Annotated in this window: 90 protein-coding genes and 1 pseudogene (1 of these 91 running past the window's edge); 37 read left to right on the top strand and 54 right to left on the bottom strand. The window is 64.9% G+C overall.

All coding sequences use genetic code 11. The annotated features are described in order from the left end of the window. On the top strand, nucleotides 1-190 hold a 190-nt coding region (locus PO883_RS12465), incomplete at its 5' end, for a hypothetical protein (RefSeq protein WP_289310049.1). An 81-nt stretch (nucleotides 191-271) separates the two neighbouring features. Continuing rightward, nucleotides 272-703: a carboxypeptidase-like regulatory domain-containing protein gene (locus PO883_RS12470; protein WP_289310050.1), complete on the top strand. Its 432-nt coding sequence runs from the start codon at nucleotides 272-274 to the stop codon at nucleotides 701-703. A 101-nt stretch (nucleotides 704-804) separates the two neighbouring features. Here PO883_RS12470 and PO883_RS12475 read toward each other — a convergent pair whose 3' ends face one another. Together PO883_RS12475 and PO883_RS12480 are read right to left on the bottom strand one after the other, a co-directional pair. Beyond that, nucleotides 805-1533, bottom strand: coding sequence for a DUF882 domain-containing protein (locus tag PO883_RS12475; RefSeq protein ID WP_289310051.1), 729 nt, complete (start codon nucleotides 1531-1533; stop codon nucleotides 805-807). Between the two features lie 68 nt (nucleotides 1534-1601). Then, nucleotides 1602-2129, bottom strand: coding sequence for a GNAT family N-acetyltransferase (locus tag PO883_RS12480; protein ID WP_289310052.1), 528 nt, complete (start codon nucleotides 2127-2129; stop codon nucleotides 1602-1604). 287 nt (nucleotides 2130-2416) lie between these two features. On the opposite strand from PO883_RS12480, the gene PO883_RS12485 reads away from it, so the two are divergent. Both PO883_RS12485 and PO883_RS12490 read left to right on the top strand, forming a co-directional pair. Further along, nucleotides 2417-3433 carry a sulfate ABC transporter substrate-binding protein gene (locus PO883_RS12485; RefSeq protein ID WP_289310053.1) on the top strand — a complete coding sequence of 339 codons (1017 nt, stop codon included), beginning with the start codon at nucleotides 2417-2419 and terminating at the stop codon, nucleotides 3431-3433. 331 nt (nucleotides 3434-3764) lie between these two features. Beyond that, nucleotides 3765-4778, top strand: a complete 1014-nt coding sequence (locus PO883_RS12490; protein ID WP_289310054.1) for a serine hydrolase — start codon at nucleotides 3765-3767, stop codon at nucleotides 4776-4778. 58 nt (nucleotides 4779-4836) lie between these two features. Here the strand turns inward: PO883_RS12490 and recD are convergent, their stop codons facing one another. The 4 genes from recD to PO883_RS12510 all read right to left on the bottom strand — a co-directional run bounded on the left by recD (nucleotide 4837) and on the right by PO883_RS12510 (nucleotide 16976). Then, nucleotides 4837-6801: an exodeoxyribonuclease V subunit alpha gene (gene recD / locus PO883_RS12495; RefSeq protein ID WP_289310055.1), complete on the bottom strand. Its 1965-nt coding sequence runs from the start codon at nucleotides 6799-6801 to the stop codon at nucleotides 4837-4839. Beyond that, the gene (recB, locus tag PO883_RS12500; protein WP_289310056.1) at nucleotides 6798-10454 is read right to left on the bottom strand and encodes an exodeoxyribonuclease V subunit beta; all 3657 of its coding nucleotides are present in this window, start codon (nucleotides 10452-10454) and stop codon (nucleotides 6798-6800) included. The genes recD and recB overlap by 4 nt, the downstream gene beginning before the upstream one ends. Then, the gene (gene recC / locus PO883_RS12505) at nucleotides 10451-13864 is read right to left on the bottom strand and encodes an exodeoxyribonuclease V subunit gamma (RefSeq protein ID WP_289310057.1); all 3414 of its coding nucleotides are present in this window, start codon (nucleotides 13862-13864) and stop codon (nucleotides 10451-10453) included. The genes recB and recC overlap by 4 nt, the downstream gene beginning before the upstream one ends. Nucleotides 13865-13934: 70 nt before the next feature. Then, the gene (locus tag PO883_RS12510; RefSeq protein ID WP_289310058.1) at nucleotides 13935-16976 is read right to left on the bottom strand and encodes a CHASE domain-containing protein; all 3042 of its coding nucleotides are present in this window, start codon (nucleotides 16974-16976) and stop codon (nucleotides 13935-13937) included. Nucleotides 16977-17186: 210 nt separating this feature from the next. Here PO883_RS12510 and PO883_RS12515 point away from each other — a divergent pair, with 210 nt between their 5' ends. Together PO883_RS12515 and PO883_RS12520 are read left to right on the top strand one after the other, a co-directional pair. Further along, entirely contained in the window at nucleotides 17187-19262 is a 2076-nt protein-coding gene (locus PO883_RS12515; protein ID WP_289310059.1) for a prolyl oligopeptidase family protein, read from the top strand. A 308-nt stretch (nucleotides 19263-19570) separates the two neighbouring features. After that, nucleotides 19571-20608, top strand: coding sequence for a hypothetical protein (locus tag PO883_RS12520; RefSeq protein ID WP_289310060.1), 1038 nt, complete (start codon nucleotides 19571-19573; stop codon nucleotides 20606-20608). A gap of 16 nt (nucleotides 20609-20624) precedes the next feature. Here the strand turns inward: PO883_RS12520 and PO883_RS12525 are convergent, their stop codons facing one another. Continuing rightward, nucleotides 20625-21212: an acyl-homoserine-lactone synthase gene (locus PO883_RS12525; RefSeq protein ID WP_289310061.1), complete on the bottom strand. Its 588-nt coding sequence runs from the start codon at nucleotides 21210-21212 to the stop codon at nucleotides 20625-20627. 141 nt (nucleotides 21213-21353) lie between these two features. Here PO883_RS12525 and PO883_RS12530 point away from each other — a divergent pair, with 141 nt between their 5' ends. Further along, a complete protein-coding gene (locus tag PO883_RS12530) occupies nucleotides 21354-21644 on the top strand; it encodes a helix-turn-helix transcriptional regulator (protein ID WP_229423451.1) in 291 nt (96 codons plus the stop codon). Here PO883_RS12530 and PO883_RS12535 read toward each other — a convergent pair. Further along, nucleotides 21619-22335, bottom strand: a complete 717-nt coding sequence (locus PO883_RS12535) for a LuxR family transcriptional regulator (protein ID WP_063896168.1) — start codon at nucleotides 22333-22335, stop codon at nucleotides 21619-21621. The two genes, PO883_RS12530 and PO883_RS12535, sit on opposite strands and share 26 nt — an antisense overlap. 436 nt (nucleotides 22336-22771) lie before the next feature. Between PO883_RS12535 and PO883_RS12540 the strand changes: the two genes are divergently transcribed. The 3 genes from PO883_RS12540 to PO883_RS12550 are packed head-to-tail and all read left to right on the top strand — an operon-like array spanning nucleotide 22772 to nucleotide 30440. Next, on the top strand, nucleotides 22772-24703 hold the full coding sequence (locus PO883_RS12540) for a diguanylate cyclase domain-containing protein (RefSeq protein WP_289310062.1): 1932 nt from the start codon (nucleotides 22772-22774) through the stop codon (nucleotides 24701-24703). Then, nucleotides 24700-29601, top strand: coding sequence for a HAMP domain-containing protein (locus PO883_RS12545; protein ID WP_289310063.1), 4902 nt, complete (start codon nucleotides 24700-24702; stop codon nucleotides 29599-29601). The genes PO883_RS12540 and PO883_RS12545 overlap by 4 nt, the downstream gene beginning before the upstream one ends. After that, complete coding sequence (locus PO883_RS12550) at nucleotides 29589-30440, top strand: CheR family methyltransferase (RefSeq protein WP_289310064.1); 852 nt, start codon at nucleotides 29589-29591, stop codon at nucleotides 30438-30440. Before PO883_RS12545 ends, PO883_RS12550 begins: the two co-directional genes overlap by 13 nt. Nucleotides 30441-30541: 101 nt before the next feature. On the opposite strand, the gene PO883_RS12555 is transcribed toward PO883_RS12550, so the two are convergent. The 4 genes from PO883_RS12555 to PO883_RS12570 form a co-directional block, all read right to left on the bottom strand. Beyond that, on the bottom strand, nucleotides 30542-31813 hold the full coding sequence (locus PO883_RS12555) for an SMI1/KNR4 family protein (protein WP_289310065.1): 1272 nt from the start codon (nucleotides 31811-31813) through the stop codon (nucleotides 30542-30544). A gap of 340 nt (nucleotides 31814-32153) precedes the next feature. Beyond that, a complete protein-coding gene (locus PO883_RS12560) occupies nucleotides 32154-32537 on the bottom strand; it encodes a hypothetical protein (RefSeq protein ID WP_289310066.1) in 384 nt (127 codons plus the stop codon). Nucleotides 32538-32611: 74 nt separating this feature from the next. Further along, nucleotides 32612-33232 (bottom strand): glutathione S-transferase family protein, encoded by a 621-nt coding sequence (locus PO883_RS12565; RefSeq protein ID WP_289310067.1) that lies wholly within the window; start codon nucleotides 33230-33232, stop codon nucleotides 32612-32614. Between the two features lie 17 nt (nucleotides 33233-33249). Beyond that, a complete protein-coding gene (locus tag PO883_RS12570; protein ID WP_289310068.1) occupies nucleotides 33250-33954 on the bottom strand; it encodes a glutathione S-transferase family protein in 705 nt (234 codons plus the stop codon). 89 nt (nucleotides 33955-34043) lie between these two features. Here PO883_RS12570 and PO883_RS12575 point away from each other — a divergent pair, with 89 nt between their 5' ends. Next, a complete protein-coding gene (locus PO883_RS12575; RefSeq protein WP_167086200.1) occupies nucleotides 34044-35027 on the top strand; it encodes a type II secretion system F family protein in 984 nt (327 codons plus the stop codon). 37 nt (nucleotides 35028-35064) lie between these two features. Then, nucleotides 35065-35745, top strand: coding sequence for a YceI family protein (locus PO883_RS12580; protein ID WP_289310069.1), 681 nt, complete (start codon nucleotides 35065-35067; stop codon nucleotides 35743-35745). Nucleotides 35746-35748: 3 nt separating this feature from the next. Here PO883_RS12580 and PO883_RS12585 read toward each other — a convergent pair whose 3' ends face one another. Continuing rightward, complete coding sequence (locus PO883_RS12585; RefSeq protein ID WP_289310070.1) at nucleotides 35749-36639, bottom strand: rhodanese-like domain-containing protein; 891 nt, start codon at nucleotides 36637-36639, stop codon at nucleotides 35749-35751. A gap of 203 nt (nucleotides 36640-36842) precedes the next feature. Between PO883_RS12585 and PO883_RS12590 the strand changes: the two genes are divergently transcribed. Then, nucleotides 36843-39860 (top strand): EAL domain-containing protein, encoded by a 3018-nt coding sequence (locus PO883_RS12590; protein ID WP_289310071.1) that lies wholly within the window; start codon nucleotides 36843-36845, stop codon nucleotides 39858-39860. On the opposite strand, the gene PO883_RS12595 is transcribed toward PO883_RS12590, so the two are convergent. Continuing rightward, nucleotides 39857-40144, bottom strand: coding sequence for a hypothetical protein (locus tag PO883_RS12595; RefSeq protein WP_289310072.1), 288 nt, complete (start codon nucleotides 40142-40144; stop codon nucleotides 39857-39859). The genes PO883_RS12590 and PO883_RS12595 overlap by 4 nt on opposite strands. Before the next feature lie 234 nt (nucleotides 40145-40378). On the opposite strand from PO883_RS12595, the gene PO883_RS12600 reads away from it, so the two are divergent. Both PO883_RS12600 and PO883_RS12605 read left to right on the top strand, forming a co-directional pair. After that, entirely contained in the window at nucleotides 40379-40996 is a 618-nt protein-coding gene (locus PO883_RS12600; RefSeq protein WP_289310073.1) for a phosphohydrolase, read from the top strand. A 306-nt stretch (nucleotides 40997-41302) separates the two neighbouring features. After that, nucleotides 41303-42202 (top strand): PAS domain-containing protein, encoded by a 900-nt coding sequence (locus PO883_RS12605; RefSeq protein ID WP_289310074.1) that lies wholly within the window; start codon nucleotides 41303-41305, stop codon nucleotides 42200-42202. Between the two features lie 27 nt (nucleotides 42203-42229). Here the strand turns inward: PO883_RS12605 and PO883_RS12610 are convergent, their stop codons facing one another. Together PO883_RS12610 and PO883_RS12615 are read right to left on the bottom strand one after the other, a co-directional pair. Then, the gene (locus PO883_RS12610; protein WP_289310075.1) at nucleotides 42230-44320 is read right to left on the bottom strand and encodes an ATP-dependent helicase; all 2091 of its coding nucleotides are present in this window, start codon (nucleotides 44318-44320) and stop codon (nucleotides 42230-42232) included. Between the two features lie 458 nt (nucleotides 44321-44778). Then, a complete protein-coding gene (locus tag PO883_RS12615; protein ID WP_289310076.1) occupies nucleotides 44779-45006 on the bottom strand; it encodes a hypothetical protein in 228 nt (75 codons plus the stop codon). Nucleotides 45007-45481: 475 nt separating this feature from the next. Here PO883_RS12615 and PO883_RS12620 point away from each other — a divergent pair, with 475 nt between their 5' ends. Together PO883_RS12620 and PO883_RS12625 are read left to right on the top strand one after the other, a co-directional pair. Beyond that, complete coding sequence (locus tag PO883_RS12620; protein ID WP_167086194.1) at nucleotides 45482-46057, top strand: chromate transporter; 576 nt, start codon at nucleotides 45482-45484, stop codon at nucleotides 46055-46057. Next, nucleotides 46054-46581 (top strand): chromate transporter, encoded by a 528-nt coding sequence (locus PO883_RS12625; protein WP_289310077.1) that lies wholly within the window; start codon nucleotides 46054-46056, stop codon nucleotides 46579-46581. Before PO883_RS12620 ends, PO883_RS12625 begins: the two co-directional genes overlap by 4 nt. A 5-nt stretch (nucleotides 46582-46586) precedes the next feature. On the opposite strand, the gene PO883_RS12630 is transcribed toward PO883_RS12625, so the two are convergent. Beyond that, nucleotides 46587-47615 carry an Rpn family recombination-promoting nuclease/putative transposase gene (locus PO883_RS12630; RefSeq protein WP_289310078.1) on the bottom strand — a complete coding sequence of 343 codons (1029 nt, stop codon included), beginning with the start codon at nucleotides 47613-47615 and terminating at the stop codon, nucleotides 46587-46589. Nucleotides 47616-47922: 307 nt separating this feature from the next. Here PO883_RS12630 and fghA point away from each other — a divergent pair, with 307 nt between their 5' ends. Continuing rightward, entirely contained in the window at nucleotides 47923-48762 is an 840-nt protein-coding gene (fghA, locus tag PO883_RS12635; RefSeq protein ID WP_289310079.1) for an S-formylglutathione hydrolase, read from the top strand. 71 nt (nucleotides 48763-48833) lie between these two features. Here the strand turns inward: fghA and PO883_RS12640 are convergent, their stop codons facing one another. Continuing rightward, the gene (locus PO883_RS12640; protein WP_289310080.1) at nucleotides 48834-49412 is read right to left on the bottom strand and encodes an HdeD family acid-resistance protein; all 579 of its coding nucleotides are present in this window, start codon (nucleotides 49410-49412) and stop codon (nucleotides 48834-48836) included. A 213-nt stretch (nucleotides 49413-49625) separates the two neighbouring features. Between PO883_RS12640 and PO883_RS12645 the strand changes: the two genes are divergently transcribed. Together PO883_RS12645 and PO883_RS12650 are read left to right on the top strand one after the other, a co-directional pair. Then, nucleotides 49626-50330 (top strand): phosphoribosyltransferase, encoded by a 705-nt coding sequence (locus tag PO883_RS12645; protein WP_289310081.1) that lies wholly within the window; start codon nucleotides 49626-49628, stop codon nucleotides 50328-50330. Next, nucleotides 50327-51316, top strand: coding sequence for an SRPBCC family protein (locus PO883_RS12650; RefSeq protein ID WP_289310082.1), 990 nt, complete (start codon nucleotides 50327-50329; stop codon nucleotides 51314-51316). Before PO883_RS12645 ends, PO883_RS12650 begins: the two co-directional genes overlap by 4 nt. 239 nt (nucleotides 51317-51555) lie before the next feature. On the opposite strand, the gene PO883_RS12655 is transcribed toward PO883_RS12650, so the two are convergent. The 3 genes from PO883_RS12655 to PO883_RS12665 all read right to left on the bottom strand — a co-directional run bounded on the left by PO883_RS12655 (nucleotide 51556) and on the right by PO883_RS12665 (nucleotide 55734). Next, nucleotides 51556-51789 (bottom strand): hypothetical protein, encoded by a 234-nt coding sequence (locus tag PO883_RS12655; RefSeq protein WP_289310083.1) that lies wholly within the window; start codon nucleotides 51787-51789, stop codon nucleotides 51556-51558. 57 nt (nucleotides 51790-51846) lie between these two features. Beyond that, complete coding sequence (locus PO883_RS12660) at nucleotides 51847-54849, bottom strand: bifunctional diguanylate cyclase/phosphodiesterase (protein ID WP_289310084.1); 3003 nt, start codon at nucleotides 54847-54849, stop codon at nucleotides 51847-51849. A 102-nt stretch (nucleotides 54850-54951) separates the two neighbouring features. Next, a complete protein-coding gene (locus PO883_RS12665) occupies nucleotides 54952-55734 on the bottom strand; it encodes a hypothetical protein (protein WP_289310085.1) in 783 nt (260 codons plus the stop codon). Between the two features lie 200 nt (nucleotides 55735-55934). On the opposite strand from PO883_RS12665, the gene PO883_RS12670 reads away from it, so the two are divergent. After that, entirely contained in the window at nucleotides 55935-56279 is a 345-nt protein-coding gene (locus PO883_RS12670) for a zinc ribbon domain-containing protein YjdM (protein WP_099877789.1), read from the top strand. Nucleotides 56280-56356: 77 nt separating this feature from the next. On the opposite strand, the gene PO883_RS12675 is transcribed toward PO883_RS12670, so the two are convergent. The 9 genes from PO883_RS12675 to PO883_RS12715 form a co-directional block, all read right to left on the bottom strand. Beyond that, entirely contained in the window at nucleotides 56357-56593 is a 237-nt protein-coding gene (locus PO883_RS12675; protein WP_289310086.1) for a hypothetical protein, read from the bottom strand. Further along, a complete protein-coding gene (locus PO883_RS12680) occupies nucleotides 56590-57660 on the bottom strand; it encodes a DUF3667 domain-containing protein (RefSeq protein ID WP_289310087.1) in 1071 nt (356 codons plus the stop codon). Before PO883_RS12680 ends, PO883_RS12675 begins: the two co-directional genes overlap by 4 nt. A 74-nt stretch (nucleotides 57661-57734) precedes the next feature. Then, on the bottom strand, nucleotides 57735-60443 hold the full coding sequence (locus PO883_RS12685) for a nitrate reductase (protein ID WP_289310088.1): 2709 nt from the start codon (nucleotides 60441-60443) through the stop codon (nucleotides 57735-57737). Nucleotides 60444-60457: 14 nt separating this feature from the next. Next, the gene (locus PO883_RS12690; protein ID WP_289310089.1) at nucleotides 60458-61699 is read right to left on the bottom strand and encodes an NAD(P)/FAD-dependent oxidoreductase; all 1242 of its coding nucleotides are present in this window, start codon (nucleotides 61697-61699) and stop codon (nucleotides 60458-60460) included. Beyond that, nucleotides 61696-62043, bottom strand: a complete 348-nt coding sequence (gene nirD / locus PO883_RS12695; protein ID WP_167086179.1) for a nitrite reductase small subunit NirD — start codon at nucleotides 62041-62043, stop codon at nucleotides 61696-61698. Before nirD ends, PO883_RS12690 begins: the two co-directional genes overlap by 4 nt. Before the next feature lie 10 nt (nucleotides 62044-62053). Next, nucleotides 62054-64585: a nitrite reductase large subunit NirB gene (gene nirB / locus PO883_RS12700; protein WP_289310090.1), complete on the bottom strand. Its 2532-nt coding sequence runs from the start codon at nucleotides 64583-64585 to the stop codon at nucleotides 62054-62056. An 11-nt stretch (nucleotides 64586-64596) separates the two neighbouring features. Next, a complete protein-coding gene (locus PO883_RS12705; RefSeq protein ID WP_289310091.1) occupies nucleotides 64597-65901 on the bottom strand; it encodes an MFS transporter in 1305 nt (434 codons plus the stop codon). Between the two features lie 268 nt (nucleotides 65902-66169). Continuing rightward, a complete protein-coding gene (locus tag PO883_RS12710) occupies nucleotides 66170-67315 on the bottom strand; it encodes a CmpA/NrtA family ABC transporter substrate-binding protein (protein ID WP_289310092.1) in 1146 nt (381 codons plus the stop codon). Nucleotides 67316-67348: 33 nt separating this feature from the next. Next, nucleotides 67349-67996 carry an ANTAR domain-containing response regulator gene (locus PO883_RS12715; protein ID WP_289310093.1) on the bottom strand — a complete coding sequence of 216 codons (648 nt, stop codon included), beginning with the start codon at nucleotides 67994-67996 and terminating at the stop codon, nucleotides 67349-67351. A 178-nt stretch (nucleotides 67997-68174) separates the two neighbouring features. Between PO883_RS12715 and PO883_RS12720 the strand changes: the two genes are divergently transcribed. Continuing rightward, nucleotides 68175-68675, top strand: a complete 501-nt coding sequence (locus tag PO883_RS12720) for a histidine phosphatase family protein (RefSeq protein ID WP_289310094.1) — start codon at nucleotides 68175-68177, stop codon at nucleotides 68673-68675. Between the two features lie 265 nt (nucleotides 68676-68940). Here PO883_RS12720 and PO883_RS12725 read toward each other — a convergent pair whose 3' ends face one another. Together PO883_RS12725 and PO883_RS12730 are read right to left on the bottom strand one after the other, a co-directional pair. Next, nucleotides 68941-69873 carry an AraC family transcriptional regulator gene (locus PO883_RS12725; RefSeq protein ID WP_289310095.1) on the bottom strand — a complete coding sequence of 311 codons (933 nt, stop codon included), beginning with the start codon at nucleotides 69871-69873 and terminating at the stop codon, nucleotides 68941-68943. Between the two features lie 373 nt (nucleotides 69874-70246). After that, on the bottom strand, nucleotides 70247-71098 hold the full coding sequence (locus PO883_RS12730; protein WP_289310096.1) for a universal stress protein: 852 nt from the start codon (nucleotides 71096-71098) through the stop codon (nucleotides 70247-70249). Between the two features lie 479 nt (nucleotides 71099-71577). Here PO883_RS12730 and PO883_RS12735 point away from each other — a divergent pair, with 479 nt between their 5' ends. The 3 genes from PO883_RS12735 (at nucleotide 71578) to eutC (ending at nucleotide 75031) form a co-directional block, all read left to right on the top strand. Next, nucleotides 71578-72795: a metal-dependent hydrolase gene (locus PO883_RS12735; protein ID WP_289310097.1), complete on the top strand. Its 1218-nt coding sequence runs from the start codon at nucleotides 71578-71580 to the stop codon at nucleotides 72793-72795. A gap of 74 nt (nucleotides 72796-72869) precedes the next feature. Next, nucleotides 72870-74240 carry an ethanolamine ammonia-lyase subunit EutB gene (locus PO883_RS12740; protein ID WP_289310134.1) on the top strand — a complete coding sequence of 457 codons (1371 nt, stop codon included), beginning with the start codon at nucleotides 72870-72872 and terminating at the stop codon, nucleotides 74238-74240. After that, nucleotides 74237-75031, top strand: a complete 795-nt coding sequence (eutC, locus tag PO883_RS12745) for an ethanolamine ammonia-lyase subunit EutC (RefSeq protein WP_289310098.1) — start codon at nucleotides 74237-74239, stop codon at nucleotides 75029-75031. The genes PO883_RS12740 and eutC overlap by 4 nt, the downstream gene beginning before the upstream one ends. A gap of 230 nt (nucleotides 75032-75261) precedes the next feature. Here the strand turns inward: eutC and PO883_RS12750 are convergent, their stop codons facing one another. Beyond that, a complete protein-coding gene (locus PO883_RS12750; protein ID WP_289310099.1) occupies nucleotides 75262-76605 on the bottom strand; it encodes a trypsin-like peptidase domain-containing protein in 1344 nt (447 codons plus the stop codon). A gap of 129 nt (nucleotides 76606-76734) precedes the next feature. Further along, the gene (locus PO883_RS12755) at nucleotides 76735-79188 is read right to left on the bottom strand and encodes a penicillin-binding protein 1A (RefSeq protein ID WP_373890059.1); all 2454 of its coding nucleotides are present in this window, start codon (nucleotides 79186-79188) and stop codon (nucleotides 76735-76737) included. A 269-nt stretch (nucleotides 79189-79457) separates the two neighbouring features. Here PO883_RS12755 and PO883_RS12760 point away from each other — a divergent pair, with 269 nt between their 5' ends. Next, complete coding sequence (locus tag PO883_RS12760; protein WP_289310100.1) at nucleotides 79458-79958, top strand: hemerythrin domain-containing protein; 501 nt, start codon at nucleotides 79458-79460, stop codon at nucleotides 79956-79958. Nucleotides 79959-80168: 210 nt separating this feature from the next. Here PO883_RS12760 and PO883_RS12765 read toward each other — a convergent pair whose 3' ends face one another. Further along, nucleotides 80169-82235, bottom strand: coding sequence for a carbohydrate-binding protein (locus PO883_RS12765; RefSeq protein WP_289310101.1), 2067 nt, complete (start codon nucleotides 82233-82235; stop codon nucleotides 80169-80171). A 28-nt stretch (nucleotides 82236-82263) separates the two neighbouring features. Here PO883_RS12765 and PO883_RS12770 point away from each other — a divergent pair, with 28 nt between their 5' ends. The 3 genes and pseudogenes from PO883_RS12770 to PO883_RS12780 form a co-directional block, all read left to right on the top strand. Next, nucleotides 82264-82422: a hypothetical protein gene (locus PO883_RS12770; protein WP_289310102.1), complete on the top strand. Its 159-nt coding sequence runs from the start codon at nucleotides 82264-82266 to the stop codon at nucleotides 82420-82422. A gap of 266 nt (nucleotides 82423-82688) precedes the next feature. Further along, nucleotides 82689-83255: a KGG domain-containing protein gene (locus PO883_RS35110; protein ID WP_373890060.1), complete on the top strand. Its 567-nt coding sequence runs from the start codon at nucleotides 82689-82691 to the stop codon at nucleotides 83253-83255. A 194-nt stretch (nucleotides 83256-83449) separates the two neighbouring features. Next, nucleotides 83450-83674: pseudogene (locus tag PO883_RS12780) on the top strand (ThiF family adenylyltransferase); the annotation flags it as partial. Here PO883_RS12780 and PO883_RS12785 read toward each other — a convergent pair. From PO883_RS12785 to modA, 6 genes are all read right to left on the bottom strand, one after another. After that, nucleotides 83601-84245 (bottom strand): PEP-CTERM/exosortase system-associated acyltransferase, encoded by a 645-nt coding sequence (locus tag PO883_RS12785; RefSeq protein ID WP_289310103.1) that lies wholly within the window; start codon nucleotides 84243-84245, stop codon nucleotides 83601-83603. The pseudogene PO883_RS12780 and the gene PO883_RS12785 sit on opposite strands and share 74 nt — an antisense overlap. 120 nt (nucleotides 84246-84365) lie before the next feature. After that, nucleotides 84366-86342 carry a helicase-related protein gene (locus PO883_RS12790; RefSeq protein WP_289310104.1) on the bottom strand — a complete coding sequence of 659 codons (1977 nt, stop codon included), beginning with the start codon at nucleotides 86340-86342 and terminating at the stop codon, nucleotides 84366-84368. Between the two features lie 318 nt (nucleotides 86343-86660). Next, nucleotides 86661-87062 carry a LysR family transcriptional regulator gene (locus tag PO883_RS12795; RefSeq protein ID WP_187363471.1) on the bottom strand — a complete coding sequence of 134 codons (402 nt, stop codon included), beginning with the start codon at nucleotides 87060-87062 and terminating at the stop codon, nucleotides 86661-86663. 3 nt (nucleotides 87063-87065) lie between these two features. Continuing rightward, a complete protein-coding gene (gene modC, locus PO883_RS12800; RefSeq protein WP_289310136.1) occupies nucleotides 87066-88136 on the bottom strand; it encodes a molybdenum ABC transporter ATP-binding protein in 1071 nt (356 codons plus the stop codon). A 20-nt stretch (nucleotides 88137-88156) separates the two neighbouring features. Continuing rightward, nucleotides 88157-88831, bottom strand: a complete 675-nt coding sequence (modB, locus tag PO883_RS12805; RefSeq protein WP_289310105.1) for a molybdate ABC transporter permease subunit — start codon at nucleotides 88829-88831, stop codon at nucleotides 88157-88159. Between the two features lie 6 nt (nucleotides 88832-88837). After that, nucleotides 88838-89581 carry a molybdate ABC transporter substrate-binding protein gene (gene modA, locus PO883_RS12810; protein ID WP_289310106.1) on the bottom strand — a complete coding sequence of 248 codons (744 nt, stop codon included), beginning with the start codon at nucleotides 89579-89581 and terminating at the stop codon, nucleotides 88838-88840. A gap of 488 nt (nucleotides 89582-90069) precedes the next feature. On the opposite strand from modA, the gene PO883_RS12815 reads away from it, so the two are divergent. Beyond that, nucleotides 90070-90666, top strand: a complete 597-nt coding sequence (locus tag PO883_RS12815; protein ID WP_289310139.1) for a hypothetical protein — start codon at nucleotides 90070-90072, stop codon at nucleotides 90664-90666. Between the two features lie 4 nt (nucleotides 90667-90670). Here the strand turns inward: PO883_RS12815 and PO883_RS12820 are convergent, their stop codons facing one another. From PO883_RS12820 to PO883_RS12840, 5 genes are all read right to left on the bottom strand, one after another. Next, the gene (locus PO883_RS12820; protein WP_289310107.1) at nucleotides 90671-91075 is read right to left on the bottom strand and encodes a DUF1801 domain-containing protein; all 405 of its coding nucleotides are present in this window, start codon (nucleotides 91073-91075) and stop codon (nucleotides 90671-90673) included. Nucleotides 91076-91112: 37 nt separating this feature from the next. Further along, entirely contained in the window at nucleotides 91113-91694 is a 582-nt protein-coding gene (locus PO883_RS12825) for a hemerythrin domain-containing protein (RefSeq protein ID WP_289310108.1), read from the bottom strand. A 119-nt stretch (nucleotides 91695-91813) separates the two neighbouring features. Beyond that, complete coding sequence (locus tag PO883_RS12830; protein WP_289310109.1) at nucleotides 91814-93187, bottom strand: GH1 family beta-glucosidase; 1374 nt, start codon at nucleotides 93185-93187, stop codon at nucleotides 91814-91816. A gap of 265 nt (nucleotides 93188-93452) precedes the next feature. Beyond that, nucleotides 93453-94466 (bottom strand): LacI family DNA-binding transcriptional regulator, encoded by a 1014-nt coding sequence (locus PO883_RS12835; protein ID WP_289310110.1) that lies wholly within the window; start codon nucleotides 94464-94466, stop codon nucleotides 93453-93455. A gap of 92 nt (nucleotides 94467-94558) precedes the next feature. Next, on the bottom strand, nucleotides 94559-95794 hold the full coding sequence (locus tag PO883_RS12840; protein WP_289310111.1) for an ABC transporter substrate-binding protein: 1236 nt from the start codon (nucleotides 95792-95794) through the stop codon (nucleotides 94559-94561). A gap of 169 nt (nucleotides 95795-95963) precedes the next feature. Here PO883_RS12840 and PO883_RS12845 point away from each other — a divergent pair, with 169 nt between their 5' ends. Both PO883_RS12845 and PO883_RS12850 read left to right on the top strand, forming a co-directional pair. Next, nucleotides 95964-96656 carry a DUF6445 family protein gene (locus PO883_RS12845; RefSeq protein WP_289310112.1) on the top strand — a complete coding sequence of 231 codons (693 nt, stop codon included), beginning with the start codon at nucleotides 95964-95966 and terminating at the stop codon, nucleotides 96654-96656. 183 nt (nucleotides 96657-96839) lie between these two features. Continuing rightward, nucleotides 96840-97382, top strand: a complete 543-nt coding sequence (locus PO883_RS12850) for an outer membrane beta-barrel protein (protein ID WP_289310113.1) — start codon at nucleotides 96840-96842, stop codon at nucleotides 97380-97382. A gap of 53 nt (nucleotides 97383-97435) precedes the next feature. Here PO883_RS12850 and PO883_RS12855 read toward each other — a convergent pair whose 3' ends face one another. From PO883_RS12855 to PO883_RS12880, 6 genes are all read right to left on the bottom strand, one after another. Next, complete coding sequence (locus tag PO883_RS12855; protein ID WP_289310114.1) at nucleotides 97436-98956, bottom strand: tryptophan halogenase family protein; 1521 nt, start codon at nucleotides 98954-98956, stop codon at nucleotides 97436-97438. Between the two features lie 145 nt (nucleotides 98957-99101). Then, complete coding sequence (locus PO883_RS12860; RefSeq protein WP_289310115.1) at nucleotides 99102-101747, bottom strand: TonB-dependent receptor; 2646 nt, start codon at nucleotides 101745-101747, stop codon at nucleotides 99102-99104. A 386-nt stretch (nucleotides 101748-102133) separates the two neighbouring features. Next, a complete protein-coding gene (locus tag PO883_RS12865; RefSeq protein WP_289310116.1) occupies nucleotides 102134-103420 on the bottom strand; it encodes a hypothetical protein in 1287 nt (428 codons plus the stop codon). A 432-nt stretch (nucleotides 103421-103852) separates the two neighbouring features. Continuing rightward, complete coding sequence (locus PO883_RS12870; protein WP_373890062.1) at nucleotides 103853-104602, bottom strand: SDR family oxidoreductase; 750 nt, start codon at nucleotides 104600-104602, stop codon at nucleotides 103853-103855. Nucleotides 104603-104604: 2 nt separating this feature from the next. After that, nucleotides 104605-105081, bottom strand: a complete 477-nt coding sequence (locus PO883_RS12875) for a hypothetical protein (RefSeq protein WP_289310118.1) — start codon at nucleotides 105079-105081, stop codon at nucleotides 104605-104607. 109 nt (nucleotides 105082-105190) lie between these two features. Beyond that, complete coding sequence (locus PO883_RS12880; protein WP_289310119.1) at nucleotides 105191-106090, bottom strand: hypothetical protein; 900 nt, start codon at nucleotides 106088-106090, stop codon at nucleotides 105191-105193. 201 nt (nucleotides 106091-106291) lie between these two features. Here PO883_RS12880 and PO883_RS12885 point away from each other — a divergent pair, with 201 nt between their 5' ends. The 5 genes from PO883_RS12885 to tssA all read left to right on the top strand — a co-directional run bounded on the left by PO883_RS12885 (nucleotide 106292) and on the right by tssA (nucleotide 113986). Next, nucleotides 106292-107131, top strand: coding sequence for a M15 family metallopeptidase (locus tag PO883_RS12885; RefSeq protein WP_289310120.1), 840 nt, complete (start codon nucleotides 106292-106294; stop codon nucleotides 107129-107131). Nucleotides 107132-107277: 146 nt separating this feature from the next. Further along, nucleotides 107278-111144, top strand: coding sequence for a type VI secretion system membrane subunit TssM (gene tssM, locus PO883_RS12890; RefSeq protein ID WP_289310137.1), 3867 nt, complete (start codon nucleotides 107278-107280; stop codon nucleotides 111142-111144). Continuing rightward, nucleotides 111141-112127: a type VI secretion system-associated protein TagF gene (tagF, locus tag PO883_RS12895; protein ID WP_289310121.1), complete on the top strand. Its 987-nt coding sequence runs from the start codon at nucleotides 111141-111143 to the stop codon at nucleotides 112125-112127. Before tssM ends, tagF begins: the two co-directional genes overlap by 4 nt. Nucleotides 112128-112129: 2 nt before the next feature. After that, on the top strand, nucleotides 112130-112897 hold the full coding sequence (locus PO883_RS12900; protein ID WP_289310122.1) for an OmpA family protein: 768 nt from the start codon (nucleotides 112130-112132) through the stop codon (nucleotides 112895-112897). A 24-nt stretch (nucleotides 112898-112921) separates the two neighbouring features. Further along, entirely contained in the window at nucleotides 112922-113986 is a 1065-nt protein-coding gene (gene tssA, locus PO883_RS12905) for a type VI secretion system protein TssA (RefSeq protein ID WP_289310123.1), read from the top strand. Nucleotides 113987-114036: 50 nt separating this feature from the next. Here the strand turns inward: tssA and PO883_RS12910 are convergent, their stop codons facing one another. Next, nucleotides 114037-114558: a hypothetical protein gene (locus PO883_RS12910; RefSeq protein ID WP_289310124.1), complete on the bottom strand. Its 522-nt coding sequence runs from the start codon at nucleotides 114556-114558 to the stop codon at nucleotides 114037-114039. 142 nt (nucleotides 114559-114700) lie between these two features. Then, nucleotides 114701-115343, bottom strand: the 3' end of a protein-coding gene (gene tssH, locus PO883_RS12915) for a type VI secretion system ATPase TssH (RefSeq protein WP_289310125.1). Its footprint extends 2015 nt past the window's final position; 643 of the gene's 2658 nt are visible here — the last part of the coding sequence; its start codon lies beyond the right edge, outside the window — the gene reads right to left on this strand; it ends in the stop codon at nucleotides 114701-114703.

Genomic DNA, 115343 nt, shown 5'->3' on the forward strand with positions numbered 1-115343 from the left:
CGCGCAGCCCTGCAACGTTCCGATGAGTGCCTCCGGCGCGGCCAACGACGCCCGCCGGCGGCTCGAGGACTCCGTCGGACCAAGACCCTTCTTGCTCAATTTCGGCAATTTTCCGGTGGAAACTTTGATAGAATCACCACTTCACGTGCCGCAAGGATTCAAACAAGTGCACGTCAATCTCGAAAATTGAGCGCGAACAATGAAAAAAACAGTCTTGTCATTCGTCTTTTTAGCATTGCTGACAGGATGCGCAAACCGCAACAACATACGGATGCCGGTCTATCCCGCCTACAACGAGGCGTCGGAAAGCGAATACGCGCCGTATCTGGTCGACGGCACGTCGGAAATCAGCGGCCAGGCCTTCCTGGTGCAAAAGAATGGCGGCACTGTCAAGGCAGCGGGAAGAATGGTCACCCTCGATCCGGTCACCACAATCAGCAGCAACTGGTGGAAGCAAGCGGGTCGCATGTGGAAATACCGTATGTCCCTGCCGCCGTCGGAAGGCTTCACCAGTGCCCGCCGCAGCGTCACCGCCGATGCCGACGGCCGCTTCAAATTTTCGAAGCTGCCGGCCGGCTCGTACTACCTGCGTACCGAACTGACGTGGGATGTGGCCTACCACGGCATCCAGGGCGGTATATTAGCCGCGGAGCACGAAGTCAAGCCAGGCGAGACCAAGATGGTCATGTTGAATTCGCTGTAATCTTGCGCGGACCCGGCAGGCAATGCCGGGTCCATTGATCACGCGTCAATGAACAATACGCCGTGACATCGGCCCAGGCGCTTGCACATCCCGTGCGGCGCCTAGCCCTTCCAGGTCCGCTTGAGCCCGGTATCGGCATGAATCCAGCCGCCGCGCGGCCCGGAACGGTAGTAATACCCTACCCCGCCCTGGCGGAAGCTGCGCACCAGCCCGCCGAGCACCTCGGCATTCAGGTTGGCGATGCGGATATCGGCCGCCTTGCCTTCGATATGCAGCGATTGGCGCGCCGCCGGCACGCCCGCTTCGCGCAGCTTGTCATTCGATTTGGTGGTGCGAAAGCCGGACAGGATTTCCAGCGGTTGCTCGATGCCATAGCGCGCGATGAATGCCTGCGTGCCCCACAGCGTTTCAAATAGCTTGGGATCGATCGGCGCCGTTTCCTTGCCGTTGACGTCACGCATCAAATGGCATAGTTCCTGGTAGGCGGCATCGATGACCTGGCCATCCTTCCAGTACAGCACCTTGGTTTTTTCGCCGCTTTGCGGACGCGTCAGCGTCAGCACGCGCGGCTTGAGCCAGAAATCGAGGTCCAGCGCTTGCGCGTCGAAAATATCGGGAGGGGGCGCCAGCTCGCTTTCCGGGACCGGCGCGGAGGGTGCCGCCGTCCGTACTGCCGGCGCCGGCTTGCCCGCTTTGGCGACCTGGACCGGCCGCCGGGACTTGTCCGCCGGTGCCGCGCTGGCACTGCCGCAACCGATCAGCGGAACCGAAATCATGCCCATGGTGGACAGGCATAAGCCTTGATGTAGAAAATCTCTGCGCGTGGCCATGACGAATACTTAGTAAACAAGGCGCACACTATAGCGCAAGCTTGCCGTGCGCACAGGGCGCACGTGCATTATTGCCCGGTACAGTTGCAAAAACGCTTGCGCGGGCTGGGATCGATGGTCTCGCAGGCGTTCAATTTCTTCCAGAAGAAGTCGCACTCCAGTCCGTAACAACTTTTTTCCTTGCCCGCGAGGATGTAGCCGTTGCGTTCGTAGAACTTGCTGGCGGTGATGGTGCTGTTCAGGCGCAGCACGCTCACGCCCCAGGCGCGCGCCTGGGCTTCCACCCCGTGCAGGAGCGCCTTGCCGACACCGCTGTACAGCGCTTCGGGCAAGACATAGCACAGCGACAATTTGCCGGCCTGGGTCAGCAGGGCCACGCCCACCACCGCGCCATCGCGCTCCGCGACCAGGGCATGGTTGGCCGGCGAGACGAACCAGCTCGCCACATTTTGCGGCGTCTTGTTGCCCAGCCACGCCGTCAGCGCCTCCGGATCGTGCCGGTGATCGGCCACGCAGCACTCGGTAATCGAGCGGCGCAAGACGTCACACGCGGCAAACGCGTCTTCTGGCACAGCAATGCGAATCTCAATACCCATGTGCGATCACGATAAGCAATAACAAACAATAAAATGGTGTTGCCGCAGCTCAAGCACAACCCGACTATACCAAGAACGGACAGCACCGCCTGTTGCGAATTTGCCCAGCCCAGCCCGACCAGCCTACGCCGCCCGGCAGCCCCTGCCAAGGAAGAAAATCAAGGAAGCTTATGCGACACTATCCGCACGGCCCCGTCTAAGCATATGACAAAACAATCCTTCCGTTTTGGCTGCGGATTTTAGACCATGCGTCTCGGTTCCTACAATAGAAAGCCCAAGAGAACACCATGAAAACAACATGCAATTTGCGTACCCGCCGGGCAATCCTGTCGCTGGCCGCCGCCATGGCCATCCTGCCGCTCGGCGCCAGCGCCGCCGAGGCCCAGCTGCTCAACGTCTCGTACGACGTGGCGCGCGAGCTGTACAAGGAAATCAATCCGGCTTTTATTGCAGAATGGAAGAAAAACACGGGCGAAACCATCACCATCAACCAGTCGCACGGCGGTTCGAGCAAGCAGGCGCGCTCGGTGGCGGACGGGCTCGAAGCATCGGTGGTGACGATGAACCAGGCCAACGACATCGACATGCTGGCCGACCGTGGGGTGGTGGCGGCCGGCTGGGCCAAGAAGTTTCCCCACAATGCGGCGCCCTTCTATTCCACCATGATTTTTTTGGTGCGCAAAGGCAACCCTAAACAGATCAAGACCTGGGACGACCTGGCCAAGCCCGGCACCAAGGTGGTCATTCCCAACCCGAAAACGGCCGGCAATGGCCGCTACACCTACCTGGCCGCGTGGGGTTCCGTGATCAAGAAAGGCGGCACCGAAGCCCAGGCGCGCGAGCTGGTTGCGCGCATCTTCAAGAACGTGCCGGTGCTCGATGGCGGCGGCCGCGCGGCCACCACCACCTTCACCCAGCGCGACATCGGCGACGCCCTGGTGACCTTCGAGAGCGAAGTGCAGATGGTGCGCAGCGAATTCGGCGGCAACTTCGAGGTCGTCTATCCGGCCGTGTCGATCCTGGCCGAGTCGCCGGTGGCGGTGGTCGACAAGGTGGTCGACAAGCGCGGCGTGCGCAAGCAAGCCACCGCCTACCTGAACTTCCTCTACTCCGATGCCGGCCAGACCATCGGCGCCAAGCACTTCCTGCGCCCGCGCTCGGAAACGGTGGCCAAGAAATTTGCCGGCAACTACAAACCGATCGCGCTGTTCACGGTCGACGAGGTCTTCGGCGGCTGGAAACAGGCGCAGAAAAAACACTTCGACGACGGTGGCGAATTCGACAAGATCTACCAGGTGAAATAGTCCTGCCCGCGCCGCTTGCGCCCTCCACGCGCAAGCGGCCATTCCTCCAGCCCCCTCCTTTTTCCTGCCCGCACGGCATCCGCCCATAGCATTTCCGCCACCCAAGTAGCGCACGAGAAACTTTTCTTTCCTGAAATAATTCAGGGACTTACGCCACTTTATTAAGGTGTTTATTGCGCTTGAGCTCGTTTTGCCTCGTGCACGCTAGACATGGCCGCGCCTTTGATGCTATCGTGCCCCTATAGTAGTTGCCGTATAGAATTAACCCACTCAGCAGCTGCCGCGCTCCCCGCGCCGCCATTGACCCAGCCCAACTGCAAAGACCAACCACATGATCAAGAAATTGCTTGTCACCCTATTGATGTCGATGTCCGCCACGGCCGCCCTGGCCGTGCCGTTCGGATCGCAATCGGTACTGGTGATCGAGGACGACACCGGCAAGATCCTCCTCGAAAAGAATGCCAACCAGGTGGTCTCGATCGCCTCGCTGACCAAGCTGATGACCGCCATGGTCGTGCTCGACGCCAAACAGGACATGAACGAGCAGATCGCCATCGACCAGCGCGACGTTGACGTGCTCAAGCACAGCACCTCGCGCGTGCCGGTGGGCGCCGTGATCAGCCGCCACGACGTGCTCGCACTGGCATTGATGAGCTCCGACAACCGCGCCGCGGCGTCCCTGGGCCGCACCTATCCGGGTGGCGTGGTGGCGTTCAAGTCGGCGGTGCGCGCCAAGGTGGCCGCGCTGGGCATGACGCAGACCGTGATCGAAGAGCCGACCGGCCTGTCGCCGAACAACAAGTCGACGGCATCGGACCTGGTCAAGATGGCCAGGGCGGCATCGGCCTACCCGGAAATCGCGCGCATCACGACCGAGTCGAGCGACACGATCAATATCAGCGGCCGCGAGGTCGAGTACCGCAACACCAACCGCCTGGTCGGCGCCAAGGGCTGGGAAATCGGCCTGTCGAAGACCGGGTACACGGAAGAAGCGGGCCGCTGCCTGATCATGAAGATCAAATCGGCGGGCAAGAATGCGACCCTGGTGCTGCTCAATGCCAAGGCCAGTTCGACCCGCATCCTGGACGCGCTCAGCATCCGCCGCTTCATTGCCGGCGACGAAGCGCCTGTGATCTCCCGTGCACCGGTGCGCCAGCGCGCGCAGCCGGTGATCGTGGCGTCGGCGGCGCGCGCGCCGGTGATCAAGGCCAGCTTGCGTGGCCGTGGACGCCACCATCCTGTGATCGTCAGCGCCGCCCATGGTCCGGTGGTCAAAGCGGGGCTGCACAGCCGCGTGAAGCTCAAGCAGAACAAGCCGGTCATCTACCGCCACCGCCGCGCGTAAAAAACGCAGCTCCCGTCGTTTCCGTCGCTTCCATCATTGGCGGAAACGACGGTGTTCCTCACCCCGCAATCATCTCCCGCAAACCGCTCGCCCTCTGGGTGCGCTGCGCAATCGACTCGCCCAGGATCGCCGCCAGCGGCGACACCAGCGTAAACTGCGCACTGGCCCGCGTGATCCCCGTATAAATCAGCTCGCGCGCGATCACCGCCCCGCGTTCGCGCGGCAGCACCAGCACCGTGTGCGCAAATTCCGATCCCTGCGATTTGTGTACCGTCATCGCGAACGCCGTCTCCACATGCCGCAAGCGCGTGGCCAGCACACTGCGCACCTTGTCCCCCTCCAGGAAATACACGCGCAACGAGCCCGGACGCGCCGGATCGCCCAAGGTCAGCCCGATGTCGCCATTGAACACGCCGGTGCCATAGTCGTTCCGGGTGATCATCACCGGCCGCCCCACATACCACTCGCCACGGCGCCGGATCAGCCCTGCCCCATCCAGCCGCTGCTCGATCGCGTCATTCAAGCCGCCCACGCCCCACTCGCCCTCGCGCACCGCGCACAACACCCGGAACGCCTCGAAGCGATGCAGCACCGCGCGCACCCAGGTCTCGTGCGCCTGGCCGCCATCGCCCTCGCCCATGAGCGAGAGATACGGCACGTAGCCATCGAACGCCAGTTGCACCACATGCTGCTGGTGCCCATGCTCGATCCAGCGCACCGTGCCGTCGCCAGCGCGCAGCACTCCCTCGGCGCGCGCGACGTCGCCGGCGTTCACCGCCAGCGCCAGTTGCCCGATCGGCCCACTGAAACGGCGGCTGCTGCGCAGCATCACGGTCTGCTGCGCCAGCGCCCCGCCGGCGCCGCCATAGTCGGCCGGAATGGTCTCGCCGCTGGCCGCCAGGGCATACGCCATCGTGGCCGCGGAATACCCGCCCGCCTGCGCATCGCGGCACAGGTCACCCAGCACCGCCCCCGCCTCCACCGACGCCAGCTGGTCTTTGTCGCCCAGCAGGATCAAGGTCGCGCCCACCGGAAGCGCGTCCAGCAAGGAGGCCATCATCTCCAGGTGCACCATCGACGCTTCGTCGACAATGAGCACGTCGATGTCGAGCGGATTGCCCTTGTTGTGCGCGAAGGTACGGGTGTCGGGCCGCGCTCCCAGCAAACTATGCAAGGTGCGCGCCGCTCCCATGCGCGCCGTCAGGTCGCGCAGCGGCAGCGTGGTGCCGACCTTGTCGGCCAGTTCGGTCAAGGCCTTGTCGATTGATTGCTTCAGGCGCGCCGCCGCCTTGCCGGTCGGCGCGGCCAGCGCGATGCGCTGCCGTCCCGCGTCCGGCGCCACCGCGAACAGCAGCGCAAGCAGGCGCGCCACGGTGTAGGTCTTGCCGGTCCCCGGCCCACCGGTGATGATCGCGATCGAGCCGCGCAGCGCGATGGCGCAGGCCAGCTTTTGCCAGTCCGGCCCCTTGGTGCGGCGCTCCGACGCGAACAGGATGTCGAGCCAGATGCGCACCGCCGGCGCGTCGACCTCGCGCACCTGTTCGGCGCGCGCGCGGATCGTGTGCGCGACCAGGGTTTCGTCGCGCCAGTAGCGGCGCAGGTACAGGCGCTCGCCGTCAAGCACCAGCGGCTGGTCGAAATCGAGGTCGCCCACATGCCACACCTGATCGGACGCGGTCAGCTGGTCGATCCAGCCCTTGCGGTTCCTGGGCAGCGCGCCGGCCGAGCGCGCCAGCGCATCCCACTGCTCCTTGTCCCATGCCATCAGCGCGGCCGGGTCCAGCGCCAGCTGGTCGAGCATCAGGCAGCTGTGGCCGCGCCCTTCGAGTTCCGACAGCAGCACGCAGGCCAGCATCAGCGCCGGCGTGGCGCTGCCGAGCGAGCCGACGAAGCGCGCAAAGGTGCCGGACAGGCGCCGCAGCTGGCCATCTTCGGTCAGCATGGCGACCTGCACCCACAGGGCGTCGAGCGAGGCGACGCGCGAGGCGGCGCGCGAGGCGACGCGCGAGGCGACGCGCTTCATGCATCCTCCCGCGAGGGCGCGACGCCGAGCAGCGCATCGAGGCCGTCGAGCAATACCAGGTCCGGTTCGAGCAGGTAGCAGCCGCGCGTGCCGGCATTGGCGATCCCGCGCAGGAACAGGAAAATCGCGCCGCCCAGCTGGCGCGCCGGATCGTAGGCTTCGCCCAGGCGGCTCTTGAGCAAGCGATGCAGGGCCAGCATGTAGATCGCGCCCTGGATATCGTAGCGGTGCACCGCCATCCCGGCCGCCATCGCGGCCTTGCCGTAGGCGGCGTCGCCGCTGCCGAGCGCGTTCGACTTGTAATCGATCACCCAGTAGCGGCCTTCGTGTTCGAATACCAGGTCGGCAAAGCCTTTCAGCATGCCGTGCAGGTAGCGCTCGGGCAGCGAGGGGCGCGGCGTCTTCCCGAGCAGATGCGTGCCGCACAGGCGGTCGAGCGCTGCGCTGTTCAACTGCTCGCTGGGAAACCAGAACTCCATTTCAGGAATGACGCGATCGATGGCGGCCAGCGGCACGCCCAGGTGCGGCAGCGGCGTGGTGGCCACCGCGCGCAGCCAGGCCACGGCATCATCCTGGCGGTGGCCCCAGCCGGCGCGCTCGCAGCGCTGGCCAAGGCGCGCGGCGAACTGCTCGTCCTCGGCAATCGCAAAGCCCTCCTGCCCCATCCACTCAAGCTGCTCGTGCAAAAAATTGCCGGGCACGGAACCGCGCGGGAAGCGGTGCCAGGGTGCGTCGTCGGTGCGCAGGTTTTGCTGCATGAGCCGCTGTTGCTGCTCTTCGTCGAACAGCGTCTCGTCCTGCGCGCGCATCGGCGCCGCGTTGGTCTGGCGCGTGAGCGAGGTAAAGGAACCGACCGCCCAGTTGCGCTCGAAGCTGCCGCCAAAGGGCGCGGCATCGACCAGCGCCGGGCGCGCTTCGTCGCGCGCCAGCATGGTAACGCCTTGCGGCGTATCGAGCGAGCGCAGGCCGATCGCCTGCGAGCCGGCGCGCAGCTTTTCCCAGTACGGCGCGATATCGGCCGCGCCAATCGGCTGCCCGCCCGTCAGCAGGTAGCCGAGCGCCGACTCGTGCAGCTTGTTGTCGCCCGCCTTGCGCGCAGTGACCGCAGCCACGCCGAGCCATAAAAAATGGCATGCGCGCGTCAGCGCCACGTACAGCAGGCGCAAGTCTTCCTCGATGCGCGCGCGGTCGACGGCATGCAAGGCTTCGTCCGACAGCGCCAGGTCGATGCGGCGCACGCCGTCGCGCCCGACGAATTCGAAAAAGCTGCGGTTGCGCCGGTCGGTGGTGCGCGCCGTCACGGCGAACGGCAGGTACACCAGCGGATATTCAAGCCCCTTGGACTTGTGCACCGTGACCACCTTGACCAGCTCCGCGTCGCTTTCCAGGCGCAGCACCCGTTCATCGCCGCCCTCGCCCACCCCGGCCAGCTGTTCGGCGAACCAGCGGATCAGGGCTTGCTCGCCTTCGAGCTGGCTGCTGGCGCTTTGCAGCAGTTCGGCCAGGTGCAGCAGATTGGTCAGGCGCCGTTCGCCGCCGGCCTGTCGCAGCAGCGCCGACGGCAGCCGCATGTCATGGATAAAGCGGCGCAGCATGGCCAGCACGCCCTGGCGCTGCCACACGATGTGCAAACCCTTCAACTGCTCGACCCGCACTTCCCACGCCAGTTCGTCCGACGACAGGCGCGCCAGTTCGCCCAGCGACAGGCCGGACGTGCGGGTGGCAAATGCCGCACGCGCCAGCGCCCCATCGAGCGGATTGGCAACCGCTTGCAGCCAGCGCAGCACATCGGCAGCCTCCTCGCTCTCGATCACCGAGTCCTTGTCGGACAGGTACACGCTGGGCACCTTGCGCTGCGCCAGCGCGCGCCGGATCGCGGTCGCTTCGCGCCGGTCGCGCACCAGGATGGCGATATCGGCCGGCACCAGGCGCGTGAAGGCCCCGTTTTCGCTGAAACCCGCGTGCGGGTCGTTCAGCAGGCCGACGATATGCTCGGCGCTGTGATGGGCGAAGAATTCGCGGTAGTCATCCGCCTTGAGGTCATCGCGGCTGGTGCTGCAAATGGCCAGCGCCTGGTACGGCCCGTCCACGCCCACCAGCTGCTGCGCGCGCCCCTTTGCCGCCACCGCGTCGAACGGCAGCGGATTGACGCTACCCTTGCGGAAGCGGAAAGCCCCGGCCGCAAAGCCGGGATGGCCATCGCGCCCTTCGGCGTGCAGGAACAGCTGGTTGACCGCTTCCACCAGCGCCGCCGTCGAGCGGTAGTTGGTGCCGAGCTGGTAATGGCGTCCTTCGGTGGCACTGCGCGCGTCCAGATAGCTGTGGATGTCGGCGCCGCGAAAGCCGTAGATCGACTGCTTCGGATCGCCGATCAGGAACAGGCCGCGCGACGGGTCGTTGTCGGCCACCCGGTACAGCAGGTTGAAGATCGCATACTGGTCGGGCGAGGTATCCTGGAATTCGTCGACCATCGCCACCGGAAACTGGTCGACGATACGCTGGCGCAGCGCTTCGCCATTGGCGCCTTCAAGCGCGCTTTTCAGGCGCTCGAGCATGTCGGCAAAGCCGAACTGACGCTTGCGCCGTTTCAGTTCCATCATGCGGCGCGCGATATGCGAAGCGGCATGGCGGTACAGCGCGTGCGCCAGCGGATCGATCGCCTTGAGCGCTTCCCACAGGTCGGTGGTGGCGTCGAAGCACGGCGCAATGTCGACGCTGAAGCCCTTGCTGAAGGCATCCGTGATCCCGTCCGGCGTGAGGCGGTGCCAGGCCGTGTCGGTCAGGGCCGGCATCAGCATGGCGGGCGCGCGCGCCCAGGTGCGCAGCGCCTCGAACCACTTGAGCAGGGAATCGGCGCGCAGCTTGTTGCCGTTGAAGCACTTGGGCGCCATCTCGCGCTGGGCGGCGATCCATTGCTCCATGGCGTCGGCGCGCTCGGCCCAACCGGCTTTCAGCTTGGCCAGTACGGCCGCCTGCGTGCGTTCGACCCGGTCGATGGCTTCTTCCAGCGATTCGTCGGGCGGATCGCCCAGCACCGCGACCCGGCGCACCAGGTCGCGCACCGTGTTCTTGAGTGCGCGCACGTCGGGCCAGCAAGCCAGCAGCGCGCCGAGCGCACCGCTGTCGAGCGGGTAGACATTCTGGCGCCAGTAGTCATGCGCCGCGTCCTCGAACAGCGCGTGTTCGTCGCTGACCAGTTCTTCGTCGAACAGGCTGCCGCTGTCGAACGCGTGCTCGCGCAGCATGCGCTGGCACCAGGCGTCGATGGTGAAGATCGCCGCTTCGTCCATGGTGTCGGCGGCCAGCATCAGGCGGTGCGCGGCCACCATGCGTTCGCCCTCGCTGCCGCAGGCGTCGGCCAGCTGGTGCAGGTAGGGGTCGTCCAGTTCCAGCTCGCCCCGGAAAAATCCCGCCGCTTCGACCAGGCGCTCGCGCACCCGGTTCGACAGCTCGCGCGTGGCGGCGCGGGTAAACGTCATCACCAGGATTTCGGACGGCAGCAGTGCGCGCGCAAAGCCGTTCTCGCCGCCGTGGCCAAGCACCAGGCGCAGGTACAGGGCGGCGATGGTCCAGGTCTTGCCGGTGCCGGCGCTGGCCTCGATCAGGCGCGTGCCGGACAGCGGGAAATGCAGGGCGTCGAGCAACTGGCTCATGCCGCGTCCCTGTCCATGGGGGCGATCTCGATGTGCTGGTCGAGCCAGCGCACCAATGGCCCGTAAAGCGCCTCGGCGATGGCCGGGAACTCGCCGCTGGCGTTGAGGGCCGAAAAGTCGGGCCACAGGCGCGCCAGGCACTGGTCCAGCACTTCGCCCGAGAGCTCGAAGCCGCCTTCGTAGGTGCTGCGCGGCTCGCCCTGCTGCAACAAGGCCAGCGCCGTCTTGCAGGCCACAGGCAGCGGTTGATCCATGTTGCGGCGCCACAGCGCCACCAGCCCGGCCAGCTGCGCGTGCGACTCCTCGCGTTCGAGCGGCGCCAGCATGACGATGGCGTCGCGCGCGACCAGGTAGCCGCTGACCGGCTGGCCGACCGCCGCCGCAGCCAGTTGGCGCAGCCACGGGGCGATCAGCTTGTCGCCGCGCGGTGCGCCTTTTTTATCGAGCACCTTTGACGAGATTTGCAGCAGCCAGGCCGTTTCGCTGGCGTTGCTGCGCAGTTTGTCGACCCAGTCTTCCAGGTGCACGCCGCCCAAATCGAGGCTCACGGCCAGCTTGGGCGCCACTGCATCGAAGCGCGCGCCCAGGGTCAGCCAGGCGGTGCGCACCGGCACCAGGCCCTCGACCAGCTGCTCCTGCCACTGCTTGCCGACCAGGCCAATCGGCAGCACGCCTTCGCGTTTGAGGCGTTCGGCGCGCGCGCCGAGGCTGTCGCGCACTTCGTGCAGTTCCTCGGGCGTGCTGGCGTCGTCGAGCAGGCTGTCCTCCAAAAAGTAGCGTTCCAGCGCGTTGAGCGAGAACGGTTCCTCGTCTTCGCCCACCGCCTGGGCGTCCCCGAACGCCACGCCGAGGCGGCGCCGGAAAAAATAGCGCGCCGACTGGCGCAGAAAGTTGGCCAGCTCGCCCAGTTTCAGACGGTACTCGGGTTCCAGCTCGAACGGCGGCAGCACGGCGTCATCCAGGGCGTCGCCGGCGCCGTGGGCGGCGCGCCATTCGGCCGCGTAGGTCAGCATGCCGCCCTGCTCGAAATAGCGCCTGCTGAATGGCTGCAGCGCGTGTTCGGTGGTCATCGTGGCCAGGTCCAGGTCCCAGCCTTCGGCCAGGTAGTCGCGCAGTTGCGACACCAGCACCGAGGCTGGCTGCTCGCTGTTGTCGCGCACATTGCGCCCGACCCAGCTCACATACAGCTTGTCGCGCGCCGCCAGCACGGCCTCCAACATCAGATAGCGGTCGTCGTCGCGGCGCGACCGGTCGCCCGGACGCGCCATGCCGGGCAGCGCCAGCAGGTCGAAGTCGGCCTGGCGCGCGCGGCGCGGAAAATCGCCATCGTTCATGCCGAGCAGGCAGACCACGCGAAACGGCACGGCGCGCATCGGCATCAGGGTGCAGAAGGTCACGCCGCCGGATACGAACTGGTGGTTCAGGGTCGGCTCGTCGAGCTCGCCCAGCCACGCTTCACGCAGCACCGCCAGCGGCACTTGCTCGTCGAAGCCGGCGCTGTCGCAGGTCTCCAGCCAGCGTTGCAGGGCGTCGTGCAGTTGCGCGAGCGTCAGGCGGTCGCCTTCCTCGGTGGCGGCGAAAAACGCCGCCAGCAGCGCGCGCGCCTGCTCGCCCCACTGCGCCGGGGTGCGCGCTTCGGCCAGCGTGGCGCGCCAGGCCAGCAGCGTTTCGATCAGTTGCGCCAGCGAGCCGGCCAGCGCGGCATCGAGCCCGCCCACTTCGGCGTACGGCTCGATCTGGCGGAAGCTGCCGCCGGCGCCGCTGGCGTAACCGAGCAGCATGCGCCTCACCCCAAAAATCCAGGCATTCTGCTCGCCCGCCGAACCGAGTCCGAGGCCGTCGCGGTGCTGCTGGTCCAGGCCCCAGCGCACGCTGGCGCCTTCGATCCAGTTGCCCAGGGTGGGCAGTTCGTCTTCGCTCAGGCCGAAGCGCGCGGCCAGCGCCGGCACGTCGAGCAGGTCGCGCACTTCGCTCTGGCGGCAGCGCTGCTGCGGCAGCCGCAGTAGCCATTCGAGCGACACCAGCAGCGGATTGACGCTGCGGTCCTTCACATCACCGATCTCGAACGGGATGAAGCGCGGGTCGCTGCGCTTGTGCTGCTCGAATACGGCGTGGATCGCGGCCGAAAAGGTGTCGATGTCGGGCACCATGACGACCACGTCGCGCGGGCGCAGCCTGGCGCCGGGCGCGCCAAACCACGACAGCAACTGGTCGTGCAGCACCTCGACTTCGCGCTGGACGCTGTGGGCGACGTGAAATTCGATCGAGCGGTCGCGTGGCGCAGGGTTGGCAACGGCGCCGGATTGCGCCAGCCCCCTGGCGCAGGGATGCTCGCGCAGCGGCAGCATGTCGCGCACGGCCGCCTGCACCTGCGCCAGCAGGGTCTCGCCTTCGCCGTCGCTAAAGAGATCGATGCGCAGCTGGTCGGCGCGCTCGCTCGATTCGGTGTCGAATTCGTCGAGCATGCGGATGAAATCGCGCCCTTGCCTGCCCCAGCTGGCCAGCAGCGGATGGCTGTGCGCGTGCAGTTCTTCGAGCGGCACCCCGGACAGGTCGATGCCGCCGCGCTGGCGCTGGCGTTTGTGGGCGGCCTTGAGCAGTTCGCGCCCTTCGATGATGTCGCCCCAGTAGAACTGGCAGGGATTGGGCACCGCCAGCAGCACCTGCGTATGGTGCGAGAGCGAGGCGATGGCTTGCAAGGTCTGGTACGGCAGCGCCGACATCCCGAACAGCACCACGCGGCGCGGCAGGCGTCCGGCCGGGGCCTCGCCGCTCTCGCTGGCGCGCACGAACTGCTGGTGGATGGTGGCGCGGCCCGAGTCGCGCAGCTGCGGCGCCAGGCTGTCGTTCACGGCGCGCCACAGGCAGGCTTGCCAGCGCTGCTCCGGCGCGAGGGGAACCAGGTCGCCGCGCGCATTGCGCAGGCGGTCGCGCCCGGCCGTCCAGTCGTCGAGCCAGTCGGCGCGGTACACCTGGTACTGGTCGTACAGGTCGGCCAGCCGTTCGGCCAGTTGCAGGCGCCGTTCGGGGTCGCCGTCGCCCAGGAAATGGCGCAGCGGGGCGAAGGCCTGGTCGGCCAGCAAATGCGGCAGGAGGCGCATCAGGCGCCAGGTGAGCGGGCCCTTGTCGTACGGGGAGCGGGTCGGAACGCGCTCGCGCCCGAGCATGCCGCGGTAGGCTTCCCACAAAAAACGCGCGGGCAGCGCCACGCGGGTGGCCGCGCACACGCCCATTTCCTCGGCCAGCGCGATTTTCAGCCACTCGGCCACGCCGTTCGATTGCACCAGGATGATTTCGGTTTCGAGCGGGTCGAGCGGGTGGCTGCGCAGCCAGGCGAAGAGCGCGGCACGCAATTGCTCCATCTGGTTGCCATGAAGAATAAGGAGGCCGGGCGTGACGGGAGAAGACATGGCGCACAGCATACTAGCTTTGGGCTGGGCGCGGTAGGGTGATACGTGCCGTTAACCCGGCGATGCGCTCTCAGTTGGCCGATTCGGTGAGTTCGTGCGCGATGTGCTCGTTCAACTGGTCGAGCAGCGTGTACATGCTGGCCACCAGCGTGCGCGCCTGGTCCACCGTGGCGCCGTCGCGCAGCTGCTCCAGGTCCTGGCACAGGCCCGCGAAACGCATCGCACCCACGGCCTTGGCCGATGCCTTGATGCGGTGCCCCAGGTCGGCCAGGCGTTCCAGGTCGCCGCGATCGAGCGCTTCGCTCACGTCAGCCAGGCCGTCGCGCGCCGAGTCGAGGAACATGAACGCGTACTTGCGCATCTTGACCGGATTGGCGCCGAAGGTCAGCGACAAGGCGCCCATGTCCAGCATGCCGGCATCGCTCGACGCCACCGGCGCGGCCGACATGCGGGTCGGCGCCTGGTCGGCCAGCGCCGCCACGCGCCGCCGTCCGTTGCGCGCCGGCCGCGTGGCCAGCCAGCGGGCGATCACCTCGAACAGCAGCTTGGGCGAAATCGGCTTGGTGACGAATTCGTTCATGCCCGCTTCCAGGCAGCGCGCCTGGTCATCCTTGCCGGCGTTGGCGGTCATGGCGATCACCAGCGCATCGCGCAGGCGCGGGTCGGAGCGGATCATGCGGGTCGCTTCAAAGCCGTCCATCACCGGCATCTGCACGTCCATCAGCACGCAGTCGAAGCGTTCCTTGAGCATCAGGTCGATCGCTTCCTTGCCGTTGTTGGCCACCACCACCGTGACCTGGGCTTCTTCGAGCAATTCCTGGCCCACCTGCTGGCTGAAGATATTGTCTTCCACCAGCAGGATGTAGGCGCCGCGCAGTTGTTCGAGGACCGCCGGATCGACCGCGCTGCGGTCGCCCGGCAGGAAGTTGAGCGCCTTGCCCAGGCGCGCCGTGAACCAGAAGGTGCTGCCATGGCCCGGCGTGCTGTCGACGCCGACCGTGCCGCCCATCAGCTCCGCCAGCTGCTTGCTGATCACCAGCCCCAGGCCGGTGCCGCCGTATTTGCGCGTGGTCGACGGGTCGGCCTGGTGGAAGGACTTGAACAGGTCGGCGATTTCGGCGTCGCTCATGCCGATGCCGGCGTCGACCACCTCGAAACGCACGATGACGTCGTTCTCGCCCTCTTCAAGCGCCAGCGCGCGCACGCGGATGCTGCCGTTTTCCGAGAACTTGATGGCGTTCGAGGTGAAATTGAGCAGCACCTGCTCCAGCCGCAGCGGGTCGCCGCGCAACTGCGGCGCCAGAAGCGGGTCGATCTCGAAGTCGAGATGCAGGTGCTTGGTGGCGGCCGCGTCGCCCAGCTGGTTGGCGATGTTCTGCATCAGCGCGCGCAGGCCGAAGTCAAGCACTTCGAGTTCGAGCTTGCCCGCTTCGATCTTGGAAAAATCGAGGATGTCGTTGATGATGCCGAGCAGGTGCTGGCTCGAATGATGGATTTTTTCGAGGTAGTCGCGCTGCTTGGGATTGGCCACCGACTTGAGCGCCAGGTGCGACATGCCGATGATGCTGTTCATCGGCGTGCGGATTTCGTGGCTCATGTTGGACAGGAAGTTGCTCTTGGCCAGATTGGCGGCGTCGGCCTGCGCCTTGAGCTGGTGCAGTTCGGTCACGTCGGTCGACAGGCCGATCACGGCGCTCACCTCGCCGTCGAGCAGTACCGGCACCTTGACGGTCCACAGCTGGCGCACCTCGCCATCGAGCTGGGTAAATTCCACCTGGCTGGCGTGGCGCGCGCCATTGGCGAAGATCTGGATATCCTGGTTCCAGGAGATATCGGCCAGTTCCGGCGCCATTACCTCGCGGTCGAGTTTCCCGATGATCGCTTCGGCCGGCTGGCCCATCGCTTCGGCGGTGCGCGCATTGATATAGATGTAGCGCCGCTCGCGGTCCTTCATGTACACATGCGCGTCGATACTGTTGAGGACAGAATCGAGCAGCACGCGCTGTTCGATGGCGGCCCGGCGCGAGCGGTACAGGGTAAAGAAGAAGGCGTAGACCAGCAGCGTGACCAGGAAGCCGACCCCGAACGTGAGCGGCGGCAGCAGCACGTCGAAGCCCCTGTACAGGTCCGCGCGGGCGATGCGGAAATGCGCTTTCCACAGGTTGCCGTTGTAGTCGACCGGCAGCACGGTGTCGAAATGGGCATCATCCCGGGCGGCGGCGGCCAGCGCATCGTGATCGTTGTACAGCAGCCGGTCGAGCCGCCCCAGGGCCAGGCTGCGCCGCTCGGGGTCGGGGCCGCCGTCGGCGTACAGCGCCAGCCGCAGGCGGCGCTGCGGCATTTCCTCGAGCGCGCTGCCGACCAGCGCCGGCACCGAAAAATCGATGCCCACGCTGCCGATATAGGCGGCGCGGCGCGCCTGCGCGGTGTAGAGCAGCGCGCCGCTGCGGTAGACCGGCATGCGCATGTCCAGCGCCACGTGCGGACGCGGTGCCTCGACCATGAACGGCATGCCCGTCGCGCTGACCTTGCCGCTGTCGCGCGCCTGTTCCAGCAGCGCCATGTCGGCCGGCGTGGCGCCGATGTCCAGGCCCATGCGATTGCCGGCGCGCGCGGCCTGCGGTTCGATGTACGTGAGCACGGTGTAGCCGGCGCGCTCGCCCTCGGGCCGGATGATAAAGTCGGGATAGCCGCCCGCGTCCACGCTGCGGTCGGCGCGCACCGCGGCGATGAAGTCGGCGCGTTCGGCCGCGCTCACGTAACGCGCAAACGTGACTCCCTCGATCGCCGGAAAGTTCGTGCGCATGCCCAGCGCCTGCACGTAGCGGTGGAACTGCAGGCGGCTGGGCGTCTCGGCGCTCTGGAACAGGGCCGACACGCCGCGTGCCAGGTCGGAATACGATTTGACGCGGGTCGACAGGCTCGATTGCGCGCTGCGTGCAAAGGCGTCGAAACGCTGGCGCGCATCGCCGTTGACCATTCTGCTGGCGCCCACCGACAGCAGGGAGGCCACCAGCGCCGACAACGACAGCCCTGCGGCCCACCATGCCAGGCGCGCCCCGGAACGAGCACCGGCGGTGCCTGCCATGGTGCGCTTGATCGCTTGCATCATCGTCCAACCCCGTTATTTTCGCTCGGCCGTACTTGGAAACCACCGTGCAGGCAGCATACTATTAATAGAATGAAAAGCGCGCACGAACTCGCCGCCCGATTCATTTATCCAAGGGTACTTTGCAGCAAGAAAACATGCAATTGATAAATTTTACTGTCGCTCCCACGCCATATGGCGGCCGCGAAAGCAGTATCGGAAACAGGAGCAGGAATGCGACATTTGATTGGTGAAATCATATCGGAAACGGTGAAAACGGTGCACGCGGCTGACGCCGGGGACGACCCGCATCTGTGGCTGGAAGACATCACGTCGGCCGCCGCGCTCGACTGGGTGCGGGCGCGCAACGCCGTGTGCGAACGCGAGCTCGAAGGCAAGCCGGGCTTCGCGGCCTTGCGCGAGCGGCTTGCCACCATCCTCAACGACAAGGCGCGCATTCCCTGGGTCAGCGAGCATGCCGGCCATGTCTACAACTTCTGGCGCGACGCCATCCATGTGCGCGGGCTGTGGCGGCGCACCACCCTGGCCGACTACCGCGCCGACGCGCCCGCCTGGGACACGGTGCTCGACCTCGACCTGCTGGCCCGGGAGGAGCACGAAAACTGGGTCTGGGCCGGTGCCTCCTTCCTGCCGCCGGCCGGCGCGCGCTGCCTGGCGTTCCTGTCGCGCGGCGGCGGCGACGCCCATGTGGTGCGCGAATTCGACCTCGATACGCGCCAATTCGTGGCCGATGGCTTTGTCCTGCCTGAATCGAAATGCAGCGCGCGCTGGCTCGATTGCGGGCGCCTGGCGGTGGCCACCGATTTCGGTCCGGGCAGCATGACGGCATCGGGCTATCCGCGCATCGTCAAGGAATGGCGGCGCGGCACGCCGCTGGCCGCGGCCAGCACCCTGTTCGAGGCGCGCGAGGATGACTTGAGCGTGTCGGCATATAAGGTGTTCACGCCCGGCTTCGAGCACGAATTCGTGGAGCGCCAGATCGGTTTTTACAGCAGCGAACTATTCCTGCGCAGCGGCGCCGAGCTCATCCGCGTCGACAAGCCGGACGACGCCAATACCTACAGCGTGCGCGGCCAACTGGTCATCGAATTGCGCTCGGACTGGCAGGTGGGCGGGCGCACCTGGCCGCAAGGGGCGCTGGTGGCGGCCGATTTTGCCCGTTTCATGCAGGGGGAGCGCGATTTTGCCGTGTTGTTTGCCCCGGGCGCCACCAGTTCGCTCGACGCCGTGGCCATGACCGCCAGCGCCCTGCTGCTGACGGAGCTGGACAAGGTCAGGAACCGCGTCGTCGAGCTGCGCCATGTGCAAGGCCAGTGGCAGCGGCGCGAAGTGACGGCGCCGGAGTTTGGCGCGCTCGGCGTGAGCGCGCTCGATGCCGCCACCTCGGATGCGTATTTCCTGACCGTGAGCGACTTCTTGACGCCGACCAGCCTGTACCTTTGTCAGGTGGGCAGCGACCGGCGCCAGGCGCTCAAGGCGATGCCGGTGTTTTTTTCGGCCAAGCGCTACATCGTCAGGCAGTTCGAGGCCGCGTCGAAAGATGGCACGCGGGTGCCCTATTTCGTGGTCATGGACCGGAACACGCGCATGGATGGCAGTAATCCCACCGTGCTGTACGGGTATGGCGGCTTCGAGATCGCGATGAAGCCGTTTTACAGCGGCGTGACCGGGGAAGCCTGGCTGGCGCGCGGCGGCGTGTACGTGCTGGCGAATATTCGCGGCGGCGGCGAATTCGGGCCGCGCTGGCACCAGGCGGCGCTGAAGGACCAGCGCCAGCGCGCTTTCGATGATTTTATTGCCGTGGCACAGGATCTGATCGGGCGCAAGCTCAGCAGCCCGCGCCACCTGGGCATCATGGGCGGCAGCAACGGCGGCTTGCTGGTGGGGGCGGCCATGACGCAGCGGCCGGATTTGTTCAACGCGGTCGTGTGCCAGGTACCGCTGCTGGACATGCGGCGCTACCACAAGCTGCTGGCCGGGGCCTCGTGGATGGGCGAGTATGGCGACCCGGAGGTGGCGGCCGAGTGGGAGTATATCGCGCGCTATTCGCCGTATCACAATGTATTCAGGGACAAGCGCTATCCGCGCATGCTGCTGACCACCTCGACCCGCGACGACCGGGTGCACCCGGGGCATGCGCGCAAGATGGTGGCGCTGATGGAGGCGCAGGGGCATGATGTGCTGTATTGGGAAAACCTGGAGGGCGGACACGCCGGAGCGGCGAATAACGACCAGCAGGCGCAGATGTGGGCGCTGACGTATACGTTTTTACTGGAACAGTTGCGGTAGGGGTAAGGCCGGCCACCTTATCCGCCGCCGCCCTGCCGCGTCGTCGCGCCAGTGGCGGGACGACGCGGCAGGGCCAGAGACAACAGAATATGTCTCATTCATGCCAACACCATCCATCCTCCATATCGATTAGCGCAAACTTTCGCCTGAAACTTCCCCTCTCCCCGCGATTCCCGCCGCCGCGCCACGCCCTTTCCCCCTCCGCCGGCCCGCTTTCCACCCTCATTTCTGCCAGCTACCCCGGCCCGGCTGCCCGGTTTGTAATAGTTCGTCAAGCGAACTTATCGACCCGCCGATCAACCCGCAGCATGACTGGAATCATCACCATGGAACAGCTCGCCTCCCTCACTCCCCAGCTTTCCCCCGCCCAGCCGGCGCTGTTGCGAGAGTCCACCCCGCGCATCATCGGCGGCGGCATGTTCTGGAGTCCCGGCATCGGGCTCGGCGCGGGCATCATCCTGGAACTGTCGGCCGACATCGACAGCTTGTCGCAACGCATCGCCCAGCTGCCCGAGCGTGCCGGCGCCACCCGGCCGATGGTCAGCCACTACTTGTTCATGGTGAAAACCCTGGCCGCCGCCTGGGCCACGCGCAGCCGGCCCGCCCTCGATGCCGGGCTCGACGGCCTGCGCCACCTGGGCGAGAGCTTGCTGGCGCAAGACGCCCCGCCCCTGGCCACGGCGCTGCTGAACATGTTCCACGGCCGCCCCTCGGACGGTCCGGGCGCGGTGCGCCTGGTCGATGGCCTGGTACGGCGCCTGGCGGCCCCCAGCGCCGCCCTCGACGCCATCGACGCCGATGTCGGCAGCTATCTGGCGCAGATGGCGTGCGCCTCGGCCGACCTGGAAACGGATACGACGCTGGTCACCCAGCGCTTGCAGGCCGACCACGTGCACGCCTTCATCCTGGCGCAGCAAGTCAATACCTTGCAGGGAAAACTGGCCGAGGCGCGCGCGCGCCGCCACAGCCACTGGCTGCTCGGGCCGGAGGCCGACGAAGCGCGCCAGGACATCATTCTCCACAACGGCGCGCTCGAGAGCGTGATGCGCCAGCTCGACCATATCCGCAACGGCCAGAGCGCCATGATGGCCGAGGCGGCCTATCTGCAAGGCTTGCTGCCGACCCTGTCGGCCTATCTGAGCGGCATGGACCGGATCGGGGCCGGTATCCGCACGCTGGCGGCCGGCACGCGCGCCCTGCGCGCCGAACTCGACGACCTGAAGAACGTCCTGCTGGCGGGCCCCGCCGTCAGCAGCCAGGTCCATGCGCAGCTGCAGGCCGCCCTGCCGGCCTGGCGCACACTGACCGCGCGCATCGCCAGCTTCCCCCCGGCGCGGGCCGACTGAGGCCGGTGCCGGCCGCTCAGGACGCCAGGCGCGCCTCGAACATCGCTTCATAGGTGCCGGCAATGTCGATATACAGGGCCACGGCGCGCTCGACCCCGATCTGGACCGGATCGCCGAAGCGCGTGGTGAGCACCCCGGCACGGCGCAGCAGACGCTCGATGGCGGTGGTGGTGACCGTCACGTACTGGTCCAGCCCGGCGTGGTGGCCGTGGCTGATGATTTCCCCGATCGATTCCATGGTGATATCGGAAAAGCCAAAATGCTGGTTGCCATCAGTTTCGATGGCGAAACGCGACAATTCCCAGATACGGGCGTTTTGCGGGGCTTCCTGGCCATGCAGGAGCTGCGCAAACGAATCCTTGAGCATGTAAGGACCCTCGGTCGGCAACAGGCGCCAGCAGCCGCGCAGGGGCCCGCCGCCCGGCTCTCGGATCATCATGTAGAGCGGTTCGAGGGCGTCGTAGCCATCGATCTCCATGCCGCTCATGATGGGAACTTCCCAGCCTAGCCGGTCTTTGAAAACCTTGGCACGCAGTGTGTGCATCTCCCACAGATCGCGGGATTTAAAGTCGCGCCGTGCGGCGATTCGAATGTGCAGAGCCATGTTTGGTACCTCGCTTTATAAAAGTTATGCAACTTGCATGGAGAATCATGCAAAAAAGTCATTGACATAACTAGTAGAGTTGCTAGGTGGCTCGTAAGCACAGTGAATGGAATACTGCCCTTTTGTTTGCGAGGAAACGGTATGGCTCAGGATTTCAATTACCAGACGACGGCCGTGGCAGAACAGCGCGGCGAGATCGATCACGATAGCGGCACCGCACAGGCAGCAAGCATGGCCGGCACACCCCACAGCGAATTAAAACGCTTCAGGATCAGCAAGCGCGAAAGCCAGGAAAAGTTCTGGGGACGCTTCGGCGTGACCCAGTCCAGCGGCAGCCGCTTCGAAACCGGTCTGGGTATCCCGGCGCCGGTGGCGATTTTGGTCAAGCTGTATGTCAAGGGTAAGCTCAGCGATGGGGATCTTCCGGGCTGATAATGCCCAGACTGATCGCCTTCACCAGTGCCTGCTGCCGGGTGTTGACATTGAATTTCACGCGGATGTTTCCGATGTGAAAATTCACGGTCGCCTCGGAGCAGAGCACGATTTTCGAGATTTCCCATGACGATTTGCCAACCATCACCCAGTTGAGCACTTCGAGTTCGCGCTTGGTCAGGCGCGGGATGGGTTCGGCGCCCGGCTTGGGCGCGACAAATTTGAGCGAGGACTCGAAGGCGTAGTCGCGGATCAGCGAGAGCGATGGCATCAGCTGGCTGATGGTGCTGTCGAACTCGCCGTTGGGCGGGGCGTCGGAGGCGAAACTGACCACCCCGAATTCGCCGCTCGGCCCGTGGATGGGAAAGGTGATGCCGGAGCGGATGCCGTAGCCGCAGGCTTCCTCGTACATCTCGCGCTGCCCGGGCGCATGGAAGGTATCGGGTTCCCACACGATGGGAAGCGAGCTGGTCAGGCAATGGGAGACGGTCGGGTCGACGTAGTGCAGCTTGTCGGCGTCGTAGCGCGTGCGCCAGGCGGGCGCGTAATTGCTGTGCAAGAAAGCCGTTTCCAGCTTGACATGCTTGGAGCCGACGGCGCCGTACAGCACCTGGTCGAATCCCTGGTCATAGGCCAGCGAAAACAGGGCGGAACTCCATCCATTCTCCTGGTCGCTTTTTAACAGCGTCATCAGTTGTCCCATTTTCACCATTGCCGTCACTCCCTTTTGTTGCCTATTTTACACAAATATCGCGTAATGACACTAGCGGGTATGCTCGCGTCAACTATAAATACGCAAAATGTAACTGTTAGTTGGTATTTTAGGCCGCTCCGCTCTCCTGTAACGGACAAATTTCACCGGCAATTCGCTGTGGAAAGTAAACTAACAGTTACGTTGGCTTGACTTGCGGCGGGATGGCAAAGGCGTAGCGCAATCACAACATGGGACTGGGGCACAATGAATTGTGCGTCGTGGAAATTTATTTTCCGATAGTCTTTGGCAACTTTCTGTCGCCAGCTTAGCCGAAACGGGTAAGTTGCATGTCTTGCCAACGCAGGCGGCGCGCGCCGCCGGTGCTTGACTGGCGGGCGCACTGGTATACAGTTGCTGTTGCGTAGAAAACACTGTGATCGGCAGCCACCCAACCAGACCTACCCGCACCGTGCAGATCATTCCGAAAGTTTTACTTGTCAACGATGACGCAGCCAGCCTGCTGGCGCTCGAAAGCCTGCTGACCGGGGCCGCGCGCGAACAGCATTACGAACTGCTCACCGCCAGCTCCGGCCATGACGCGCTGCGCATGGAGCTGACCCACGACTTCGCGGTGATCCTGCTCGACGCCAACATGCCCGGCATGGATGGCTTCGAGACGGCCGAGGCCATCCATTCGCATCCGCGTTCGGGCGCGGTGCCGATCATTTTCATCACCGCCCACTACGACGACGAGCGCCACCGCCTGCAAGCCTACGGCAAGGGCGCGGCCGACTATCTGTTTACGCCAGTCATTCCGCAAGTGCTGCAAACCAAGGTGGCGGTGTTCGTCGACCTGACCCGCAAGAACCTGGAGCTGCAGGCCAAGACGCGCGAACTGTCGCTGCTCAACCAGGACCTGCGCGTGCAGCGCGTGCAAGACCTGGAACGCATCAACCGTGCGCTGGAACAGGAAGTGGCCGAGCGCAAGGTGGCCGAGGAACGCGCGCAGGCGCTGTCGATCCGCGACCCGCTGACCAAGCTGGTGAACCGGCGCTCGCTGATCGCCCAGCTCGAACACGCGGTGGCCACGGCCGACCGCCACCAGGGCGAATTCGCGCTGCTGTTCCTCGACCTGGACCGCTTCAAGCAGATCAACGATTCGCTCGGCCATGAAGTGGGCGACGAATTGCTGCGCCAGGTGGCGGCGCGCCTGCTGGCGGCGGTGCGCGTGTCGGACGTGGTGGCGCGCCTGGGCGGCGACGAATTCGTGGTGCTGCTCGAAGGCCGCAGCGCCGCCGCCAACGCGGCCCGGGTGGCGCACAAGATCGAACAGGCGCACACGCGCCCCTTCGAGATCAACGGCAAGCGCGTCGCCACCTCGACCAGCATCGGCATCGGCCTGTACCCGCAGGATGGCAACAGCGCCGCGCAACTGATGAAAAATGCCGACACCGCCATGTACCACGCCAAGCAGCACCGGCGCGGCAGCATCGAATTTTTCCGCGAAGAGCTCAACGCGCGCGAACGCGAACGCGCCCAATGGGTGGCCGAACTGCACGCGGCGCTCGAACGCAAGCAATTCGAACTGCTGTTCCAGCCGCGCGCCGCCCTGCCCGACGGCCCCGTATGCGCGGTCGAGGCGCTGCTGTACTGGCGCCATCCGCGCCACGGCCTGATTGCGGCGTCCAGCTTCCTGCCCGACGTGGCCGACCGCCTGCTGCTCGAACAGGTGTGCGAATGGATGCTGGGCGCCGCCTGCGCCGAGGCCGCACGCTGGCGCGCGCAGCCGCTGCCGCAAGTGGTCATGGCGGTCGACCTGGCGCTGCTGCAAATCCGTCCCGAACTGGCCGCGCGCGTGCTGGCGCATCTGCGCACCTGCAAGCTGGAGGCGGGCTGGCTGGAACTCGAAATCCCCGAACACCTGCTGCTCGACACGCGCGACAGCGCTGCCGCGCTGCGCCAGCTGAAAGCGGCCGGCGTGCGCCTGACGGTCGACGACTTCGGCAGCGCCGGCGCGGCCCTGTCCATGCTGCGCGAGCTGCCGCTCGACGCCATGAAGATCGACCGCGCTTTCGTGCACGCCATCGGCAGCGGCGGCGGCACCGACATGGCCGCCGCCATCGTCCACCTCGGGCGCGCGCTCGGCCTGCGCGTGCTGGCCCAGGGCGTGCACACCGAAGAACAGCTATCCGTGCTGCATACGCTCGGCTGCGACGAATTCCAGGGCGAACTACTGAGCCCTCCCCTGCACGCGCCGGCCATGCTGGCGCTGCTGCGCGACCAATGCAAGACCGACCCGACAACGAGCCCGAATCCGCATCGGGCCGCTCTTTCAACTCCCAAAAAACGAGGACAAAGCCGATGAACAACATGACCGACATGGCCGAGGAACTGGACATCAAGCTCCTGCTATCGACCCTGATGGCGCTCAAAAAAGGCGACTTCACGGCGCGCATGCCATCCGACTGGAGCGGCATTTCGGGCAAGATCGCCGACACCCTGAACGAGATCATCGAGACCAAGGAAAAGATGGTGCAGGCGGTCACCGACGTCTCGCGCGTGGTGGGCCGCGAAGGCCGCCTGACCCAGCGCGCCTCGGTCCCGAACGTGGTGGGCGGCTGGGCCACCATCATCAGCTCCGTCAACACCCTGATCGACGACCTGGTGCGCCCGACCACGGAAATGGCGCGCGTCATCGGCGCGGTGGCCAAGGGCGACCTGTCGCAGACCATGGCGCTGGAGGTGGACGGCCATCCGCTCAAGGGCCAGTACCTGCGCGCGGCCACCACCGCCAACACGATGGTCGAGCAGCTGTCCTCGTTTTCATCGGAAGTCACGCGCGTGGCGCGCGAAGTCGGTACCGAGGGCAAGCTGGGCGGCCAGGCCCAGGTGAAAGGCGTGGCCGGCACCTGGAAGGACTTGACCGACTCGGTCAACTCGATGGCGGGCAACCTGACCTCGCAGGTGCGTAACATCGCCGAGGTGACCACGGCGGTGGCGAACGGCGACTTGTCCAAGAAAATCACGGTGGACGTGCGCGGCGAAATCCTGCAGCTGAAGGACACCATCAACGTCATGGTGGACCAATTGCGCTCCTTCGCGTCAGAAGTGACACGGGTGGCGCGCGAAGTGGGTACCGAAGGAAAGCTGGGTGGCCAGGCGTACGTGCCTGGGGTGGGCGGCACCTGGAAGGACTTGACCGATAACGTGAACTTCATGGCGTCCAACCTCACCGGCCAGGTGAGGAACATCGCGGCGGTGACTACCGCCGTGGCGAACGGCGACTTGTCCAAGAAGATCACGGTGGACGTCAAGGGAGAAATTCTCGAACTGAAAAACACGATTAACGTGATGGTGGACCAATTGTCTTCCTTCGCATCGGAAGTGACGCGCGTGGCGCGCGAAGTCGGTACCGAAGGAAAGCTGGGCGGCCAGGCGCAGGTGAAAGGCGTGGCCGGTACCTGGAAGGACTTGACCGACTCGGTCAACTCGATGGCGGGTAACCTCACCGGCCAGGTACGCAACATCGCGGACGTGACGACGGCGGTGGCGAACGGCGACCTGTCCAAGAAAATCACGGTGGACGTCAAGGGCGAGATCCTGGAACTGAAAAACACCATCAACGTGATGGTCGACCAATTGAACTCTTTTGCGTCGGAAGTGACGCGCGTGGCGCGCGAGGTCGGTACCGAAGGCAAGCTCGGTGGCCAGGCCAACGTGCCCGGCGTGGCAGGTACCTGGAAAGACTTGACCGACGGCGTGAACTCGATGGCGGGTAACCTCACGGGCCAGGTGCGCAACATCGCCGACGTGACCACCGCGGTGGCCAACGGCGACCTGTCCAAGAAAATCACGGTGGACGTCAAGGGCGAAATCCTGGAGCTCAAAAACACGATTAACGTGATGGTCGACCAATTGTCTTCCTTCGCGTCGGAAGTGACACGCGTGGCGCGCGAGGTCGGCACCGAGGGTAAGCTGGGCGGCCAGGCTTACGTGCCGGGCGTGGGCGGCACCTGGAAGGACTTGACCGATAACGTGAACTTCATGGCGTCGAACCTGACGGGCCAGGTGCGTAACATCGCGGCGGTGACCACCGCCGTGGCGCGCGGCGACCTGTCCAAGAAGATCACGGTGGACGTCAAGGGCGAGATCCTGGAACTGAAAGACACCATCAACGTGATGGTCGATCAATTGTCCTCGTTCGCCTCGGAAGTGACGCGGGTGGCGCGCGAAGTGGGTACCGAAGGCAAGCTGGGCGGCCAGGCCAATGTGTCCGGCGTGGCCGGTACGTGGAAGGATTTGACCGAAAACGTCAACCAGCTGGCGGCCAACCTGACCAACCAGGTACGCGCGATTGCCGAGGTGGCGACCGCCGTGACGCGCGGCGACTTGTCGCGTTCGATCCAGGTGGAAGCGCGCGGCGAGGTGTCCTACCTCAAGGACAACATCAACGAGATGATCCGCAACCTGAAAGAGACGACGCAGAAGAATGCGCAGCAGGATTGGCTCAAGACCAACCTGGCGCGCTTTACGCGCCTGCTGCAAGGCCAGCGCGATTTGCAGGCCGTGACGAAACTGATCCTGTCCGAACTGGCGCCGCTGGTATCGGCCCACCACGGCGTGTTCTACATGATGGACTCGCAGGAACTCGACGCGCGCCTGCGCATGATCGCCAGCTACGGCTACCGTTCCAGCCGCAAGCTGGCCACCTCCTTCCTCCCGGGCGAAGGCCTGGTCGGCCAGTGCGCGCTGGAGAAAAGCCGCATCTGGCTGACCGACGTGCCGCGCGATTACATCGTGGTGTCGTCGGGCCTGGGGGCGGCGCCGCCGACCAATATCGTGGTGCTGCCGATCCTGTTCGAGCAGCAGGTCAAGGCGGTGATCGAAATCGCGTCGCTCGACCGCTTCACCGAAACCCACCTCTCCTTCCTCGACCAGTTGATGGAATCGATCGGGGTGGTGCTCAACACGATCGAAGCGAACAGCCGCACCGAGTCGCTGCTGACGCAGTCGCAGTCGCTGGCGCAGGAACTGCAGCAAACCAACCAGGAACTGGCCGAAAAGGCGCGCCTGCTGTCCGAACAGAACATCGAGGTAGAACGCAAGAACCGCGAGGTGGAACAGGCCAAGCTGGCGCTGGAAGAAAAAGCGACCCAGCTGGCGCTGTCGTCGAAGTACAAATCCGAGTTCCTCGCGAATATGTCGCACGAACTGCGCACCCCGCTCAACTCCCTGCTCATCCTGGCGCAGCAGCTGTCGGATAACCCTGAGGGCAACCTCTCGGGAAAGCAAGTCGAGTTCGCAAAGACGATCCACGGTTCCGGATCGGACTTGCTGACTCTGATTAATGACATTCTCGACCTGTCCAAGATCGAATCCGGAACCGTGACACTCGACGTGTCGGAATACCGCTTCTCGAACTTGCGTAACTACGTCGACCGCACCTTCCGCCACATGGCCGAAGCCAAGCACCTGGGCTTCACGGTGCTGCTGGCGGACGCCCTGCCGACCGCCGTGATGACCGACACCACGCGCTTGCAGCAGGTGCTGAAAAACCTGCTGTCGAACGCCTTCAAGTTCACCAGCCACGGCGAAGTCGCCCTCGAAATTTCGCTGGTGACGAGCGGCTGGACCAGCGACCACCCGAACCTGGTGCATGCCGATGCGGTGCTGGCGTTCTCGGTGCGTGACACCGGCGTCGGTATCGCGGCCGACAAGCTGCAGCTGATCTTCGAAGCGTTCCAGCAGGCCGACGGCTCCACCGCCCGCAAGTACGGCGGCACCGGCCTTGGCCTGTCGATTTCGCGCGAACTGGCGCGCCTGCTGGGCGGCGAGATCCGGGTCGAATCGGTGGTCAACGCCGGTTCCACCTTTACCCTGTTCCTGCCTTACAACCGGGCCGGCTTCATCAACTACGACCAGGCGCGCCAGCCGCAGCCTGCGCGCCTGGCGCCGCCGCCATCGACCGTGGTGTATGCCAGCACCGTCACGCCGTACGACAGCGGCACCATCCACGCCGATCCGGCCGCGTCGCAAGCGCATCTGGTCGAATACGCCTCGGTGCTGGACGACCGCGGCCTGATCGCCCCGGGCGACCCATCGGTCCTGATCATCGAGGACGACGAGCGCTTCGCCAAGGAAGTGATGGAGTTCGCGCGCGAGAAGAACTTCAAGGCGATCGTCACGCACCAGGGCGATTCGGCGCTGTCGCTGGCACGCGACTACCTGCCGTCGGCCATCATGCTCGACCTCGACCTGCCCGACATCGACGGCTTCACGGTGCTCGACCGCCTGAAACGCGATCCGAGCACGCGCCACATTCCGGTGCATGTGATGTCCACCCTGCGCGAGCGCGAACGGGCGCTGCGCCAGGGCGCCATTTCGTACATCGGCAAGCCGGTCGAACGCGAAGCGCTGCAGGAAGAATTCACGCGTATCCAGAAGTTCCTGCTGGGCGGCAAACGCAGCCTGCTGGTGGTCGATGACGAAAAAATGCAGCGCGACTCGATCGTCGCGCTGATCGGCGACGCCGACCTGCGCATCGTGGCCGTGGAAACCGGCGCGGGGGCGCTGGAAGCGCTGCGCGGCTCGCATTTCGACTGCATGGTGCTGGACCTGACCCTGCCCGACATCAGCGGCTTCGATCTGCTCGACGTGATCGGCAAGGACCCTGCCCTGCGCGACCTGCCGATCGTGATCTACACCGCCAAGGAATTAAGCCGCAAGGAAGTGACCAAGCTCAAACGCTATGCCAAGACCATCGTCATCAAGGATGCGCGTTCGCCCGAGCGCCTGCTGGACGAAACCGCCTTGTTCCTGCACCGCTCGCACGCCTCGCTGCCGGAACTGCAGCGCCGCATGCTGGAAGAAATCCACGCGGCCGATGGCGGCCTGGCCGGGCGCAAGGTATTGATCGTCGACGATGACCTGCGCAACATCTTCGCCCTGTCGTCGCTGCTGGAGCGCCAGCAGATGCAGGTATCGTTCGCCGAAAATGGCCGCGACGGCATTGAGGTGCTGGAAAAAGACCCGGCCATCGAGATCGTCCTGATGGACATCATGATGCCGGAGATGGACGGCTACGACACCATGCGCGCAATCCGGCGCATACCGAAGTTCAAGTCGCTGCCGATCATCACGCTGACCGCCAAGGCGATGAAGGGCGACCGCGACAAATGCATCGCCGCCGGTGCCTCGGACTACATCACCAAGCCGGTCGACGTGGCCCAGCTGCTGTCGCTGATGCGGGTGTGGCTGCATTGAACGGGCCAGCCAGGCACGGCGGCGCGCTGGCCACCGACGAGCTGGAAATCGACCTGCTGCTGGAGGGCGTCGTCCAGCGCTACGGCTTCGACTTCCGCGCCTACGACCGGCCCGGCCTGAAACGCCGGCTGCTGGCCTTGATGGAAGAGCGCGATCTGGCCACGGTATCGCTGCTGCAGGACCGCGTGCTGCACGATGCAACGGCCGCCGCCGCCCTGCTACGCGCGCTGAGCGTGCGGCCGGCCTTGTTGTTCGACGATCCGGAACAGGCGCGCCAGACACGCGAGGTGCTGGGCGGCTGCCTGCGCGCGTCGGCGCTGCCCAGAGTGTGGCTGGCCGAGTGCGCGCATGCGGAGGAAGCGTGGTCGCTGGCGATTTTATTGGCCGAGCAGCAGATGCATCACCGCACCGAGATCTTCGCCACCGTCGCCAACGAGGAATTGCTGGCCGAAGCGCGCGAGGCCAGCATCTCGATGGAACGCATGCAGCAGTATCAGGAAAACTACCTGAAAAGCGGCGGCACGACCAACCTGGCCGACTATTTCGAGGTGCGCGGCAAGCGCGCGGTGCTGCTGCCGGCGCTACGCAGCCGCATCACGTGGGCGCAGTACAACCTGGTGACGGATGCGTCGTTCAACGAGTTCCAGCTGATTGTATGCCGGCGCGCGCTGGCCGATTTCGGTCCGGTCCTGCGCCAGCGCGCCCTGCGCCTGTTCCACGACAGCCTGGCGCTGTTCGGCGTGCTGGGAATCGACCGTGAACTGGCGCCCGGCGACACGCTGGCGGCCAGCTACCAGCCGGTGTTTGCGCACCAGCCGTGGTACAAGCGCGTCGCCTAGCGCGTCGCCTAGCGCATCGCCTAGCGCGTCGCCTAGCGCATCGCCTAGCGCATCGCCTAGCGCGTCGCCTAGCGCGTCGCTTGACACACCCGCAGGGCGGCTTAGTCGATATTCAGGCGCGCTTCGTCGTCGCGCTCGATCAGGCAGTCAATGACTCCATCGATCTGATCCGACATCAGTGCATCGAGACTCATGGTGCCTGTCAATTTCCCTTTGAGCATGGCCTTCACTTGCGGCGCCATCTTGTTCCAGTCGTCCTGGTCGTACGTGACGCTGCCGAAGCGCCCTTCACGGTCGAAGAACAGGTGCGTGTATCTGTTTTCGCTATTCTTTACATGGCCGAAGATGAAGAAATTCGCATCGAGAAAAGCCAGCTCGGCGTCCGTGAAGTATGCGCCGAACTCCCAGCGGTCGCCCCACAGCCTGATAATCATGTCAACCAGGCCGCCAAACAGGATCATGCTCCAGTGGTGCGCAGGGTAGAGCCGCAGCGAGCCTGATTGCTCCGGGTCCTGTACCTCGACGCTGCCCTGTTCGAGATACAGCGCACGCAAGGCGGCGGGCAGCTTGCAAGCCCACTTTTGCTCGCGCGCGTCAAGATCGGCCGGCGTGACCGGCTTGCATTCAAGCGTGAAATGAGCATCGCACAAGGGACTGTCTTGCGCCACGCGCAGCTGGTGGGCTAGCGCGCGGAAGCGCTCCAATGCCGCCTGCCAGGTTTCACCGGCCGCGCCGATGCGCAGCCGTTCGACAGGATGCGAGGCCTTGAAGGCCAGGTAGGCAGGGTCCGCAAGATACGCGACCAGCGCGGCATCGTCGATACGCACGTCGTGGACTTTACCGGCCTTGTACTCCAGCTGGTACACGCTGGCGAAGAAGCCCTCGCGGTAGCGTTGCGGCGCGCTTTGGTATGCGCGCAGATAAATGGAGGCGCGTTGCTGGTATCTGTCGACGAAGGGATCGTCGTGCTCGGCGTCGCTCGCCACCAGCCGGAAGCAGCGCTCGATCGACTCCACGGCGGCATCGACATCGCCGCGCCTCGCCGCGAGCACGGCGAGACTGGTCAAGGCGGTGCGCACATTGGCGAGCGTGATGCGTTCTTCATCGTCCAGGTCATCCTGGTCGACGGGAAAACGCTCCAGGACGGCTTCGCAGGTCGCAGTCATGTCGCCGGGCAGGTCGAGCTTGTCGAGGCTCGCGAGTCGAAGCTGGAAATAGGCGCTCCAGGTGGCATCTTCGTCGTCAAGCGCATCATCGTCGGACAGTTCTTCGAGAATGGGCAGTGCCGCATCGGCAAACGCAAGGCAGGCGGCGTACTCTTTCTTGCGCAACTGGACGCCCGCTTTGCGCAATAGAGCGGTCATGTTCGTCATCGTATTTTTCATCGTCTGTTTTCTCGATTCGTCGTGCTATTTGGAGGAAACGGGCGCAGGTATCACAAACCACGCAGGGTTCCGGTGAATCTGGCGCAGTCGCATTCGTGCAATACTGCGCTTCCCCGCTCATGAAACCTGATTGGTGCCTGGCAGCTTTCGCAGACCAGCGCATTGGTCCCGGTCCGGTGATATTCTTCGAGTGCGCGCATGAACAGATTCACGTCGTCCTGATTGACCTTCCTTGTCATAGTCCTGATTTACTTTTTTTGTCATCGTTTACCTGACGCGTTCTACTTCAGGGGGAGGTCGACATATAGAGATAGAGCGGTTTACAACTTCAACGGCCGCCCACATACCAACGGCGCGGCGCGAACAATGTATGTCCCGACGCTCGAGTAAAGGTAATCCCTTCATTGCTCTCGGTAACAATGCTTCGCTGGAGATAGCGCGAAATATCTTCATCAAAGTTATATAGAGACAGGTCGCTGGAGTGCCCGTACGGCGAGTTTTTCAAGCTGATGAGTATTTGATATCGCGGCTGCATGCTGAAAAAACCTACCTCGGTTCCTGTTTCCAGTATCGAAACGGTATATCCGCTTTTCAGCGCCGGCAAACTAGCGACGGGTTGCGTCTGGCTGACCGAAAACCAGAAAGCAATCGCGCCGACAAGCAGGCCGGCGAGCAGGGAGAACAGGGACAGCAGGAATGGACGTGTCATCATGTCGTGGCGAGAGCGGGCTATTTATCAAAGGCCGCGGCGCAATACCGCCCGGGGACGCCCTGGCAGTAAGTGATCTAACGCGCCGCCGACGGCCGTTCGGCGATGCGGTCGCGCCAGGCCTGCAGGTTGGCCATGCCTTCGGCGCCCGGCTTGAACTTCATCAGCCCGCGCGCGAATTCGAGCGCGCACCAGGCGGTGATATCGGCCACCGTGAAGCGCTCGCCTGCCACGAACGGGCGGTTCGCCAGTTCGCCGTCGAGCCAGCGCGCATGCTCGCGCATCTTCTCGCCCTGCGAGGCGCCGAACTCGGGGAACTGCGGCTGCTCCAGCATGGCCAGCCCCGGGTGCGTATGGCGCACGCAGTTGGCGATACCCAGTAGCAGATGGAGCTCCACGCGGCGGTCGGCCATCTCGATAAAGGCGCGCTCCTCGAAGCCCTCGCCCATCAGGTTCGGCTCGGGATGCAGGCCTTCCAGATAGGTGCAGATGGCGCGCGTTTCGGTCAGCACGCGGCCGTCGTCGAGTTCCAGCGCGGGCACGCGCGCCAATGGATTCTTGGCGACGAAGCGCTCGCTCTTGTGTTCATTGGTGGCCAGGTCGATCATCACCGGTTCGATTCCGGTGATGCCTTTTTCGGCGATGAACATGGTCACGCGGCGCGGATTGGGTGCGAAATTGCTGATGTAGAGTTTCATGACATCCTTGCAGGGGGTTAGTTGTTGCGCGACTGGCCGGTTTCGAGCATGGTGCGCGCGGCGGCCGAGAATCTGGCCGCTTCCTCGTCGCTCGCGCTGGTCAGGTCGCGCGGCGATGGCGGCATCTGCAAGCCCTTTTCCACCGCGGGACGGGCTCGGATGGCGTCGATCCAGCGTTTCAGGTGCGGCAGTTCCTCGATCGATACGCCCGACCACTTGTGCGTGCGCACCCAGGCCCAGTTGGCGATATCGGCAATCGAGTAGTCGCCGGCCAAAAATTCATGATCGCGCAGACGGCCGTCGAGCACGCGGAACAGGCGCCGGCTCTCGCCCTGGTAGCGGTCGATCGCGGGCTGGATTTTTTCGGGGAAGTAGCGGTAAAACACGTTCGCTTGCCCCATCATCGGACCGATGCCGCCCATCTGGAACATCAGCCACTGCATCACCTGCGAGCGGCCCTTGGCGTCAAGCGGCATCAGCTGGCCCGTCTTTTCCGCCAGGTAGACCAGGATGGCGCCCGACTCGAACACCGCGAAGTTATCTTCGGCGCGGTCGACAATCGCCGGAATGCGCCCGTTCGGATTGATCGCGAGGAACCAGTCTTCCTTTTGCTGGTTCTGGTGCAGGTCGAGCGCGTGCAGGGTGTACGGCAAGGCCAGTTCTTCGAGCGCGATGGAGACTTTGTGGCCGTTCGGCGTGGGCGCCGAATAGAGGTCGATCATGGCATTCCTTTTCGGGTAGATGACGAAAGAGCAAGGCGCATCATAGCGTCAATTTGGCGTGCCCGCACGCGCTGTGCCACAATCGCCGGATGACCCGCCACCGCCCCCTTCCCGCCCTGCTGCGTGCCCAGCTTTATCAACATCTCGCGGCGATGGAAAAGGCCGGCCTGCCGCCCGACCGGGCGTATGCGCTGCTCGATCTCGGCGCGGCGGGACGCGAACGCGTGGCCGCATTTCGCAAGCTGGCGGCACGCCGCAACGATCCCGCCAGCGCCGGCCTGGCCAGCGGCCTGTTCACCGTGTTCGAGGCGCGCCTGGTGCGCGCCGCGCTGGCCGCCGGCAGCCCGCTGGCGACGTTTCAAAGGCTGGCCGATTTTCACGCCACCAGGGCGCAGCAACTGGCCACGCTGCGCTCGCGCATGGTGCTGCCGGTCGCGATCCTGGCCATCGCCCTGTTCGTGCAGCCGCTGCCGGCGCTGGTGAGCGGTACGCTGACGGCGGGCGGCTACCTGTGGCGGGCGCTGGCGCCGCTGCTGGTGCTGGGCGGCGCGGCGCTGCTGGCGGCGCGTGCCTTGGCCTGGTTCGGCTCCGGCAGCGAGTCGCCCGCGCGCACCGGCATCGAAGGCGCCCTGCTGGCGCTGCCGGTGTTCGGCCCGATGCACCTGCGCCGCAATATGCGCGATTTTGTCGACAGCCTCGCCCTGCTGCTGGAGGCCGGCCTGCCGCTGTTCGATGCCCTGCCCGAGGCCCTGGCCACGGTCGACAACCGCATCGTGCGCGCCGACCTGGCGGCCATGGAGCCGGCGCTCGCATCGGGGGCCACTCTGGCGCAGGCCATCGCCGCACTGCGCCTGGCCGACACCGGCCAGCTGCACGCGCTGGTGCTGACGGGCGAACAAAGCGGCACCCTGCCCGCCATGCTGCGCCGGCACGCCGCCAGCGAGACCGAATCGATCAACCGCTTCCAGCTCGATCTGATGGCCTGGCTGCCGCGCCTGTTCTACGCACTGGTGGCACTGTGGATGGCGGTGCAGATCCTTGGCAGTTCGCTGAGCGCGGCAGTACCATCCTGAACCGCGCCCTGAGCCGTTCCGTGCCACAATCGGTCCCATGAAACCAATCCGAACTTACCTGCCGCTGCTGGTCCTCGTCGCCGGCTGCGCCAGCACGCCCACGCCACCGCCGGCGCCCACGCCGGCCGACGCCACCTTCTCCTGGTACCAGGAAGCGGCGCGCACGCAGCAGGTGCTGCGCATCGATACCGCCAGGTCGCTCATTACCGTCACCGTGCGGCGCGGGGGCACGTTCTCGCGCCTGGGGCACGACCACGTGGTCGCCAGCCGCAGCATCGAAGGCTTCGTCGCGCCCGACGCCGGCCGCGCCGACTTCCGCTTCCGGCTGGACCAGATGACGGTCGACGAAACCGCCTTGCGCAGCAAGGCGGGCCTGGACACCCAGCCCGACGCCGACGCCATCGCCGGCACGCGCACCAATATGCTCACGCGCGTGCTGGAGGCGGAGCGCTTTCCGCTGGTGACCCTGCATGCCGAACGCGCCGCCGGCAAGGGCGACACGCTGCAACTGACGGTCGAGCTGCATGGCGTGTCGCGCACGGTGGAGGTGCCGACCACCATCGAGCGCAGCAAGGATGGCGTGAGCGCGAGCGGCACGCTGACGCTGCGCCAGAGCGATTTCGGCATCACGCCGATGTCGGTGATGGGCGGCGCCCTGACGGTGCAGGATCCCATGGAGCTGGCATTTCGCATCGTGGCGGCAGCGCCGCCGCCGTGACGGTCAAAAATTCATGACCACCGGATTGGCCGGGTCGGCGCTCCATTCGTACCAGCCGCCGTCGAAGACGCTGATGCGTTCCCAGCCCATCAGCCACGCATAAAAGAAGGCCAGCGAGGCGCGCCAGCCGGTGCCGCAGTAAAAGGCGTTGTGGCGGCCGGGATGGATGCCGCCCAGGCGCCACCGGGCGGCGATGGCGTCGCCATCGAGCATGCGCCCGTCCGCGTGCTGGAAATGGCTCATGCTGTTCACGTCGCCCTCGCGCCCGGCCCTGCCCCACAGCGCGCCGGGAATCTCGCCACGCGCCGCGATGTAGCTGTAGCCCGAGGTGGCGCCCGTGAATTCGCGCCAGGTGCGGATGCTGACCAGGGCCGCATCGCTGCGCGCCAGCAACTGCCGGGCCTGGGCCATGCCGGTCACATAGTCGGGGCGGCCGGGAAACGGGGCGCCGAAGCTGTGCGCGGCCACCGGTACGCGGCCGGGACCGGCGACGGCCGGCAGGCCGGCCGCGCACCAGCCGGCGAAGCCGCCGTCCAGCACGCCCGCGTACAGCATCAAATGTGCCGCGCGCGCCGCCGCCAGCGGATTGCGTCCGTAGACGATGACGGTGCTGTCGTGGCCGATGCCGTGGGCCAGCAGCAGGTGCAGCAGGACGGCATCGCCGACTTTATTGAACAGGGGCGGCGCTTCCAGCAAGCGGGTGTCGAGCCAGGCGGCGCCGTCGATATGGGCCGCCTCGAAAGCGGCAGCCCCGGCGCAGCCCACTTCCAGCAGGCGCACGGCGCCGTTGCGCGCGAGCGGCGCCAGCTCGCCCGGCGCGAGCAGCTGGCGCGCGCGCACCAGGTCCTTGCGGGCGGCGCCAGGGGGCAGGCAGGTGGGCGGACGGGCATTCACGGCGGACTTTTAGAGGGAACAAACCGGCTATTTTAAAGGGTCGGCCGGAATGCGCGCCGGAAACGTCCGTTCACAGGCGCATTGAGCACGGCAATTCGTACTTTATTACTCATACATGATCTGCTATAACAGACATGCATCAGGGTCCAGAATGCCATGGCGGGAGCCACACAGTCCCGCCCAATTTTTCAAGGTGCACTTCGATGAACCCTCTTCTTGCCAATCGCGACGAGCGCGGCATCACCTTGCTGGTGCTCGGCTTTGCCGGCCTTCTGTTCGTCGGCATCATCGCCAATCTCGTGTTCGAGCTGGTGCAGGCGCGCAACCATGTCGTCACCCAGAAGACCACCAGTGCCCGCGTGCTGGTCAAGGTGCTGGAGGAGCAGGCGGTCGACAGCGTGTTCGCGGTCGACCTGGCGATGCAGACCACCATCAAGGCGTTGCAGATGGTGCCGCGCGGCCCGGCCGACCGCGAACGCCTGGTCAATGAACTGCTCGACAGCAGTATCGACAACCTGCCCTTCATCCGCGCCATCTGGCTGCTCGATGCGGACGGCAAGATGATTCACGACAGTCAGAAATTGACGGGATCCTACAACCTGTCGGACCGCGCGTATTTCCGCATCCATCGCGACCATCCCGGCCATGGCATGCACATCGAGGGGCCGGTCATCAGCAAGCTGGGCGTGCCTTTTATCAGCTTCAGCCGCCGCATCAACCGCCCCGACGGCAGTTTCGGCGGGGTCATCGTGGCCGCGCTCGAACCGAATTACCTGCGCCGCTTTTACGACTCGGTCAAGGTCGGCAGGGATGGCATGGTGGCCCTGGTGCGCACCGACGGCGTGCTGATGCTGCGCATGCCGGTCGCCAACATGGCCGAAGGAAAGCGCCTGACCTTCTTCCCCGATTTCAGGGCCTCGCCATCCCCGCCCGAGGCCGGCAGCTACACGGCCGACAACAGCATCGACCACATCCGCCGCCGCTATTTCTACCAGCGCGTCAGCGGCCGGCCGCTGGTGGTCGTGGTCGGTCTGGGCGAGGAGGAATTGCTGGCCGACTGGTACAGCATGGCGCGCGCCTACATCGCGGTCTCGCTGGCATTCCTGGCGGCCCTGGCCGGCCTGAGCTACATGGCGCTGCGCGAACTGCACAAGCGTTACGGGCTGATCCAGGCGCTGCACAACAGCGACGATGCGCTCAAGGCGGCGCAGCAACTGGCGCTGATCGGCAGCTGGCGGCTCGACCTGGTCAGCCGCAGCGGACAGTGGTCGCAGCAGATGTATCGCCTGCTCGGGCTGCCGGCGGCGGACCAGCCACCGCCGCTCAACGTTTTTCTGCAGCAAATCCACCCGGACGACCGCCATCTGGTCGAGTCGGCCGTGCGGCATGGCATGAACTGGACGGGCGAGCTGCGCAGCAATCCCGCGCTCGGCCCGCAGCGCTATTTTCATTCGCGCAGCACGGGCGTGCACGACGCGGCCGGCAATGTGACGGCACTGATGGGCACGCTGCAAGACATCACGGAGCGGCGCCAGTCCGACGAAAAGCTGGAGCTGGCCGCGCGCGTGTTCGCCTGCACGCGCGACGGCATCGTGGTCACCGACGCCGCCAGCACCATCGTGGCGGTGAACGCGGCGTTCGAGCGCATCACCCAGTACAGCGAGGCGGACGTGCTGGGACGCAATATCCGCATGCCGCGCTCGAACGTGCACGATAGCGATTTCTACCGGCAGCTATGGGACACGATCGCACGCGACGGCCATTGGCGCGGAGAAATCTGGACCCGGCGCAAGAATGGCGAGGTGTTTCCCGAGTGGCTGACGGTGAGCGCGGTGTCCAGTCCGGAGCACGGCACAGCCGGTTATGTGGGCGTGTTCACCGACCTGAGCGACATTACCGAAGCCAACGAGCAACTGCAATTCATGGTCAACCATGATCCACTGACGCGCTTGCCGAACCGCTCGCTGCTGAACGACCGGCTGGGACAGGCGATCGAGGCGGCGCACCAGGGGCAGCGCATGATTGCCGTGCTGCTGCTCAATATCGACCGCTTGCAGCGCGTCAACGACAGCATCGGGCATGACGCTGGCGACCTGCTGCTGCGCGAAATGGCCCAGCGCCTGCTGCTGCGCCTGCACCCGGGCGACACCCTGGCACGCATCGGCAGCGACGAGTTCGTGCTGGTGCTCTCGCACGTGGACGACAACGATGATATCAACGCCGCCGCCCAGCACATGCTCGACACGGTGGCCGCGCCCTGCCAGTTGCTGGGACACGAGGTGGTGGTCACCGCCAGCGTGGGGATCGCGCTGTTTCCGCTCGATGGCGTCAGCGCAGGCGACCTGATCAGGAATGCGGACACGGCGCTGTCGCACGTCAAGAACAGCGGACGCAACAGCTTCCGCTATTTCACGTCAGAAATGAACACACGCGCCTTGCACTGGATGGCGCTGGAGCACCGTTTGCGCAGCGCCTTGGGACGCGCCGAATTTTCGCTGTTTTACCAGCCCCAGGTGCGGCTGGCAGACCAGCGGGTGTGCGGCGCGGAAGCGCTGATCCGCTGGCGCAGCGCCGAACTGGGCATGATTTCGCCGGCCGAATTCATTCCGCTGGCGGAAGATTCGGGCCTGATCGTCGAGATCGGCGAATGGGTGATCCGCACCGCCTGCGCGCAGAACAAGGCATGGCAGGACGCCGGCCTGCGCGCGCTGCCGGTGGCGGTGAACGTGTCGGCGCACCAGATCACGGCCGGCACCTTGCCCGCGATCGTGACAAGCGCCCTGCTTGACAGCGGCATGCAGGCGCGCTTCCTGGCCATCGAACTGACCGAAAGCGTGCTGATGCAGGAAGCGGAGCTGGCGATGGCGCAGATTGCCGAGTTGCGCGGGATGGGCGTGGCGGTGGCGCTGGACGATTTCGGCACCGGCTATTCGTCGCTCAGCTACCTGAGCCGCTTTGCGCTGGACAAGCTGAAAATCGACCAGAGTTTCGTACGCAATATTACCGCGGATGCCAAGAGCGCGGCGATCGCCAAGGCCACGATTGCGCTTGCGCATGGCCTTGAGATCACGGTGGTGGCGGAGGGAGTGGAAACCCGCGAACAGCGCGATTATCTGGACGGCGCGGGCTGCGATGAAGTGCAGGGATATTTCTTCAGCCGCCCGGTGGCGGCCGACCAGTTTGTCGCCCTGCTGGTGGCCGATGGGGTGAAGTCGGATTAATCCTGCCTGGCGAGGTAGCTTCTGACAGCGGTATCGGCGTCGCTGAAGGAGGTTTCCTCGATGCTGCGCTGGAGCAGGATGGCGGCGCTGATCTCGCCGGCGGCAATCTTGGCCAGCACGCGCGGGTGGAGGTCGTCATGGCCCGACCCGGCGCCCGGAACCGAACTGAGCATGCGTTCCAGGCGTTTCAGCCTCCTGAACTGTTCATCCTGCTTCAGAACCATCATGTACAGAGCGCACATGCACATGAGGAACATCGTTAAAGCCAGGTCTTGTGATTCCATGCTGATTCTCCGGTGTGAGTGGGATGGCAAGTAAGTTGCCGTAATCACAGTAAATCACGGGTCGCGCAAGTGCCAGCCCAAGGGCCGCTTTCGGTGACGACCGTCAACAGCGACCGCGCGGCGCCGGCCAATCTCGCGCCCGGATCCCAACACCGGTGTGTAAGATAGGGCGATCGCCCTGTGGAGGGGAGGCATGATCCGGGGAGACCGATGGAAGGAGCGACTTTGCGAACGATGCCGGAAACACGTGCCTGGGTGCGCATGCCATCGGGCCGCCGTCTCGACCTGCTCAACCCCACGCCCTTCGACTGGGACGACGCCGACCTGGCGATCGGGCTGGCCCGCACCTACCGCTGGGGCGGGCATTCGGTGTGGCCGCTGCCGCTGTCGGTCGCCCAGCATTCGATTGCGGTCATGCAGTTGAGAAAGAACGCGGTGGGCGGGATGCTCGATCCGCTCAGCGAACTGCGCGAACTGCTGCACGATGCCGAGGAAGGCTTGCTCGGATTCGACGCCATTTCCGTGATCAAGCCCTTTCTCGGCGACGCTTTCCGCAGCCTGACCCTGCGCCTGGAACAGGTCATCTTCCTGCGCTACGGCTTGCCGGGCTGGACCACCCGGGAGCATGCCTCGCACAAGCGCGCCGACCGCCTCGCGGCCGCCAGCGAAGCGGTGCACGTTGCCGGCTGGACCAGGGACGAGGTGAAAAACACCCTCAAAATTTCCACCAAGCCCCAGATCGACGATCCCCTGTTTCCCATCTATGGCGGCACGCCCTGGGAGCCCTGGCCCCCCGAACTGGCCTGCACCCGCTTTCTCGATGAGCTGAACCGGCTCAAGGCCAGCGCCTGAGCCAGCCGGCCGCCTCCCTTCCTCGCCCAAGTCACGGATTTCACAGGCTTTTTAAGGATATCCACAAGAATTGTGGATAACATTGTGGATAAGCGCCGCCGAACGCCGCTTAGCGCCCGGTTTTAAGCGGGTTTGAATAAAATGCCCGTTCAGCAGGCAGCCATTAATTTGAATGAAATCATGAACTTAAAACGCCCCCTAGCACACTGGCAAACTGTCCATTCGGCAAATTCCTACACGCAGGCAAAACAGGGGATAACTCGCGTGGCCTTTGACAAAGCGCGCCAGCTGTCTTAGTGTGGAGCCATGCCCTCTTCCGCCACCCCCGCTCACGGCGACCTTCTCATCGTCGACGACGACCCGTCCGACCTGTCCATGTCGCCAGCGCAGGAAAGTACCCCCTGGCGCATCCTGATCGTCGATGACGATGTCGATGTGCACGTGGTGACCAAGTTTGCACTCAGCAATGCCCAATTCCAGGGACGACGCCTGAGCTTCCTGCATGCCTACAGCGGCAAGGAAGCCCTCGCTACCCTGTGCGCCACACCCGATATCGCGCTGGTGTTGCTCGACGTTATTATGGAGACGGACGATGCCGGCCTGCGCGTGGCGCGCCAGATCCGCGCCGACCTGCACAATGAGCTGGTGCGCATCGTCCTGCGTACCGGGCAACCGGGCCAGGCGCTGGAACACAGCATCATTTGTGATTACGACATCAATGATTTTTGGTGCAAGGCCGACCTGACCACGCGCAAGCTGTTTACCACCGTGATCGCCTCGCTGCGCGCGTATGCCGGCCTGCAGGCGGCCGCGGCCGACCGCGCCGCGATGTCTGCCGAACTCGACAAGGCGCGCCAGGTGCAGGCGCTACTCGGCCAGCAAGCGCTGGTGCTCAAGCTCGACGCCAAAGGCCGCATCATCGAGGCCAGCGAGCGCCTGTGCCAACTGGCCGGCGCCCGCCCCGAGGCGCTCATCGGACACGCATTGCACGCCTTGCATGCCGGCGCCTTCCCCGAGCCGCTGGTGCTCGACATCACACAGGGGCTGGCGCGCGATGGCGCCTGGTCGGGCGACATCCAGACCCGGGCCGCCGACGGCAGCGCCGTGCACCTGCGCTGCGCCCTGCTTGCCCTGAGCGAGCCGGGCGGTGCGCCTTACGAGTACGTGGCGGTGGCAACGCTGCACGACCCCACGCCAGGCCCCTGAGGGCGGCTGCCCGAACGCCGCTGCCCGCTACTTCCACGCATTGCGGGCGCGCTCGCGCACCAGCATGCGCACGCTGTCGGGCATGGGTTTGCGGCTCTGCCGGGTGTCGGCTGTCATCCACACCGTTTCCTCGAAGTGCTTGAGCATGGCCGGGCTGATGAAACGCGTGCGCGCCGCGTACACATGGCGGTCGCCCATCTGGGCTTGCTGCTTGATGAAAAAGCGGTTCGGCACCACCAGGTGCAGGTGCTCTTTGGCGCGCGTCATGGCCACGTACAGCAGGCGGCGCTCCTCCTCGATATCGGCGGCGTTGCCGGTACTCATATCGGACGGAATGCAGCCGTCCACCACGTTCAGCACATGCACCGACTTCCACTCCTGCCCCTTGGAGGAATGAATGGTCGAGAGAATCAGATAATCCTCGTCCAGATGGGGCGGCCCGGCGCGGTCGCTGCTCGCTTCGGGCGGGTCCAGCGTGATTTCGGCCAGGAAGGTTTCGCGCGAGCCGTGGCCACCCGCCAGGCGTGCCAGCTGTTCCACGTCGGCCACGCGCACCTGGGCGTCGTCATGCATGCGTTCGAGGTGCGGCAGGTACCAGGCCTTGACCAGCTCGATATCGGCCGGCCAGCGCAGCCCAGGCGCGCGCAGGGCGCGGAACAGGGCGACGAACTGTTGCCAGTCGCCACCGCTCCTGGCCGGCGCGGCAAATTGCTCGATCGCAAGCAGCGGCTCGGCCGCCTCGCCGACCGCGTCCAGCAGGCGGGTGGCGGTGGCGGCGCCGATCCCCGGCACCAGTTGCACCACGCGAAAACCGGACACCCTGCCGCTCGGGTTCTGGGCAAAGCGCAGCACCGCCAGCACATCCTTGATGTGGGAAGCTTCGAGGAACTTGAGGCCGCCGAATTTAACGAAAGGAATGTTGCGGCGCATGAGTTCCAGCTCCAGCGCGGCGCTGTGGCTGGCCGCGCGGAACAGCACCGCCTGCGCCTTGAGCGCCATGCCCGTCTCACGATGCTCCAGGATGCGCTTGCAGACCCAGCGCGCCTGCTCGGCCTCGTCGGGAATGAGCACCAGTTGCGGCAGGACGGTCGAGACCTTGTCGGTCCACAAGGTCTTGGCGTGGCGTTCGAGGGCGGCGCCGATCACGGCATTGGATGCGTCCAGGATCGGCTGGGTCGAGCGGTAGTTGCGGTCCAGGGTGACGATGCAGGCTTCCCGGGCGAACTGCCTGGGAAAGTCGAGAATATTGCGCACCGTGGCGCCACGGAACGAGTAGATCGACTGGGCATCGTCGCCCACCACCATCACGCCCTCGCCGCCCGGCTTCATGCCCATCAGGATCGCGGCCTGCAAGCGGTTGGTGTCCTGGTATTCGTCGACCAGGACATGGTCGAACAGGCCGCCAAGGTGTGCGCCGAGGTCGGGATCGGCCGCCATCTCGGCCCAAAACAGCAAAAGATCGTCGTAATCGAGCACGTTCTGCTCTTGCTTGGCGTCGACGTAGGCGCCGAACAGGGTCTTGAGCTGGGCTTCCCATTCGCTGCACCAGGGAAAGGTACTCTGCAGTACCAGCGCCAGCGTGTCGCCGCTGTTGACCACCCGCGAATAGATGGCAAGGCAAGTTCCCTTGAGGGGGAAGCGTTTCTCGGTCCGGCTCAGGCCGACCTCGTGGCGCACCATGCCCATCAGGTCTTCGGAGTCGCCCCGGTCGTGGATGGTGAACGATTCCTCCAGGCCGATGCGGCCGGCGTAATCGCGCAGCAGGCGCGCGCCGATGCTGTGGAAGGTGCCGGCCCAGGGCAGGCTGGCTGGTGGCTGGCCGCCGCGCGCGCCCATGATCCGGTACAGCACGTTAGCGGCGCGTTGCGTCATTTCATTGGCGGCGCGGCGCGAAAACGTCAGCAGCAGGATGCGCTGGGGATCGGCGCCGCTCATGATCAGGCGCGCCACGCGGTGCGCCAGGGTATTGGTTTTGCCGGACCCGGCGCCGGCAATCACCAGCAAGGGCCGTGCGCTGCCGGCGGCCACGCCGATGTCATGCTCGACAGCGGCACGCTGGGCGGGATTGAGGCTGGCGAAGGGATCGTCGGCGCAAGCGGCAAGGGGAACAGCGGTCATGGCGGGCATTCAGACTGGGATTGACATGACTGTACATTTATCCAGTATTATTACGCAAGTAAAAACCTTCCCGCCGTTCCGCCACGGCGCCGGTGGCACATGCGCGCCAGCCGCGAAAGCGCCGCTCAAAATCACCCTATGCACGCTAAGTAGCCGTTTCTAAAGCGCTTTTTGGGATATCCACAATCGCTGTGGATAACTTTGTGGATAATCCCCTCTTGACAGTCCGCAAGCGTGTAACGATGCGGGTTTCAACAAAATGCTCATTCGTGAGGCAGAAATTATGCCTATATAAATCAAGCACTTGCAAAGTCAATGGGAAAGGCGGTAAAAAATATTAAGAAATTTCCTACAAGATTTTTTTGTGCATAACCGCCTGATTCGCACGCAGCTCAAGGCGGGTGGTTTGATAGCATTCTGATATGCATGCCGCGCCCGCCGTGCCGCTCCTGCGCCACTCAATGAGCGAGCATCTCGCGCCGGCGCTGCGGTTCCAGCAACACCCTTTCGATCACGTCGGGATGGATTTCCTGCGCCTTGAGGTATTCGATGGCGCACATCGTGTTGCTGCTTTCCTGGACCGAGATGGCATGGTTGACGATGTCGCGCTGGCGCACGTCCTGGCGTCGATAAGGGGCTTCAACCACGGCGAGACCGCCGCTGTCGGGGCGTTGCTGTCGATTCATGTTGTGATTTCCTTACAGGGCATTCGGGAACGGCGCAAAGGGAACCCAATACTGCCTAGGGAGTATCCATCAATAAAGGTCAAAGTCAATGTCAAGGTTCCATCGAAACCGCAAAAAATATGCTTGAGGCATAGTTTTGCAGTTGTGATTTTTACAGTTGCCAACACAGCGCCAGCCCCTGGCGATGCGGCCAGGAATCTCGCCACGCGCCTGTGCGCATTCCTGCCATGACGACCGGGGACATCATGGCCATTCCCCCTGAAACGATAACAAGCGAACCCAGGCTCAACCCGGGTGACGAAGCCCAACCGGGCACACCCGGCGCGGCCGAGGATCTGTGCGACGCATGCAGCGGAAGGGCACGCTGGCCAACGGCAGTGCCTGTACGGAATGCGGCGGCACGGGGCGCGTGATGCGCGGCATCGTACGGCTGAGCCCGCATGGACAGGCGGGCGGGCCGGCGCGATCATGCGGCATGACCGACCCGTCCCTCCCCGCCCGTCCGCGTCCGCAATCGCTGGCCGACCTGTTCATGTCGTTTACCTTGCTGGCGCTGCAAGGCTTCGGCGGGGTACTGGCGGTCGTGCAACGCGAGATCGTTGAACGCAAGCAATGGCTGACGCAGGAGGAATTCCTGGAGGACTGGGCCGTGGCCCAGATCCTGCCGGGGCCGAACGTGGTGAATCTGTCGATGATGATCGGCGGGCGCTATTTCGGCCTGGCCGGCGCGCTCTCGGCGCTGGCCGGCATGCTGGCCGTGCCGCTGGTGCTGGTGCTGCTGCTGGCCCTGCTCCATGCGCGCTTTATCGATCATCCGGGCGTGGCCGGTGCGTTGCGCGGCATGGCGGCGGTGTCGGCCGGCATGATCGGCGCCACCGGCCTGAAGCTGTCGCTGGCACTGTCCAGGAACCCGATGCCGCAGCTGTGGTGCTGGGCCCTGTGCGTAGCCGGCTTCGTGCTGGTGGCGCTGGTGCGGGTGCCGCTGGCCTACGTCTTGTTCGGGGTAGGCGGGCTTGGCTGTTACCTCACCTACCGCCGGCTGCGGCCATGAGCGCGCCGCAGATCGTCCTGAGCTGGAGCGACTGGCTCAGCCTGTTCGGACACTACCTGATGCTATCGCTGATGTCGGTTGGCGGGGCAATCTCGACCACCTCGGAAATGCATCGCTACCTGGTCGAACAGCATCATTGGCTGACCCAGGCGCAATTCAATAACGCCATCGCGCTGGCCCAGGCCGCGCCGGGGCCGAACGTGCTGTTCGTCGCGCTGATGGGCTGGCAAGTCGGCATGAACGCCGGCAGCACCGGCGCCGCCTTCCTGGGCGTGGCGGTGACCATGCTCGGCATCCTGATTCCCTCGACCGTGCTGACCTATTTCGCCGCCCAGTGGGGCCATCGCAACCGCGATTTGCGGGCCGTGCGCGCCTTCAAGCAAGGCATGGCGCCGGTCGTCATCGCCCTGCTGCTATCGACCAGCTGGATCCTGGGCAGCGCCATGCTGATCTGGCGCACCAAGCTCCATTTGCTGTGGATACTGGCCGGCGGCGCCCTGCTCGGCTGGCTGCAACTGGTCTAGCCCGACTATGCCGGGCGAGCGTCAAACACCGCCTGCAAGCTCGGCGCGTTAAGGCTGCGCTCGAACCACTGCTCAAGCTCGGCCTGAGTGGCCTGATCGATGCGCTGCGTTACCGGCGCAGGCAATTCGCCGAACCGGCTGCGCAGCAGACTGCCCAGTACCCCGCGAAGTGCAATGACTTGCCCTTCCGCCTTGCCTTCCTCCTTGCCTTCCGCCTTGCCTTTCGCTTCGCCTTTCGCGATGCCTTCGGCGCTTCCCTTTTGAAAGCCGATCTCCTCGAATTCTTCGGCCCAGGTTTCAAATTTACGTCCCATGTCAGCGACCTCCTTGACACTGTTACATGTGAATGGCCCCGATTTGCCGGGTCTGCGCGCCAGCAGGTGGTTCACCCATACCTCGACCGAACGCCGCAGGCTGGCTTGGGGTGCTTCGTGGAACCAGGCCGTCAACGCAGGGGCGACCTTCCTTAGGACATCGGGCGCGCTCGAAAGTTCCAGCCGAAACAGCAGCGCCAGCAAGGTCGCGTTTGTTTCCAGCGCGGTGGGGTCCAGGCGCTGCTGGTCGATCAGCACATAGCGCTGGGCTGGCTGCAGCGCCGCGAGCTCGGCGGGCGCTTGCATGAGGAGGCCGGCCAGGTCCATGCTGGCGCTCCAGTGCGGCGAGCCGTTGTAGAACACCAGCGGCAGCACCGGCGGCAACAGCAAGCCAGGGGACAATGCGTGGCCCTTGACCAGGTCCTGGTACAGCAAACCGATGTAGGTCTGCATGCGCAGCGCCATCCACCGGTCCACGCCTGACTGGCATTCCAGGAGGATGTACACGTAAAGAAGCTCGTCGCCCAGCCGCACGCGCCAGACGATGTCGTCCTCGCGGGCCGACAAGCGCTCGCTCACATACGCCGGATTGACCCGCTCCAAAGACGATAGCGCGGCCTCGTCGAGCAGCTTGAAGGGAGTGAAATCCGTGATCAGTTCGCGCACCAGTTCCGGGTGGGCGAACAGCGAACGGTATCCGAGGTCGTGAAGGGCGGGCATGCGGCATTGTAGCGAGCATCGATGCCCTTCCTTTGCGCTGCCTCAGACGTGTGCGGCGCCGCTTCAGCGACTTCCGTGCACCTGTTTCTGCGATGAACCACCCTTCCTGCCGCAATGCCGGCGTCCCGGCCATGATGGATTTTCCCCGCTGGCCAGGCGCGGCAGCGTCCACGCCGCCTCAGTGGCATCAACCCAGACCTGCAACGCAGCCACGCCGGTGACGGCGTCCATCTCTACACAGGAAGTAGTTGGGCGAGTGGTCCCCGACAAGGCATACTTGCGCATCACTCACCACTTGGACGGACCGATGCTCGAACTTTTATCAGAACACGCCTGTTTCGGCGGCGTACAACGCTTTTATCGCCATGATTCGACGGCGACCGGCCTGCCGATGCGCTTTTCCGCCTTCATCCCGACCGTACCCGCTGGCCAGACGCTGCCGGCGCTGTTTTACCTGGCGGGCCTGACCTGCACCGAAGAGACGTTTCCGACCAAGGCCGGCGCCCAAGGCGCAGCGGCGCGCGAGGGCCTGATCCTGATCGCACCGGACACGAGTCCGCGCGGCGCCAACATTGCCGGCGAAACCGATGCCTGGGATTTCGGCGCCGGAGCGGGCTTTTATCTGGACGCAACCGAGGAGCCGTGGAGCAAGCACTACCGTATGTTCAGCTATCTGCTCGAACTGCACGCGCTGGTGCTGGCCGAACTGCCCGTCAACGCCGCCAAGGTCGGCATTTTCGGGCACTCGATGGGCGGACACGGCGCCCTGGTCACGGCCCTGAAACGCCCGGACCTGTTCCGTTCGGTATCAGCCTTTGCGCCAATCGCCGCGCCGACCCGGTGCCCATGGGGCGAAAAAGCCTTCAGCGGCTACCTCGGCGGCGAGCGGGAAGCCTGGAAGCAGTACGATGCGAGCGAATTGATGCTGACCATGCAAGCGCCCTTCCCCGGCGGCATCCTGATCGACCAGGGCCTGGCCGACAAGTTCCTGGAACCGCAGTTGTATCCGGAAGCCTTTGAAGCGGCCTGCGCCAAGGCCCGCCAGCCGCTCGAACTGCGGCGCCACGTCGGCTACGACCATGGCTATTACTTCATTTCCACCTTCATCGACGATCATCTGCGCTTTCACCGGGCGCAGTTGGGCTAAGGCCCGTCACGGCAGCCATCGCGCGCGCAGACCGGCCGGTGTGCGCGCCCGGCCGCGCGGTCATGTCATGATCAGATCGTTCCCGCCGCCGGGCTGCTGCGTCCGGTGTTGATGCGCGACCAGGCACGCACGCGTACGGACAGGCAAACCAGCAACACGCCGCTGATCAGCGCATATACCCCGATGATGGTGGCCAGCATGACGGCCCCGGCGCCGAGCGGAAACAGCAGGGCGATCAGGCCGAACAGGATCGACGCCACGCCGCTGAGCAGCAACAGCCATTCGCCGCGAATGAATTTGCGTACACGGATGGCGATGACGATATCGAGCACGCCGCTGACGAGGGCGTTGGCCCCCATCAGGAGGACCAGCGTCAGCAGGGTGAGCGCCGGATTGAAGGTGGCGAGCACGCCGACAGCCAGGCTGACCAGGCCGAACAGCATCAGTATCCACCAGTGCCGATCTTCCCTGCGGTTCTTGACGGCCCCAAAAATCCAGACCGCGCCACCGAGCAGGGCAAACGCGGCGAACAGGGCCGCAAGGGTAAGCAGCGTGACGCCGGGCCACGCAATGGCCAGCACGCCGAACACGATGGCGATGGCACCGCGCGCGGCAAGCAAGCACCAGTTCTGCAGAAGCGTATCGTTCATGGCATCTTTCCTCCCTGCTGGATAAGACAGCGTCCGCCCGGTTTTGATCGGCGCGCAGGCGCCCGGCATGTGATAGATCAATCGTGCGTCATAAAGTCAGTGCAAGTACCACGGCATTTGCGCAAACCCATGCGCTCCACCACGCCAAGCAAGACAGCGCAAGTATTTGACGACATTTGTGCAACCGACGTGCGCTTCATCTGTCGAAGCTATATGGCGACTGATCGACAATTCAAAAACCGCATGCATGCCGGCAAACTCCTGGCGCTGGCGCTGGCACCATACGCCGGCCGCGCGGATGCGCTGGTGCTGGCCCTGCCGCGCGGCGGCGTGCCGGTCGGCTTCGCCATTGCCAGGGCGCTCGGGCTGGCGCTCGACGTGCTGCTGGTGCGCAAGCTCGGCCTGCCCGGCCACGAAGAATTCGCCATGGGCGCGATCGCCAGCGGCCGCATCCGCGTGCTCAATATGGCGACCATCCGTGCCCACCGTGTCGGCCGCCAACAGATCGATGCCGCGTGCGCGCGCGAAGAGCGCGAGATCGTGCGGCGCGAGCGCCAGTACCGGGGCGCGCGCGCCGAGCCCGGCCTGGCGGGACAGACCGCCATCCTCGTCGATGACGGGCTCGCCACCGGCGCCACCATGTGCGCTGCCGTGCGCGCGGCGCGCGCGCGCAGTGCGGCGCAGGTGGTCGTGGCCGTGCCGGCTGGCGCGCCCGACAGCTGCGCCACGCTGGCCGCGCAGGTCGACCAACTGGTCTGCCTGAGCCAGCCGGCCGACTTCGGGGCGGTCAGCCGGTGGTACCGGGATTTCGGGCAAACCAGCGACGAGGAAGTACAAGACCTGCTGGCCATCGCCTGGCGCGACCAGGTGCGGGCGCACCTTTCATCCACCAATGCAAGCGAACGGAGGCAATCATGAAACACTTGTCCGAACACGATCTTGACCTCGGTAAATGGCTGGGCGGGGCTGCGCTCGGCGCGCTTGCCATGTACATGATGGACCCGGACCGGGGCGTCGCGCGGCGGGCCAGGTCCGGGGAACGGCTGCGCGAACTCGGCCACCAAAGCGGCGACATGCTCGGCAAGGTCGTGCACGACGTCGGCGAACGCATCGGTGCAGGGGCCGGCGTCGATCCCGGCGCGCAGGCGTCCGGCGGCGGCAGTGCACACGGCGCCGCCACCAGCCCGGCGGCGACGGGCGCCGCGGACGACCTGGCGGACCGGCGTGCATCCCCGGCACGCTCGCCCTGGCCCGCGTCGCCGCACAAGGCCGCCATGCCCGGCGGCGACATGCGCGGCCTGGGCGGCATGCTGAGCCGGCGCATGCCGCTCGCCGCTGCCATGGCCCTTGCCGGGGTGGCATTGCTGATGCGCTCAGTCCGTAACGGCGCCTTGCCCGGACTCGTGCGGCAGCAGGGCCACAGCGACACCACGGAGATTGAAAAGACCATCCGCATCGAGGCCACGCCCGAGCAGGTGTACGACCTGTGGGCCGATTACGAGAATTTCCCGCGCTTCATGGCAAATGTGATCGAGGTGCGCGACCTTGGCAAGCGCCGCTCGCACTGGGTGGTCAGGGGACCGGCTGGCAGCGCGTTCACGCTCGACGCCGTGCTGACCGAGCAGGTGCGCCCGCGCCGGCTGGCATGGCGCAGCGAGCCCGGGGCGGAAATCGAGCAATCGGGATCGGTGCGCTTCGACCCTGCGGATGGCGGCACGCTGGCCACGGTCAGGCTATCGTACCGCGCCCCGGCCGGCGCCGTGGGCAGGGCGGTGGCAACGCTGTTCGGCGCCAATCCCGAACATGAACTGGAGGAAGACCTGGAGCGCATGAAAAACCTGCTGGAGGGTGCCCCGCCGCCGGACAAGGGAGAACAGACGAGCGAAAACACGATGTTGCAATAATGCCGGGGCGAGCGCGGTGGCGCAGCGCCTGGGCCTGGGCGTGGGCCTGGGCCTGGGCCTGGGCGTGGGCGTGGGCGTGGGCGTGGGGCAGTAAAGTGCCGCCCGGGCACGCCGGACCGGTTACCGGTTCATCCTGGTTCAGGGCGGCGCGCCGGACAGGCGATCAGGATCGCGGGCGCCAAAGCCAGCCAGGATGGCCGAGGCGCGCGCCGCTGTTGCCGCATCGGCCGCGTTGACCATCAGCATGCATTGTCCGCGCTGGACCGGCCTTGCGTTTTGCGTTCGTAGACGTGCTCCTCGCTTTCGACCGGCGTGTTGCCCACCAAAAAATTGCCTTCCACCGGACCTGCTTCATCGTCATGCACCTTGAGTTCAAGCGCATCGGCGCCGAAACCATCGGCGAGCAAGGCGGCGCGTGCCTGCTGCGCCGTGTCGAACGCGTCGAACACGCCCATTACCGCATGATTGATCATGGCACTCCCCTTCTTCCGGTTGTTCACCGCAATTCGACCAGCACGAGGCCGGACAGTTCAGTGCAGCCCGGTCAGCGGTGCTTCGGCCAGCGCGACGACTGTGGCCGGCGCGCTGACCGGGCCGCCCAGCGCACCAACCAGGAGATTGAGTTCCTCGTCAATAATAAAACCGGCGGCCGATGTCACCGTCAGCAAAATATCGGGGGCCATCGACGACGCAATCGCAAACCCTTGCACGTAGTCCACCCCAATATCGGCCAGCGTTTGCACGGTGGCGCCATCCTCTGCCCATTCGGCGATCGTTTTCATGCCCAGGTTGACCGCCAGCTTCACGATGGCCTCGACAATGGCCACGTCGGCCGGATGCGCGTTCATGTTGACGATGAAGTTGCCGTCGATCTTGAGTATGTCCGCCGGCAATTCCTTGAGGTAAGAGAAGGAGGTATAGCCCGCGCCGAAATCGTCGAGCGCTACCTTGACGCCGAAATTGCGCACCTGTTCAATGAAACGCCGCGTGTTGTTCAGGTCGTGCAATGCCACGCTTTCGGTGATCTCCATGCACAGCCGGCTGGCCGCATCGCGGTGGCGACGCAGGATATCGATAGTGTCCTGGATGAAGCGTTCATCGTTGAGCGAGGCCCCGGACAGGTTCATGCACACGAACTGGGTATTGACCAGCATGTCGGCGTGGCGCTCGATCCAGCTCAGCGTCGTCGACAGCACCCAGCGGTCGATCACGCCGACGCGCCCGCTCTTTTCTGCAGCGGCGATAATCGGCCCGGCCGCCAGCAGGCTGCCGTCCGCTTCGCGCATGCGCAGCAAGACTTCGAAGTTCATCGAATCGTAGGGCATCTTGAGCGACATGATCGGCTGCATTTCCAGCACCATGCAGGCAGTCGCATCGTTCGCCGACAGGCGCTCAACCAGGTTCAGTTCGGACTCGCGCTCATGAAAGGCCGCGGAATCGCGTTCGTACACCACCAGCCCGTCGCGGTGCCCGGCCTTGGCTTCGCGGCAGGCGCGGTCGGCGGTCGAGACGGCATCTTTCATCTGCATGCCGGGCTGCACCTCGATCAAGCCGATCGAGCCGCGCACGTGGAAGGCCTTGTCGCCGACGCGGTAAGGCGTGTTGCCGATGCGCCCTACCAGGCAGCGGCAAATCAGGGCCGCCACCCGGATCGAGGTCTCCGGCAGAATGATCACGAATTCGTCGCCGCCCACGCGCCCGACCTGCTGCTCGCCGCTGAGCACGGCGCCGATCCGTTCGCACACTTGCTTGAGGACTTCATCGCCGGCGCCGTGGCCGAACAGGTCGTTGATCAGCTTGAAGCGGTCCAGGTCGAGATAGGCCAGGGTCATCGGCTTCATGGACGCCTGCTCGAACACGCGCTCGATGCCGCGCCGGTTGAAAACCTTGGTCAGCGCATCGTTATTGGCCATGAAGCGCAATTGCTCGGTTGCTTTGTGCTGCTCGGTCGTATCCTGCAACACGCCTTCGATCTTGCCGCGCGCCACAGTGGCGCGCACCAGGAAGCAATGCGAGCCATCGCGGTTTTCGATGCGCAGTTCGGCGTCGGCCTGCTGGACCAGCGCGTGCAATGTATCCCAGACACCATCGGCAAAAAACTGCTGGAAGCGCATTCCGCCAGTGACGGGGCCGTCCGCACCCACCATCTTGTGCAAGGTCGGGTTGGCGCTGAGGAAGCGGCCCTCCAGGTCCAGCGTAAACAGCCCGACCGGCATCGCCTCGAAGGTGTGCTGCAGTTCGGCCTGGGCCGCGATGCGCTGCTCGGTTTCCTGGCGCATCTGTTCGGCCACCGCCAAGGCCGCCAGCAGGCTGGACGCGAGCGCGGCCGTGACGCTGTTGACCAGGCCGGTCAAGTCGCGTATGCCGAGCGCGGCGGCGACCACTTCCGCCAAGCCGGACATCATCGTCACCGCGAACGAGGCGGCGAACCAGAACGCCACGCGCGTGTGCGACTGCGGCTGCGCTTGCGACATCAGGCTGACCAGGCCGAGCGTCATCAGCACCAGGCCGTAGGCGACGAAGCCCCACATCACGGGCAGGAACACGTGGTAGGGCAAAAACACGGCCAGCGCCAGCAGCGGCAGGCAGCACCATTCGGCAAAACGCAGCGGCGCACGGTAGCGCGTGGCCGCCAGGGCATCGCGGAACAGGGTCTGGTACAGGGTCAGGGTCGAGGCCGCGTACAGGGCAATCGTGAGCGCCCGGCCCGGCAACAGCCAGCGCGCCGGTACCACCTGGCCCAGCCACTGGATATCCCAGCCGGCCGAGAGCGCCCCCATGCGCAGGTTCAGGATCAGCCAGCCGGCCAGCAACACGTACAGGGCCTGGCGGTTGATCAGCGCGGTGGTCAGCACGAACAAGGTGAGCACGATCATGCCGCCGTCGAGCAAGCCGGACTTGCGGTGGTATTGCTGTACCGCCAGGGCAAGTTCGGCGGCCTCCCATTGCGTGGCGGACAGGCGCGCTGGACCGATGAGCACGGTACGACACAGCAAGCGAACCGGCATGTGTGCCCGGGCCTGCTCCAAGGTGTCGGCTGGCGCGAGCGGCGGCGTCAATGCCAGCGCAAACCCGGCCATCAGCGGCGCCATGGCGCCCGCCGAGGCGGCGCGGCTGGAACTTCCCAGCGGGCGCAGGGTGTCGCTGTCCCAACACGCGATGTCGACCATATGGCGGGAGGGAAATTCGATCACGCTGCCGGCCGGCGCGGCGGCGGCCATGCTGAACCAGAGCGGATCGGACGACATGCGCGTTTCGCGGTAGGCCACTTCGGGCAAGCCCGCCAGCTGCGCGCGCGCCTGTTCGGGCCCGGCCGGCGCCCCGCCCTGTGCCATGCTTTGTGCCATCACGCGCAATGCCAGCGCCTGGCCGGCGGGCGCCCGGTACTGGTTGTTCCAGAACACCAGCGCCACGACCGACAGCAGCCCGATGGCCAGCGGAACCAGATAGAAAGCGAGCAGGCGCAAGAGCGCTTCGAGAGCGTGCTGTACGCTGTCGGGCAACATGCGGGACGAAGAAGTCGGCGTTGACATGAGCGGCATCCGGCTAACCAGCAAGCGCCGCCATTCCTTGCTGTTAGGCGGCAATCATGTAAAAGCATACATCGTTACCGTCACGCCGTCCCGCCTGATTTTCTACGCGGCGAGCCCAACAACAACAGCGCCCGCCGCTTGCTGACCGCGAGGCAAGCCATGTTTCCAAGCAGAAGGAACGTGGCGGCCGAGATCGATATCCGGATGGCGCGTATGGCAAAAGAAATCGAGCAAGGGATGGCGCGCCGCTTCCCAGCGCTCCTGGCCGCTGGCGATGTCGAAGTACATGATGCGGTGCGGCAGGTTGCCGACGTGACGCAGGGTCACGGGTTCGCGGCTGGCGAACACATCGGTGAACAGCAGTTGCTCGTACTGCCGGTCAATCGGCGCGCGCCCGCTGACGACCGCCGTGTCGACTCCGTTCTGCTCGCAATGTTCGAAGCATGCCTTGATCAGGGCCAGCTTCACCTGGCGCCCGATGCGTCCTTCCACGATGCCGAGCCGGGTCACCTCGGCCAGCCGCTGGGTTGCCAGCCACAGCGGCAGATCGACCGAGCCTTCCAGATGCAGGGGCTGGCGAAAATTGGTCTGGATACGGGTGCTGCCGAGCGCGCTGCCATCGGCCTTCGATTCGGCCAGCAGGATCACGGTGTCGCCGTCGTAGTCGGCCGCTTCGGGCTGCTCCAGCGAGCGCGCGAAGTCTGGCAGGTGGCGCGCATAGGCCGCATGACGCACGGCCACCGCCTTGCGCAGGTCGGCCTCGGTACGCACCGGGCGCACGGTGAACGGCAGCAATTCGATCGCAACCGGGGCGCCTACCCCGGCGCGGCTGAAGATCGGATGGATGACTGGCTGACGGGCGCTGCTGAAAGGAATGCTTGTCATGGTCGTGCTCCTCGTTCTGTTGGGAATTTGTTGATGCTCTGAGGTAATTATCGGAGTTATCATCCAAATCGAAGCTGAAAGAAGAGCCATCTTTACATCACTGTTTACGAGAAGCATTGCTTCTACTCAACATGCAACTACTCGCAACCATGGCGCAGCCTGTATACTCATTCCCTTTCAAGCAATTAAGGACGATTCCCATGAGCGCACTTCCACCCTGCCCTAAATGCAATTCAGAATTTACTTACGAAGATGGCAGCAATCTGGTCTGCCCCGAGTGTGCCCACGAATGGAGCGCCCAGGAGGGGGCGACAGCGGCCGATGACGGCCCCAAGGTTTACCGCGATGCTGCGGGAAATGTGTTGCAGGACGGCGACACCGTCACCGTGATCAAGGATTTGAAGCTCAAAGGCTCGGGCGGCACCGTCAAGATGGGCACCAAGGTCAAGAATATCCGCCTGGTCGACAGCGACCACGACATCGATTGCAAGATCGACGGTTTCGGCGCCATGAGCTTGAAGTCGGAGTTCGTCAAGAAGGTGTAATACCGACAGGCGCCAGACGAAGCAATTTCAATCCGCCGCCCTGTCAGATGTGCAGACACGGCGGCAGCGCGGATTGTCTAGTCGCCGTCGACGGCATCGCCGATGTCATCGAGATCGGCGAAATCGCGATCACGGCCGTACTTGTCGTTCCGGCCCCGCCTTACGTACCAGATCAGCAGGATGCCGATCAGCACAAGTGACGCACCACCCGCTTGCCACTCCCGCCCCGGCCGGCCGAAGGTCATCAGCAAAATCATCAGGCCTGCGATAACGCTCAGGAGCCCGCTCCAGCCAAGAAGGTCATCTTTGGTCATGCGACGCTCATCATTAGAATTAACAGGATATACAGCAGGAACACCACGGCCGCGATGCACAACAGCGCCAGGGTTCGCCAGAAAGCTTCGCCCCGGCTGAGCGCATAGGCGCCGCGCAGTTGCAGGAACATGTGCACCGGCGGCAGGCACACCACCAGCGCCCCGGCCAGAGTGCCGAAGCCGGCATGGCCGATGGCGAACACCAGCGCGAACATGAGCGCCATGAACGACAGCGAATACAGCGAAAACACCGCATGGTCGTACATCGTCACGCCGCGCCGCCAGAAAAACAGCAGCCACAGGAAGGGCAGCGAGATCGGCACCAGCAAGAAGGAAAACTTGGCGCCGCTGCTCTTGAGCTTATACATCGTCAACTCGGGATTGTCCGCCGCGTGCTCGATGGCGGCATTGACCGATGGCCAGCTGGTTTCCACCTTGAACTTGTCCGCCTTCAAGGTCACGCCACCCGCCCGCGCGATGACGCCGGTTTTATCGAACTCGATCAGTGCATTCTCGGCGCTGGCCAGGTCGGCCTTGGCTTCCGCCAGCGCTTCCTTGCCCGGCTGGCCGGCATCGACCGTGCGCAGCGTTGCGCGCGCCGCCTCCACATCGCGCATGAGCTCTCCGCGTATCTGCGCCTTCGCTTCCGGTGAGCCGGACAGGGTCAGGTCCGACTTGCCGCTGGTCAGGGACGCAACGAAGAACAGAAAAAACACCAGGAACAGGAACAAGGCCAGCGGCGAGACGAAGCGGGTGCGCTGGCCATCGATGTAGCGCCGCGTGAGCTGGCCCGGCCGGGCGACCAGCATGGGAATGGTGCGCCAGCCCTTGGCGTCGAAGTGCAGGATGCCGTGCAGCACCTCTTCGGCCAGATGCAGCAGCGACTTGTGCACATGCGCATGCTGCCCGCACTGATGGCAAAAGGCGCCCGCCAGCGGCGCGTTGCAGTTGGCGCAGCTGGTCGCGTGGCCGTGAGCGCCATGCGCGCCCATCTTCCCGCCATCGACCTCGTGCGCCACCAGCGACGCCTGCGCCAAACCGCCCACCGCTTCCAGTTCCATCGCCATCGTTATGTTCCCGCAGATAATATTGTTTTAGGCGGGCAATAATATCATTCTCATCACAGCATTGGACTATATTTTCAGGCAACTTCGCGTACCCTGGTCTGTATTAACAACACTTTGATTTCCGGCACGCAGGACCCGCAATTGCCGCCCGCTTTCAGGCACGCCGTCACTTCCGGCACCGTCTTCAGGTCGCGCGTGGCGATCGCCTCGCAAATCGTATTGCGGCCGACCCCGAAACAGGAACACACGGTCGGGCCGGTGTCGAGCCGCATGCCCAGCGCCTGCCCGGCCAGCAGGCCGGCGCGGTCGAGCTGCGTCAGCGATGCGCTGGCGAACAGGCTGGCCAGCCACGCGCGCGCCGGCAGGTCGGTGCGCGGCGACAGGAAGATACACTGCTCGATGCGCTCCCCCACCACGTGCACGGCGCGGTACACGCCATCGCTGGCGTCCTCGTAATCGAGCCAGTCGGCGTCGTCGCTTACGCCGAGCAGCGCGCGCGCCCAGGCAGCGCGGTCGCGCAACTGGCCGCGTCCCGCCATCTCGTAGCGCGCAAAGCCGCGCCCCTGCACCCGGGTCCAGTGCGCGACCTGGTCCAGCGCCAGCTCGCTGCGGCTCAACACGAAGGCGTGCCACGCCACGCCGAAGCGCTCCACCTGCACCGGCGTATGCTTGAATTCCGGCTCGCCCGACACCGGATCGACCACCGGATTGACCACGGTGCCAACGCGCGCGTCGGACGCCGTCTGGCCATTCCAGTGGATCGGCACGAACACCGACCCGCGCGCGATGCCGCCACCGTGCTGCACGCGCGCCACCATCGCGCCCCACTGGCTCGATACGCGCGCCAGTTCCCCTTCGCGCACGCCGTACAGGAGCGCGTCCTGCGGATGCATGTCGATGAACGATTCGGCCGTGTGGTCGGCCAGGCGCGGTGCGCGGCCGGTGCGGCTCATGGTGTGCCACTGGTCGCGCACGCGCCCCGTGTTGAGCACCAGCGGATACTCCGGATCGACCGGGTTGGCCGGTGCGCGCGGCGCCGTGGCGACAAAGCGCGCCTTGCCGTCCGCATGGGCGAAGCGGCGGTCGGCGAACAGGCGCGCGCTGCCTTCCAGGGCACCATCGGCGCCACGCCGCACCGGCCACTGCACCGGTTCGAGCTTGTCGTAGTCCGGCGCCTGCAAGCCGCACAGGCCGGACAGATTGAACACGCGCCGCTGCGTACCCTCGTTGCGAAAGGCCGAGAGGCGCGCATGTTCATCGAATACCTCGTGCGCTCCGGCGAAATCGAAACCGTCAAAGCCCAGCCGCCGCGCCACGTCCGCCAGGATGCGCCAGTCAGCGCGCGCTTCGCCCGGCGCCGGCAAAAAGGCGCGCTGGCGCGAAATCAGGCGTTCCGAATTGGTGACCGTGCCATCCTTCTCGCCCCAGCCCAGGGCCGGCAGCAGCACGTCGGCAAAGGCATTGGTGTCGGTGCTGGCGATGATGTCGGACACCACCACCAGCTCGCATTTTTCCAGCGCGCGCTGGACCTGGTTTGCGTCCGGCATGCTCACCATCGGATTGGTGGCGATCACCCACACCGCCTTGACGCTGCCCTCTTCGATCGCCTTGAACAGGTCGACCGCCTTCAGGCCGCCCTTGGCGGCCATGCGCGGCGACGACCAGAAAGTTTGCACGGTGTCGCGGTGCTGCAGATTATCCAGGTCCATGTGTGCGGCCAGCATATTGGCCAGGCCGCCCACTTCGCGCCCGCCCATCGCATTCGGCTGGCCGGTGATCGAAAACGGCCCCATGCCCGGCTGGCCGATGCGGCCCGTCAGCAGGTGGCAGTTGATGATGCTGTTGACTTTATCGGTGCCCGCCGACGACTGGTTCACGCCTTGCGAGAACGCCGTGATCACTTTCGTGGTCGCCGCGAAGCCGCCATAAAAGGCCATCAGGTCGCTTGGCTCGACGCGGCAATGGCGCGCCACCGCCAGCGGATCGCTGCAATCGACCTGCGCCGCGTCCAGCGCCTGTTCCAGTCCATTGGTGTGGGCTTCGATGAAGGCGGCGTCGCGCACCCCGGCGCGCGCCAGATAGCTGAGCAAGCCGTTGAACAGCCACACATCGGTGCCGGGTTTCACCGGCAGGTGCAGGTCGGCCAGTTCGCAGGTGGCTGTGCGGCGCGGATCGATGACGACGATCCGCACGTCGGGACGCGCTTCCTTGAGACGCGCGATGCGCTGGAACAGGATCGGATGGCACCACGCCGTGTTCGAGCCGACCAGCACCACCATGTCGGCCAGGTCGAAGTCTTCGTAACAGCCCGGCACCAGGTCGGCGCCAAAGGCGCGCTTGTGTCCCGCCACGGCCGACGACATGCACAGGCGCGAATTGGTGTCGATGTTGGCGCTGCCGATGTACCCTTTCATCAGCTTGTTGGCCACGTAGTAATCTTCGGTCAGCAACTGGCCCGATACATACAGTGCCACCGCGTCCGGCCCGTATTCGTCGATGATTGCGCGCAGGCCGCCAGCCACACGGTCCAGCGCTTCGTCCCACGACGCCTGGCGCAGCACGCCATCTTCGCGCAGCGCCGGATGCAGCAGGCGGCCTTCAAGTGAGGTGGTTTCGCCCAGCGCCGCTCCCTTCACGCACAGGCGGCCGCGATTGGCCGGGTGGCTGGCGTCGCCCGCAATGGCGATGGCGCCATCGGGCAAGGGCGTGGCGGTCACGCCACAGCCTACGCCGCAATAAGGACAGGTGCTGCGCACCGCGAGTGGTATAGGTGAAAGGTTCAAAGTCGGGCTCCGTGTCAGGCGGCTTGGGCGCACAGGGCTTCGCCGAACAGCAGGCGATTGCGCATGGCCGATATGTCGGTGCGGTTCTGGATCAGGCCGAAGTACCACGGGCCATCCTGCACGTCGCCGTACAGGACCGCGCCCGCGATGCGGTTCCCGGCCAGCACCAGGCGTTTGTAGATGCCGCGGCGCGGATCGCGCAGCACCAGGTCTTCGCTGCCCTCGCCGCCGATAAAGTCGCCGACCGAATACAGGTCGACGCCGGTCACTTTCAGCTTGGTCGGCGTAGCTTGCTGCACGTAGCGGCGGTGGCCGTTGCGCGCCAGGTGGGCACCGCACACCTTGGCCTGGTCCCAGATCGGGGCCACCAGGCCGAACGTGGCGCTGCGGTGCTGCACGCACTCACCCACAGCGTAGACGCGCGGGTCGTAGGTCTGCAAGGTGTCGTCGACGACAATGGCGCGCTCGCAGTGCAGGCCGGCCGCTTTGGCCAGTTCGATGTTGGGGCGCACGCCGGCGGCCATCACCACCAGGTCGGCCGGGATTTCCTTGCCATCCTTGAAGCGCACGGCTTTGACCCGGGTATCGCCCACGATCTCGCTGGTGTGCGCTTCAAGCAGGAAGCGCAGGCCCTTCAGTTCCAGCGCGGATTTCAGGAGCAGCGCGGCCGGCTTGTCGAGCTGCTGGTTCATCAGGCTGTCCATCACGTGCACCACGGTCACCTGCATGCCGCGCCGCAGCAGGCCGTTGGCGGCCTCCAGCCCGAGCAAGCCGCCGCCGATGACCACCGCGTGGCCGCCGCTGCGGGCCGCTTCCAGCATCGTATCGACGTCCTGGATGTCGCGAAAACCGATCACGCCCGCCAGCTTGTGGCCCGGCACCGGCACGATGAAGGGCTTGGAGCCGGTGGCCATCAGCAGCCGGTCGTACCAGACTTCGCGCCCCGACTGCGAACGTACCATGCGCTTGCGGCGGTCGATGTGCACCACCGGGTCGCCCGCGTGCAGGGTGATGCCGTTGGCGGCGTACCACTCGCGCGTGTGCAGCATGATGTCGTCGATATTCTTTTCGCCGGCCAGCAGCGGCGAGAGCAGGATGCGGTTGTAATTGCCATGCGGCTCGGCGCCGAACACCGTGATGTCGTACAGCTCCGGCGCCAGCTTGAGCATTTCCTCGACCGTGCGCATGCCGGCCATGCCGTTGCCGATCACGACCAGCGATTGCCTGGCGACGGGCGCTGTCGGTATCTTTGTCATGCGCAGACCCACACCTTGCCGTCCTCGACCCGCGCGCGGTAGCTGGGCACCGAGTGTTCCGGCGCTTCCAGGCATTCGCCGGTGAACAGGTCGAAGTGCTGTTTGTAGATGGGCGAGGCCACCACGATGCGTTCGCCCAGGCTGCCCACCAGCCCGCGCGAGAGCACCGAGACGCCGCTGTTCGGATCGTAGTTCCCGATGGCGAACACGCGTTCTTCAGCATCACTCACGTGGAACACGGCGACCTGCTCGCCTTTCAGGAGCGCGCACACGCCGGTGTTGGGGACGATCTCGTCGAGCGAGCAGACGGCGGTCCAGTTGGTCAGTTCGATATCGCGGTGCATGAGCTTCTCCTTAGGCGGTTTTGACGATGAGTGGAATGACGCGCTTGCGTTCCTCGATCGTGGCGGGACGAATCTGGCCGCGCTCGGGCATGAAGACCACGTTCTGGTCGGCCTGGTCGCTGTTCACAAAATGGCGGAAGCGCTGGCGCGTGGCCGGATCGTTGACGGCGTTCTTCCACTCGCAGGCGTAGGTATCGACCACGTGCTGCATGTCGGCTTCGAGTTCGGCGGCCAGGTGCAGCTTGTCGTCGATGACGACTGATTTCAGGTATTCCAGGCCGCCTTCGAGGTTGTCGCGCCAGACGCTGGTGCGTTGCAGGCGGTCGGCCGTACGGACATAAAACATGAGGAAGCGGTCGATGTAGCGCACCACGGTTTCCTGGTCCAGGCTTGATGCGATCAGCTCCGCGTGGCGCGGCTTCATGCCGCCGTTACCGCACACGTACAGGTTCCAGCCCTTTTCGGTGGCGATCAGGCCGACGTCCTTGCCCTGCGCTTCGGCGCATTCGCGGGTGCAGCCGGACACGCCGAACTTGATCTTGTGCGGCGTGCGCAAGCCCTTGTAGCGGTTTTCCAGTTCGATCGCGAAACCGACGCTGTCGGCCACGCCATAGCGGCACCAGGTCGAGCCGACGCACGATTTGACGGTGCGCAGCGACTTGCCGTACGCATGGCCCGACTCGAAACCGGCGTCGATCAGCTCTTCCCAGATGAACGGCAGCTGCTCGACGCGCGCGCCGAACAGGTCGACCCGCTGGCCGCCGGTGATCTTGGTGTACAGGCCATATTTTTTGGCCACCATGCCGACCGCGATCAAGCCGTCGGCGGTCACTTCGCCACCCGGCATGCGCGGCACCACCGAATAGGTGCCATCCTTCTGGATGTTACCGAGGAAGTAGTCGTTCGAATCCTGCAGGCTGGCGTGTTCCGGCTTGAGGACAAAATCGTTCCAGGTCGACGCCAGCACGTTGGCGGCCACCGGTTTGCAGATGTCGCAACCACGGCCCGTGCCGTGCTGCGCCAGCAGGTCTTCGAAGGAGGTGATCTTGCCGACCTTGACCAGGTGGTAGATTTCCTGGCGCGAGTACGGGAAGTGTTCGCAGACATGGTTGTTGACGGCCATGCCCTGCTTTTTCATCTCGGCCTTCATCACCTGCGTGACCAGCGCCACGCAGCCGCCGCAGGTGGAGCCGGCCTTGGTGCAGCTTTTCAGCGCGCCGATGGTGGTGGCGCCGCCACAGACAGCGGCGCACAGGTCGCCCTTGGAAACGTCGTTGCAGGAGCAGATCTGGGCCGTGTCGGGCAAGGCGTCCACGCCCAAACCCGGGCGCGCCTTGCCATCGCTTTGTGGCAGGATCAGGAATTCCGGCGACTCGGGCAGCTCGATTTTATTCAACATCATCTGCAGCAGGGTGCCGTATTCGCTGGCGTCGCCCACCATCACGCCGCCGAGCAGGAATTTGCCGCAGTCGGAGACGACGATCTTCTTGTACACCTGTTTGCGTTCGTCGGTAAACTGGTAGGAGCGGCTGCCCGGGCTGGACGCGTGCGGATCGCCGATGCTGGCCACGTCCACGCCCATCAGTTTGAGCTTGGTGCTCATGTCGGCGCCGGTGAAGGCGGCGCCTTCGCCTTGCAGGTGGCGCGCGGCCACACGGGCCATGTCGTAGCCTGGCGCCACCAGGCCGAACAACTGGCCGTTCCACAGCGCGCACTCGCCGATGGCGTAGACGTCCGGGTCCGAGGTCAGGCAGCTGTTGTCGATGGCGATGCCGCCGCGCGCGCCGATCGTCAGGCCGCACAGGCGTGCCAGGTCGTCGCGCGGACGAATCCCGGCCGAGAACACGATCATGTCGGTGTCCAGGTGGCTGCCGTCGGCGAAGCGCATGCGGTGCGTGCCCTCTTCGCCGTCGATAATCTCCAGCGTGTTCTTTTGGGTGTGGACAGTGACGCCCAGGTCTTCGATTTTGGCGCGCAGCACGCGCGCGCCGCCATCGTCGACCTGCACCGCCATCAGGCGCGGGGCAAATTCCACCACGTGGGTCTGCAGCTGCATGTCGCGCAAGGCCTTGGCGCATTCCAGGCCAAGCAGGCCGCCGCCGATCACCACACCGGTTTTGGAGCGCTTGCCGCATTCGAGCATCGCTTCCAGGTCTTCGATGGTGCGGTAGACGAAGCAATCCTTGCGGTCCTTGCCGGCCAACGGCGGCACGAACGGATACGAGCCGGTGGCGAACACCAGTTTGTCGTAGGCCAGCACTTCACCGCTGGCGACAGTGACAGTCTTCGCTGCGCGGTCGACGGCGACGGCTTTCGCGTTCAGCTTGAGCAGCATATTACCGCCCTCGAAGAAGCCGGCCGGCACCAGCGACAGGTCCTCGGCCGATTTACCGGAGAAAAATTCGGACAGGTGCACGCGGTCGTAGGCGGCGCGCGGCTCTTCGCACAAGACCGTCACGTCGAGCGCCGGCGCACCGGCGGCGCCGAGCGATTCGAGGAATTTGTGGCCTACCATGCCGTGGCCGATGACGATGATCTTCATGCTGGTTCTCCTTACGCGACAGCGTTGTTGACGGCGACCGGACGGTCGTCCACGGCGGCGCTGAGCCTGACCGCGATGGCGCACAGCGCCGACAGCAGCACCAGGCCACTGAGGATGGTGAGGGTTTGGCCGATGTCGCCGGTACCTTTCATGAGGAAGCCCGCGGCGACCGCGCCCACGTTGCCGCCGGCGCCGATGATGCCGGCCACGCCGCCCAGCGCCTTGCTGTCGATGAAGGGCACCAGCGCGTAAGTGGCGCCGCATGCCATGTGGGTGAACAGGCCGAAGACCAGCATGGCGATCACCGCGAAGACAACGCCATCGGCCTTGGCGAACCACAGCAGGCCGGCGCCTTCGCCGATCATCAGCACGAACAGCAGCGTGACGCGGCTGTTGATGGTGCCGCGCATGGCCATCTTGTCCGACACCCAGCCGCCCAGGGCACGGGCAAACAGCGCCAGCAAGCCAAAGCTGCCGGCGGCCATGCCGGCTTCCTTCAGGCTCAGTTTGAAATGGTCGACGTAGTACACGGCGGCGATGTTGTGGATGAAGATCTCGATGCCGAAGCAGGCGCCGTAGGTGACGAACAGCAGCCACACGCGGTGGTTGACGCTGGCGGCCTTGAAGCTCTCCCAACCGCCTTTCTTGCCACCTTCGATGGCGATGCCGGCGGCGCGCATCTCGTCGTAATTACCTTGCGGGCAATCCTGGGTGAATTTCCAGTACAAGCCGGCCATGACGATCATCAGCACGCCCGGCACCAGCAGGGCCACGCGCCAGCCGGCCGCTTCGCTCACGCCCAGCATCAGCAGCGCGCCAACCAGCAGGGGCATCAGCGCCTGGGCCGCGCCGCCGCCGGCATTGCCCCAGCCGGCCGCTGCCGCGTTGGCGGTGCCGACCACCTTGGGGCCGAACATGACGGAGGTGTGGTACTGGGTGATGACGAAGCTGGCGCCGACCGCGCCGATGCCGAGGCGGAAGAACAGGAAGCTTTCGTAGCTTTGCGACGCAGCCACGCCGAGGACGGGGATCGCGCCGAGCAGCAGCAGGCCGGTGTAGGCCTTGCGCGGGCCGAAGCGGTCGCACATGGGGCCGACGATCAGGCGTACCAGGATCGTGATGGCGACGGCGGCGATGTTGATGTTGGCGACCTGGGCGAGGGTCAGTCCGAATTCGCCTTTGATGATCGGCATCAGCGGCGCGCAGGCGAACCAGGCGAAGAAGCAGACGAAGAAAGCCATCCAGGTCAGGTGGAAGGCGCGCATCTGCGGTGTGCTGATACTGAAAAGTTCGATGGTGTTTGCTTTGGTGGCCATTGTTTATCCCGTTAAAAACAAAAAGGCGTCCGGCCAGACCCGGTTGTCAAAACCAGGCTGGACGGACGCCGTTGTCCTGCCGATCCGTCGTTAGATCAGCGCAAGTTGTTCAGGGGATCGCCATTGATCCGATATGTATTGTTTAGCAAACGCCGTGCCAGGGCCGATGCGGGGCGGGATGGGACGGGTGAGGCGGGGATATGAGGCGAGCGCTACATTGCGGTGCACAAATGCCCGAAAATGATGCGCGGGAGCGTGCGCGCCGCCCCTACCGCCAATGAATCGGAAACGACTCCGCATATCCGCGCGGATCGCTGCCGTCCCAGCGCACGCCATCGATCAGCGTCGAACTGCGCATCGTTGACGACGGCACCAGGGTCCCGGTCATTTCCGCCGCGCCCTTGTACAATTCGATCCGGTTGACGGCCTGCGCCTGCCCCAGGTAATCCGGCTCGTCCCTGAGCAAACCCCAGCGCCGCTGCTGCGTCATGAACCACATCCCGTCCGACAGATACGGAAAATTCACTTCGCCGTCGGCATGGAAACTGAGCGCCTTTTCATCGGTCCACTGGCCGCCCGCGCCATTGTCATACTGTCCCGCCAGGCGCGCCGCGATGGCTGCCCTGCCCGTATTCAGATACGCCGAGCCGGCCAGCACCGTGGCCGTCTGCTCCTTGTTGGCGCGGGAGGCCTCGATCCACCGGCTGGCATCGAGCACCGCCGCGATCATGGCGCGGCAGGTATCCGGATCGCTCGCGGCAAACGCCGCCGTCGTTCCCAGCACCTTGCCCGGATGGTCGGGCCAGATCTGCTGGCTGGTCACGGCCGTCACGCCCACGCCCTCGTCGATGGCGCGCTGGCCCCAAGGCTCGCCGGCACAAAAACCATCGATCATCCCGGCGCCCAGGCTGCCCACCATCTGGGCCGGCGGCACCGTCAAGGCGCGCGCCTGGCGCAGCGGGTCGATGCCGTGCGCGGCCAGCCAGTAATACAGCAGCATCGCGTGATTGCCAGTGGGGAAAGTGTGGGCGAAGGTGTAGGCGCGCGGCAAGTCCCGCATCCGCTGCGCCAGGCTCGGCCCATCCAGCGCACCCTGCTGCGCCAGCGCGCGCGACAGGGTCACGGCCTGGCCATTGCGGCTCAGGTTCATCAGGACCGCCATCGCCTGCTGCTGACAGCCGATGCCCAGCTGCACGCCATACATCAAGCCGTACAACACGTGGGCGGCATCGAGCGCGCCCGAACCCAGCTTGTCGCGCACGTTGGCCCACGAGGTTTCGCGGCTGAGCACGATCCTGATGCCGTATTGGCGGTCGAAACCGCACTCGGCCGCCATCACCAGCGAGGCGCAGTCGGTCAGCGGCATGAAGCCGATCCTGACCGTACGCAATTGATTTACTTTTGTCTCTGCCATACAGCTCCTTGCTTTCCTGTGGCCCGCGGCGAATTAACCGAGCAGATCCTCGACATCGAGGATGCGCTGGGCTATCTCCGCCAGCTTCAAATTCTTGTTCATCGCCATGCTGCGCAGTTTCTGGTAGGCCTGGTCCTCGGTCAGCCGGTGATGGGTCATCAGGAGGCCCTTGGCGCGGTCGATTACCTTGCGCTCGGCCAGCTTGTGGCGCGTCTCGTTCAGCTCGACCAGCAGCTTCTGCTCCTGGCGGAAGCGCGCCAGCGCCACGTTCAGCACCGGCTTGATGCGTTCGGATTGCAAGCCGGCCACGATGTAGGCCGACACGCCGGCGGCCATGGCCGCGTCCATGCTGCTGGTGGTGTCGTCCTCGGTGAACAACACGATCGGGCGGCGCTCGTCGCGGGTGGCGATGACGATGTGTTCGAGCACGTCGCGCGCGTCCGATTCGGCATCGATGATGATCATGTCGGGTTGAAGTTGAGCGATCCTGTCGGGCAGATAGATATCGGCGGGCAGCGAAGCGACGATGTCGTAGCCCGATTCGAGCAGGCCGATGCGCAGCGCGTTGCCGCGCAAGACCTGGACGGCCAGGGCGGCATCATGCTCGCCACCTTCCGGCACGATCGTATTGACGACGACAATGCGCAGCTTGCGAGGGGGTTGCGCGGGGGTTTTGGGCATTTTATTGGTTGGGAGTGAGGCCATGTCCTTACCAGACAAGCAAGATACGCGCCAACACGCCTCCCGCCGGCACGACTGCCGAGAGGGGAAGCGGGAGCGGGAATAGTTGCGCTTCCTCGCCTGCCTGGGATACATTGTTGTTTCTATAACCCAGACATTCTGAAAGCCGACCATGCGCATGCGATCTTCCCTCTTCGGCGGCCTGTTCCTGGCTGCGGCCCTGCTGGCACCCGGCCTGGCGTCAGCCGACCCAACCATCATTTATCTGGTCCGCCATGGCGAAAAGGGATCGGCCGACAAGGATCCCGCGCTGACAAAGCGAGGCCAGGCGCGCGCGCGCAACATCGCCGCCATTCTCAAGTCGACCGGCATCGCGCATATTTACAGCAGTACGTATCAGCGCACCCGCCAGACCGCCCAGCCGCTCGCCACCGCGCTGGGATTGCCGGTGCAAGTGTATGACCCGGCGCAGAGCGACAAACTGGTCGGGGAAGTCAAGGCGACGGGCGGTACCGCCTTGGTGGTCGGCCATTCGAATACCGTGCCCGAACTGGTGCGCCTGTTCGGCGGCACGCCGGGGAGCGATATCGGGGAAGATGAATTCGACCGGCTGTATCAGCTGATCGTGGATAAAGATGGCAGCGTGACGACGGTATTGCTGCATTCCGCGGCGCCGTGACGGATGTGGAAGACGCCGCGGCCGGCGCATGCGGCCTTGGCGGGCATCGGATTGCCGCCGTGAGGGACGTGCTTGCCCCCTTGCCTTCGCCAACGATCGAAAATTCAGAGCGAACATATCTGAAAATTCAACACCGTGCGCGCCGATGTGGGCGATATGACCTTTGACCAGAGCAACAATTCGAGGGGCATGGGTGGCGTCCTTCAATGGCCCCTGATCGTGAGGCCAGCTGAAACAGGCACCAACTAGCCTTCTGGCTTTGCGTTCAATGCGCCGTGACGTAGCCCGGCGGCTCGCTCGGCGCCTGGCTCAGGATCGTCTTCATCAGCGCCGCCTCCTGCACCGGGCTGCGGCCGAAAAAGCGCTTGAATTCGCGGCTGAACTGCGAACTGCTTTCGTAGCCGACCCGGTTCGAGGCGGACGAGGCGCTCATGCCCTCTTGCACCATCAACAGCCTTGCCTTGTGCAGGCGCGTGCTCTTGAGATACTGGATCGGCGAAGTGTGCGTCACCGCCTTGAAGTTGGCGTGGAAAGCCGCCACGCTCATGCCCGCCTCGTGCGCCAGTGTCGGCACGTCCAGCTCGCCGCTGAAACCCGCATGAATGCGGCGCAAGGCCTTGCCGATCTTGCCAAACTGGCTGTGCTGGGCCAACGCCGCACGCACCGCGCCACCCTGCTCCCCGGTCAGCACGCGGTACAGGATCTCGCGCGTGATACCAGGCCCCAACACGCGCGCTTCCACCGGACACAACAGCACTTCGAGCAGGCGCAGCACGGCGTCGCCCATGGCCTCATCCATGGTGCTTGAACACATGCTCACCGGCGCGCTGTGGGCTGACGGAGCGGGACCGAGCGCCAGCGCGAGCTCGGCGGCGACTGCCAGATTGATGTGCATCTTGAGCGCCAGCAGCGGCTCGGCTTCGCTGGCGTCGGTCTCGCTCTCGAAAGGCAAAGGCACCGACAACACCAGGAACTGCTGGGCATCGTAAATGAAACTCTGCTCGCCCAGATAGCCCCGCTTGCGCCCCTGGCACACGATCACGATGCACGGCTCGTACAGCACGGGCACGCGCGGCATGGCCCGGTTGGCGCGCATGAAGCGCACGCCGTCGAGCGCGGACGCGGTGTAGCCCTCGGATGGCGCCAGCCTGCCCAGCAAGGCGATCATGCGGTCTTGTCTGCTTGGCGGCGTTGGCATCGGCTTCTCTGGGGCGGGTTCGTCAGCCGCCAGTGTAAGCGGCAAAACGCCTGCGCGCCAAGATCGAATCCTCGCGCAGGCTTGCCTGATTCTCTTGCAAGGCCGCCAGGACGAGGGTCGATGCAGCACGCTGGTGCACGAAAGGAACGGCGTCGGCGCGCAGCTTTTTCCCGCGACGAAAGCGCGGCCTCCAGCGCCGCCGCCAGCGCGATCCACGTTCCGACAACGCCTTGACCGTCCGCTACATCACCATCCCTCGGCCCGCACTATGCACATCCCGGCTAGGCCGTGGCCGTCCGCTACCTCAGCTTCCCTCGGCCAGCGCCATGCACAGGCCGGCAACTCCGAGACCGTCCACCATCTCGCCGCCCCGTCAGTGCGCCATCCAGAGCGGCAGCGTCGAGGTCCTAAGCAAGGTCCTGGTCGCGCCGCCAAGCAAGACTTCGCGAAAGCGCGAGCGGCCATACGCACCCATCACGATCAGGTCGGCGCCCGCCTCGCCCGCCGCCGCCAGCAACGCCCGCCCCGGATCGGCGTGGCTGTCGACTTCACGAACGTTGACCCGGATTGCGTGCCGCGCCAGATACAAGGCCAGATCCGCCCCCGGCGTCGGACCGTGCAGGTCGCCGTGTGCGCGCGCATCGACCACCACAATATCGACCTGGCGCGCGCGTTGCATCAGCGCAATTGCACTGGCGATCGCGCGGCTGGCAGGGGCGCTGCCGTTCCAGCCGACCACGATCCGCTGCCCCAATGGCGATGCCGGGGGTGACGCCTGCGCCGCCGCAGGCACCACCAGCACCGCTTTGGCGGCGTTGAGCAGGACGTACTCGGGAAAATCGGCGCGCACGCCCGGCACCGGATGCGCGGCATCGTGCCGGCCGATCACGAGCAGATCGCAATAGCGCGCCTGCAAGCTCATGCCCAGCCCGATTTCTTCCTCCAGCCGGCGCCGCTCGACCGACAGCACGCCGAGCGCACTGGCACGCTGTTCAAAAACGTCGAGCGCGCGGTCCGCCAGGCGGCGTAGCTCGTCCAGCGGAGCCTGCATGGGCGGCAAGCTGGGATCGAGGCCGCTGAGCGCGAGCAGGCGCGGCGGCAGGTTGGTCAGCGCCGTACCGATCAGATGCGCGTTGTGTTCGATGGCCAGCCGGGCTGCAATGTCGATGCGCGCGACGGCCTGAGCCGAGTCGTCGACATGCACCAGGATCGTTTTATACGCCATATTGGTCTCCCAGAGTTTGGCATCCCGTCGCGAATCACCGCACCGCCCGTCCGGCACTCATGCCGAGTCGGTACCACGCCTCGCGATAGGCGAACTGTCATCGCATTGCTTACCTCCTTTGTCTGCTTCCTGTCCGATGCTGCACTCCGCAGCCATGACGGAACCCTGGCCGCAAGCCTGGCGGCAGGTACGGCCTGCGCACGGGAAGATCACCATCACGGATAATTCGAATCGCTCCTTGCTTGGACTGGCCCGCGGCGAACTGGTTCAGCATATTTTTCGGCCCGACGACATATGCACGCCATCCCCGCCAATCGCAGCGCCGCCCGTGGCCAGAAAGTAGAGCGGGTTAGCCCAGCCCTGAAAAACAGGCATGCTGACTTTTCTCGGCAGCAAAACCAGCGCCAGTAGCGGAATAAGACAGCCAGCGTCATTCGCCAGCTCAACAAAAATGGGGCCGGCACGGTAAGATCGCCCTCATGGATAATTTAAGTCACTCCCTGGTTGGTCTGGTCGTCGGCGAACTGGTTCACCGTACTTTGCCGGCGCAAGCCGATCCGGCCCGGCAGGGCACCCAGCGCCGCCTGATGCTGTTCGCGTGCTGGGCTGCCAGCAATTTTCCCGACCTCGACCTGGTACTGAGCGGGCGCTTGCCCATGCCGCTGGGCTACCTGCTGAATCATCGTGGCCACACCCACACCCTGCTGCTCGAAGTGCCGCAAGCCCTGCTGCTGATCGCGCTGCTGTGGCTGCTGTGGCCGGGCGCGCGCACCCTGCTGCGCGCCAGCAAAGCGGCGCGCGCCGGACTGCTGGCAGCCGTCGGTGCCGGCTTCCTGCTGCACCTGGGAATGGATGCGTTGAACTCCTACGGCGTGCATCCGTTTTACCCCTTCGATGCGCGCTGGATCTATGGCGACATGGTGTTCATCCTGGAACCGGTCTTCTGGGTGGCCGGCGCCGTGCCGCTGGCGATGACGCTGGGCAGCTGCGTCCGGCGCGCCCTGCCGCTGGGCGCGCTGGCCGCCATGCTCGCCTACTTCACGCTGCGCGGTTTCCTGCACTGGGGTTCGCTGACGGCCCTGCTGCTCTTCGGTGCCGGACTCGCCGTGTTGCAGCAGCGTGCCGGCAAGAACGGCAAACGCGCCTTGTGCGCCGCCCTGCTGGGCGCCGCCGGCTTCGTGAGCATGCAAGGCGCGGCGATGCAGCGCGGCAAAACCATCGTGGCCGACCACCTGCGCTTGCTCGATCCGGCCAGCACCCTGCTCGACACCGCGATGACGGCCTTTCCCTCCAACCCGGCCTGCTGGATGTTCATGTCGGCCGAACGCGATGCCGTCGCCGGCACCTACCGGCTGCGGCGCGGCATGGTCAGCGTGGCGCCGGACCTGCTCGCGCTCGATGCCTGTCCGGCGGCACTGTCCGAAGGCGCGCGCGCACGCACGGCGCAGATCGTCATCGACTGGAGCCAGGAAACGTCGCTGGCGCGCTTGCGTACGCTACAGGCCAGCAACTGCCGCTTCGATGCCTGGCTGCGCTTCGCGCGCATGCCGGCGCTGGGAACGACGACGGCGTTCGACGTCCGCTTCAGCAACACCCCGGCAGGCAACTTCACGACCTTGCCCATCGATGAGGCCAACCGCCAGCCCTGCCCCGCCGGCGTGCCGGCCTGGGGCTATCCGCGTGCCGACCTGCTGTGACACGGGAGCGTGCTATGCTGCTTCCAAGCTAACCAGCGCCGGATATCCCCGTGACAATACAGCGGTTTTCGCACATGGTCGGGCCGCGTACCTACGTGTTTCGCGACCTCAAGGACGTGATGGCCCGCGCCTCGCCGGCCCGCGCGGGCGACCTGCTGGCGGGCGTGGCCGCCGCCCGCGCCGAAGAGCGGGTGGCGGCCCAGATGGCGCTGGCCGACCTGCCGCTGCGCACCCTGCTCGACCAGCCCCTGATCCCCTACGAAGACGATGAAGTCACGCGCCTGATCGTCGACAGCCACGATGCGGCCGCGTTCGCCCCCATCGCGCATCTGACGGTGGGCGACCTGCGCAACTGGCTGCTCTCCGACGCGGCCGACAGCGCCGTCCTGGCGGCCGTCGCGCCCGGCATTACGCCCGAGATGGCGGCCGCGGTATCGAAGATCATGCGCATCCAGGATCTGGTGCTGGTGGCGCGCAAATGCCGCGTGGTCACGGCTTTTCGCAACACGCTCGGCCTGGAAGGCCGCATGGCCACGCGCCTGCAGCCAAACCACCCGACCGACGACGCCAGCGGCATCGCGGCCAGCATGCTCGACGGCCTGATGTACGGCAGCGGCGACGCCGTGATCGGCATCAACCCCGCCACCGATAACGTGGGCCAGGTCGTCACGCTGGTCGGCATGCTCGACGCCGTCATTGCCCAATACCAGATTCCGACCCAGTCCTGCGTGCTGACCCACGTCACCAACACCATCGAGGCGATCAACCGTGGTGCCCCGGTCGACCTGGTGTTCCAGTCGGTGGCCGGGACCGAGGCCGCCAACCGCAGCTTCGGCATCAACCTGGCGCTGCTGGCCGAAGCGCGCAGTGCCGCCCTGTCGCTGGGACGCGGCACGGTGGGCGACAACGTCATGTATTTTGAAACCGGCCAGGGCAGCGCGCTGTCGGCCAATGCCCATCACGGGGTCGACCAGCAAAGCTGCGAAGCGCGCGCCTACGCGGTGGCGCGCGCCTTCAAGCCGCTGCTGGTGAACTCGGTGGTCGGCTTCATCGGCCCGGAATACCTGTACGACGGCAAGCAGATCATCCGCGCCGGCCTGGAAGACCACTTTTGCGCCAAGCTGCTCGGCTTGCCGATGGGTTGCGACGTGTGCTACACCAACCATGCCGAAGCCGACCAGGACGACATGGACGTGCTGCTGACCATGCTCGGAGCGGCCGGCTGCAATTTCGTGATGGGCGTGCCGGGATCGGACGACATCATGCTCAACTATCAAAGCACGTCGTTCCACGATGCCCTGTACGCGCGGCGCGTGCTGGGTTTGCGCGCCGCGCCCGAATTCGAAGCCTGGCTGCACCGCATGCAGATCTTTTGCGGCGATGGCGCCGCGCAACTGCCGGACGCCCTGGCGCCGGCCTTTCAGCAAGCCTTGCTGCGCTTATGAACCTTCCCAAACATGTGCTGTCCAACCCATGGCAAGCCTTGCGCGGACTGACGCAGGCACGTATCGCGCTCGGGCGCAGCGGCGTGAGTGTCCCCACCTCGGCGCAGCTTGATTTCCAGCTGGCGCATGCGCGCGCACGCGATGCGGTGCACATGGCGCTCGATGCCGGTGCGCTGGCGGCGGGGCTATCCGGGGACGGGCACGCTTGCCTCGCCGTGCACAGTGCCTGCCCGGACCGCGCCACTTACCTGCAGCGTCCAGACCTGGGCCGCGTGCTCGATGCGCCTTCGCGTGCCGCGCTGGCCGCCGCGGCACCGGCCTCGTGCGACCTGGTGCTGGTCATTGGCGATGGCTTGTCGGCGCTGGCCATCGAGCAGAACGCGCAGCCCTTCCTGGCGGTGCTGCTGGCACGATTGCAACAGGAGCAATGGCGTATGGGTCCGATCGTGATTGCCAGCCAGGCGCGCGTGGCCATCGGTGATGAGATCGGCGAGTTGCTGAACGCACGCGCGGTGGCGGTGCTGATCGGCGAGCGCCCCGGGCTCAGTTCGCCGGACAGCATGGGCATCTACATGAGCTGGGCGCCGCGCGTGGGCTTGAGCGATGCCGACCGCAACTGTATTTCGAATGTGCGGCCGGCCGGCCTGGGCTATGACGAGGCCGCGTACAGATTGCACTACTTGCTGACGCAGGCGCGCCAGCGGGGGATGTCGGGCGTGTTGCTCAAGGATGACACAGTTGCCGACGCCGGTGCGCTTACAGCGGGGAAAGCGAATTTTTTGCTGCGCTGAAGGCGCCGGGGACAAGGTAGTTGATTCACCCTGTCGCTCGCGCTATTGGCGTCACCGGCTTCGCAGAAAGATGGAAGATCCACTACGCGCACCATCGCCCCCGCTGCCGCCACAAGCACATAGCGGCCCGGCCCCGGGGAGTGCGCACAGGTTTTATCTGAACCTGTGCAGGGAAACCCGCCGTCCGGCCCGCGACGGCGAATTCAACGGGAAGGCGCCAGCGACGCCCCTTAACGCCGCGCGCAGACCAGCCGCTGGCCGACGTTGAACTTGAGGATCATCTTGTCGCGCGACAGCTCTTCCACGCGCAAGGTGTCGGCCACGTTGGCAAACTGAATCGCCAGCTGGCCGTCGCGGTACATCCAGCGGCCAGGCGACACCCTGTTTTCATAGCGCATTTCCAGCGTACGGTCATCCTGGAAGGAAATCAGCACCGAGGTCCCGCCTATCGTATCGTGGCAATGCCAGGCGCCCACCACCATGTCGCCATTCTGTGCGCTTTGAGCAGGATTATCCTGCGCGCGTTCCGCGCTCATCTTGCCGATCAGCCCGCCGCCGCTGCGGGTACGCATGCTGCCGATCCATTCGGCCGGCGCGGCAAAATTCAGATTCTGCCCCGTGCGCATCTGGAAAGTGACGATCCCGACCAGCCGGCCGGAACTGTCGAACAGCCCGCCGCCGCTCGATCCGGGCGACACCGGGGCCGTGGTCTGGATCAAGGTGCCGCCGTCAAGCGGACGCAGCGACGACACGATGCCGTCGCTGATCGTCAAATCGAGCCCGTGCGGAGCGCCGATGGCAATCACGCGCTGGCCGGTGCGCACCTCGCTCGACGCGCCGATCACCACGGCCGGGGCACTGAGGCCCTTGACCGACAGCTTGCACAGGTCGCGCTCTTCATCGGCCACGGCGACGCTCGCCTCGTAGCTGTCCTGCCCCAGCTTGACCTGCAGGCGCGAACCCGCCAGCGCCACGTGGCAATTGGTAATGATGGCGTCGCCGCCCAGGGCAACGCCGCTGCCGGTCCCGACCAGGGTGCTGCCCTTGTACATATTAATACGCGCGACATACGGCGACAATTTGGCGAACAGGTCTTCCATGCCCATCGCGCCGGACGAGCCGCCGGCGGCCGGCGCCTGCATCGCCTGCGGCTGGTTAGCGAACTGATCGGCGTGGCCGCCGCTGTCCTGCATCAGCGCCGGGGTGGCGCCTTGCGATGCGCCCGTGGCGGCAAGGACCGGCGCTGCGGCCGGCGCGCGGCCCTTGGCAAAGTACACCAGCCCGGCCACCAGCAGGCCGGCCGCCAGGCCATAACGCCAGTCGAGGCTGAAACCTTGCTGCGCGGGCTCCGGCTCGACCCTGCGCGTCAGCGGTGGCGCGATCTGGCTGCGGTCGTACATGGCGCGCTTGTCGGTGTTCGACAGCACGGCATACGCTTCACGCACCAGCACCCAGTCGTTGCGGTCGTACGAACCGCTCTGGAACGCCGCATGCAAACGCGCGTACGCCGCAGCAATCTCTTCAGAACTGGCGAGGGGATCGACACCAAGAATGGTGTACAGCGTTCGTTTCATGTGCAGCGTCTCCGACGGAAACGACGATGATAGCGTAAATATCATTCATTATCATAGCCGCGAGGAAATATTGCTTTTTCTTCGTCGCCAGCGTGACACAGCGGGCATCGCTTGCCCGCTGTTCTTTCCCTATTCGCGCTGCTGCTGCGGCGCCCCGGCATCCGGTTCGGGCGGTGGCGGCGCGGACGGCGGCAGCGGTTGCGGTAGCGCTGGCAGGCCGGAGGATGGCTCGCCACGCTCGCCATCGATCGGCGCTTCCGCACCGTTTTCCATATCGTCCGGCTCGGGTGCGGGCGGCGGCGGTGGCGCCACGCCCTCTTGCTGCATCTCGCCCGCTTCTTCGTCGATATCGCCCGGATCTTCTTCCTGCACCACCGGTGCCGGGCGGCGCCCGCCCGGGAATACGGCAGCGGCATCGACCTTGCCATCGGCAATCGCGGCCTTGAAGAAGTCGCCTACCACGAGCAGCGCATTATGTCCGCCCTGCCCCCAGTAACTGCTGCGCATGGTGACGCGGTTGTCGTTGAAGCCGACCCAGGCGCCCGCCACCAGCTTGGGATGCATCATGATGAACCAGCCGTCGGTATTGTTTTGCGTCGTGCCGGTCTTGCCGGCGACGTCGCCATTGATGCCGAAGCGATAGCGGATGCCCGTGCCCGTGCCGCGGTTGATCACCCCGCGCATCATGTCGATCAGGTCGGCGGAATTTTGCGCCGACATCACGTTTTCCGACTTCGGGTCGGCGAATTGCGCCACCACCTTGCCGGAACGGTCGGTGATGCTGGTGACGAACACCGGCTTGCGGTATTGCCCCTGGGACGCGATGCTGCTGTAGGCATTGACCATTTCCAGCAAGGTCACGGGACTGGTGCCCAGCGCCAGCGAGGGGACCGATTCGAGCTTGCTGTTGCGAATGCCGAGGTCGCGCGCCAGCTTGATGATGCCCGGCAGCCCGACATCCTGCATGACCTGGGCCGTGATCGTGTTTTTGGAAAACACCAGGCCATCGCGCATGCTCATCATGTTGCCGCTCGATCCGCTCATGTCGGTCGGGCGCCAGATGGTGCCGTCGCCGGCCTTGATATTCGTCACGGCGTCGCGGTAAGGCCGATTCGGCGCGAAGCCTTTTTCCAGCGCGGCGCCGTACACGATCGGCTTGAAGGTCGAGCCGGGCTGGCGCGCGGCCTGCACCACGTGGTCGTACTGTTCTTTATGAAAGTCGCGGCTGCCGATCCATGCCTTGATGTGGCCGCTCTCCGGGTCCATCGCCACGAAGCCCGTTTCCAGGCGCGTTTTTGCGGCGCGCAAGCGGGCGATGAAGGCGCGGTCGGTCTTGAGCCGCTTGAGCGCCACCGCTCCGGTATCGCCGCTTTCGATGGCTTTCTTGTACTCGGGCGTTTCCCGGATGAAGGCATTGACCAGCGTCCCTTTGGAGCGCCAGAAATACTCGAAGGGCGTGACCGAGCCGTGCATGCCGGCGTAGGCGCCGGCCGAGCCGGCATAGCCGCCGTCGGGCTGCGACCATTCGACGTCGGCAATGATCTGCAAGGCATTGCCCTGGCGCTCGACGGCTTTCATGGCCGCTTCCTGCAAGGCGAAATCGAGCGTGGTGTGGACCACCAGGCCGTCGCGCTCGACGTTGTAGTCGTTCTCGTCGGCCCATTCGAGCAGCCACTTGCGCACGTAGGCGGTGAAGTGGGTATCGGTCGGGCTGCGCTCGGCCTGGCGCGAAAAGGAGACCCGCAGCGGCTTCTTGCGCAAGCTGTCGTAGCGCTTGTCATCGAGCATGCCGTGCTTGCGCATCTGGGACAGCACCACATTGCGGCGCTGCACCGAACGCTCGGGATTGTTCACCGGATTGTAGTAGTTGGTGCCCTTGAGCATGCCGACCAGGGTGGCGCTTTCCAGAATGTCGAGCTTGGCGGCGGTGGTATCGAAATAAGTGCGCGCCGCCATTTCGATGCCGAACGTGTTGTACAGGAAAGGCACTGTGTTCAGATAGGCTTCCAGGATCTCATCCTTGCTGTAGGCCGATTCGATCTTGACCGCCGTGATCATTTCCTTGATCTTGCGGTTGAGGTTGCGCGAACGGCCTATCTCTTCCGGGAACATATTGCGCGCCAGCTGCTGGGTAATGGTCGAGCCGCCCTGGGCGTCGCCGCCGAGGGTGTACACGACCGAGGCCAGGGTGCGCTTGTAATCGATGCCGTGGTGGTCCTTGAAGCGGTGGTCTTCGGTGGCGATCAGGGCGGCGATCATATGCGGCGAAATTTGCGCCAGGGTCACGCGTTCCTGCAAGCCTTCTTCAAAGCTGGCCAGCTCCTTGCCGTCGGCCGCGACCAGGATCGAGGCCTTGGCGGCGCGCGCCTGCTTGAGACCGGCCACGCCAGGGGTGAACGGCAGCAAGATCAACGCCCACACCAGCAGCAACGACAGGGGGACGCCGACGCACCACAGCAGCGCCAGCCCGACGCGCTTGTACGGCGGCTGCGCCATCAGATACGCGCGGCCGCGCCGAAGCCGCTCGCCTGCCGCGCGCAGGCCCTGTCCCAGCCGTCCTTCCAGATTGCGATCGTCACCCACTGTCACCTCCTTGCTTAATAGTCATTAACTTGCCTGACAGTATATCCGAGGGGGCATGGACGCACGCGCCGATCGGCGGGTAAGGCGCGTACGAGCCTAGTCCTGATGACCGGAGGTGGATTTGTCCTACGCCGATATTGCCAGTGCGCCTACTCCCCGCACGACTGAGGCCGCCTATCATGAACTTTCTGCTACAAGACAGGCAGCCAGGAAAGATCCCAGCCACCCGGTAGCGCGATAGTTACCACAGAAAATATCAGGAGCACATCATGAGAACCTCATCGTCGACCACACGTAATACGCCCAAGGCCATCCCAGGCGGCCAGGAAGCCCTGGACGCGATTGCGCTGCTGACCGAAGACCACGAGAACGTCAAGCAGATGTTCGAGCAGTATGAAGGCTTGGGCGAGCGCGCTCATGCAACCAAGAAAAAACTGGCCACGCAGATCTGCACCGAACTGACCAAGCACGCAACGGCCGAGGAAGAAATTTTCTACCCGGCCGTACGCGCCGCGACCAAGAAGAGTGAAGATCTGGTCGACGAGGCTACTGTCGAGCATGCATCAGCCAAGGACTTGATCGCCCAGATCATGGACATGGAAGCGACCGACGATCTGTTCGATGCCAAGGTAAAGGTGTTGTCCGAGATGATCGAGCATCACGTCAAGGAAGAGGAGAACGAGATGTTCCCGCAGGCGCGCGCGGCCGGCCTCGATCTGGAAGCGCTGGGGCAGCAGATTGCCGAGCGCAAGGCCCAGATCGCGGTATAAGTCAGATTTTGCCCCGCGAAGGCGGGTTGGCATGCGCTTCCTCCACAGCCCGCTGGCGTCTGCGCGGGTTGTCGGGGAACCGTTTGCCATGGCTACGCCAGGACCCCTGCATGGGCGCCTTCGCGCAAGTCGTTTCTGCCAATGGCAGAAACGACGGTGCCGGGGTTGGCATCAGAAGCGCGCCGGAACGTGTTCCGGCGCGCGCCCACCCTACTCCGCGTTCAGCTGCCACCAGTTCATGTTCCACCCGCCTACGCGCGCGAAAATGGTCAGGTCCTGCTGCCCCGCTTCCAGATACACCCTCCCCGTGACTGTCTGCCAGTTCTGCCATCCACCCGTGTTGGGCACGGTCAGCGTGGCCAGGTCGCTGGCGTTCTTGCTCAACACAAATTGCCCACCGTTATAGATGCTGGCAAGCCGGAATTGCAGCTTGTACCACCCGGCCCTGGGCACATTGACCGGATAGCTCATCCAGTCATTGTTATCGATATTGCTCACATTGAATCCGCCGCCCGTATCGCTCGTCGTTTCCATGCGCATGCCGCTGTGCGTGGTGAACATTTCCGCTTCGATGCGCTCACCCACCAGCGGTTTCCAGTTCATCCAGTACGCGATGCTTTCATTGCGTACCAGCGGCTGCGTGGCAAAACCGCGAAAGTAGTTTTCGATCTGGCCGGCCGATGCGGTGCTGACGTTCAGGCTTCCCAGCCCGCCGCCATTGCTGCTGTTGGTCACCATGCCCCAACCCCACCAACTGGTATCGCCATTCGAGCCGCCAGTGGACACGGTCTTGTAGGCCCAGTTGGTCGCCGCCCAGCCGTACATATTGTAGGCATCGTACGTCCTGCGGGTGACTTGTCCGCCGTAGCTGCCCAGCATGGTCCAGGGCTGGAATTCGCCAATCAGGAATGGCGTGTTCAGCCCGGTCAGCTTGGCATTCCAGTCGCAACTCTCACCCGTGCCGTTGAGATTGCAGTGCAGCCAGGCGGCGTGCACATTGGCCTGGTTGGCGGCGCCCGGCGCGTCGTTCCAGCCCCACAAGCCAGGATAAAAATGCATGCCGAGCGCAACATTGCTGAGGCCGCGCGTGTTCGGATTACCATAGGCATCGATACCGCTGTTGTGACCGGGCAGCAGGATCATGTGATGCGGGTCTTTTGCGCGCACCACGTTGAACAGTTCGTAGGCGTAATTGGCCAGGGTGGCCGCATCGGTTCCCCACGGCTCGTTCAGCAAGTCGTACGCGGCCACGGCATTGCGGCCCCTGTAGCGCTCGGCGACCTTGTCCCACAGCCACTTGGTGCGGTCGCGGTAGCCGGCGTTCGACCATAGCTGCGCCGGGCCGACGCAGCCATCGTGCTGCTCCTTCTCCCCAGCCTGGCCGCCGACAGTGCCGTGCAGGTCGAGGATCACATACATGCCGCGTTTTTCCGCTTCGTTGATGGCGAAGTCCAGATACTTCCAGGCGTTCGGGCGCAGGTTGTAGGGGCTGTATTCGTTCTCCACCACGCCGAAGTAGAATGGCACGCGGATCACGTTCATGCCCATGCCCTTCATCAGGTCGAAGTCGCGGGTGGTGATCCAGCTGTCGCGGAACGCGTCCATCAGGCGTTCCTTCTCAAGGTTGCCGAAACGGCCCGCCAGGGTGCCTTCGAGCGTGCACTGGTCGTTGACCGGCCCGCTGTTGGTGACCATCCTGTCGTTGAGCATCCAGAATTCCATCTGCAGCCAGTTACCCAGGTTCACGCCGCGCAGGTTGACGCGCTTGCCGCTGCTGTCGACCCAGTAGCGTCCGTTCTGGCGGATCGCCGGCAAGCCCACGGAGGGGTGCTCGGCAGTGAAGTTGATCCAGTTCAGGTTGAATCCACCGCCCTTGGCGAACACGGCCAGGTTCTGCGGTCCGGCATTGAGGAACACGCGCGAACTGATGGTGGACCAGGTCTGCCAGCCGCCGGTGTTGGGCACGCCCACCGTGTCGCTGATGTCCTTCGCGTTCTGGCTGAGTACCAGCCGGCCGCTGCTGCCGGCCGAGGCCACCCGGTACTGCACCGTGTACCAGCCGCTGGTGGCCGGATTGACTGAATAATTCATCCAGTCGTTGGTCTCGATCCAGCCCACATTGGCGCCGCCGCCCGCGTCCGACGTCGCCTCGGTGGCCACGCCCTGCATCGATGCGTAGCTCTCCGCTTCGAGCTTGCCGGGCAAGGCTGTCTGGGCAGCGCATGCGGCACTGAACAAGGCACCGGCGAGCGTGCCAGCCAATCTAGGTAAAGCCATTCTCACGTCCCCGTGAAGGGTAGATTCCATGGAAAGTCTCCTGTTGTTATATGAAGCGGCCCGCTTCCGCGCCGCGCTGAACGGGAAAGGCAAAGGTGCATCACCCGACATGGAAACGTTCCCAATCCGTGCAGCCGATGGTATTGACTTCGCCTTGCGGCGTCAACGTAAATATAAAAAGCTGTAGGGAAACGAAGCTTGACGTGGAACCGGCCACGCTGCGCTCGCGGCAAAGTTTGCATGAGTACAGAGGGCTTTCCGGCGACAAATTTGGTCAGCCAATCCGGCGGGCTCTGCTTACTTTTGTCCTACACGACAGTTGCGAGTGCTCCTACTCCAAGGCCCGGCACGCTGACCTAAGATGTCTCTACTCGCTGACGAACACACTAGTCCGACGGCGGAAACAAGGTAGTTCTTGCAGTTCCTTTAATTAAGACATTAGGAGAAATCACCATGGCATCGAACAACAAGCAAGGCGGCAACAATCAAGGTGGCAGCAAAGGTAACAACCAGTCGGACAGCGGCTCGCAAAGCGGCAGCAAGGGCGGCCAGGGCAACAACCAGAGCGACACCAGCAACCGCGGCTTTGCCTCGATGGATCCTGAGCAGCAGCGCGAAATCGCTGCCGAAGGCGGCCGCGCAGCCCATGCTTCCGGCAATGCCCATGAGTTCACATCCGAGGAAGCCCGCGAAGCAGGCAAGCTGAGCCACAGCGGCGGCGGCAACAAGCAAAGCGGCTCGGACAGCGGCTCGTCGCGCGGCTCGTCGGCCAGCAACAAGAGCGATGCCGATAGCGGTTCTTCGCGTGGCTCGTCGGCCAGCAACAAGAGCGATGCCGATAGCGGTTCTTCGCGTGGATCGTCGGCCAGCAACAAGAGCGATTCCGACAGCGGCACCGCGCGCGGCGGCAACAAGCAAAGCGGCTCCTCGGACGACGATGCGTCCTCGGGCGGCAAATCGGGCGGCTCCAAGTCGGGCTCCGGTTCCGGCTCCGGTTCCGGCAGCCGCGGCTCCAACTAAGCGACTCGCACGCGGAGCCGCCTGATGCGGCCGCGCCAGTCGACCGCGCCCCGCCCCGTGGCGGTGGCGCTGGACTCGACCTGAACATCGTCTGCCGCGTGCAGACGATGTTCATTACACCATCATTGCGAACATGACAATCATGTCAGGATGCACTACCATGCTTGCGACTCCATTCCCATAGCGAGGTAAGCATGACGGTCGGCTTTGATTACGACACATTTGTAACGCGCAACGCTGGCTATGTCGGCAGCGATACCCAGGAAAAAATCCGCAGCAGCCGCCTGCTGATCGCCGGTTGCGGGCTGGGCGCCTCCACCGCCATCGCCGCCGCGCGCATGGGCTTTAGCTCCTTCGTGCTGGTGGACGGCGATACGGTCGACGCGCATAACCTGAACCGCCAGTTCTACGACGTTGACGATATCGGCGTGGCCAAGGTACTGGCCCTGAAAAAGCACATCCTGCGCATCCGCGCCGATGCGCTGCTCCAGGACTGTTGCGGCGATCGCTCTTCTGCCGCGAAAAGCGGCGCCGTCCGCTGCTGTTGCGGTTCTCCACGACATCGGACGACATGCCCTCCATCGCATCGCCACTGCGGCGGCGCAAGGCTTTTTCCACGATCAGCCGCGACACCTCGGCCGATTCCCCGCGCGGCGGCAGCACCACGCCTTCGTATACCGGGCATTGGGCTTGAAACGGAAACGCCCGGCCCGGCTGCGGGCGTACCAGCCGCACCGTGCCGATCAGGTCGCCATCGAGCGAGTTGGCGGCCACATGGGCCGAATTGGCATCCCACCCATCCGATTCGATGCCGTCCGGATAGGCGGCGGCGTCGAGGAAACGGCATTCCAGGCAATACACCTGGTAGCGCATGCGGTAAATCCGCGACAGCAATGGGCTGGCATGCGCGCCGGGGGGAATGGTGGTGAAGTCGACATACGGGATCAGCAGATCGCGCCTGCCGAACAGGCGTTGAAATAAAAGCAGCATGAGGGTCGTTACATCCCGGAAAACCTAACAACATGGCAAGGTTTCCTATATGAAAAAGTATCAGTAACGCAACGATACCCTGTTTCGATAATTTTTCATAATGAAAACATTACTCCGTTGCTAACGGAACTTCTTGTCATGCCGCTTGCGGGCCGCCGCGTTTTGCGACTGCAAGATCGCATCGACCCGTTCCGAGGCGCTGCGCGCCAATTCCTGCGCCAGCGCAACGCTGGGAAAGAAATCCGGCGCGCGGTAAGCCAGCCAGGCATACGCCGAATACAGGCGGCAACTATCCTCCACCTCTTGCAGGTTTTGCCAGGCTTGCTGGCCGGTATCCTCGTGCAGTTTGCAGATTTTCTTCTTCGACAGCGACTGCGCCCACAGTTCCCACGCGCGCTGCAGCGATGGCACCTTGGTCGACACCGGCACCAGCGAGAGCATGAATTTCTCGGCCACCGACAGCGGCAAGGTATCGAGCCAGACGGCGCGCTCGGACTGCTCCTCGGTAATGCGCGGATAGAAAAAGCCATCCGGCACATCGATATTGTGGACGAAGCGCCTGAGCAGGCGCACCAGCGAGGTTTCGCCGGTCACCGCCGCGATCCGGTGCAGATGTTCGACCGAGGGCGCGACCGAAAAGCCGGTGGCGTTGAGCGGCGCCAGCTTTTCCTTGAGCAGCGCGCGCATGACCTCGTGCGTATCGTCATCGTAGCCGGCCACCTTGCCCTCCTCGTGCACGCCGTAGCGGCCGGCGCGGCCGGCAATCTGGCGCGCCAGCGACGCAGAAATTTCCTCTTCTTCCACACCGTTGTACTTGACAGAGGTGGTCATCACGATGCGCTCGATCGGCATGTTCAAGCCCATCGCCAGCGCATCGGTGCCGACCACGATATCGGCCTTGCCCTCGCGGAAGCGCTCGGCCTGGGCGCGCCGCACCTCGGGCGCCAGGTTGCCGTACACGGTGGCTACCGACAAGCCCATTTCCGTGATCATGTCGCGCCACATCAGCACCTCGCGCCGCGAAAAGCAGATCACCGCGTCGCCGCGTTTAAGGTTGCGCAACTTGCGCACGGCGCTGGGCTCCATCGACAGCGGCGCCATGCGCTTGAGCAGGTGCACTTCCAGCGGGCATTCGAGGCGTTCGGCCAGGGCTTCGATCGCGCGCCGCGCTTCCGGTGCGCCGACCAGGTAGACCACCGAGGCTGGTGCGCCGCACACCGCCGCGGTCCAGGCCGCGCCGCGGTCGCGATCGGCCAGCATTTGGATTTCATCGATGACGGCGACCTCCACCGGCGTGCGGGTATCGAGCATTTCGACCGTGCTGGCCACGTGGGTGGCATCGTCCGCGATGCGGCGCTCCTCGCCCGTGACCAGGCTGACCGCCAGCGGTTTACCGTGCGGGCGCGCGCTTTGCAGGCGCTCGAAGTTTTCCAGCGCCAAGAGGCGCAGCGGCGCCAGATAGACCCCGCTTTTGGCCTTGGCCAGCGCTTCCATCGCGCGGTGGGTCTTGCCGGAATTGGTCGGGCCGAGCAAGGCGATGAACTTGCGCGGCAGGCGGCGCGCCACTTCGAAGGAATCGGGATACTCGGCCAGGTTGATGCTGGCGCGGGTACGCTCGGCGTGGCGCTCCTCCTGGGCGCGCTCGACGGCGTGGGCGACGCGCTGCCCGATGCGCTCGAACAGATAGCTGGCCGGCTCCGGGGTATCGACCTCGAACAGCGGGCCGAGGAAAGTGGCCGCATCGAGGTTATGGTCCTCGCACTCGCCGGAGGTATCGCGCACGAACACGCGCACGCTCTGGTGCAGCTCATCGATGGAGCGTGGGGTGACCCGCTCGCGCAGCAGGGTGCGCCTGGCATCCGGATCCATCTTGCGCCACTTGCCGGGTTTGGCCAGCACGCCCTGGGCCGGGACCAGGTGGTAAGGCACGTTCAAGCCGCCTTCATCGACCTCGCCGGAAAATTGCAGGAACACCCGGCCTTCCATCTTCACCAGGCGCACCTGTTGATGGTCGAAGCCCAGTTCGGCGATGAGGGCATCGTCATCGTGGTCGTCGCTGGTGGAAGGAGGCAATTGCTGAGTTAAAGATGCTGTCATTGGTACCGGTCGTATTGTTTATTCTATGAATGCCAACTATATCGCGTCTGCGGCCGAAACGTGGTCCCGAAGCCACCCACCGTGCACCACCGCACAACCGGGGTCTGACCTCTGATTCGAAACATTTATGCATGTAAGGGCGGAATTGCGTGCAATCACGCAACAATGTGACTTCATCAACGTGGATGGACGGTACAAGAAGCGCCGGCACCATAGGGGGAGCCTGCGTGAATTGCCAGCTGACATGTGGCGGCGCAAGCGGAGTCAGACGTCTGGCTCGAAATATTTCTAATCAGAGGTCAGACCCCGGTTGTGGGATTAGTCGTTGGGGCGCAGGAGTTTGCTGAGGGCGGTGGCGTGCGGGGCGGCGGCGGCGCTGGCGGCCGCTTGCATGGCGCGGTAGTGGGCCAGCACTTGCATGCCGGTCTCGGTCACGCTGGCGCCGCCGCCCTGGCTGCCGCCGGCCGCGCTGCGCACCAGCGCTGCACCAAAACTGCGGTTCATGACGTCCACCAGCAGCCACGCGCGCCGGTACGACATGCCCATCGCCCGCGCCGCCGCACTGATCGAGCCAGTCCGCATGATCGCGTCGAGCAGGTCGGCCTTGCCCGGCCCCATGGCGATCTCGCCGCCACGCGACAGACGCAGCTTGACGTCGATGCCCGCCTCCACCCGCCCCGCCTTGTCGCCGTTCTTGTCGCTGCTCTTGTCGTTCTTCATGCCTCAAGCGCCCGACAGCAGCGCGACCGCCTTGACCTGGGCCCACACCGGCATGCCCACTTCCAGCCCCAGCTGGTCGCGCGAGCGCCGCGTGATGCGCGCCAGCAGTGGCGTACCGCCCGCGTCGAGCCGCACCACAACATGGGCTGGATCGTTGCCTGGAGTCATTTCGGCGACCGTCGCGCGCAGCTGGTTGAGGATCGAACTGCCCGCCTGCGCCTGCAGCGTCAGGCTGACGTCGCGCGCCAACACCCGCAGCCGCAGCCGCGTGCCGGGCGCCAGCGCGGCGTGGGCGATGAGCATGGCGCCGCCCGCCGCCTTCAGGCATAGCAAGCCGTAGGCGGCGTCGACGGTCTCGACCACGGCGTCGACCAGCGCTCCGGCCTCGTCCAGCATGGCGCGCGCGACTTCGGGCCGCACCAGGGTGTCGGCGGCCGGCCCGCTGGCCACCACCCGGCCGCCGTCGAGCAACACGATGTGCTCGGCCAGGCGCGCCACTTCCCGGGTCGAGTGGCTCACGTACAGCATGGGGATGGCCAGCTCGGCCTGTACCCGCTCCAGGTAGGGCAGCACTTCCTCCTTGCGCCGTCCGTCTAGCGAAGCCAGCGGTTCATCCATCAGCAGCAGTTGCGGGGCGCTGAGCATGGCGCGCGCGATCGCCACGCGCTGGCGCTCGCCGCCGGACAGGCCATCCGGACGCCGCCCCAGCAGATGGCCGATGCCCAGCAGCGCCACCGCATGCGCCATCACCTGGTCGCCGCCGGCGGCGCGCGCGCGCTGGCGGGCGAAATCAAGATTGCCCTGGACCGTCAAATGGGCGAACAGGCTCGCTTCCTGGAATACATAGCCGATGGCGCGCTGGTGCGTGGGCACGAACACGCCAGCCGCGTCATCCTGCCACAGCTGGCCGTTGACGTCGAGGTAGCCGCCCGCATGCCGCTCCAGCCCGGCAATCGCGCGCAGCAAGGTGGTCTTGCCGGAGCCGGAATGCCCGAACAGCGCGCTCACGCCACGCCCCGGCAGCTCGAGCTGGACCTGCATGGCGAAACCGCTGCGGCGGATGTCGAAGCGCATCCGGATCGCCGCGGCGGCCGTCACAGCGCCCTCCTCGATGGATTGAAGCGGTACAGCAAGAGCAAGGCGATAAAGCTGATCACCAGCATGCCGCCGGACAACCAGTGCGCCTGCGCATATTCAATCGCTTCCACATGACCGTAAATTTGCACCGATACCACCCGCGTTTGCTGCGGGATGTTCCCGCCGATCATCATGACGACGCCGAATTCGCCGACCGTGTGCGCGAAGCCGAGCGTGGCGGCGGTGATGAAGCCGGGCCGGGCCAGCGGCAGCACCACCGAAAAAAAGGTGTCGAGCGGGCTGGCGCGCAAGGTGGCGGCCACTTCCAGCGGACGCGGGCCGATCGCTTCAAAGGCGTTTTGCAGCGGCTGGATGACGAAAGGCATCGAGTACAGCAGGGAGCCGATCACGAGCCCGGGAAAGGTGAACGGCAGCAAGCCCAGGCCGAGCCATTGGGTCAGTTGCCCGAGCGGGCCGTTCGGCCCCATCGCGACCAGCAGATAAAAGCCAAGCACGGACGGCGGCAGCACCAGCGGCAGCGCAACGATGGCGCCAATCACGCTCCTGGCACGCGAGTGCGTGCGCGCCAGCCACCAGGCGACTGGCGTGCCCAGCAACAGCAACAGCACGGTCACGGTGCTGGCCAGTTTCAGGGTCAGCCAGACCGCGCCCCAGTCGTCCGCGCTCAGCATGCGGCGCTACAGCGCGTAGCCATAAGAACGGATCACTTCGCGCGCCGGTTCGCTCTTGAGATAGCGCAGGAAGGCGAGCGCGGCCGGCTTGCCCTTGCCCCGCTCCAGCAGCACCGCATCTTGCCGCAGCGGCGCGTACATGTCGGCCGGCACCACCCAGGCCGAGCCGGACTGCAGTTTGCCGCCGCTAAATACTTGCGACATGGCGACAAAGCCGAGCGTGGCGGCGCCGGAGACGAGGAATTGATGGGTTTGGGCAATGCTGTCGCCCTGCACCAGGCGCGCCGCCAGGCGTTCGCGCAAGCCGAGCTTGTCGAGGGTTTGCATCGCCGCCGCGCCATACGGCGCCAGCGTGGGGTTGGCGATGGCCAGATGCTCGAAGCGGCCTTGGGCGAGCACCTGTCCCTGCGGGTCGACCAGGCCGGCTTGCGCACTCCACAGCACCAGTTTGCCGATGGCATAGGTGAAGCGGGTAGCGGCCACCGCGCTGCCCTCCTTGCCCAGCCGTGCCGGGGTCTCGTCATCGGCCGCGAGCAGCACCTCGAACGGCGCGCCATGCTTGATCTGGGCGTAGAACTTGCCGGTCGCGCCGGCGGTGGCGAGCACCTTGTGCCCGGTTTCACGCTCGAAGCGGGCGCCGATCTCTTTCATCGGGGCGCTGAAATTGGCGGCCACGGCCACGTGCACGTCCCCGGCGCGGACCATCCCTGTCACCATCAAAGCAAGCCATGCGCTGGCTAATCGTTTCATGCAAGAACTCCGGTCGGGGGATCAAGGGCGCCGTACATCGCGCTATATCCGATTATATACGACGCACAAGATGAGCTCGGACAAAGCGAGCCATGCGGGTCCTGCGGCGGCGGTGGCGTCCGCGGTGCGCACGCTGGCCCAGCGCCCGGCCGGCGCGGCCATGGAATTCAAGGTCTTGATCGATACGCCGGTGGAAAAAGTCGAGCTGGGCACGCGCCTGGTGGACCAGGCCGGCATCACCCGCCCCGGTTGCGCGCAGCCCGGCCCCGCCGCCACCGGTGCGTCCGGCGCCGCCGCGCAAGGCGCTGCCTGCGGTGCGGCGCACCCCGGCCCGGCGGACCGCGCAAGCCTGCGCTGGCGACGATCCCCGGGAAGCGTTCCAGCGGCAGGAAAGCTTTGCAAATTTACAAGCGTATGGCAGGATGCGAGGGCGCGCCGTCGCGCGTCTTCCTGCCGGTATGCGGCTGGAGCCACTTTTGCGGAGCATTATGCCGACTTCATCCGTACGCAGCCTTCTCGCCTTCCTGAGCGCCGCCGCGCTGGCCCTGCCCGCCTCCGCCGCCGGGCTGAATATTTCCCTCAAACATGGCAGCGCACACGAGCAGGACGCGAAGGCACAGCTCGACCGCCTCACGGCCACCTACGATTTGCGCCCGTGGATCCAGACTGCGCGGATCATCATCGATGAAAAAACGATTCCGCACAGCCATCCGGTACTCACCCTGCACGCCCGCCACTACGACGATGATGGCGCGCTGGTCTCGACCTTCATCCACGAACAGATGCACTGGCAGCTATCCAGGCATCGCAGCCAGGCCCGCCAGGCGCTGCGGGAAATCAGGCAGCGCTACCCTGCGCTGCCGGTCGGCTATCCCGACGGCGCCGACAGCCTGGCCGCGTCGCAGGAGCATTTGCTGGTGATTTACCTGGAGCTCGACGGCGTGGAACGGGTGCTGGGAAAGGCGGAACACGACCGCCTGCTCGCTTACTGGAGCAATGACCATTACAAAAAACTGTACCAGATCGTGGCCCGCGACCGCGAACAGATCGGCGCCATCGTGCGCAAGCACCGGCTGCTGCCGTGAGCGCCTAAGCGCGGTGATAGGTGAGCGCGCTGGCGATGCAGAACGCCAGCGCATCGGCCGGCACGCTGGCCGCTGCGTCGAACACCAGCGCGCGCTTGCCTTCAAACACGAAGTCGTGCGGAAACAGGCTGCGGAAGGTGTCGACCAGGGTCGTCTGGCAGTTGAAGTAGATGGCGTAGCGCGACGGCGCCGCTTTTTTCCAGGCGATGCGGATGGTGCTGCCGCTCTTGCTCTGGCTGGTGAGATAGGCCGGCTCACCCCATTTGAGCGTTTCTTCGAGCGGGCCGACGCCATCGGTCGAGGCCGCCGTCGCAAAGATCAGTTCGCGCAGCGCCATCAGCTTGCCCCGCACGGAGGCGGGATAGGTGTCGAACGTGCGCTGCACGGCAGCGTTGGCAAATGGCGTCATGCGTTCCCCGGTTGACGGCAACGCCGGGACCATTCCCTTAAGCCGCCGCCCTGTTCGCTACAAATCGCGCCGCGACCAGCGCACTGGCCAGTCCGACCACGAGCGCCGTGGTGCTGCCGGAAAACCCCAGCGCCGTGTTGGCGGCGATCTTGCCGACTTTGGGCTTGAGCAATTCGAGCCGGCGCCGCGTCATGTGCGCGCCCAGCTCGTTCAAGCGGTCCTGGTCCAGCATGCGCTCGGCTTCGGGCAGCAGCACCGTTTCTTCATCGGCCACGTGGTGCATCACGTCGCGCACCAGTTCGTGCAGCAGCTGGTCGTGGCGCCGCTCGGTCGCCCCGGTGGCGCGCAATTGCGCGATCAGGCGGCGCATCTCATCATGTTCCGGCTCGCTCTTCTGGATCACCGGCTCGGCCCCATCCAGGCGGCGCAGCACCGGATAGAACACTTCCTCTTCCAGTGTCGCATGGATTTCCAGCGCGTCGCACATGGTTTCGGCCAGCGCCTTCTTGACGCCCGCGCGCGCGGCGCTAGTGTACTGGTGGAAGCTGACCAGCACGTGCAAGTGATCGAAGCGGATCATGTCGGTCACGGAAGGGCGCAATTTATTCAAAGAGAACATGACGGTTTCTCCTGACAAGTCGTGCCCTTATCTTAACGATGCCCGCCGCGCGCGCGCGTAGGACGCCGCCGCATTTTCGTGTCGGTCTATTGCACGAAAAACCATGCACTAAGGCATGCTCAGCGTTCGTTGCGTCCGTGCAGGAACTCGCGGTACCAGCGTCCGCTGCTTTTCAGGGTGCGCGCCTGGGTCTCGAAGTCGACGTGGACAATGCCGAAGCGGCGCAGGTAGCCTTCCGACCATTCGAAGTTGTCCAGCAAGCTCCAGGCGAAATAGCCCTTCACCGGTACGCCTTGCTCCTGGGCGGCGCGCAGGGCGGCCAGGTGGCGCACCAGGTAGTGGCGGCGCGCCTCGTCGTCGACGCTGCCGTCCGCCTGCACCAGGTCGTCGTAGGAGGAACCGTTTTCGGTGACGTACACCTCGCCCGGCTGGTATTCGCGGGCGATGCGCAGCAACAGCTCGGTCAGGCCATCGGGCGCGACTTCCCAGCCGAAATCGGTGCGCTCGCGGTCTTGCGGCAAGACCACCTCGGTGCGCAGGAAGCCGGCGCCGGGCGCGTCGCGCACGATCTCGGGGAAATAGTAGTTCAGGCCGACGAAATCGGTCGGCGCCGCGATGGCTTGCATGTCGCCCTCCAGCACCAGCGGCGCCGCCGCGCCCAGCAGCGCCAGCGTCTCTTGCGGGTAGCCGCGCCCGTACAATGGGTCGAGGAACCAGCGGTTGCGGAAACCGTCGTGGCGCAGCAAGGCTTGCTGGTCCGCTGCGCTGGCGGAGGCGGCGCGGATCGGGTGCAGGCTGAGCGCGATGCCGACCTGCGCATCCGGCACATTGGCACGGATCACCGGGGTGGCCAGGCCGTGCGAGAGCAGCACATGGTGGCATACCTGCAGCGCGGTCGGCGCGTCGCGCAGGCCGGGTGCGTGCATGCCATCGAGATTGCCGTGCATGGCGGTGCACCATGGTTCGTTGTGGGTGATCCAGTGGCGCACGCGGTCGCCCAGGCGGCGCGTGACCACGTCCGCATAGTCGACAAAGGCGGCCACGGTGTCGCGCCTGGCCCAGCCGCCCTGGTCCTGCAGGTATTGCGGCAAGTCCCAGTGGTACAGGGTGGCCCACGGTTGCAGGCCGCGTTCGAGCATGCCGTCGACCAGGCGCTCGTAGAAGTCGAGACCCGCGCCATTGGGGGCGGCCCCGGGACCGCCGGCGATGCGCGGCCACGCGATCGAGAAGCGGTAGGCGTTCAGGCCGAGCGACTGGCCGATGTCGAAGTCTTCCGGCCAGCGGTGGTAATGGTCGCAGGCCACGGCGCCGTTGGAACCGTCGCGGATCTTGCCGGGGGTGGCGCAGAAGGTATCCCAGATCGACGCCACCCGAGCGTCGGCGCTGCCCGCCCCTTCGATCTGGAAGGCCGAGGTCGAACAGCCCCACAGGAAGTCGTCGCCGAAACTGGCGCGTGCGAGGGGCTGGTGCGGGTCGTTTTTCTGGTTGGTCATAGGGAGATCGGTCAGTGTTAAAGTTGCTCGATGAAAAATTGGAATCGCTTCCACTTTACCACAAAAAAAAGCGCCGGCAAGGGCGATGGGGGGATTATTTGATCGTTGAATCACGCTGCTTTTACCAATGGCGATGAGCGAATATCCGTCGTTTCTGCCAGTGGCGGGAACGACGGCTTTACGGTTTTACGGCTTTACGGGTCGACGGTCGACGGTCAACCGTCGACGGGTGCAAGGCTACCCGCGGCGCTACCGGCCTACAGCGCTACATGTCCTTCGCCTTCCCCAGCGACGCCCGCATCGCGATCGTCACCGGATACGCATGCGTGACCGTCCGCTCCATCCCATAGCAGCGATTGAGCAGGCAGTTCAAGCCATTCAAGGTCATCTCGGTCCACGGCATGTGCACCGTGGTCAGGCGCGGCGCCGTGTATTCGGCGCTGTTGGTGTCGTCGTAGCCGAGCACCGACACCTGCTCCGGCACCGCCACGCCGGCCTGCTGGAAATACGACAGCGCCCCCACCGCCATATCGTCATTGGCGCAAAACACGGCGGTAAACGGATAGCCCGATTCAGCCAGTTCCTTTGCCGCTTCCCAGCCGCCCTGCGGCGCGAAATCGCTTTCGGCCACCCACATGCCGCCGATATCGATGCCGGCCTGCGCCAGCTCGCTCAAAAAGCCATCGATGCGCTCGACGTTGTCGGGCGCGCCGCGCGGCCCGGCGATGACGGCGATATCGCGGTGCCCCTCGCGCAGCAGTGCCTGCGCCGCCAGGCGCCCGCCGTACAGATGGTCGATGGTGAAGCTCTGGGCGGCGATCGAGGGCAGGCTGTGATTGAGCAGCACCAGGCGCGACTTGCGCGGCCCGAGCGCCTCGATGTCTTCGTCGCGCAGCACGTTACTCATCACCAGCACGCCGTCGCAGCCGCGCTCCTTGAGAAAATCGATCCCCTGCACGGCCTGGGTGCGCTCGTCATCGCTGCCGATGCCGAAACCGACCACCATGTTCAGCCCCGCCGCCCGTAATTCCGAGTAAATCAGCTTGAGAATCGGCGTGTAGAAGGTGCCGCTCAGGTAGGGAATGTACACGCCGATCATCTGCGAACTGCCCAGCATCAGCGAGCGGGCCGCGTACGAGGGATGGAATTCGAGTTCCTCGATCGCCTTCTGGACCCGCGCCAGCGTCTTGGGCGACACCGCGCCCTTGCCGCTGACCACACGCGATGCCGTTCCGAGGCCGACGCCGGCCCGCAGTGCTACGTCTTTGAGAGTTGCCACGCGCGCATCTTCCGTTCAAAAAGGGGGACTGCAAAAATCGCAGCATACTGCATTCTGGCGCCCTCTCACAAGCGCGCGCCGCCCCAAACCGGTCACTGCTCGTTCCTGAGGGCGGCGGCGATCAGTTTTTGCGCCTTCTCGGCCGGCATCCTGGTATTCCAGAACGATGTCAGTACATCCTGCATCGCGCCATTCTGGTCGGGCGTCAGATACACCTCGCCGATGCCAACGTGGCGCGTGCGGTCCTTCATGATCGCCATGCCGGCCTTCGCGCACGGGTCCATGGCCGACGCATCGACGTCGCCCCGGATCGGAATCGAGCCTTTGAGCTTGTTGAAGTCGACCTGGGTGCGCGGCGCCACGATCACGCTGGCCAGCAGCTTCTGGTACTTGACCTGCTGCGCATTGGCGGTCTTGGGGAAGACGAAGGCGTCGCCCTGGATCAGATAGGGCGAGCGCGGGCCGAAGCCGGCGATGCAGCCGTATTCCTTGCCGGCGCTCTGGCGCGCCGCGCCGAATTCGCCCTTGGCCCAGTCGCCCATCACCTGGATGCCGGCCTTGCCGGAGATGACCAGCGCGGTAGCGTCGTTCCAGTTGCGCCCCGGCGCGCCGGCGTCCACGTACGATTGCAGGCGCTTGAAATTGAGCAGGACGCGGCGGAAGGCCTCGGAATTGATGGCCGCCGGGTCGCGCTCGCGCAGCACCTTCAGATACAGATCGGTACCGCCCATGTGGGCCAGCATCGACAGGAACAGGATGTTTTCCTGCCATGGCTGGCCGCCGTGGGCGAGCGCAATCAACCCGGCCGCCTTGAGCTTGTCGAGCGCGGCGAACAGTTCGTCGACGCTGGCCGGCTCTTTCGCAATGCCAGCCTTCTGGAACGCCGCCTTGGAATACCAGATCCATGCCTGCATGTGGATGTTGACCGGGACCGCGTAGTAATGGCCCTTGACGCGGATGACGCTCAAGACCGGCTCGGGCAGGAATTTGTCCCAGCCTTCCTTGAGGGCGACGTCGTCGACGTTATTGAGCATGCCCTGCTCCACCAGGTCGGTGAACTGCTTGGTTGTGTTGAACTGGGCCGCCATCGGCGCATTGCCGCCCACGATGCGGTTGATCGCCACCGCGCGCGCCTGGTCGGCGCCGGCGATGGCGGTATCGGTCCAGACGCCGCCGGCGGCGCGGTAGGCGTCGGCGATGGTGCGCACCGCGGCCGCTTCGCTGCTGGAAGTCCACCAGTGGATCACTTCCGGTTTGGGGTCGGCGCCAAAGGCGGCGCCGGCGCTTGCCAGCGCCAGCGCGGCGGCCAGAATTCGTTGTTTCAACATGGTCTCCTGTGAAAGCGGGTCTGCGTCCGCCTTGGATTGGAAGGCTTTCCAATCTTGTCGATTGACTATATCATTCAACGAATTTCAGTGTCAACGCGCAAGGCGATCGCGGCGTCCCGTGATATCGTTTTCATCCTCTTATTTTCATTCCTCGTCGCATGGAGCCGCCGTGTTCAATCCGCGTCCGCAAGTCCGCTATATTGCCATCGCCGGGCAGGCGCCGTGCGTCGTCATCGACGATGTCCTGCTCGACCCGCGCGCCCTGGTCGCGCACGCCGCCGCCGCGCAGGAGCGCTTCGCCGTCGATCCGGCCAATTACTATCCCGGCCCGGAACTGGACCTGGGCCAGGAGATGGCGTTTCGTCTCGACGACTTCTTCATCCAGCACGTGCGGCGCGCGCTGGGCGCCCAGCGCACCATCAGCGTGGCCGCGCGCCTGGCGCTGGCCACCCTGCCCGCGGCCGCCCTCCATCCCTTGCAGCGCCTGTGCCACCGCGACTGCGCCGACCTGGCGCCGGGCGTGGGCGCGGCGGCGGCCGTGGTGTACCTGTTCGAGGATGCGCGCATGGGGGGCACCAGCTTTTATCGCCCCACCCAGGGGCCCGAACACACCGCGCGCCTGCTGCGCGAGGCCCACGCCGGCAAGCCACGGGACGCGGACGGTTCCGCTTACCTGACCGCCTCGAACACCCACTTCGAGCAAATCTGCAGCATTCCCGCGCGTTTCAACCGGGCAATTTTCTACGATGGCGAGATTTTCCACGCCGCCCAGATCGAGGCGCCCGCCCTGCTCCACCCCGCCCCCGAGCGCGGCAGGCTGACCATGAATGGCTTCTTTCGCTTCCGCAAGCGCAGCGCCTGAGCCCACTTGCATGTGCTTACGGTTCAGGTGAGGCGTTGTTTTACAGCAAATCCCAGCCAAATTTGCCGCCAAACCGATACTCAAAAGCATCAGCGTAAGGTTGGTCGATATATAATTTCGGCAGATTTTGCCAAATGGCGACATTTGACGACATATTTTTACAAACCATTTACAGGATTTCACGTGAAAAACACACTCGCTATTGCTATGTTGGCCGCTGCCGCCGCTCCTATGGCAGCGCATGCCGAAAGCACCTACGTCGGTGCCGGTGTCGGTGCTGCAGAGCAAGTTCTTAGCATCAAAACAGGTACGTACAAGGATACCGCCGCTGGCGTCAAACTGTTCACCGGTTTCAATTTCGACAAGCACTTCGGCGTCGAAGCCGGCTTCACCCACTTCGGCAAGGCCGAAACCGGCGGCAAGCTCAGCGGTTCGCGTGCGCGTTCGTTCTACGCCGCCGGCACCGTCACCCTGCCGCTGGGCGAGAAGTGGGCGCTGACCGGCAAACTCGGCATCGCCAAGAACCGCACCATGCAGCTGGTGGTTGGCGATGGTGACGACAAGCAGAAAAAGACCGATGCGCTGCTGGGCGTTGGCGCAACCTTCGCTGTGACCAAGACCATCGCCGCGTTTGTCGAATACGAAAACTACGGCACCGTCGCAAAAGGCAATAATGGTTCGCTGAAAGCCACGGTTCTGTCGACTGGCATGCGTTTCTCGTTCTAAGCAGTCGGTTCCACAAGAAAACCGGCTGCGTGCCGGTTTTTTTTCGTCCGTCGTCAGGCCGCGCGCCGCAACGGCGCCGCCTGGCAGTTGGCCTTGATGAATTGCTCGTGGCTGCCCATGGCATCGACGCACTTGCGGATCACCGCCTGGGTGCCCTGCAGGAACTCGGCGATCTCCTGCGGGGCACGCTGGTCGACCACCGGGTTGTAGCCGCGCGCGCGCAAGCCCTGCCCGTGCATCACCTGTAGCCAGCTATCCTCGGGAAACAGCTCCTCGTTCTCGCGCAGGATGCGCCCGTGGCTGGCGTACAGGTCGAGCTTGCGGCGCAGGCCGGCCGGCACCTCCATGTCGCGGCAATAGCGCCAGAAGGCCGAATCGTCGCGCGTGCTCACTTTATAGTGCAGGATCAGGAAGTCGCGGATCTGCTCGTATTCCTTGTCGCACAGGCGGTTGAAGGTATCGATGTCGGCCTGGTCGAAGCCACGGTCGGGGAAAAAGCTGATCAGGCGCATCAGCGCCGTCTTGACCATGTGGATGCTGGTCGACTCCAGCGGTTCCATGAACCCGCCCGACAAGCCGATCGCCACGCAGTTCTTGTTCCAGGCGCGCTTGCGCTTGCCGGTGGTGAACTTGAGCAGGCGCGGTTCGGCCAGCGGCTGGCCGTCGAGATTGTTCATGAGGATGGCCTGGGCTTCGTCGGCGCTCATGAACTTGCTCGAAAAGACGTGGCCGTTGCCGGTGCGGTGCTGCAAGGGGATGCGCCACTGCCAGCCTGCCGTGTGCGCGGTCGAGCGCGTCAGCGCCGCCATCGGACCGTGCGACTCGCAGGGCACGGCAATGGCGCGGTCGCACGGCAGCCAGTGGCTCCAGTCTTCGTAGCCGGTATGCAGGGCTTGCTCGATCAGCAAGCCCACCATGCCGGAGCAATCGATGAAAAAGTCGCCGCCGATGCGTTCGCCGTTTTCCATCAGCAGTGCGGCGATCGATCCGTCCGCATGCAGCACGGTCTCGACGATGCGCCCCTCGGTGCGCTGCACGCCGCGCGCCTCGCTGTAGCTGCGCAGGTAGCGCGCGTACAGGCCGGCGTCGAAATGGAAGGCGTAGGACAGGTCCGCCAGCGGCGAATTGGGCAAGTCCGGACGGCCCCGGCTGAACTTGCCCAGGCGCGCGGCCATGGTGTTGATCGAGTACGGTTCCAGGCTGTCGGCCTGCCCGGCCTGGTGCATTTTCAGCCAGTAGTGGAAGAAATTGGCGGTCGGCTGGTCGCGTCCGACCGAGCCGAAGCCGTGGATGTAGTTGCTGCCTTGCTGGCCCCAGTCGATAAATTCGATGCCGAGCTTGAAGCTGCCCTGGGTGGCGCGGATGAAATCGTTCTCATCGATGCCCAGGTGCAGGTTGAAATTGCGGATGCTGGGAATGGTCGCCTCGCCCACCCCGATGGTGGATATCTGGTCGGATTCGATCAGGCGGTAGTGGTGGCCCACGGGCAGCAGCTGCGAGAGCGCGGCGGCGCTCATCCAGCCGGCGGTGCCGCCACCGACGATCACGATCTGCTTGATGCGCTGGTCTGTCATCTGGTTCTCCGGTCGATGGTGTAACTAAAAATGTGACTAAGTACACAAGCAAAAAAACCGGCGTGGCCTGGGGAACAGGTCACGCCGGTCCACCGCGCGCCTTGCGGCACGCGGGGCTCGCCAAACGGTGGATGTCAGTCGTTCATCAGTAATTAAATCCGGCGCGCACGCCGAACATGCGCGGCTCGATATAGCTGGCGATCATCTGCCCGCCCATACCGCTGTTGCCGGAGGTTTTCACGCGCTTGTCCGACACATTGCGCACATACAGTTCCGCATGCCAGTTGCCGTTCGGCGCGTCGACCCGGAACGAGGCGTCGCCGGTCAGGTTGGCTTTCTGGAAGCGGCCGATGTGCTCGAACTCGTCGTTGCGCACGTCGAAGTAGACCTTGTCGCGCCAGTTGACCTTGAAGTACGGGGTCAGCTTGTAGCCGCCGTCGAGCACGAACGCTTGCGAAGCGTGCAGCATGAAGGTGTATTTCGGCGCGTTCGGCAGATGGTTGTTGGTCACGTCGTACAGGCGCTTGCCGTTGTCGGGACCGGCACCAGCGTAGGGCAGCGGGCAGCGTTCCTGCTTGAACTCGGCGCGCTCGTCGCACAGGTAGTCGTCGCTGTAGGCGCCGTAATCGCGGATCGAGGTGTTCAGGTTCGAGAACGCGCCGCCGACCTTGGCGCCCTTCCAGGGCTTGTAATCCCACTCGACTTCGATCCCCGAGATGCGGGTGTTGCCGACGTTGATGGTGCGCCAGGTTTCATACACGTCGCACTTGGGCTGGTCGCTGGCGCACGGCTTGCCGTCGTCGGGACGGTATTTCGAGACGAAATAGGTATTGGTCAGCTGCTGGTCCTTGTAGCGCATCATGAAGGCGACGGCCGACACGCTCAGGCGGTTTTCCAGGAACTTGCCCTTGTAGCCCAATTCAAGATTGGTGACCAGTTCCGGCCGGTACGGCAGGAAGGTTTCCACGCCCTTCTTGCCATCGACGCAGGTGTGGCCGCCGCAGCTGTCGACCTTATCGCCGAAGCCGCCCGCCTTGTAGCCGGTCGACAGCGCGGTGTACGCCATCTGGTTGTCGGTGACCTGTTTTTGCAGGCCGAGGCGCCAGGTGACTTTCTTCCATTCATCCTTGTGGTCGTTCGGCGATGGCCGGCCATAGCCGGAATACGCCTCGACGCTGCCGCCCATGCCCGGCTTCAGGTCGGTCGACTGCGGGAAGCGGTAGCCGGGCGTGTTCGGGGTGCCGCCGTTGTACTGGCCGCGGTAGAACGCCGTCTCGCCGGCCCAGCCGCCCAGGTTCAGGCCATTCTTGTCTTCCTTGGAATCGACGCTGTAGCGCGCGCCGGCGGTGGCGGTCCAGGTCGGGATGAATTTCCAGTCGGCTTGCGCGAACACGGCCTTGGCGTCGACCTGGCGGTCCGGCTGCGAGTAAAACGCGCCGGACGCGATGCCGTGCGGCTTGCGGAAGAAATCGACGACTTCGTAGTTGATCTGGTTTTTCTCGTGCATCCAGAACAGGCCGGCCACGTATTGCAGGGTGTCGAACTGCTGCTTGAGCTGGAGTTCCTGCACCGAGGACTTGTATTTCGAGTCCCAGGTGGCCTGGTAGCGGTCGTCCAGCGGCCAGGTGCTCCAGTTGGCCGCGTCCGGACGGTTCGGGTAGTCGGCCGTCACCTGGAACGGCAGCGCGGCGGTCAAGCCCTTGTCCGCATCGTACAGCTGGGAACGCTGCTGGTTGGCCAGCATGAAGCTGTAGTCGATGCTGGTGTTCTGGTTGACGTTCCAGCTCAGGCCGGCGCGCAGGGACTTGATCGTCATGTCAGTCTTGCCGGGCACGTTGATCAAGAGGTCCCACTGGCCGCCGCTGCAGGCGTAGCGCGTGCCCGCAGCCTGGTCGCAGTCGCGAAAGCTGGTGTTGCCGGCGCCATTGTCCTGGAACAGCTCGTAGGCGGCGTTCAGGGTCAGGTCGGGGGTGATCTTGAACTTGGCCGCCAGGCGCGCCGCGTACTCGTCCTGGTTGGTGTAGAAATCCTTGGCGCTGACCGGGTGGTTGTAGCGCTGGTCGACGTCGGCAATGCCATCCGGAATCCAGCCCTTGGATGGCACGTTGGCTTCGCGCGTGTCCGACATCTGGTTGGCCCAGCCGTTGCGGGTGACCTTGGTAAACGAGCCGCGCAGCGCCAGCTTGTCGTTGACGGCGATGTTCTGGATCAGGTTGACCTGTTTCTTGCGGTAGTTGCCAAGGTCGACTTCGGCCTTGCCGTAGGTGCCGGAGAAGTCGGGCTTGGCGGAAATGACGTTGACGCTGCCGCCGGTCGAGTTGCGTCCGAACAGGGTACCCTGCGGGCCGCGCAGCACTTCAACCTGGTCGATGTCGAACATGAGCGCCTGGGCGCCCTGCGGGCGTGGCGAGTACAGGCCGTCAATGTGAAAGCCGACGGCGGGGTCGCCGATTTCGGTGGTGTTCGAGGAAGTGATGCCGCGGATGGTGATCTGCACCGCCGAGTCGCCGGTGGCCTGGAAGGTGACGTTGGGAATTTCGTTGGCCAGGTCCTTGGCGCTGGTGATGCCCATGCGGTTCAGGTTATCCTGGCTGTAGGCGGTGACCGCCAGCGGGGTTTTCAGCAGCGAGGTCGAGTAGCGGGTGGCGGTGACCCTGACTTCGGGAATGACTTCTTTATCGCTTTCGCTGGCCGGTGCGGGCGCCTGGGCATGGGCGGACATGCCGATCAGCCCGCACGCGCTGGCGACGGCCAGGCTAACCAGGGTCCTTCTTGTCTTCGGATACAACATTGCGTCTCCTCATTGATTTTTATGATTATCGTTGCTAGCCCGCAGCCGGGACGGCGCCGCGTCTTCACTCCACTACACCCTGCTGCCGCCTCGGCAACACCTGCATGATCGGCTGTTCCGGCACCTCCGCGCTAATTGGAAACGCTCCCAATCGATGAGCAAAATATATCACTCAATGTTTTTCAATGTCAACGATACTTTGTACGGAGTTAAAAAAGCAACAGCCGGGGAAGCGCGGCGCGCCCGGAAACGGGCTGCCAAGGCGGGGGCGGGCAGCACCCGCCTTGGCAGCCCGCCCCCGCCCCACCCTCTCCCGCCCCCGCCCTCTCCCGCCCCCGCCCTCTCCCGCCCGCGCAGGCGGCCCGGTGGCGCATGCACGCCATCGATCAACGGCCGACGGGATATTCCAGGGCCTTGTTAATGATGATCGGCAGCGGTATATCCCTGCCGGAATCGAATGCCCGGTTCATGAGCTTGATGTCTTCCGCCGGGACGAGCGTTGGCTTGAGATCCTTGTTGGTCATGCTTCGTACCGGCGTTTTCGAGCGGTTCAGGTTTTGGATTCCCATGGCTATTTGCAGGGAATAATCGGTGGCGGTGGCCCCCGCATCGAATGCCCGGTTCCCCGGATAATTGGCAAACCAGCGCGGCGCGTCGGCTTGCGAGGGGGCGATCATGGGCGAACGCGATGGGGTTTGCGCCGTCGCATGGCAAGAAATGCAGGAAGAGCGCGGATTGTCCACCGGGCCGTTGAGCCTTCCGTCGGCGCCCAGATGCTGCGGCGTGCCATTCATCTTGTTGATCCATTGCTGGTTTTTGGCAATATCGTTACCCCACATTACGCCCACCAATTGCATTCTTTCCCATGGCGTGGCGCCGGCCGCATTGCCGTTATACGACAGCGTGGCAAATACCCATCCTGTCTCGGCTGCGCGCGCATCCTTGATGGCGATATCGACTTGCAGCAGCCGCACGGTTTGCGGCCGGCGCACCAGCGCGCCGCTTGGACAGGTAGCACCGGAAAATACGTGCACGTTGGCACGCCATTCGACCGTATCCTTGAGATAAGGAACTTCGGCGTCCGGGGCCGTTGTAAATAATAACTTGGCAATCACCGTGCCATCGGGAAATTGAGATAATGCCGCGTCCGGGCTGCCGGGTTTTGCCCAGACTTTGCCAACCTGGTATCCGCCGCGCGGATTATAGAATCCAACGGCCCAGTTCTGAAAACACCTGGTCTGGGCCGGCCCCAATTCACCTTTTCCAGCTGAGCCAGGAGCCGGGCTGGTTCTTTCCCTTGTCAGTCCGCGTATGAATTCCCGGCCGGTATCTCCATAGTGCATCCAGGGCGCGTGATACCAGGTGCGCACCTTGTTGTTGCGCACATCCCAGTCCGCCTCAATATTGCCTTCTAAAACGTATTGGTACACCGTGCGGGCGTACCGCTCCGGCTCGCGCGTTGGATCAATGGCCTGCCAGGGAAGCGGGTCTGGCGGGAGCGTCGCTGGATAATCCTGGCTGAGCTTAAAGACGGGACCTGTCCAGCCGACGGGAAGTTTATCGTTGGACGATGGAAAATTTTGCGCCATGACATTTTGTTGATAAATACCGGCAACTAGCGCGAGCAGTATGCCTGCATAGCTTGTCGCAATTCTCCTGATGAGTCCCGACATTGCTGGACTGTCGCAGTCCCTATTATTGCAAGCACACATGGCCCATCCCTCCACAGCGAGTTAAATTGCACAGCGTCACAGATTTCAGATGCGCCAACGAGCGTCATCGCTTATCAGGAATACTGTATCTCTGTGCGTGCAGGAGGAGATTGATACACGCTCTTATCCGGACAGATCGTCGATGATACGGATGTGATGACATGCCCGCGCCGGTATACTTTTCTACCCGTTAATCTGGCAAGGAAGCATTTACATGCTAGCGAGCAGGCTGCCCATGCGGCGGCGGTGCCGCGCGGGAACCCGGTGTGGGGCGGGTGAGGTTTGGATGAGACAGGCCGGCGCATTGTGCCGCGATCGCGATAAGCAAGGGAGCCCCACTTGGCGGCCGTGTCTCAGTTCAGCTCGTCGCCAAGGGAAAGGTATGCCTTGGGTCTACTGGCTCCCGGCGACGCGCAGGTCGTCCACCGCGTCGCGACCGAACCCGGGCCCCAGCAGGTAATCGACCACGCCAGCCGCACACTGCTCGGGCGAGCTGAGGGCGCCATCGCGCTGCAAGGCCAGGAAGCGCTCGCGCTGCGGAAAGCGGCTCTCGGGCGTGGCCCGAATGCGCGCCTGCATGGCGGTATCGATGACGCCGGGCGCCAGGCTGCAGATGCGCACGCCAGCGGCGTGCGGCGCCAGCGGATAGTCGAGCGCCACGGCGCGCGCATGCTGGTCGAGCGCGGCCTTGGTGGCCCCGTACACGCTCCAGCCGGTGTAGGCAGTACGCGCGGCGCCGCTCGACACGTGCAGGATGCGGCAGTCGGCCTGGCGGGCGGCTGTCGCCACGGCGGCGGCCAGCATCATCGGCGCGGCCACGTTCAGCGCCACCGCTTGCGCCACCGCCAGCGGGTCCTGGTCATGCAGCGCGCCGACCGGCTCCACCGTGCCGGCGTTATTGATCAACAAAACCTGGGTGCTGGCGCCGACAAAGTCGCGCAAGGCGGGCGTGGCCAGCCAGGCGGCCAGCGCCGCGCTGTCGGACAGGTCGGCCTGGTGCTCGCGCAGCAGCGGACCGAAGCGCGCCGCCAGCTGCGGCGCCGTGCCGCGCGCCAGTCCCAGCACGGCAATCCCGCGCGTCATCAGTTCGGCCGCCAGCGCCGCACCCAGGCCCTGGGTGTGGCCGCTGACGACGGCGCTCATGCTCATGATTCCGATTGCTGGGCAGCCTTGCGGCGGCGGTAATCGGCGTCGATCGCTTCGCCGCGCTTGCTCAGCACCGGCACCCGGCGCGAGAACATGAACTCGACCGCGGCGTCCGGATAGATGTGCACCGACACATAGCGCGCATCCGATGGAATCTCGCCCATGGTGGGGGTGTTGGCCGAACGCACGACCTCGCCCTGCTCCTCGCCCGCGGCCACGCCGACACGCCAGGTGACCGTTTGCGGGCCGTTGGAAAAGCGCGCGCCGATCTTGCCGCGGCGCCCGCTGTATGGATACGGTCCGGCGCCGCCCACGCGCACGCCGCCGACGGTGACGTCGAACAGGGTGCGGTCGGAATAATTGAAGACCACGACATCAAGCACCTTGTCGGTCTGTGCCATCGTGACGGATGTTCCCAGCAGCCACAGGGCGGCGCCTGCCAGCAGCGTGCGGCGGGAAACGATCTTGTTCAGCATGTCATGCTCCTGCAAAAGGTGAAGCCGTTATTGTGAAGGAAAATCATGCCGCCGACGAGGTTTGTTGCACTCAGTCCCGTTTGGCTACCGTCCAGGGCGCACCGCACGCTCAGTCGGCGGCCGGGTTGGGAACGCGCCGCGACTTGCACTGCGGATCGTCCTTGGCGCTGCCGGCGCACAGGCGCAACAGGCATTGCTCGGCCTGGGCCGCATTGAGCTGCTTGCATTGCTTGAGCGAGGTGGGCGCGGCGGCATTCGCGGCCGGGCGCTGCTCGCCCTGCTGCTGCTTCGAGTGGGCCTCCAGGGCCGCCAGCAGGCTGGCGTCGTCGGTCGGCTTGGCGGCCGCCTTGGGCGCGGCCTTGAGCGGCGGCGCCGGCTTTTTGTCGCCCGCTTTGGCCAGCTGCGCCGCTTTGGCCGGTGTGTCGGCCGCCTTCGCGGCAGCCTTTTTAGGTGCGGCCGGCGAGCTGGCAAGCAGCTTGCTCAATTCTTCCCCGGGTGATTTGGGCTTGGGTGCGGACGGCGCGTTGAGCATGTCCTTGAGCGAGGGATCGTTCGCGGCGGCGGCCGGCGCGGGGGCGCCCTGCTCCAGGATGGCGGCCGCCGATACGTCGGCCTCGGCCGGCTTGGTGGTGGCTGCCGCTACGTCGGCCCCGGCCGGCTTGGTGGTGGCGGCCGCTACGTCGGCCTCGCCCGGCTTGGCCAGCGGCGCCGGCGTCACCGGATCGGCAAGCACCGGTGCGGCCGGGCCGGACGCGACCACGGCAGGCATGGTGTCGGCCTCCAGCGCCAGCCACACCGCGGCGCCGGCGCACACGGCCACCAGCACGGCGCCGCCGGCCAGCCAGGCGGCCTTGCCGCGTTTGGCCTTGCCCGCATCGAGGGGGGACTTGTCGGCCGCTTGGGTCGACTGGCGTGCGTCGGCGCTCGCGCGCGCCGCCTCTTGTTGTTGCTCGGTAGAAAGTAAACTGGGCCGCCTGTAGGCTGGCGGCGACTGATCGTCATGTTGCAAAGGGTGCTCCTTGTTGATTTCTACATAACTTTACGCTATTCAAAAAAAACGTGAAGCTTTTTTACCATGTCAATCGTCAGGAACCCCTCACAAAAGAGTGTGGAATCACCTGTCGGATTGCTATAACAGTAAGATATACTTCCAAGCAATCCTTTATGTCAGTATCGCACTTTTCGTTTTGAATGTCTTGATGAGGTCCCCGTGCTGTTTCTTGCAGTAGCCCTGTACTTTTTGCTGGCGTGCGTAATCAGTTTTCTGGTGCTGTTTCCGGCCGGCCGCGCGTTTGTGCTGAGCATGCTGGCGCGCGCCGGCCTGCGCCTGCGAGGCTGGTTCGGACAGGCGGCACGCGTCAGGGGACAAAGTGTTGCGGCGATACGACAAACCGGCAGCACATCGGCGCGCGACGCCAGCCAGTTCTTTCGCCGCCATTACCTGCTCGTGATCGGCGGCCTGGTGCTGGTGTCGGTGCCGCCGCTGGTGGCCCTGTTCAGCGGCGGCACCGTGCTTGGCGGCTTCGAGGAGTCGACCCGCGAAATGGATACCCAGGTCGCCGGCCTGCTCGAAGGCGAGAACCTGGTGCCGCCCGCGCCGCTGCCGCCGATGCTGTTCGCCACCGTCGAAGTCGAGCAGGAACGCCCGATGATCGTCTCGGCCAGCCGCGATTGGTCACTGATGAATCCGGCGTACACCCAGCGCTTGCTGCAAGCGTTTAAAATAATGAAAGAACGGCATGGTTACGATATGGCCATCCTGGAAGGCTATCGCAGTCCGGAACGCCAGAACAAGCTGGCCGCGATGGGCTCGTCGGTGACCAATGCGGCTGCGTTCCAGAGCTGGCACCAGTACGGACTGGCGGCCGACTGCGCTTTCATACGTAACGGTAAAATTGTAATTTCGGAAAAAGATCCCTGGGCCATGCGCGGTTACGAGCTGTACGGCGAAGTTGCCGAATCGCTGGGGCTGACCTGGGGCGGACGCTGGAAAATGATGGACTTCGGACATACCGAGCTGCGCCTGGCCGGTGTGATGAAGCGCCGCTGAGCGGCACCAGGCGCGGTCAACGGCAGCGAACCTGCATGTCCCCCGTGCTGTGCCTGAACAAGGAAGACCCCTTCCGTCGCTGCGCCCTGATCCGGCCAGCGACGGTCCTGTTGTAAATGTTTTTATAAACTGAGTTTCTGATAATGATGCAATCAATCTGGCAGTTTCTGACAAGCCGTCGCACCCTGATCGTCGTCGGGTGGCTGGCGTTTGCCGCCGTCTTGCTGATCGGGGCGGCGGTGCTGGACCTCCCGGCCGAGTACGCGTTCGCCGTGCTCGGGGTGGCGCTGTTCTTCGGCTTGCTGGTCTGGCTATGGCGCCGCCACAAGCGCCAGCGCGCCGCCAGCAATCTCGGCGAGATGCTGGAACAGCAGGTCAACCACACGCCGGTGCGTGCCGACCCCGCCCAGCGCCAGGAACACGAAACCATCAAGAAACGCATGCTCGATGCGATCGCCACCATCAAGGGCTCCAAGCTGGGCCAGTTGTCCGGTGACGCGGCCCTGTACGAATTGCCGTGGTACATGATCATCGGCAATCCGGCGGCCGGCAAGAGCACGGCGATTGCCAGCTCCGGCCTGCAGTTTCCTTTTGCCGACAGCAAGATCGTCCAGGGCGTGGGCGGCACCCGCAACTGCGACTGGTTCTTCACCACCGACGGCATCCTGCTCGACACCGCCGGGCGCTATTCGGTGGTCGACGAAGACCGCACCGAGTGGTTCGGCTTCCTGTCGCTGCTGAAAAAATACCGCAAGAAGGCGCCGATCAACGGCATCATCATCGCCGTCAGCGTGGCCGAACTGACCGGCAACCGTCCCGAGTTCGCCATCAACCTGGCCAAAAACCTGCGCCAGCGCGTACAGGAACTGACCGAGCGCCTGGAAGTGCATGCGCCGGTGTACGTGGTGTTTACCAAGGCCGACCTGATCGCTGGCTTTAACGAATTCTTCCAGGACACCGAACGCGCCGAGCGCGACCGTGTCTGGGGCGCCACCCTGCCCTACAGCCATGCGGCCGGCAGCGAACAGGTGCTGACCCAGTTCGACGCCCGCTTCGACGAGCTGTACGACGGCCTGAAAGACATGAGCGCGGCCAATATGGCGCTGCAATGGCGCGAGCGCATGCCGCCCGGCATTTTCACCTTCCCGCTCGAATTTTCGACCATCAAGGCGCCGCTGCGCACCTTCATCGCCACCCTGTTCGAGGAAAACCCGTTCCAGTTCAAGCCGGTGTTCCGCGGCTTTTACTTCACCAGCGCGCTGCAGGAAGGCGAATCGATCTCGGCCTCGTCGCAGAAAGTGGCGCAGCGCTTCGACATCAAGCTGCAGCCGCAGCACCACGCCGAAACCCAGAACCAGAGCGGCTTCTTCCTGCTCAACCTGTTCCGCAACGTGATTTTCGCCGACAAGGACCTGGTCGCCCAGTACGCCAGCCCGAGCAAGACGCGCATGCGCTACGCCGCCTTCTTCCTGGCCACCGCCATGGTCGGCCTGACCCTGGGCGGCTGGAGCTGGTCGTACATGAGCAACCGCAAGCTGGTCGAAAACGTCCAGGCCGACCTCGACCAGGTGGTGAAGATCCAGACCAACAAGATCGACCTGCAATCGCGCTTTGAAGCGCTGCAAATCCTGCAGGACCGCATCGAACAGCTGGAAAAATACCGCGACAGCCGTCCGCTTTCGCTCTCGCTGGGCCTGTACCAGGGCGAACTGCTCGAACGCAAGCTGCGCGAGGAATACTTCAGCGGCGTGCGCGAAATCATGTTGAAACCGGTGGCCGGTTCGCTGGAAACCTTCCTTACCGAAGTCAACAGCAACGCCAGCGCGCTGCAGGGCGGCGTCAAGCCGGCCGCCGCCGACGCACCGGCCGGCACCGCCGCGCCCGCCGTGGCAGCCGCAGCCGCACCCGCCGCGCCGGCCGCCACCCAGTTCAAGGATGCCTCGCCAACCAGCACCGAAGACGCCTACAACGCCCTGAAAACCTACCTGATGCTGGGCGATAAGGCGCGTTTCGAGGGCGGCCACCTGAACGACCAGCTGACCCGCTTCTGGCGCGTCTGGCTCGACGCCAACCGGGGCGCCATGCCGCGCGAGCAAATGATCCGCAGCGCCGAGCGCACCATCTCGTTCTACCTGGCGCAGGTGGAAGACGTGTCCTGGCCGCAGATCGACAGCAAGCTGGCCCTGGTCGACCAGACCCGCGACACCCTGCGCCTGGTGGTGCGCGGCATGCCGGCGCGCGAACGCGTGTACGCCGACGTCAAGGCGCGCGCCGCCACCCGCTTCCCGTCGATGACGGTGGGCCGCATCGTCGGCGACCAGGACAAGGAACTGGTGCTGGGCAGCTACGCCGTGCCGGGCAGCTTCACGCGCGAAGCCTGGGAAGGCTTCGTGCAGGGCGCCTTCAAGGATGCCGCCAACAAGGAACTGCAAAGCGCCGACTGGGTGCTCAAGACCGCCTCCAAGGACGACCTGACGCTCGAAGGCAGCCCGGAACAGATCCAGAAGGCGCTGGTCGAGATGTACAAGAACGACTACGCCAGGGAATGGCAAAAGTTCGTGCAGGGCGTGACCATCCGCGACCTGAATGGTTTCGAGGCGGCGGCGGCGGCCATGAACCGCCTGGGCGACCCGCAAACCTCGCCCATCCAGAAGCTGATCACCACCGTCTACGAACAAACCTCGTGGGACAACCCGTCCCTGGTGGACAAGGGCATGGCCAGCGCCAAGCGCGACATGATGGGCTGGTTCCGCGAAGTGATCCTGCGCCGCAAGCCATCGCACGTCACCGTCGACCTGCCGCCAACCCAGAGCGGCAGCAGTATTGCGCCGCTGCCGCTGGGCCCCGTCGGCCGCGAATTTTCCGGCGTGGCGCGCCTGGTGGTCGCCAAGGACAAGGATGCCTCGCTCATGCGCGGCTACATGGAGCACCTGTCGAAACTGCGCAGCCGCTTCAACACCATCAAGAACCAGGGCGACCCGGGTCCGGGCGCCAAGCAGCTGATGCAGCAAACCTTGGATGGCAGCGGTTCCGAACTGGCCGAAGCGCTCAAGTATGTCGATGAACAGATGCTGACCGGGATGAGCGACATCCAGAAGCAAGCCATCCGTCCGATCCTGGTGCGTCCGCTGATGCAGACCTTCTCGGTGATCGTGCGTCCGACCGAGGCTGAAATCGACAAGGTGTGGGCGGCGCAGGTGCTGCAACCGTTCCGCCAGAACCTGGCCACCAAGTATCCGTTCGCGGCCGACTCGCGCTCGGAAGCGACCAACGATGAAATCGCCCAGGTGTTCGGGCCGTCGGGCGCGATCGCCAAGTTCTTCGATACCACCATCGGCCCGCTGGTGGTGCGCCGCGGCGACGTGGTGGCGGCCCGCACCTGGGCCAATATGGGCATCGGCCTGTCGCCGTCGGCGGTGTCGAGCTTCCCCGGCTGGATCGCGCCGCTGTCGGCCGGCGGCGTGGCCGCCGCCGCGGCCAGCAGCCCAAGCGGCGAAGCCCAGACCCAGTTCGACCTGCAAGCGCTGGGCGCCACCGGCGCCACCGAGTTCACCATCGAGATCGATGGCCAGTCGCTGCGCTGGAAAGGCCAGCCGCAGCCGTGGGTACACATGGTCTGGCCGAACCCGCAGGGTACGCCGGGCTCGCGCATCACCGCCATCACGCCGCAAGGCCAGACGGTGGTGCTGCTCAACGAACCGGGTCACTTCGGCCTGCGCAAGATGGTCGAATCGGCCCAGCGCAAGCGCAAGGATGGCGGGGTCTTCGAGCTGAGCTGGGAAAATGCCGGCGTCAAGGTCACCTCCAACCTGAAGATCATTCCAGCCGGCGCCAAGCCGGCGGCGACCTCGGCCCCGCAAGCGGGCAGCGGCTTCAAGCGCATGCGCCTGCCCGACACGATCATCAGTTCGAGCGTGCCTGCGGCCGTGCCGGCGCCCGCCCCTGCGGCGGCACCTGCACCAGCGCCTGCGGCAGCGGCCGCACCGGCGCCAGGCGCGGGAGCACGTCCATGAACCGCGCCGTCACGCCGATTCCGGTCGGCTATTTCGGCAAGATCCCCAGCCGCGGCGACTTCGTCAAGGGCAGCGACAACCCGGGCCTGATCAAGGTGCTGGACGACTGGCTGGCCCAGGCCATGGACCTGATGAGCGCCGACGCGCGCTGGAAACTGAACTACGACGCGGTCGCGCCGCTGCACTTCGCCTTCATCGGCCCGCGCCGCAGGAATGCCATCGCCGGCCATATCGTGGCCAGCAGCGACCAGTCGAACCGGCGCTTCCCGTTCCTGATGATGAGCGCGATGGAAGTGGCCGACCCGGCCACCTTCGTGGCGGACGCGCCGCTGGTGCTCTCGCGCCTGTGGAACCGGCTGGAAACGCTCAGCGCCGGCGTGATCGGCGCGGCCGATGCCGCCGCCCCGCTGCAGGCGGCCGCCAGCCACACCATCGACGTCGACCTGCGCGTCGCGGCCTATGAAGCGGCGTTCGAGGACTTCCTCGACATGCAGACCGTGGGCGCGCTCGATGGCCTCTTGAGCCAGGCCGGCTACGCCTGCTCGGCGCGCCAGGTGCTGCTGGCGCTCGGCATGCTGATGCAGCCGGTGATGGCCAGCAGTTCGAGCCGGCTCGAAAAGAGCCTGGTGCTGCCGCTGCCGGTCGATCCGATCTACCGCAACCTGGTGGCGGCATTCTGGATGCACCTGATTACCCCGTTCCTGGCGCGCGCCGATTTCGAGCTGGCCCTGTTCGTGGCCCGCATCAACGCCCGTCCGGCGCTGGTGGTGGGTTTTTCCGGCGCCTCCCCGCAAACGCTGCAGGCGATCATGGACCCCGGTGCGGCGCAGGAGCGCCACATCACGTTCGACCAGCTCGACTGGGTCGACGCCCAGACCGACACGGACTACGCGGTCCAGAAACTGTCCACCTATCTGGCGCAAGCCAATTTGTCACTCAAATCCGCGCTGGAATCGTTGCGCGCGGCGTTTATCGGAAGCTGATCATGCGCCACCTTGTCGCCCTGTTAATCCTGCTTGCCGGCGCAGTCAATGCCGGCGCACAAACCGCCGCCCCCCAGCCGGGCCAGGTGCTGGTATCCGGCACCGTGCCCGATGAAGCGAGCAAGGCCGCCGTGCTGGCGCGCCTGCGCGAGGTGTACGGCGCCGACCTGGTAGTCGACCAGATCACCGTCGGCCAGGTCGCCACGCCGGCCAACTGGAACGGCTACGTGCAAAAACTGATCACGCCGGACCTCAAGTCGATCTCGCGCGGCCAGCTGAAAATCGATGGCAGCACCGTCAGCATCAAGGGCGAAGTGGCCAGCGAAGCGACGCGCCAGAAAATCGCCGGCAACGTCACGGCCAGCCTGAACCCGACCTACACGGTCAACAACAGCCTGCGCGTATCGGCCGCCGACCAGAGCGTGCTCGATACCACGCTGGCCAACCGCATCGTCGAATTCGAAAGCGGCAAAGCCGCCCTGACCCCGGCCGGACGCGCGATTCTCGACGAAATGGCGGCGGCCATGATGAAGCTCAAGGACCGCAAGGTCGACATCATCGGCCACACCGATAGCCAGGGCAACAAGGCCACCAACCAGAACCTGAGCCAGGCGCGCGCCGAAGCGGTCAAGACCTACCTGACCAGCTCCGGCATCAAGGCTGAACTGCTCAGCGCTTCCGGCCAGGGCGCCGACCGCCCGGTCGCCAGCAACGACAGCGCGGACGGACGCGCGCGCAACCGCCGCATCGAATTCCGGATGGCGCAATAAGCGCCTCCCAACCACGAGGACACCATGTTTGCAGCAGAACCGCTCTTAACCCCGATCAGCGACGACCAGCCGGCCGGCGAGGACCTGGCCTTTTCGCCTGAACTCGACGCCATCACGCTGGCGCGCAAATTCGACGACCCCTCGCTCGACCAGGGCGAGTGGGTCACCGACATCAAGGAAGCCGACTGGGATTTCGTGGTGACCCGCTGCGCCGCCCTGCTCGAAAAAAAGAGCAAGGACTTGCGCCTGGGCGTGTGGCTGGCCGAGGCGGCCGCCAAGAAGCACCAGCTGCGCGGCCTGGGCGAGAGCTTCCGCGTGCTGGCCGGCCTGATCGAGCAGTATTGGGACCGCGGCCTGTTTCCGGAAGCCGAAGACGACGACCACGACCAGCGCATCGGCAACCTGTCCTGGATCCTGGGCCGCACCCCTGCCCTGCTGCGCGAAATGCGCATCACCGAAGGCACGCGCGGCTATACGCTGGTCGACTTCGAAGTGGCGCGCAAGCTGGCCAACGCCAGCGGCGGCGGCAGCTACAACAACAATGCGGGCGCGCCGGCCGGGCTGAAACTGCCCGACCTGGAAAAAGCGCGCAACGCCAACTCGGCCAAGTTCCGCGAAACCTTCACCGCCGACGCCCAATACTGCCTGGATGCGCTGCGCCAGTTCGAACAGGCGGCCGACACGCGCCTGGGCCACGACAGCCCGGGCTTCTCGAACGCGCGCGAAGCGGTGCAGGACATGGTGACCCTGATGCCGGCACCGAGCGCCGCGCCGGCCGAAGCGGTGGCCGCGCCGGGCGACTTTTATTACGCCGAGCCGGAAAACGACCAGGGTCCGCCAAGCGCGCCCCAGCCGGCCGGCCCGCCGGGCGTGATCCGCACCCGCGAGCAAGCCGTGACCCAATTGCGCAATGTGGCTGAATTCTTCCGCCGCACCGAGCCGCACAGCCCGGCCTCGTATTTCGCCGACAAGGCGGCCGACGCCGCCAACACCGACCTGCATGCCTGGCTGCGCTCCGTGGTCAAGGATTCGGGCGCCATGGCCCATATCGAAGAACTGCTGGGCGTGAAACCGCCGCAGGACGATTGATGCGCGCGCCGCCCCGGCCCGGATAAGGGCCGGGGCGCGCACGCCCTTGCTTAATAGTCGAGGTGATAGATGACCGGGCTGCCGTCGCCGGAGAACTGGCAAGCGATGGCCGGCGACTTTTGCGACTCCTTCATCCACTCGCGGCTCTTCTTGACGATGTCGCCGGGTTGCTTGATCATCATCCTCTTCAACTCGTCCAGATTGACCGTCACCCACTTGTAGCTGCAGACCGCCGGAACGGTGCTGCCTTGGGTATTGACCGTCCACACACCACGCTGATAGGTCAGCATCGCATCGGGAATGTGCGCGATCCAGTTCAGTACTTCAGCCTTGGCCGTGGCTTGCATCGACGTGATCAGCAAGGTGCTCAAGGGCAGGTCGCGCTGCTTTGCCAGCATCTGCGCCAGCTTTAAAACGTCGCCGCTGTGCCCGGCGTAGATGTGATCGCGTGTAAATTTGGAGTCGATCAGTTGCGAACTGGTCTTGTTCTTCACCAGCGCCACCATTTTCTTGCGCAATTCCGCTACCGTCTTCGGTCCGTCCTTGCCACACGTCCATGTTCTCGTTGCCATTCCCACTTCCTCCTCAGGTATTCTCGATGAACGCGGTGCTCGCAGCACCGCGTGACGGGACGCGACAGACCCCAGCGGGGCCCGCCGCACTTAATTATATTGCAATATCAAAAAATAAAGGTTTGCGTGCCGCACACGGCGCTTACTTGATGGTGTACTTGAACTGCCCCTTCTTGTCGGCGCTGACCTTGATCCTGGCGATCGCGGCGCCTTCGGCCATCTTGGCCAGCACGGTTTCGGCGATCTCGGGTAGCACCGTGCCGTTGAGGATATTGTCGACATTGCGCGCGCCCGAATCGACTTCGGTGCAGCGCGCCAGCACCGCTTCGACCAGCGCTTCGTCGTACGAGAATTCGGCCTTGTGGTTGGCGGCGATGCGCTGGGCGATCTTGCGCATCTTCAGTTCGATGATCTTGACCAGCGCGTCGTCGCCCAGCGGGTAGTAGGGAATCACCTTCAGGCGGCCCAGAAAGGCGGGCTTGAACTGCTTCATCAGGTGCGGACGGATCATCTCTTCCAGCATGTCCGGGGTCGGCATCTCTTCCGGCGTCTTGTTCAGGCACGCCTGCATCATCGCGCTCGACGCCACGTTCGAGGTCAGGATGATGATGGTGTTCTTGAAGTCGATCTCGCGCCCTTCGGCGTCGTCCATCACACCCTTGTCGAAGACCTGGAAGAACAGCTCCATCACGTCCGGGTGGGCCTTCTCGACTTCATCGAGCAGCACCACACTGTACGGATTGCGGCGTACCGCTTCGGTCAGCACCCCGCCTTCGCCGTAACCC

The sequence above is a fragment of the Massilia sp. DJPM01 genome, from assembly GCF_030348125.1.
GTDB lineage: Bacteria > Pseudomonadota > Gammaproteobacteria > Burkholderiales > Burkholderiaceae_D > Telluria_A > Telluria_A frigida.

What these genes read in the sequence shown, in the direction of transcription:
- PO883_RS12470 (WP_289310050.1), top strand. Translation starts at nt 272, where the DNA reads ATGCCGGTCTATCCCGCCTACAACGAGGCGTCGGAAAGCGAATACGCG.
- PO883_RS12475 (WP_289310051.1), bottom strand. Translation starts at nt 1,533, where the DNA reads ATGGCCACGCGCAGAGATTTTCTACATCAAGGCTTATGCCTGTCCACC.
- PO883_RS12480 (WP_289310052.1), bottom strand. Translation starts at nt 2,129, where the DNA reads ATGGGTATTGAGATTCGCATTGCTGTGCCAGAAGACGCGTTTGCCGCG.
- PO883_RS12485 (WP_289310053.1), top strand. Translation starts at nt 2,417, where the DNA reads ATGAAAACAACATGCAATTTGCGTACCCGCCGGGCAATCCTGTCGCTG.
- PO883_RS12490 (WP_289310054.1), top strand. Translation starts at nt 3,765, where the DNA reads ATGATCAAGAAATTGCTTGTCACCCTATTGATGTCGATGTCCGCCACG.
- recD (WP_289310055.1), bottom strand. Translation starts at nt 6,801, where the DNA reads ATGAAGCGCGTCGCCTCGCGCGTCGCCTCGCGCGCCGCCTCGCGCGTC.
- recB (WP_289310056.1), bottom strand. Translation starts at nt 10,454, where the DNA reads ATGAGCCAGTTGCTCGACGCCCTGCATTTCCCGCTGTCCGGCACGCGC.
- recC (WP_289310057.1), bottom strand. Translation starts at nt 13,864, where the DNA reads ATGTCTTCTCCCGTCACGCCCGGCCTCCTTATTCTTCATGGCAACCAG.
- PO883_RS12510 (WP_289310058.1), bottom strand. Translation starts at nt 16,976, where the DNA reads ATGATGCAAGCGATCAAGCGCACCATGGCAGGCACCGCCGGTGCTCGT.
- PO883_RS12515 (WP_289310059.1), top strand. Translation starts at nt 17,187, where the DNA reads ATGCGACATTTGATTGGTGAAATCATATCGGAAACGGTGAAAACGGTG.
- PO883_RS12520 (WP_289310060.1), top strand. Translation starts at nt 19,571, where the DNA reads ATGACTGGAATCATCACCATGGAACAGCTCGCCTCCCTCACTCCCCAG.
- PO883_RS12525 (WP_289310061.1), bottom strand. Translation starts at nt 21,212, where the DNA reads ATGGCTCTGCACATTCGAATCGCCGCACGGCGCGACTTTAAATCCCGC.
- PO883_RS12530 (WP_229423451.1), top strand. Translation starts at nt 21,354, where the DNA reads ATGGCTCAGGATTTCAATTACCAGACGACGGCCGTGGCAGAACAGCGC.
- PO883_RS12535 (WP_063896168.1), bottom strand. Translation starts at nt 22,335, where the DNA reads ATGACGCTGTTAAAAAGCGACCAGGAGAATGGATGGAGTTCCGCCCTG.
- PO883_RS12545 (WP_289310063.1), top strand. Translation starts at nt 24,700, where the DNA reads ATGAACAACATGACCGACATGGCCGAGGAACTGGACATCAAGCTCCTG.
- PO883_RS12555 (WP_289310065.1), bottom strand. Translation starts at nt 31,813, where the DNA reads ATGACGAACATGACCGCTCTATTGCGCAAAGCGGGCGTCCAGTTGCGC.
- PO883_RS12560 (WP_289310066.1), bottom strand. Translation starts at nt 32,537, where the DNA reads ATGATGACACGTCCATTCCTGCTGTCCCTGTTCTCCCTGCTCGCCGGC.
- PO883_RS12565 (WP_289310067.1), bottom strand. Translation starts at nt 33,232, where the DNA reads ATGAAACTCTACATCAGCAATTTCGCACCCAATCCGCGCCGCGTGACC.
- PO883_RS12570 (WP_289310068.1), bottom strand. Translation starts at nt 33,954, where the DNA reads ATGATCGACCTCTATTCGGCGCCCACGCCGAACGGCCACAAAGTCTCC.
- PO883_RS12575 (WP_167086200.1), top strand. Translation starts at nt 34,044, where the DNA reads ATGACCCGCCACCGCCCCCTTCCCGCCCTGCTGCGTGCCCAGCTTTAT.
- PO883_RS12580 (WP_289310069.1), top strand. Translation starts at nt 35,065, where the DNA reads ATGAAACCAATCCGAACTTACCTGCCGCTGCTGGTCCTCGTCGCCGGC.
- PO883_RS12590 (WP_289310071.1), top strand. Translation starts at nt 36,843, where the DNA reads ATGAACCCTCTTCTTGCCAATCGCGACGAGCGCGGCATCACCTTGCTG.
- PO883_RS12595 (WP_289310072.1), bottom strand. Translation starts at nt 40,144, where the DNA reads ATGGAATCACAAGACCTGGCTTTAACGATGTTCCTCATGTGCATGTGC.
- PO883_RS12600 (WP_289310073.1), top strand. Translation starts at nt 40,379, where the DNA reads ATGCCGGAAACACGTGCCTGGGTGCGCATGCCATCGGGCCGCCGTCTC.
- PO883_RS12605 (WP_289310074.1), top strand. Translation starts at nt 41,303, where the DNA reads ATGCCCTCTTCCGCCACCCCCGCTCACGGCGACCTTCTCATCGTCGAC.
- PO883_RS12610 (WP_289310075.1), bottom strand. Translation starts at nt 44,320, where the DNA reads ATGACCGCTGTTCCCCTTGCCGCTTGCGCCGACGATCCCTTCGCCAGC.
- PO883_RS12615 (WP_289310076.1), bottom strand. Translation starts at nt 45,006, where the DNA reads ATGAATCGACAGCAACGCCCCGACAGCGGCGGTCTCGCCGTGGTTGAA.
- PO883_RS12620 (WP_167086194.1), top strand. Translation starts at nt 45,482, where the DNA reads ATGACCGACCCGTCCCTCCCCGCCCGTCCGCGTCCGCAATCGCTGGCC.
- PO883_RS12625 (WP_289310077.1), top strand. Translation starts at nt 46,054, where the DNA reads ATGAGCGCGCCGCAGATCGTCCTGAGCTGGAGCGACTGGCTCAGCCTG.
- PO883_RS12630 (WP_289310078.1), bottom strand. Translation starts at nt 47,615, where the DNA reads ATGCCCGCCCTTCACGACCTCGGATACCGTTCGCTGTTCGCCCACCCG.
- fghA (WP_289310079.1), top strand. Translation starts at nt 47,923, where the DNA reads ATGCTCGAACTTTTATCAGAACACGCCTGTTTCGGCGGCGTACAACGC.
- PO883_RS12640 (WP_289310080.1), bottom strand. Translation starts at nt 49,412, where the DNA reads ATGAACGATACGCTTCTGCAGAACTGGTGCTTGCTTGCCGCGCGCGGT.
- PO883_RS12645 (WP_289310081.1), top strand. Translation starts at nt 49,626, where the DNA reads ATGGCGACTGATCGACAATTCAAAAACCGCATGCATGCCGGCAAACTC.
- PO883_RS12650 (WP_289310082.1), top strand. Translation starts at nt 50,327, where the DNA reads ATGAAACACTTGTCCGAACACGATCTTGACCTCGGTAAATGGCTGGGC.
- PO883_RS12655 (WP_289310083.1), bottom strand. Translation starts at nt 51,789, where the DNA reads ATGATCAATCATGCGGTAATGGGCGTGTTCGACGCGTTCGACACGGCG.
- PO883_RS12660 (WP_289310084.1), bottom strand. Translation starts at nt 54,849, where the DNA reads ATGTCAACGCCGACTTCTTCGTCCCGCATGTTGCCCGACAGCGTACAG.
- PO883_RS12665 (WP_289310085.1), bottom strand. Translation starts at nt 55,734, where the DNA reads ATGACAAGCATTCCTTTCAGCAGCGCCCGTCAGCCAGTCATCCATCCG.
- PO883_RS12670 (WP_099877789.1), top strand. Translation starts at nt 55,935, where the DNA reads ATGAGCGCACTTCCACCCTGCCCTAAATGCAATTCAGAATTTACTTAC.
- PO883_RS12675 (WP_289310086.1), bottom strand. Translation starts at nt 56,593, where the DNA reads ATGACCAAAGATGACCTTCTTGGCTGGAGCGGGCTCCTGAGCGTTATC.
- PO883_RS12680 (WP_289310087.1), bottom strand. Translation starts at nt 57,660, where the DNA reads ATGGCGATGGAACTGGAAGCGGTGGGCGGTTTGGCGCAGGCGTCGCTG.
- PO883_RS12690 (WP_289310089.1), bottom strand. Translation starts at nt 61,699, where the DNA reads ATGACAAAGATACCGACAGCGCCCGTCGCCAGGCAATCGCTGGTCGTG.
- nirD (WP_167086179.1), bottom strand. Translation starts at nt 62,043, where the DNA reads ATGCACCGCGATATCGAACTGACCAACTGGACCGCCGTCTGCTCGCTC.
- nirB (WP_289310090.1), bottom strand. Translation starts at nt 64,585, where the DNA reads ATGAAGATCATCGTCATCGGCCACGGCATGGTAGGCCACAAATTCCTC.
- PO883_RS12705 (WP_289310091.1), bottom strand. Translation starts at nt 65,901, where the DNA reads ATGGCCACCAAAGCAAACACCATCGAACTTTTCAGTATCAGCACACCG.
- PO883_RS12710 (WP_289310092.1), bottom strand. Translation starts at nt 67,315, where the DNA reads ATGGCAGAGACAAAAGTAAATCAATTGCGTACGGTCAGGATCGGCTTC.
- PO883_RS12715 (WP_289310093.1), bottom strand. Translation starts at nt 67,996, where the DNA reads ATGCCCAAAACCCCCGCGCAACCCCCTCGCAAGCTGCGCATTGTCGTC.
- PO883_RS12720 (WP_289310094.1), top strand. Translation starts at nt 68,175, where the DNA reads ATGCGATCTTCCCTCTTCGGCGGCCTGTTCCTGGCTGCGGCCCTGCTG.
- PO883_RS12725 (WP_289310095.1), bottom strand. Translation starts at nt 69,873, where the DNA reads ATGCCAACGCCGCCAAGCAGACAAGACCGCATGATCGCCTTGCTGGGC.
- PO883_RS12730 (WP_289310096.1), bottom strand. Translation starts at nt 71,098, where the DNA reads ATGGCGTATAAAACGATCCTGGTGCATGTCGACGACTCGGCTCAGGCC.
- PO883_RS12735 (WP_289310097.1), top strand. Translation starts at nt 71,578, where the DNA reads ATGGATAATTTAAGTCACTCCCTGGTTGGTCTGGTCGTCGGCGAACTG.
- PO883_RS12740 (WP_289310134.1), top strand. Translation starts at nt 72,870, where the DNA reads ATGGTCGGGCCGCGTACCTACGTGTTTCGCGACCTCAAGGACGTGATG.
- eutC (WP_289310098.1), top strand. Translation starts at nt 74,237, where the DNA reads ATGAACCTTCCCAAACATGTGCTGTCCAACCCATGGCAAGCCTTGCGC.
- PO883_RS12750 (WP_289310099.1), bottom strand. Translation starts at nt 76,605, where the DNA reads ATGAAACGAACGCTGTACACCATTCTTGGTGTCGATCCCCTCGCCAGT.
- PO883_RS12760 (WP_289310100.1), top strand. Translation starts at nt 79,458, where the DNA reads ATGAGAACCTCATCGTCGACCACACGTAATACGCCCAAGGCCATCCCA.
- PO883_RS12765 (WP_289310101.1), bottom strand. Translation starts at nt 82,235, where the DNA reads ATGGCTTTACCTAGATTGGCTGGCACGCTCGCCGGTGCCTTGTTCAGT.
- PO883_RS12770 (WP_289310102.1), top strand. Translation starts at nt 82,264, where the DNA reads ATGGAAAGTCTCCTGTTGTTATATGAAGCGGCCCGCTTCCGCGCCGCG.
- PO883_RS35110 (WP_373890060.1), top strand. Translation starts at nt 82,689, where the DNA reads ATGGCATCGAACAACAAGCAAGGCGGCAACAATCAAGGTGGCAGCAAA.
- PO883_RS12785 (WP_289310103.1), bottom strand. Translation starts at nt 84,245, where the DNA reads ATGCTGCTTTTATTTCAACGCCTGTTCGGCAGGCGCGATCTGCTGATC.
- PO883_RS12790 (WP_289310104.1), bottom strand. Translation starts at nt 86,342, where the DNA reads ATGACAGCATCTTTAACTCAGCAATTGCCTCCTTCCACCAGCGACGAC.
- PO883_RS12795 (WP_187363471.1), bottom strand. Translation starts at nt 87,062, where the DNA reads ATGAAGAACGACAAGAGCAGCGACAAGAACGGCGACAAGGCGGGGCGG.
- modC (WP_289310136.1), bottom strand. Translation starts at nt 88,136, where the DNA reads ATGCGCTTCGACATCCGCCGCAGCGGTTTCGCCATGCAGGTCCAGCTC.
- modB (WP_289310105.1), bottom strand. Translation starts at nt 88,831, where the DNA reads ATGCTGAGCGCGGACGACTGGGGCGCGGTCTGGCTGACCCTGAAACTG.
- modA (WP_289310106.1), bottom strand. Translation starts at nt 89,581, where the DNA reads ATGAAACGATTAGCCAGCGCATGGCTTGCTTTGATGGTGACAGGGATG.
- PO883_RS12815 (WP_289310139.1), top strand. Translation starts at nt 90,070, where the DNA reads ATGCCGACTTCATCCGTACGCAGCCTTCTCGCCTTCCTGAGCGCCGCC.
- PO883_RS12820 (WP_289310107.1), bottom strand. Translation starts at nt 91,075, where the DNA reads ATGACGCCATTTGCCAACGCTGCCGTGCAGCGCACGTTCGACACCTAT.
- PO883_RS12825 (WP_289310108.1), bottom strand. Translation starts at nt 91,694, where the DNA reads ATGTTCTCTTTGAATAAATTGCGCCCTTCCGTGACCGACATGATCCGC.
- PO883_RS12830 (WP_289310109.1), bottom strand. Translation starts at nt 93,187, where the DNA reads ATGACCAACCAGAAAAACGACCCGCACCAGCCCCTCGCACGCGCCAGT.
- PO883_RS12840 (WP_289310111.1), bottom strand. Translation starts at nt 95,794, where the DNA reads ATGTTGAAACAACGAATTCTGGCCGCCGCGCTGGCGCTGGCAAGCGCC.
- PO883_RS12855 (WP_289310114.1), bottom strand. Translation starts at nt 98,956, where the DNA reads ATGACAGACCAGCGCATCAAGCAGATCGTGATCGTCGGTGGCGGCACC.
- PO883_RS12860 (WP_289310115.1), bottom strand. Translation starts at nt 101,747, where the DNA reads ATGTTGTATCCGAAGACAAGAAGGACCCTGGTTAGCCTGGCCGTCGCC.
- PO883_RS12865 (WP_289310116.1), bottom strand. Translation starts at nt 103,420, where the DNA reads ATGTCGGGACTCATCAGGAGAATTGCGACAAGCTATGCAGGCATACTG.
- PO883_RS12870 (WP_373890062.1), bottom strand. Translation starts at nt 104,602, where the DNA reads ATGAGCGCCGTCGTCAGCGGCCACACCCAGGGCCTGGGTGCGGCGCTG.
- PO883_RS12875 (WP_289310118.1), bottom strand. Translation starts at nt 105,081, where the DNA reads ATGCTGAACAAGATCGTTTCCCGCCGCACGCTGCTGGCAGGCGCCGCC.
- tssM (WP_289310137.1), top strand. Translation starts at nt 107,278, where the DNA reads ATGCAATCAATCTGGCAGTTTCTGACAAGCCGTCGCACCCTGATCGTC.
- tagF (WP_289310121.1), top strand. Translation starts at nt 111,141, where the DNA reads ATGAACCGCGCCGTCACGCCGATTCCGGTCGGCTATTTCGGCAAGATC.
- PO883_RS12900 (WP_289310122.1), top strand. Translation starts at nt 112,130, where the DNA reads ATGCGCCACCTTGTCGCCCTGTTAATCCTGCTTGCCGGCGCAGTCAAT.
- tssA (WP_289310123.1), top strand. Translation starts at nt 112,922, where the DNA reads ATGTTTGCAGCAGAACCGCTCTTAACCCCGATCAGCGACGACCAGCCG.
- PO883_RS12910 (WP_289310124.1), bottom strand. Translation starts at nt 114,558, where the DNA reads ATGGCAACGAGAACATGGACGTGTGGCAAGGACGGACCGAAGACGGTA.